At 62.4% G+C, this 115102-nt stretch carries 101 protein-coding genes and 1 tRNA gene (2 of these 102 running past the window's edge); 48 read left to right on the top strand and 54 right to left on the bottom strand.

From position 1 onward, the window contains the following. The 8 genes from treY to DSC91_RS13645 all read right to left on the bottom strand — a co-directional run. A protein-coding gene (gene treY, locus DSC91_RS13680) for a malto-oligosyltrehalose synthase (RefSeq protein WP_115778991.1) crosses the window boundary here: on the bottom strand, nucleotides 1–2837 show its 5' portion. 22 nt of this gene lie to the left of the window's left edge; only the first 2837 of its 2859 coding nucleotides appear in the window; it begins with the start codon at nucleotides 2835–2837; the stop codon falls past the left edge of the window. After that, complete coding sequence (gene malQ / locus DSC91_RS13675; protein ID WP_115778989.1) at nucleotides 2834–5038, bottom strand: 4-alpha-glucanotransferase; 2205 nt, start codon at nucleotides 5036–5038, stop codon at nucleotides 2834–2836. Before malQ ends, treY begins: the two co-directional genes overlap by 4 nt. Then, nucleotides 5035–6954: a malto-oligosyltrehalose trehalohydrolase gene (gene treZ / locus DSC91_RS13670; RefSeq protein WP_115778987.1), complete on the bottom strand. Its 1920-nt coding sequence runs from the start codon at nucleotides 6952–6954 to the stop codon at nucleotides 5035–5037. Before treZ ends, malQ begins: the two co-directional genes overlap by 4 nt. Before the next feature lie 29 nt (nucleotides 6955–6983). Continuing rightward, nucleotides 6984–9203 (bottom strand): glycogen debranching protein GlgX, encoded by a 2220-nt coding sequence (gene glgX, locus DSC91_RS13665; protein ID WP_115778985.1) that lies wholly within the window; start codon nucleotides 9201–9203, stop codon nucleotides 6984–6986. A gap of 98 nt (nucleotides 9204–9301) precedes the next feature. Continuing rightward, nucleotides 9302–11512 (bottom strand): 1,4-alpha-glucan branching protein GlgB, encoded by a 2211-nt coding sequence (gene glgB, locus DSC91_RS13660; RefSeq protein ID WP_115778983.1) that lies wholly within the window; start codon nucleotides 11510–11512, stop codon nucleotides 9302–9304. Then, complete coding sequence (treS, locus tag DSC91_RS13655; RefSeq protein WP_115778981.1) at nucleotides 11505–14966, bottom strand: maltose alpha-D-glucosyltransferase; 3462 nt, start codon at nucleotides 14964–14966, stop codon at nucleotides 11505–11507. Before treS ends, glgB begins: the two co-directional genes overlap by 8 nt. Next, nucleotides 14963–18415: a maltotransferase domain-containing protein gene (locus DSC91_RS13650; RefSeq protein ID WP_115778979.1), complete on the bottom strand. Its 3453-nt coding sequence runs from the start codon at nucleotides 18413–18415 to the stop codon at nucleotides 14963–14965. The genes treS and DSC91_RS13650 overlap by 4 nt, the downstream gene beginning before the upstream one ends. A gap of 466 nt (nucleotides 18416–18881) precedes the next feature. Then, the gene (locus tag DSC91_RS13645; protein ID WP_115778977.1) at nucleotides 18882–19544 is read right to left on the bottom strand and encodes a DUF1345 domain-containing protein; all 663 of its coding nucleotides are present in this window, start codon (nucleotides 19542–19544) and stop codon (nucleotides 18882–18884) included. 527 nt (nucleotides 19545–20071) lie between these two features. Here DSC91_RS13645 and DSC91_RS13640 point away from each other — a divergent pair. Further along, on the top strand, nucleotides 20072–20809 hold the full coding sequence (locus DSC91_RS13640) for a metallophosphoesterase (RefSeq protein WP_167470498.1): 738 nt from the start codon (nucleotides 20072–20074) through the stop codon (nucleotides 20807–20809). A 19-nt stretch (nucleotides 20810–20828) separates the two neighbouring features. On the opposite strand, the gene DSC91_RS13635 is transcribed toward DSC91_RS13640, so the two are convergent. Then, nucleotides 20829–21530: an RES family NAD+ phosphorylase gene (locus DSC91_RS13635; RefSeq protein WP_115778975.1), complete on the bottom strand. Its 702-nt coding sequence runs from the start codon at nucleotides 21528–21530 to the stop codon at nucleotides 20829–20831. Continuing rightward, nucleotides 21527–21964 carry an MbcA/ParS/Xre antitoxin family protein gene (locus DSC91_RS13630; RefSeq protein ID WP_115778966.1) on the bottom strand — a complete coding sequence of 146 codons (438 nt, stop codon included), beginning with the start codon at nucleotides 21962–21964 and terminating at the stop codon, nucleotides 21527–21529. The genes DSC91_RS13635 and DSC91_RS13630 overlap by 4 nt, the downstream gene beginning before the upstream one ends. 112 nt (nucleotides 21965–22076) lie before the next feature. On the opposite strand from DSC91_RS13630, the gene DSC91_RS13625 reads away from it, so the two are divergent. Beyond that, on the top strand, nucleotides 22077–22682 hold the full coding sequence (locus tag DSC91_RS13625; RefSeq protein ID WP_115778964.1) for a hypothetical protein: 606 nt from the start codon (nucleotides 22077–22079) through the stop codon (nucleotides 22680–22682). A 25-nt stretch (nucleotides 22683–22707) separates the two neighbouring features. On the opposite strand, the gene DSC91_RS13620 is transcribed toward DSC91_RS13625, so the two are convergent. Continuing rightward, the gene (locus tag DSC91_RS13620) at nucleotides 22708–23559 is read right to left on the bottom strand and encodes a LysR family transcriptional regulator (protein WP_115778962.1); all 852 of its coding nucleotides are present in this window, start codon (nucleotides 23557–23559) and stop codon (nucleotides 22708–22710) included. 100 nt (nucleotides 23560–23659) lie between these two features. On the opposite strand from DSC91_RS13620, the gene DSC91_RS13615 reads away from it, so the two are divergent. Next, the gene (locus DSC91_RS13615; protein ID WP_115778960.1) at nucleotides 23660–24043 is read left to right on the top strand and encodes a tautomerase family protein; all 384 of its coding nucleotides are present in this window, start codon (nucleotides 23660–23662) and stop codon (nucleotides 24041–24043) included. A gap of 254 nt (nucleotides 24044–24297) precedes the next feature. Next, nucleotides 24298–25134 carry a TOBE domain-containing protein gene (locus DSC91_RS13610; protein ID WP_115778958.1) on the top strand — a complete coding sequence of 279 codons (837 nt, stop codon included), beginning with the start codon at nucleotides 24298–24300 and terminating at the stop codon, nucleotides 25132–25134. 94 nt (nucleotides 25135–25228) lie between these two features. On the opposite strand, the gene DSC91_RS13605 is transcribed toward DSC91_RS13610, so the two are convergent. The 4 genes from DSC91_RS13605 to DSC91_RS13590 all read right to left on the bottom strand — a co-directional run bounded on the left by DSC91_RS13605 (nucleotide 25229) and on the right by DSC91_RS13590 (nucleotide 28308). Beyond that, a complete protein-coding gene (locus DSC91_RS13605) occupies nucleotides 25229–25930 on the bottom strand; it encodes a sulfate/molybdate ABC transporter ATP-binding protein (RefSeq protein WP_115778956.1) in 702 nt (233 codons plus the stop codon). A gap of 1 nt (nucleotide 25931) precedes the next feature. Continuing rightward, nucleotides 25932–26606, bottom strand: a complete 675-nt coding sequence (gene modB / locus DSC91_RS13600) for a molybdate ABC transporter permease subunit (protein WP_115778954.1) — start codon at nucleotides 26604–26606, stop codon at nucleotides 25932–25934. 18 nt (nucleotides 26607–26624) lie between these two features. Next, nucleotides 26625–27398: a molybdate ABC transporter substrate-binding protein gene (gene modA / locus DSC91_RS13595; RefSeq protein WP_115778952.1), complete on the bottom strand. Its 774-nt coding sequence runs from the start codon at nucleotides 27396–27398 to the stop codon at nucleotides 26625–26627. 208 nt (nucleotides 27399–27606) lie between these two features. After that, on the bottom strand, nucleotides 27607–28308 hold the full coding sequence (locus tag DSC91_RS13590; RefSeq protein ID WP_115778950.1) for a phosphatase PAP2 family protein: 702 nt from the start codon (nucleotides 28306–28308) through the stop codon (nucleotides 27607–27609). Between the two features lie 373 nt (nucleotides 28309–28681). Between DSC91_RS13590 and DSC91_RS13585 the strand changes: the two genes are divergently transcribed. Together DSC91_RS13585 and DSC91_RS13580 are read left to right on the top strand one after the other, a co-directional pair. Then, nucleotides 28682–29878, top strand: a complete 1197-nt coding sequence (locus DSC91_RS13585; RefSeq protein ID WP_115778948.1) for an extracellular catalytic domain type 1 short-chain-length polyhydroxyalkanoate depolymerase — start codon at nucleotides 28682–28684, stop codon at nucleotides 29876–29878. A gap of 107 nt (nucleotides 29879–29985) precedes the next feature. After that, on the top strand, nucleotides 29986–30162 hold the full coding sequence (locus DSC91_RS13580) for a DUF3563 family protein (RefSeq protein ID WP_115778946.1): 177 nt from the start codon (nucleotides 29986–29988) through the stop codon (nucleotides 30160–30162). A gap of 157 nt (nucleotides 30163–30319) precedes the next feature. Here the strand turns inward: DSC91_RS13580 and DSC91_RS13575 are convergent, their stop codons facing one another. From DSC91_RS13575 to DSC91_RS13550, 6 genes are all read right to left on the bottom strand, one after another. Beyond that, the gene (locus tag DSC91_RS13575) at nucleotides 30320–31819 is read right to left on the bottom strand and encodes a cryptochrome/photolyase family protein (RefSeq protein WP_115778944.1); all 1500 of its coding nucleotides are present in this window, start codon (nucleotides 31817–31819) and stop codon (nucleotides 30320–30322) included. Between the two features lie 301 nt (nucleotides 31820–32120). Further along, the gene (locus tag DSC91_RS13570) at nucleotides 32121–32540 is read right to left on the bottom strand and encodes an organic hydroperoxide resistance protein (RefSeq protein ID WP_115778942.1); all 420 of its coding nucleotides are present in this window, start codon (nucleotides 32538–32540) and stop codon (nucleotides 32121–32123) included. A gap of 169 nt (nucleotides 32541–32709) precedes the next feature. After that, entirely contained in the window at nucleotides 32710–33162 is a 453-nt protein-coding gene (locus DSC91_RS13565) for a MarR family winged helix-turn-helix transcriptional regulator (RefSeq protein ID WP_115778940.1), read from the bottom strand. A 286-nt stretch (nucleotides 33163–33448) separates the two neighbouring features. Then, on the bottom strand, nucleotides 33449–34255 hold the full coding sequence (locus DSC91_RS13560; protein ID WP_115778938.1) for a BPSS1780 family membrane protein: 807 nt from the start codon (nucleotides 34253–34255) through the stop codon (nucleotides 33449–33451). Next, nucleotides 34246–35241, bottom strand: coding sequence for a homoserine kinase (locus DSC91_RS13555; RefSeq protein WP_115778936.1), 996 nt, complete (start codon nucleotides 35239–35241; stop codon nucleotides 34246–34248). Before DSC91_RS13555 ends, DSC91_RS13560 begins: the two co-directional genes overlap by 10 nt. Nucleotides 35242–35405: 164 nt before the next feature. Next, entirely contained in the window at nucleotides 35406–35801 is a 396-nt protein-coding gene (locus DSC91_RS13550; RefSeq protein ID WP_115778934.1) for a hypothetical protein, read from the bottom strand. On the opposite strand from DSC91_RS13550, the gene DSC91_RS37470 reads away from it, so the two are divergent. The 4 genes from DSC91_RS37470 (at nucleotide 35800) to DSC91_RS13540 (ending at nucleotide 39519) form a co-directional block, all read left to right on the top strand. Next, nucleotides 35800–36069: a hypothetical protein gene (locus DSC91_RS37470; RefSeq protein ID WP_162831391.1), complete on the top strand. Its 270-nt coding sequence runs from the start codon at nucleotides 35800–35802 to the stop codon at nucleotides 36067–36069. The genes DSC91_RS13550 and DSC91_RS37470 overlap by 2 nt on opposite strands. Beyond that, nucleotides 36002–37528: an AMP nucleosidase gene (locus tag DSC91_RS13545; RefSeq protein ID WP_115779836.1), complete on the top strand. Its 1527-nt coding sequence runs from the start codon at nucleotides 36002–36004 to the stop codon at nucleotides 37526–37528. Before DSC91_RS37470 ends, DSC91_RS13545 begins: the two co-directional genes overlap by 68 nt. 751 nt (nucleotides 37529–38279) lie before the next feature. Then, nucleotides 38280–38762, top strand: a complete 483-nt coding sequence (locus tag DSC91_RS37465; RefSeq protein WP_162831390.1) for a hypothetical protein — start codon at nucleotides 38280–38282, stop codon at nucleotides 38760–38762. Between the two features lies 1 nt (nucleotide 38763). Beyond that, entirely contained in the window at nucleotides 38764–39519 is a 756-nt protein-coding gene (locus DSC91_RS13540; protein WP_115778931.1) for a hypothetical protein, read from the top strand. A 511-nt stretch (nucleotides 39520–40030) separates the two neighbouring features. Here the strand turns inward: DSC91_RS13540 and DSC91_RS13530 are convergent. From DSC91_RS13530 to DSC91_RS13520, 3 genes are all read right to left on the bottom strand, one after another. Next, on the bottom strand, nucleotides 40031–40489 hold the full coding sequence (locus tag DSC91_RS13530) for a hypothetical protein (protein WP_115778928.1): 459 nt from the start codon (nucleotides 40487–40489) through the stop codon (nucleotides 40031–40033). A 181-nt stretch (nucleotides 40490–40670) separates the two neighbouring features. Further along, nucleotides 40671–41201: a chromate transporter gene (locus tag DSC91_RS13525; RefSeq protein ID WP_115778926.1), complete on the bottom strand. Its 531-nt coding sequence runs from the start codon at nucleotides 41199–41201 to the stop codon at nucleotides 40671–40673. After that, a complete protein-coding gene (locus DSC91_RS13520; RefSeq protein WP_115779835.1) occupies nucleotides 41198–41767 on the bottom strand; it encodes a chromate transporter in 570 nt (189 codons plus the stop codon). The genes DSC91_RS13525 and DSC91_RS13520 overlap by 4 nt, the downstream gene beginning before the upstream one ends. Before the next feature lie 97 nt (nucleotides 41768–41864). On the opposite strand from DSC91_RS13520, the gene DSC91_RS13515 reads away from it, so the two are divergent. Next, the gene (locus DSC91_RS13515) at nucleotides 41865–42782 is read left to right on the top strand and encodes a transcriptional regulator GcvA (protein ID WP_115778924.1); all 918 of its coding nucleotides are present in this window, start codon (nucleotides 41865–41867) and stop codon (nucleotides 42780–42782) included. A gap of 72 nt (nucleotides 42783–42854) precedes the next feature. On the opposite strand, the gene DSC91_RS13510 is transcribed toward DSC91_RS13515, so the two are convergent. Beyond that, nucleotides 42855–43598: an LOG family protein gene (locus DSC91_RS13510; protein WP_073428625.1), complete on the bottom strand. Its 744-nt coding sequence runs from the start codon at nucleotides 43596–43598 to the stop codon at nucleotides 42855–42857. A gap of 1 nt (nucleotide 43599) precedes the next feature. Between DSC91_RS13510 and polA the strand changes: the two genes are divergently transcribed. The 3 genes from polA to DSC91_RS13495 all read left to right on the top strand — a co-directional run bounded on the left by polA (nucleotide 43600) and on the right by DSC91_RS13495 (nucleotide 48828). Further along, the gene (gene polA / locus DSC91_RS13505; protein ID WP_115778922.1) at nucleotides 43600–46341 is read left to right on the top strand and encodes a DNA polymerase I; all 2742 of its coding nucleotides are present in this window, start codon (nucleotides 43600–43602) and stop codon (nucleotides 46339–46341) included. 175 nt (nucleotides 46342–46516) lie between these two features. Beyond that, a complete protein-coding gene (locus tag DSC91_RS13500; protein WP_115778920.1) occupies nucleotides 46517–47866 on the top strand; it encodes an NAD(P)/FAD-dependent oxidoreductase in 1350 nt (449 codons plus the stop codon). Between the two features lie 89 nt (nucleotides 47867–47955). Beyond that, nucleotides 47956–48828 carry a dienelactone hydrolase family protein gene (locus DSC91_RS13495; RefSeq protein WP_115778918.1) on the top strand — a complete coding sequence of 291 codons (873 nt, stop codon included), beginning with the start codon at nucleotides 47956–47958 and terminating at the stop codon, nucleotides 48826–48828. A 159-nt stretch (nucleotides 48829–48987) separates the two neighbouring features. Here the strand turns inward: DSC91_RS13495 and DSC91_RS13490 are convergent, their stop codons facing one another. Further along, entirely contained in the window at nucleotides 48988–49857 is an 870-nt protein-coding gene (locus DSC91_RS13490; RefSeq protein ID WP_115778916.1) for a sulfurtransferase, read from the bottom strand. Between the two features lie 264 nt (nucleotides 49858–50121). Continuing rightward, nucleotides 50122–51228, bottom strand: a complete 1107-nt coding sequence (locus tag DSC91_RS13485) for an aromatic ring-hydroxylating oxygenase subunit alpha (RefSeq protein WP_115778914.1) — start codon at nucleotides 51226–51228, stop codon at nucleotides 50122–50124. Between the two features lie 286 nt (nucleotides 51229–51514). Between DSC91_RS13485 and DSC91_RS13480 the strand changes: the two genes are divergently transcribed. The 4 genes from DSC91_RS13480 (at nucleotide 51515) to folE2 (ending at nucleotide 55868) form a co-directional block, all read left to right on the top strand. Continuing rightward, on the top strand, nucleotides 51515–51823 hold the full coding sequence (locus tag DSC91_RS13480) for an exodeoxyribonuclease VII small subunit (protein WP_115778911.1): 309 nt from the start codon (nucleotides 51515–51517) through the stop codon (nucleotides 51821–51823). Then, a complete protein-coding gene (locus DSC91_RS13475; RefSeq protein WP_115778909.1) occupies nucleotides 51820–52701 on the top strand; it encodes a polyprenyl synthetase family protein in 882 nt (293 codons plus the stop codon). Before DSC91_RS13480 ends, DSC91_RS13475 begins: the two co-directional genes overlap by 4 nt. An 85-nt stretch (nucleotides 52702–52786) precedes the next feature. Next, the gene (gene dxs, locus DSC91_RS13470) at nucleotides 52787–54694 is read left to right on the top strand and encodes a 1-deoxy-D-xylulose-5-phosphate synthase (protein ID WP_115778907.1); all 1908 of its coding nucleotides are present in this window, start codon (nucleotides 52787–52789) and stop codon (nucleotides 54692–54694) included. A 367-nt stretch (nucleotides 54695–55061) separates the two neighbouring features. After that, on the top strand, nucleotides 55062–55868 hold the full coding sequence (folE2, locus tag DSC91_RS13465) for a GTP cyclohydrolase FolE2 (RefSeq protein ID WP_115778905.1): 807 nt from the start codon (nucleotides 55062–55064) through the stop codon (nucleotides 55866–55868). A 125-nt stretch (nucleotides 55869–55993) separates the two neighbouring features. Here folE2 and tsaD read toward each other — a convergent pair whose 3' ends face one another. Next, a complete protein-coding gene (tsaD, locus tag DSC91_RS13460; RefSeq protein ID WP_115778904.1) occupies nucleotides 55994–57022 on the bottom strand; it encodes a tRNA (adenosine(37)-N6)-threonylcarbamoyltransferase complex transferase subunit TsaD in 1029 nt (342 codons plus the stop codon). Between the two features lie 121 nt (nucleotides 57023–57143). Here tsaD and DSC91_RS13455 point away from each other — a divergent pair, with 121 nt between their 5' ends. From DSC91_RS13455 to DSC91_RS13420, 8 genes are all read left to right on the top strand, one after another. Beyond that, a complete protein-coding gene (locus DSC91_RS13455; RefSeq protein ID WP_115778902.1) occupies nucleotides 57144–58361 on the top strand; it encodes a BaiN/RdsA family NAD(P)/FAD-dependent oxidoreductase in 1218 nt (405 codons plus the stop codon). 68 nt (nucleotides 58362–58429) lie between these two features. Next, nucleotides 58430–58642: a 30S ribosomal protein S21 gene (gene rpsU, locus DSC91_RS13450; protein WP_115778899.1), complete on the top strand. Its 213-nt coding sequence runs from the start codon at nucleotides 58430–58432 to the stop codon at nucleotides 58640–58642. Between the two features lie 248 nt (nucleotides 58643–58890). Beyond that, the gene (locus DSC91_RS13445; RefSeq protein ID WP_115778897.1) at nucleotides 58891–59337 is read left to right on the top strand and encodes a GatB/YqeY domain-containing protein; all 447 of its coding nucleotides are present in this window, start codon (nucleotides 58891–58893) and stop codon (nucleotides 59335–59337) included. 78 nt (nucleotides 59338–59415) lie between these two features. Further along, entirely contained in the window at nucleotides 59416–61281 is a 1866-nt protein-coding gene (gene dnaG / locus DSC91_RS13440) for a DNA primase (protein ID WP_115778895.1), read from the top strand. A gap of 93 nt (nucleotides 61282–61374) precedes the next feature. Further along, a complete protein-coding gene (rpoD, locus tag DSC91_RS13435; RefSeq protein WP_115778893.1) occupies nucleotides 61375–63765 on the top strand; it encodes an RNA polymerase sigma factor RpoD in 2391 nt (796 codons plus the stop codon). A gap of 152 nt (nucleotides 63766–63917) precedes the next feature. After that, nucleotides 63918–64005: transfer RNA gene (locus DSC91_RS13430), tRNA-Ile, on the top strand. A 1107-nt stretch (nucleotides 64006–65112) separates the two neighbouring features. Then, nucleotides 65113–66255: a porin gene (locus DSC91_RS13425; protein WP_115778891.1), complete on the top strand. Its 1143-nt coding sequence runs from the start codon at nucleotides 65113–65115 to the stop codon at nucleotides 66253–66255. Between the two features lie 267 nt (nucleotides 66256–66522). Further along, nucleotides 66523–66876 (top strand): transposase, encoded by a 354-nt coding sequence (locus tag DSC91_RS13420; protein WP_115778889.1) that lies wholly within the window; start codon nucleotides 66523–66525, stop codon nucleotides 66874–66876. Nucleotides 66877–66987: 111 nt separating this feature from the next. On the opposite strand, the gene DSC91_RS13415 is transcribed toward DSC91_RS13420, so the two are convergent. Together DSC91_RS13415 and DSC91_RS13410 are read right to left on the bottom strand one after the other, a co-directional pair. Further along, nucleotides 66988–68547 carry a methyl-accepting chemotaxis protein gene (locus DSC91_RS13415; protein ID WP_115779834.1) on the bottom strand — a complete coding sequence of 520 codons (1560 nt, stop codon included), beginning with the start codon at nucleotides 68545–68547 and terminating at the stop codon, nucleotides 66988–66990. A 264-nt stretch (nucleotides 68548–68811) separates the two neighbouring features. Then, nucleotides 68812–69558 carry a Crp/Fnr family transcriptional regulator gene (locus tag DSC91_RS13410; protein ID WP_115778887.1) on the bottom strand — a complete coding sequence of 249 codons (747 nt, stop codon included), beginning with the start codon at nucleotides 69556–69558 and terminating at the stop codon, nucleotides 68812–68814. Between the two features lie 156 nt (nucleotides 69559–69714). Between DSC91_RS13410 and DSC91_RS13405 the strand changes: the two genes are divergently transcribed. Beyond that, the gene (locus DSC91_RS13405) at nucleotides 69715–71346 is read left to right on the top strand and encodes an acyl-CoA synthetase (RefSeq protein ID WP_115778885.1); all 1632 of its coding nucleotides are present in this window, start codon (nucleotides 69715–69717) and stop codon (nucleotides 71344–71346) included. Between the two features lie 95 nt (nucleotides 71347–71441). Here DSC91_RS13405 and DSC91_RS13400 read toward each other — a convergent pair whose 3' ends face one another. The 3 genes from DSC91_RS13400 to DSC91_RS13390 form a co-directional block, all read right to left on the bottom strand. Beyond that, a complete protein-coding gene (locus tag DSC91_RS13400) occupies nucleotides 71442–71666 on the bottom strand; it encodes a hypothetical protein (RefSeq protein ID WP_115778883.1) in 225 nt (74 codons plus the stop codon). A 289-nt stretch (nucleotides 71667–71955) separates the two neighbouring features. After that, nucleotides 71956–72159: a cold-shock protein gene (locus DSC91_RS13395; RefSeq protein WP_028225987.1), complete on the bottom strand. Its 204-nt coding sequence runs from the start codon at nucleotides 72157–72159 to the stop codon at nucleotides 71956–71958. A 293-nt stretch (nucleotides 72160–72452) separates the two neighbouring features. Next, the gene (locus DSC91_RS13390; RefSeq protein WP_115778881.1) at nucleotides 72453–73088 is read right to left on the bottom strand and encodes a LysE family translocator; all 636 of its coding nucleotides are present in this window, start codon (nucleotides 73086–73088) and stop codon (nucleotides 72453–72455) included. Between the two features lie 475 nt (nucleotides 73089–73563). On the opposite strand from DSC91_RS13390, the gene DSC91_RS13385 reads away from it, so the two are divergent. Then, nucleotides 73564–73827: an H-NS family nucleoid-associated regulatory protein gene (locus tag DSC91_RS13385; protein ID WP_115778879.1), complete on the top strand. Its 264-nt coding sequence runs from the start codon at nucleotides 73564–73566 to the stop codon at nucleotides 73825–73827. 125 nt (nucleotides 73828–73952) lie between these two features. Here DSC91_RS13385 and pcaG read toward each other — a convergent pair whose 3' ends face one another. Beyond that, on the bottom strand, nucleotides 73953–74540 hold the full coding sequence (gene pcaG / locus DSC91_RS13380) for a protocatechuate 3,4-dioxygenase subunit alpha (protein WP_115778877.1): 588 nt from the start codon (nucleotides 74538–74540) through the stop codon (nucleotides 73953–73955). Between the two features lie 3 nt (nucleotides 74541–74543). Further along, the gene (gene pcaH / locus DSC91_RS13375; RefSeq protein ID WP_115778875.1) at nucleotides 74544–75248 is read right to left on the bottom strand and encodes a protocatechuate 3,4-dioxygenase subunit beta; all 705 of its coding nucleotides are present in this window, start codon (nucleotides 75246–75248) and stop codon (nucleotides 74544–74546) included. A gap of 107 nt (nucleotides 75249–75355) precedes the next feature. Between pcaH and pcaQ the strand changes: the two genes are divergently transcribed. Together pcaQ and DSC91_RS13365 are read left to right on the top strand one after the other, a co-directional pair. After that, nucleotides 75356–76345: a pca operon transcription factor PcaQ gene (gene pcaQ / locus DSC91_RS13370; RefSeq protein WP_115778873.1), complete on the top strand. Its 990-nt coding sequence runs from the start codon at nucleotides 75356–75358 to the stop codon at nucleotides 76343–76345. A 199-nt stretch (nucleotides 76346–76544) separates the two neighbouring features. Then, complete coding sequence (locus tag DSC91_RS13365; protein WP_115778871.1) at nucleotides 76545–77678, top strand: 4-hydroxyphenylpyruvate dioxygenase family protein; 1134 nt, start codon at nucleotides 76545–76547, stop codon at nucleotides 77676–77678. Nucleotides 77679–77972: 294 nt separating this feature from the next. On the opposite strand, the gene DSC91_RS13355 is transcribed toward DSC91_RS13365, so the two are convergent. Next, entirely contained in the window at nucleotides 77973–78911 is a 939-nt protein-coding gene (locus tag DSC91_RS13355) for a LysR substrate-binding domain-containing protein (protein WP_175171936.1), read from the bottom strand. A gap of 168 nt (nucleotides 78912–79079) precedes the next feature. Here DSC91_RS13355 and DSC91_RS13350 point away from each other — a divergent pair, with 168 nt between their 5' ends. Both DSC91_RS13350 and DSC91_RS13345 read left to right on the top strand, forming a co-directional pair. Beyond that, complete coding sequence (locus DSC91_RS13350) at nucleotides 79080–80117, top strand: DUF1338 domain-containing protein (protein ID WP_115778868.1); 1038 nt, start codon at nucleotides 79080–79082, stop codon at nucleotides 80115–80117. A 54-nt stretch (nucleotides 80118–80171) separates the two neighbouring features. Beyond that, on the top strand, nucleotides 80172–83189 hold the full coding sequence (locus tag DSC91_RS13345) for an FAD-binding and (Fe-S)-binding domain-containing protein (RefSeq protein WP_115778866.1): 3018 nt from the start codon (nucleotides 80172–80174) through the stop codon (nucleotides 83187–83189). A gap of 131 nt (nucleotides 83190–83320) precedes the next feature. Here DSC91_RS13345 and DSC91_RS13340 read toward each other — a convergent pair whose 3' ends face one another. Then, nucleotides 83321–83953 carry a helix-turn-helix domain-containing protein gene (locus tag DSC91_RS13340; RefSeq protein WP_115778864.1) on the bottom strand — a complete coding sequence of 211 codons (633 nt, stop codon included), beginning with the start codon at nucleotides 83951–83953 and terminating at the stop codon, nucleotides 83321–83323. A gap of 337 nt (nucleotides 83954–84290) precedes the next feature. On the opposite strand from DSC91_RS13340, the gene DSC91_RS13335 reads away from it, so the two are divergent. Further along, nucleotides 84291–84584, top strand: coding sequence for a GYD domain-containing protein (locus tag DSC91_RS13335; protein ID WP_115778863.1), 294 nt, complete (start codon nucleotides 84291–84293; stop codon nucleotides 84582–84584). Nucleotides 84585–84690: 106 nt separating this feature from the next. On the opposite strand, the gene DSC91_RS13330 is transcribed toward DSC91_RS13335, so the two are convergent. From DSC91_RS13330 to DSC91_RS13305, 7 genes are all read right to left on the bottom strand, one after another. After that, nucleotides 84691–85671, bottom strand: coding sequence for a LysR family transcriptional regulator (locus DSC91_RS13330; protein ID WP_229758209.1), 981 nt, complete (start codon nucleotides 85669–85671; stop codon nucleotides 84691–84693). Nucleotides 85672–85825: 154 nt separating this feature from the next. Beyond that, nucleotides 85826–86542, bottom strand: a complete 717-nt coding sequence (locus tag DSC91_RS13325; RefSeq protein ID WP_115779833.1) for an EthD family reductase — start codon at nucleotides 86540–86542, stop codon at nucleotides 85826–85828. Nucleotides 86543–86544: 2 nt separating this feature from the next. Then, nucleotides 86545–87081: a 4-hydroxyphenylacetate 3-monooxygenase, reductase component gene (hpaC, locus tag DSC91_RS13320; protein WP_115778861.1), complete on the bottom strand. Its 537-nt coding sequence runs from the start codon at nucleotides 87079–87081 to the stop codon at nucleotides 86545–86547. A 35-nt stretch (nucleotides 87082–87116) separates the two neighbouring features. Further along, complete coding sequence (locus tag DSC91_RS13315) at nucleotides 87117–88334, bottom strand: acyl-CoA dehydrogenase family protein (RefSeq protein WP_115778859.1); 1218 nt, start codon at nucleotides 88332–88334, stop codon at nucleotides 87117–87119. A gap of 73 nt (nucleotides 88335–88407) precedes the next feature. Further along, nucleotides 88408–89745 carry an MFS transporter gene (locus tag DSC91_RS13310; RefSeq protein WP_115778856.1) on the bottom strand — a complete coding sequence of 446 codons (1338 nt, stop codon included), beginning with the start codon at nucleotides 89743–89745 and terminating at the stop codon, nucleotides 88408–88410. Nucleotides 89746–90148: 403 nt separating this feature from the next. Then, nucleotides 90149–90307, bottom strand: coding sequence for a hypothetical protein (locus DSC91_RS37460; protein WP_162831389.1), 159 nt, complete (start codon nucleotides 90305–90307; stop codon nucleotides 90149–90151). Nucleotides 90308–90347: 40 nt separating this feature from the next. Further along, on the bottom strand, nucleotides 90348–90554 hold the full coding sequence (locus tag DSC91_RS13305; RefSeq protein ID WP_054034863.1) for a hypothetical protein: 207 nt from the start codon (nucleotides 90552–90554) through the stop codon (nucleotides 90348–90350). 847 nt (nucleotides 90555–91401) lie between these two features. Between DSC91_RS13305 and DSC91_RS13300 the strand changes: the two genes are divergently transcribed. The 4 genes from DSC91_RS13300 (at nucleotide 91402) to DSC91_RS13285 (ending at nucleotide 95441) form a co-directional block, all read left to right on the top strand. Next, nucleotides 91402–92136 (top strand): FadR/GntR family transcriptional regulator, encoded by a 735-nt coding sequence (locus tag DSC91_RS13300; RefSeq protein ID WP_115778854.1) that lies wholly within the window; start codon nucleotides 91402–91404, stop codon nucleotides 92134–92136. Between the two features lie 448 nt (nucleotides 92137–92584). Continuing rightward, nucleotides 92585–93673, top strand: a complete 1089-nt coding sequence (locus DSC91_RS13295; protein WP_115778852.1) for a sugar ABC transporter substrate-binding protein — start codon at nucleotides 92585–92587, stop codon at nucleotides 93671–93673. Nucleotides 93674–93681: 8 nt separating this feature from the next. Beyond that, nucleotides 93682–94671 (top strand): ABC transporter permease, encoded by a 990-nt coding sequence (locus tag DSC91_RS13290; RefSeq protein WP_229758208.1) that lies wholly within the window; start codon nucleotides 93682–93684, stop codon nucleotides 94669–94671. Next, on the top strand, nucleotides 94671–95441 hold the full coding sequence (locus DSC91_RS13285; RefSeq protein WP_115778848.1) for an ATP-binding cassette domain-containing protein: 771 nt from the start codon (nucleotides 94671–94673) through the stop codon (nucleotides 95439–95441). The genes DSC91_RS13290 and DSC91_RS13285 overlap by 1 nt, the downstream gene beginning before the upstream one ends. Nucleotides 95442–95541: 100 nt before the next feature. Here DSC91_RS13285 and DSC91_RS13280 read toward each other — a convergent pair whose 3' ends face one another. After that, the gene (locus DSC91_RS13280) at nucleotides 95542–95940 is read right to left on the bottom strand and encodes a nuclear transport factor 2 family protein (protein WP_115778846.1); all 399 of its coding nucleotides are present in this window, start codon (nucleotides 95938–95940) and stop codon (nucleotides 95542–95544) included. Nucleotides 95941–96020: 80 nt separating this feature from the next. Between DSC91_RS13280 and DSC91_RS13275 the strand changes: the two genes are divergently transcribed. Next, nucleotides 96021–96959, top strand: a complete 939-nt coding sequence (locus DSC91_RS13275; RefSeq protein WP_115779832.1) for a LysR substrate-binding domain-containing protein — start codon at nucleotides 96021–96023, stop codon at nucleotides 96957–96959. A 161-nt stretch (nucleotides 96960–97120) separates the two neighbouring features. Here DSC91_RS13275 and DSC91_RS13270 read toward each other — a convergent pair whose 3' ends face one another. Further along, the gene (locus DSC91_RS13270; protein WP_229758222.1) at nucleotides 97121–97543 is read right to left on the bottom strand and encodes a cupin domain-containing protein; all 423 of its coding nucleotides are present in this window, start codon (nucleotides 97541–97543) and stop codon (nucleotides 97121–97123) included. Nucleotides 97544–97952: 409 nt separating this feature from the next. Between DSC91_RS13270 and DSC91_RS13260 the strand changes: the two genes are divergently transcribed. Continuing rightward, the gene (locus DSC91_RS13260) at nucleotides 97953–98273 is read left to right on the top strand and encodes a DUF4148 domain-containing protein (RefSeq protein WP_373291850.1); all 321 of its coding nucleotides are present in this window, start codon (nucleotides 97953–97955) and stop codon (nucleotides 98271–98273) included. Nucleotides 98274–98333: 60 nt separating this feature from the next. On the opposite strand, the gene DSC91_RS13255 is transcribed toward DSC91_RS13260, so the two are convergent. The 4 genes from DSC91_RS13255 to DSC91_RS13240 all read right to left on the bottom strand — a co-directional run bounded on the left by DSC91_RS13255 (nucleotide 98334) and on the right by DSC91_RS13240 (nucleotide 100706). Continuing rightward, nucleotides 98334–98591, bottom strand: a complete 258-nt coding sequence (locus DSC91_RS13255) for a hypothetical protein (protein WP_115778840.1) — start codon at nucleotides 98589–98591, stop codon at nucleotides 98334–98336. Next, the gene (locus DSC91_RS13250; RefSeq protein WP_115778838.1) at nucleotides 98588–99004 is read right to left on the bottom strand and encodes a VOC family protein; all 417 of its coding nucleotides are present in this window, start codon (nucleotides 99002–99004) and stop codon (nucleotides 98588–98590) included. Before DSC91_RS13250 ends, DSC91_RS13255 begins: the two co-directional genes overlap by 4 nt. 20 nt (nucleotides 99005–99024) lie before the next feature. Beyond that, on the bottom strand, nucleotides 99025–99501 hold the full coding sequence (locus DSC91_RS13245) for a helix-turn-helix transcriptional regulator (RefSeq protein ID WP_115778836.1): 477 nt from the start codon (nucleotides 99499–99501) through the stop codon (nucleotides 99025–99027). Between the two features lie 320 nt (nucleotides 99502–99821). Further along, nucleotides 99822–100706: a LysR substrate-binding domain-containing protein gene (locus DSC91_RS13240; RefSeq protein ID WP_115779831.1), complete on the bottom strand. Its 885-nt coding sequence runs from the start codon at nucleotides 100704–100706 to the stop codon at nucleotides 99822–99824. A 287-nt stretch (nucleotides 100707–100993) separates the two neighbouring features. Here DSC91_RS13240 and DSC91_RS13235 point away from each other — a divergent pair, with 287 nt between their 5' ends. From DSC91_RS13235 to DSC91_RS13200, 8 genes are all read left to right on the top strand, one after another. Further along, a complete protein-coding gene (locus DSC91_RS13235; protein ID WP_229758221.1) occupies nucleotides 100994–101725 on the top strand; it encodes an ABC transporter permease in 732 nt (243 codons plus the stop codon). A gap of 4 nt (nucleotides 101726–101729) precedes the next feature. Beyond that, a complete protein-coding gene (locus DSC91_RS13230; protein ID WP_115778832.1) occupies nucleotides 101730–102776 on the top strand; it encodes an ABC transporter ATP-binding protein in 1047 nt (348 codons plus the stop codon). Between the two features lie 27 nt (nucleotides 102777–102803). After that, on the top strand, nucleotides 102804–103904 hold the full coding sequence (locus tag DSC91_RS13225; RefSeq protein ID WP_115778830.1) for an extracellular solute-binding protein: 1101 nt from the start codon (nucleotides 102804–102806) through the stop codon (nucleotides 103902–103904). Nucleotides 103905–103913: 9 nt separating this feature from the next. Further along, nucleotides 103914–104744: an ABC transporter permease gene (locus DSC91_RS13220; protein WP_162831388.1), complete on the top strand. Its 831-nt coding sequence runs from the start codon at nucleotides 103914–103916 to the stop codon at nucleotides 104742–104744. Nucleotides 104745–104814: 70 nt separating this feature from the next. Next, complete coding sequence (locus tag DSC91_RS13215) at nucleotides 104815–105291, top strand: TIGR00725 family protein (protein ID WP_115779830.1); 477 nt, start codon at nucleotides 104815–104817, stop codon at nucleotides 105289–105291. A gap of 102 nt (nucleotides 105292–105393) precedes the next feature. Then, the gene (locus tag DSC91_RS13210) at nucleotides 105394–106596 is read left to right on the top strand and encodes a porin (RefSeq protein WP_115778826.1); all 1203 of its coding nucleotides are present in this window, start codon (nucleotides 105394–105396) and stop codon (nucleotides 106594–106596) included. 278 nt (nucleotides 106597–106874) lie between these two features. Further along, entirely contained in the window at nucleotides 106875–108335 is a 1461-nt protein-coding gene (locus DSC91_RS13205) for a trypsin-like peptidase domain-containing protein (RefSeq protein ID WP_115778824.1), read from the top strand. Between the two features lie 123 nt (nucleotides 108336–108458). After that, the gene (locus DSC91_RS13200) at nucleotides 108459–108842 is read left to right on the top strand and encodes a hypothetical protein (RefSeq protein WP_115778822.1); all 384 of its coding nucleotides are present in this window, start codon (nucleotides 108459–108461) and stop codon (nucleotides 108840–108842) included. A 136-nt stretch (nucleotides 108843–108978) separates the two neighbouring features. On the opposite strand, the gene DSC91_RS37455 is transcribed toward DSC91_RS13200, so the two are convergent. The 4 genes from DSC91_RS37455 to DSC91_RS13180 all read right to left on the bottom strand — a co-directional run bounded on the left by DSC91_RS37455 (nucleotide 108979) and on the right by DSC91_RS13180 (nucleotide 114545). Continuing rightward, nucleotides 108979–109437: a hypothetical protein gene (locus DSC91_RS37455; protein WP_162831387.1), complete on the bottom strand. Its 459-nt coding sequence runs from the start codon at nucleotides 109435–109437 to the stop codon at nucleotides 108979–108981. Nucleotides 109438–109670: 233 nt separating this feature from the next. Further along, the gene (locus DSC91_RS13190) at nucleotides 109671–111833 is read right to left on the bottom strand and encodes a TonB-dependent siderophore receptor (protein ID WP_115778818.1); all 2163 of its coding nucleotides are present in this window, start codon (nucleotides 111831–111833) and stop codon (nucleotides 109671–109673) included. Nucleotides 111834–112202: 369 nt separating this feature from the next. Next, a complete protein-coding gene (locus DSC91_RS13185) occupies nucleotides 112203–113423 on the bottom strand; it encodes an MFS transporter (protein ID WP_115778816.1) in 1221 nt (406 codons plus the stop codon). A 12-nt stretch (nucleotides 113424–113435) separates the two neighbouring features. Next, nucleotides 113436–114545 (bottom strand): alkene reductase, encoded by a 1110-nt coding sequence (locus tag DSC91_RS13180; protein WP_115779829.1) that lies wholly within the window; start codon nucleotides 114543–114545, stop codon nucleotides 113436–113438. A 235-nt stretch (nucleotides 114546–114780) separates the two neighbouring features. On the opposite strand from DSC91_RS13180, the gene DSC91_RS13175 reads away from it, so the two are divergent. Continuing rightward, on the top strand, nucleotides 114781–115102 hold the 5' end (the start) of the coding sequence (locus DSC91_RS13175) for a LysR family transcriptional regulator (protein ID WP_115778814.1). Its footprint extends 563 nt past the window's final position; the window shows 322 of its 885 coding nt (coding positions 1–322); its start codon is at nucleotides 114781–114783; the stop codon falls past the right edge of the window.

Raw genomic sequence — 115102 nt, 5'->3', positions numbered from 1 at the left:
TCCACCAGCACGGCAACGGGCATCGCGCCCAATGCATCGCGCACATAAAGCAAGCCGTTCTCATCGACCTTTGGCGCCGCCGGACTCAGCCAGTCGAACAGCGCGCACGCGGCCAGGTCCGCAGGCATTTCGATCGCTGTGTCACCCCATTTGACGGGATCGACCATCGGCAAATCGCCGTCTTCGCCGAGCAACCCGGCGGCAAGCCGGCTCGCCACCACCACCGCCCACGCATTGCCATGCCGCCGCGCAAACGCAATCGCATTCGACGCATGCGCACCGCGCACCGCAAGCGGCAGATACGCACCCTGACTCAGCAGCTCCGGCAAATGCGCGCGCAACGCCAGCACGCGCTGCACCACCGCGAGCTTCACCCGGCCGTCTTGCCAGCTCATCAGAAACTCCGAAGGCGGTGTTTGCGCGAGCCACGCCTCACGCTTCGCAAAATCGACGGGCCGGCGATTGTCGGGATCGACCAAACTGAAGTCCCACAGCTCAGTACCCTGATAAAGATCGGGAATCCCAGGCGACGTCAGTCGCAACACGGTCTGCTGAAAACCGTTGAGCGCACCGGCGCGCCCAATCCGCATCACGAACGCGGACAACTCGCGTAGAAAACCGTCGCGCCGCTGCGGCGCCAGGATATCGAACAGGAAGTCGCGGCAGCCGGCCTCGTACGCTTCGTCGGGCGCGAGCCAGTTGGTCTGGAGCTTCGCTTCCCGCAGCGCTTTCAATTGCCATTGCGCGACGCGCTCAGCCAGTTCCTTGACGCCCGCTTCATCGTCGGGTTTTAAATCGGGTGGCCAGCTGCCCACCAGGGTCTGGTACAGCATCGCCTCGGCGGCGGGGCCTGGCGCCCAATCGTGGCGTGTATCGTGGCTCACGCTGCTGATCGGCTTGCCGTCGAGCGCACGGCGATGCGGCGCGTTCAAGGTCGACCACGCGCGCAACGTCGCGCTCCAGTCCTGAGAAATCTCGCTCAACACCGCAAGCCGCGCACGCACGTCTTCACCACGCTTGTGGTCGTGCGTGGCCGTGGCGAGCATCGCGTGAGGAAAGCGCTGCGAGCGCTCGAGATTCGCCGCATGAAATTGCGCGACCGACAAAGCAAATTCGCCCGGGTCCGAGCCGACTTCGTTGCGTGACAGCAAACGTCCATAGCGATAGCACGCCGTATCTTCGATCGCCTTCGCGGCGACCGGCGCGGTCAATTGCGAAAACAGCGTCTGTGCGGTGCGCCGCGATGAACCTGCATGACTCGGTGGGGCGCCATTCGGGCCCTGCTGCTGTGCGGCGTTGACCCGTGCATTCGGCGCTTCCTCGGCGCTGCCGCCAAGCCATGCGTTCACGCGGTCGAGCACCACGTAGTCCGCGCGCGAAAGCGTTTGTCGCGCGCCTGCCAGCGCCCGCGCGAAGTACACGTTGTCGGCCGCGCTGCGCAGTCCGTTCTGTGGATAGACCCGATATACCGGAAAATGCACGACCAGTTCGGCCAGCACGCGCCGCAATGCGGCGAAGGTGAAATCACGTGTGGTCGACGAATCGCGGGCAATGCGGTGCAACGCCCGCGCCGCGCGGTCCAGTTCGGCCGAGAGATTTTCCGAGAGAATCTTGCGACGAGCGTCCAGGGCTTCGTCGGCGAAACGCGGGCTGCGGCCGGTGAGTTCGGCCCACGTCTGTGCGAGCGGCTCGGCACCGGCCGGATCGTGCAGCAGCGCGCCCACGTCGTTCATGAAATCGTAGCCGGTCGTGCCGTCCACGGGCCAATCGTCGCGCAACGGTTCGCCACGACCCAGAATCTTTTCAACGACCACAAAAGGCCCCGTGTCGCGCAATTCCGTGAGGCGCTGCCGCAGACGCTGACAGTACTCGCGCGGTTCGGCGAGCCCGTCCACGTGATCGATCCGCAAACCCTCCACCACGCCTTCCCGATACAGACGGAAAATCAGCGCGTGCACGGCCTCGAACACTTCGGGGCGCTCCACACGCACACCGGCCAGCGTCGAGATGTCGAAGAAACGCCGCCAGTTCACTTCATCCGACGCGGTGCGCCACCACGCGAGCCGGAAGTGCTGGCGTTCGATCAGCCGGTGCAAACGGTCGCGCGTCACCGGGTCTGCAGGCGAATAGGCTGCCAGCACCAGGTCGATTGCCGAGCCGCCGCCTTGCGCGACGAACTCGCGCAGCATGTCGCGGCCTTCGGCGGCGCGCGGCTGATCGGCCGGCTGCGTCGTCAAGCCCTGGAAACGTTCGGCCAGCGCGGCGAGATCGGCGCGGTCGGCGCTCTGCAGAATCGACGCGTAGTCGGTCGGGCACACGGGAAACACATGCGGCTCGTAGCCGACATAAAAGCGCCCGTTGTCGGCTGCAAAATGCAGCGCAATCCGGCCTGCCGCGAGTTCCTCGCCGTACGGCGCGCCGAGTGTCGGCGCCAGCACCTTGCCGCGCAAGGCCGGATCGGGCGAATGCCAGTCGACGTCGAAATGGCGTGCGTACCCGCTGTGCCGGCCCCATTCGAGAATATCGAGCCACCACGCGTTGCTCGATCCGCCGATGCCCATATGATTCGGCACCACGTCGACGATCAGCCCCATGTTGTGCGCGTGCAGTGTGTCGGCGAGGCGCTTCAAGCCGGCTTCTCCGCCGCATTCGGCGTTGACCTGGGTGTAGTCGACGGTGTCGTAGCCGTGCGTCGAACCGGGCTCGGCGGTGGTGATCGGCGACGCGTACAGGTGGCTGATGCCGAGCGCGGCGAAGTAGTCGACATGCTTCGCCGCATCGTCGAAGGTAAAGCCTCGATGGAACTGGAGGCGAAGCGTGGAGCGCGGGACGGTCATGGCGTATCAGGCTCCGAAGAAGCGTTGGCAGGATAGGCAGGAGCGGTTGCGTCGCGGCGCGCGCGGTCGAGCGCCAGCAGGCGATCGCTGAAGGCGCCGTCCTCGAACAACGCGTCGATGGGCAAGGTCACGCGGCGGCGCCAGTTCGGATGCTCGTCGATCGAGCCGGGCAGATTCGGCTGCTCGACCAGCGCGAGTAAATCTTCGAGCGGGAAAGTGACAAGCGGGCCGGGCGTCGCGGCGACGAAGGCGAGCGCTTCATCCACGGGCGCGTTGTCGGGCGGCGGCGCGTCCACGTGCGGCGCGGCGACGCCGGCTTGCTGGAAAGCGCGCCATAACAGCACCCGATCGGCGGCGCGTTCTTCCTGTGCCACTTGCTCCGCGTCGCGGCCGTCGGCGCGCGCCATCGTCTGACCGATCCGGTTGCGCCACGTGATGTCGCTGCCGCGCCACCAGCCGGCCACGGTCGGCAGATCATGGGTCGTGGTGGTGCCGACAGCGTTGCGGTCCCACGCCTGCGGCGGCTTGAAGCCCTTGCCGCCCTCCGCGCCTTCGAACCACAGCACGCGAATGCCGGCGAGGCCGTGTTCGTCGAGCCGCTCGCGAAAACCGGGTGGCACGGTGCCGAGATCTTCGCCGATCACGATCGCGCGATGCCGCCACGATTCGAGCGCGATCAACCGCAACAGGTCTTCGAGCGGATAGCGCAAATACGCGCCGTTACGCGCGCTCTCGCCCTCGGGCACGAGCCATAGGCGCCGCAAGCCGAGAATGTGGTCGATGCGGATGCCGCCCGCATGCGCGAACGCCGCCCGCAGCATGTCGATGAATGCGGAGAAGCCCTGCGTGCGCATCGCACGCGGTGAAAAGGTGGTCAGCCCCCAAGCCTGTCCGGCCTGGTTGAACAGATCGGGCGGCGCGCCCACGGAAATACCCTGCAGCATGTCGTCGCGGTACGACCATGCGTGGCTGCCGGCACTATCGCAGCCGACGGCCAGATCGGCGATCAGGCCGACGGCCATCCCGGCGTCGCTCGCCGCATGCTGCGCGTGCGATAAGCCCTTGGCGGCGAGCCATTGCAGAAACAGATGAAAATCGACTTCATGCCGATTCGCTTCGGCAAAGGCTTCAACTTCCGGACTGCGCGGATCGCGCAACGCCTCAGGCCAGTCGCGCCAGTGGCCATGACCGCCCGCCTGAGCCAACTGCACCGCCTGCAGCGCTTCGAAACGCGCGTGGTCTTCCAGCGCGCGGCCGGCACGTTCGCAGAAGCCATGGAATTCGAGTGCGCGTGGCGTGTCGTGTGCGCGTTCGTGGGTGCAGAAGTTCTCGTACAGCGCGCGCAGAACTTTTAGCTTCAGCACGACCGCATTCGGCCAGTCGATCAGCGGCAAGTCTTCGAGTGCCGACCATGCGCCGGTGGCCTGCGTGGCCTCGAGTGCGGCGCGCGCGGCGTCGGCGCCGAACACGGCGGCGGGGTCGATATGCGTGACGTTCAGCCACAAACGCGATGAGGGTGAATAGGGACTGAAGCGGTTCGGCTCGGCACTGAACATCGCGTGCGTCGGACTGACGGCGAGCGCATGCGCGCCACGCTTCGCGCTTTCGATCGCCATTTGCGCGAGGGCCGTATAGTCGCCGATGCCGCCGTCGCCCGTGCGGCGCAAGCCGTACAACTGTGCGGCAATGCCCCACAACAGCGGCGTCTGCGCCGTGGCGCCGTCGCGCAGCGTGCGCCATGCATCGGCGACGGTATAGCAGCGCGACGGCGCGACGGCCAATGTCATGCGTTGTTCGTTGATCACGAGCGTGTGATAGCCGGGCTCGTCGATCGGCGCGAGCAACGCTTCCTCGCCTTTAGGCGCCGTGAAGCGGCCGTCGATGATCGAGCCGCTTTCGAGCTCGATCCGGTAGTGGCTGCCGGATTTGATCGCCGCGGCAGGCAGCGCGATGCCGCGTTCGACCTCCGCGGTCATCAACGGCGGCAGTTTGCGGCCGGACAGTTCGGCTTCGAGCGCGGCCGTGCTGTGCCGGATTTGCGTGGCGTTGCCGCACGGCAAGCCGATCCGTTCGAGCAGCACGGCGAGCGTGCTTTCCGGCACCTGCTGCGTCGTATGATGCGCATCCCGCCACTCGACTTCGAAGCCGGCGCGCGTGGCAAGAGTCACGATCGTATCGTTTGAACGGCGGGTAGCACTCACGCGTGGCGCTCCTGTTGGCCGGCGATGCGAGCATCGTGGCCGATGGCATAGTCGCTGACGTCGCCGGTCATCCACGCGACCAATGCGTACGACGGCAACACCTTGGTGTCGATCTGCTCGCGCACGCGCGGCGGTGTTTCGAAAATCACCTTGCCGGCCGGCAGATCGGGGAAAGCCACGTCCTCCTTCGAGAGATTCAACGCAATCGACAAGGTCTCGCCGTCACCGAGTTTCCAGCGGGCGATCAACGCATGGGCGTCCCCGCCGTTTGCGGCGGTGAGCACGGTCGAGTCGCGCGCTTTGGCATGTTTCAGGCGCGGCGTGATCAGCTTCGCCCGCACGGCGAGCGCGGATTTATAGAAGTGCATCCAGTCGAGGCGGTCTTTCGCGTTGTCATCCGTGGCGGGGCCTTGAACAGGTTCGGGCGGTGACGAGGTCACAAAGGTTTTCACGTCGTTCGGATCCGGAATCTGCGCGCGACGCTTTTCGTCGCTGAACGCCGAAAAGCGGGCGAATTCGCGGCGCCGTCCTTCGCGCACGGCGTCGGCGAGTTCGCCGGTGTAGTCCGTGAAAAACAGGAACGGCTGAGTCGAGCCGTATTCCTCGTCCATGAACAGCATGGGAATGTGCGGCGACAGCAGCAGCAAACCGGTGGCGGCGCGCAAGGCTTCGTCGGACGTCAGCTTGCGCAGGCGCTCGCCGAATGCGCGATTGCCGATCTGATCGTGATTCTGCAAGAACATCACGAACGAGGTGGGCGATAGATGCCGGCTTGCTTCGCCACGCGGCGCGCCGTCGTGAATCGGCGATGGATCGCCCTGATACGCGAAACCTTCGGACAACACGCGTGCGAGGCGGCGGATCGGCTGATCTTCGTACGCGTGGTAGTAGCCTTCGGTTTCTCCTGTCAGCAGAACGTGCAGCGTGTTGTGCGCGTCGTCGTTCCATTGCGCGTCGAAATGCGTGTCCAGCAGGCTCGCGCTGTTGTGTTCGTTTTCCAGCACCAGATGCACATGCCGGCCGTGCTGCACTTTCGCGCGGATATGGTCGGACAATTCGCGCAGCCATGCATGATTGCCGATGGCATGCACCGCATCGAACCGCAGGCCGTCGATGCGATATTCGTTGATCCAGTAGACCGCGTTGTCGATGAAGAAGTCGCTCACTTCGCTGCGGTCGAAATCGATCGCGGGGCCCCACGGCGTGTGCGTGCCTTCGCGGAAAAACGAGCGGGCGTATTCGTGCAGATAATTGCCGTCCGGGCCGAAGTGGTTGTAGACCACGTCGAGAAACACCATCAGGCCGAGACCGTGCGCGGCGTCGATCAGCGCTTTCAGTTCTTCGGGGCGGCCGTACGCGGAATCGGGCGCATAGGGCAGCACGCCGTCGTAGCCCCAATTGTGGCGGCCGGGAAAGTCGTTCAGCGGCATCAATTCGATGGCCGTCACGCCGAGCGCGACCAGCGCGGGCAAGCGTTTCTGTACCCCCGCATAGCCGCCCATCGCGCCGGCGTGCAGCTCGTACAAGACCGTTTCTTCCCACGGACGGCCATGCCAGCTCGTATGTTCCCAGCGATATGCACGCGGGTCGATCACTTCGCTCGGGCCGTGCACGTCTTGCGGCTGGAAGCGTGACGCGGGGTCCGGCACCGCATGCTCGCCATCGAGCCGGAAGCGATACAGCGTGCCCGCGCCGCTGTCGACGGTGGTTTCGAACCAGCCGTTTCCCGCGAGGGCCATGTCATGCGCGCCTTGGGCGGGTCCGTTTTCGATTTCCACCTGCACCGTCTTGCACGAAGGCGCCCAGAAGCGGAACCGCGTGCGTGGCTTCGCGCCCGTCGCGCCCAGCAACTGTGCGCCGAACGGCAGGCAATGCGCGTGGTGATGCGCGTGAGGATCGATCGGACTTTCAGACATGATTCATCACCATTCGATGTGACTTTCGCCTACGTGGTCGGCGATGTATCGCTGCTCGGCGGATGCGCGCCCGGATCGGGCGGCAGGGCGGTCAACAGCCGCGGCCCGTGTTGCGCGCCGGCCTTCCAGCCCGCCTGCCAATCCGCCTCGCCGACCGGCTGCGCCGCCAGCATCACGAGGCTGTGCGCGGCCACTTCGACCTCCGGCACCGCCAACCGGTGCGGCGCGCCTCCCGGCTCGGCCGTGTCCAGCAGCACATGCCATTCCAGGTGCGGCGCGGGCGGCGCGAAACGCAGCGTTTCCTTCGCCGCGTTGAGCATCATCAACAATACTTCCGTTTCGCCATTCAGGCCCGGGCCTGCGCGACGCAGCGTGAACGCGCGGCCTTCGGGGTCCTGCCAGGCTTCGATGGTGAGTGGATCGCCGTGTTCATCGAACCAGCCGACATCGAACAGGCCCGGCAACACTTCGCGGTCGCCGAACAGAAAACGCGTTTCGCGCAGCAGCGGATGCTGTTTGCGCAGCGCGATCACGCGCGCGACGAACGCGTTCATCTGCTGGCCATCGGGCGACTCCGCGCGTTCCCAGTCAAGCCATGATAGTTCGTTATCCTGGCAGTACGCATTGTTGTTGCCGTTCTGCGTACGCAGCAACTCGTCGCCTGCCAGCACCATGGGTGTGCCGAGCGCCACCAACAGCGTGGCGATCAGCGAGCGGGCCACCCGCTTGCGGGTTTCGAGGACGACCGGATCGTCGGTCGGGCCCTCTACGCCCCAATTGCGGCTGCAGTTTTCGTTGTGTCCGTCGTTGTTGTCTTCGCGATTGGCCTCGTTGTGCTTGTGCTCATACGCGGTGGTATCGGCTAGCGTAAAACCGTCATGCGACGTGACAAAGTTGACCGATGCCCACGGTTTCCTGAAGCGCCGGTTGAACAGATCGGCGGAACCGGTGAGGCGCGCGGCGAGATCGGGGCGCAAGCCCGCGTCGCCGCGCCAGAAGCGGCGCACCGTATCGCGGAAGCGATCGTTCCATTCGGCGAAGCCCGGCGGATGATTGCCGAGTTGATAACCGCCTGGGCCGATGTCCCAAGGTTCGGAAATCAGCTTGCGTTGCGACAGGATCGGGTCCTGGCGCAAGGCGTCGAAGAAACCGGAGCCGGGATCGAAACCATGCTGCTCGCGACCGAGCGTCACGCCGAGATCGAAACGGAAGCCGTCGATGTTGAACTTCGTCGACCAGTAGCGCAGCGAATCCATCACCATCTGCAACACGCGCGGATGCGGCAGGTTCACGGTATTGCCGCAGCCGGTGTCGTTGATATGGTGGCGTTCGTCGCCGGGAATCAGGCGGTAGTAGCTCGCATTGTCGAGGCCGCGCCACGAGACGGTCGGCCCCATCTCGTTGCCTTCGCAGGTGTGGTTGTAGACCACGTCGAGAATGACTTCGATGCCGGCCGCATGCAACTGACGCACGGCAATGCGCATTTCGTCGAGCCGGTGTGAGCTCAGATACGACGGTTCCGGCGCAAAAAACGCCGCGGTGTTGTAGCCCCAGTAATTGCGCAGGCCGCGCTCCACCAGAAAGCGGTCGTTCAGGAACGCATGCACGGGCAGCAATTCGACGGCGGTCACGCCGAGCTTCAGCAAATGCTCGATAAATTCCGGCGAAGCCAGCGCGGCGAACGTGCCGCGTTCGTGCTGGCGCAAATCGGGGCGCAACATCGACACGCCGCGCACATGCGCCTCGTAGACGATGGTTTCGCCCCACGGCACATTCGGGCGCTTGTCGTGCGACCAGTCGAAGGCTTCGTCGATGACGACGCACTTCGGCATGGCCGGCGCCGAATCGCGCCGGTCGATGGAGAGGTCGGCACGATTCGAATGCACGCGGTAACCAAACAGCGCGTCGGACCAGCGAAACTGCCCGACCAGTTTGCGCGCATACGGATCGAGCAATAGTTTGTGCGGATTGAAGCGATGTCCATGCTGCGGCTGGTACGGACCATGCGCGCGAAAACCGTACGCCGTGCCGGGGTGCGCATTGGGCAGATAGCCGTGCCAGACTTCGTCGGTGCATTCGGGCAGCGTGAAGCGTCTGATCTCCTTGCGGCCGGTGGGATCGAACAGGCAAAGCTCGATTTTCTGCGCATTCGCCGAGAACACTGCAAAGTTGACGCCGAGGCCATCCCAGCTTGCGCCGAGCGGATAGGGCGAGCCGGGCAGAAGCCGGTCGGGCAGTGCATGCGACATGATTCCCCTTCCTTGTTCTGTTTTATGAACGCTATCTTGGGACTTCATGCAGCGGACGTGCGGCCTGGCCGCCGCGCGCCCGCCTTACAACCCAGTCGTCAATCCGCGCGCAAAACGATCGTCGCCAAAGGCGGCAGCGTTAGCGCCGCGGATTGCGGCCAGCCGTGGCTCGAGACGTGGTCGGTATGGATCAGCCCGCCGTTGCCCATGTTCGAGCCGCCGTATACGCCGGCATCCGTATTCAGCACTTCCAGCCAGCGGCCGCCGAGTGGCATGCCGATCCGGTATCCGAGCCGCGGCACCGGCGTCATGTTGCACACGACGACGAGTTCGCGGCCCTCGCCATCGGTGCGGCGGTAGGCATAAACGCTATTGCCGCTGTCGTCGCCGACCAGCCATTGGAAGCCGCCGGGCTCGCTGTCGAGCCGATATAGCGCAGGCTCCTCGCTGTACAGATGGTTCAGGTCGCGCACGAGTTTCTGCACGCCGTGATGGTTCGGATCGTCGAGCAGATGCCAGTGCGGCGAGGTGTCGTGATCGAATTCCGCCATCTGGCCGAATTCGCCGCCCATGAACAGCAGCTTCTTGCCCGGATGCGTCCACATGAAGCCGAAGTACGCGCGCAGGTTGGCGAATTTCTGCCATCTGTCGCCGGGCATCTTGCCGAGCAGGGAGCCTTTGCCGTGCACCACTTCGTCGTGCGAGAGCGGCAGCACGAAGCGCTCGGAATACGCGTACACCATCCCGAAGGTCATCATGTGGTGATGGTATTGGCGGTAGACCGGGTCCTCCGCCATGTAGTGCAGCGTGTCGTGCATCCAGCCCATGTTCCACTTGAACTGGAAGCCGAGGCCGCCGTCTTCGACGCGTGCGGTCACGCCCGGCCACGCGGTCGATTCTTCGGCGATCGTGATCGCGCCCGGCACGCCCGGCACATAGCCGACTTCATGATTCAGCCGCTTCAGGAACGCGATCGATTCGAGATTTTCGCGCCCGCCGTAGACGTTCGGCACCCACTCGCCGGGCTCGCGCGAGTAGTCGCGATACAGCATCGAGGCGACCGCATCCACGCGCAGGCCGTCGACGTGATAACGCTTCAGCCACGCGAGGCCCGAGGCCACCAGGAACGCGCTCACCTCGTTGCGGCCGAGGTTGTAGATCATCGTGTTCCAGTCCTGGTGATAGCCTTCGCGCGGATCGGCGTGCTCGTAGAGCGGGGTGCCGTCGAAATCGACCAGGCCATGCGCGTCGTTCGGAAAGTGCGCCGGCACCCAGTCGAGAATCACGCCGAGGCCGGCCGCGTGCGCCTTGTCGACGAACAGGGCGAATTGCTCGGGGTTGCCGAAGCGCGCCGACGGCGCGAACTGTCCGAGCGGCTGATAACCCCATGAACCGCCGAACGGATGTTCGGCAACCGGCATGAACTCGACATGCGTGAAGCCCATGCTTTTCACGTAGGGAATCAGCCGTTCGGCGAGTTCTTCCCAGGTGAGGCCGCGCTGACCTTCTTCGGCGACGCGCAGCCACGATTCGGCATGCACTTCGTAGATCGAGATCGGCGCGCGCGGAGTTTGTTTGGCGGCGCGCGACTGAATCCAGTCGTGATCGGTCCATTCAAACTGTTCGATCTCGTCGACATGCGCGACCACCGACGCGGTGCCCGGCGGCTTTTCCGTTTGCATCGCGCACGGATCGGCCTTCAGCGGCAGCGGATGACCGTCGCGGGCGAGCAATTCGTACTTGTAGCGCGTGCCTGGGCCGACGCGCGGCACGAACACTTCCCATACGCCGGCCTGATGGCGCAGCCGCATCGGATGACGGCGGCCGTCCCACGAATTGAAGTCGCCGACCACCGACACGCGCCGCGCGTTCGGCGCCCAGACGGCGAAGCGCACGCCCGGCACGCCGTCCACTTCCATCGGGCGCGAGCCGAGGCATTCGAGCACCGCGTACGGGTCGCCGCCGGCGAGACGGCCCAACGGCTCGTCGCCGAGAACGGGGCCGAACGAATACGTGTCCTCGATTTCCTGCACGGTGCCATGCCAGTCGATGCGTAAGCGATAGGGCGCGGCAGACGCGACGCGGCCGGCAAACAGCCCGGGCCTGAGTTGCTCGAGCTCGCCGAGCGTTGCGCCGTCGGCGCGCGAAATCACGGTGACGTGCGAGGCGTTCGGCAACAGCGCGCGCACCACCGGACCCGCGCCGGTCTGATGCATGCCGAGCTGCGAGAAAGGATCGGGGTGGCGCGCTTCAACGAGCGCGTCGATATCGAGTGGTTGGAGGCCTGCGGCCGGATCGTGCTCACTCATAGTCGCCCTCGGCCGGGTTCGGCGATGCGGAGGCGTCTGGTGCCCGGGTTGACGGATCGTGCTGCGGTGCGCCGGTGTCGCCGAGCAACCGGCTGGTGAGCGAGGCGAGGCCGCGCACCGGCAAACTGAGCCACGTCGGACGGTTAGCCGCTTCGTAACGGATTTCGTAAGCGGCTTTCTCGATCAGGAACAGATCGAGCAAGGACTGTTCGGCTTCGGGCGTCACCAGCGGCGTCGGCGAATCCGCGATGGCTGCGCGGTACTCCTTCAGGAATGCTTCAGTAGCGTGCGCGCGGAAACGCTCGAAGAGCGTGCGTTTGCGATCGGCGGTCTGCGGTGGCGCGCTTTCCATAGTGGACTGCGCCGCCGCGCTCGCATACGACAGCGAGCGCATCAATCCGGCCACGTCGCGCAAAGGACTCGACTTCTGACGCCGCTCCTCTAACGTGCGCGCGGGTTCGCCTTCGAAGTCGATCAGATACGCGTCGCCCTGCGCGACCAGCACCTGACCCAGATGGAAGTCACCGTGAATGCGGGTACGCAGCGCGCCCGCATCGCCCGGCACCAGCTTGCTGACCGCGGCGACCAGCGCGGCGCGGCGATCGATCAGGCTTTGCGCCAACGCCTGGGTGTCCGGGTCGCTCATCTGCGGGATGCGCGGTGCGAGCAGATCGAGTGCGCTGGCGAGCATGGCTTGCGTGCCGTCGACCCACGCCTCTACCTGCCCGGCGCTGGCGAGTTCCGGGGCGAATGCCGGGTCGCTGGAAGGCGACGCCAGCGCCATGTGCAGTTCGCCGAGCCGCTTACCGATGGTGCCGGCCAACGCGCTGTAGCCGTCCACGAGAATCGCTTCGTTGTCGCGGTCCGGCGATGGTGCTTCCGAATCGACGGCGATGGCGAGCTCGTCCACCGAGCGGCGCAGATAGTCGAGCGACCAGTTCCAGGCATCACCCTGATTGTCGATATAGCCTTGCAGGATCGCGAGCGTATGCGGCACGCCTTCGGGGTCGACGCGTACCACTTCGCCGTACAGCGGCGCGGTGTTGGCGTAGCCGAGCTGGGTCAGATAGCGGCTGATTTCCGCTTCGGGATGAATGCCGCTCACCAGACGCCGCACCAGTTTCAGCACCGCGGCATCGGCGACGATCAGCGAGCTGTTGCTCTGTTCGGCCGCCAGCCAGCGAATCTCGGGCCGTTCGCCGAGATCGTCGAGTTCGGAGAAGCGCTCGCTCGGGATGAACTTGATCTCGCTCTTCTGCACGGTCGGCACGACCGCGCGTTCGCGCAGCTTGCGCATCACGCCATGAGCGAAGATAGGCAGCGAGAACGCGTCCGTCAGATGGCCGACGTTGCGGCCGCGGCGCACGCGTGCGAGAGCCAGTTGCATGAACAGCGGCGTGGTAGTCTCGCCGCCCCACGTGATCGCGATCGGCACCACGTAGCGCTCGGTGTGATCGCCCACGTCGGCTTCGATTTCGGTGAACGCGAAACCGCCGTTGGGGATCGTCGTCAATGCGGCGAGGCGCACGGCATGCATCTTCTGATCCTTCGAGGCAAACCAGCGGCGCCGGCTCAGCCACGACGGCAGCACTTCGGATTCGAGCAGCCGGACGTTTTCCGGGGTCGGGCCGACCTGACCCTCGCGAATCACAATCGTGACGAATTCCGGCAGCGGCTCCGAATGCGCCTGCGCCCACGTCGGACGCTGGCTGCCCGAACACAACATGAACCACAGGAAGCCGTACGGCGGGAAGGTCAGCAGATAAGTGAGCTGGCCGATCGCCGGAAACACGGAATCCGCGGTCATTTCTATCGGCACCGTTCCGTTGAACTCAGACAGATCGAGTTCCACCGCTTGCGGCGCGCGCGACAGATTCGCCACGCACAGGATCGGCGGCTCGTCCGGCATTTCGCGCAGATACGCGAGAATCTTGCGGTTTTCCGGCTTCAGGAAACGAATCGTGCCGCGTCCGAAGGTTTGTTTCGCCCGGCGCGTGGCGAGCATGCGCCGGGTCCAGTTCAGCAGCGAGTGCGGATCGCGGCTTTGCGCCTCGACATTGACAGCGTCGAAGCCGTACAACGAACCCATCACCGGCGGCAGCACCAGTTGTTCAGGATCGGCGCGCGAGAATCCGCCGTTGCGATCCGACGACCATTGCATCGGCGTGCGCACGCCGTCGCGGTCGCCGAGGTGGATGTTGTCGCCCATGCCGAGTTCGTCGCCGTAATAGATCACGGGCGTGCCAGGCATCGACAGCAGCAGCGAATTGATCAGCTCGATGCGGCGGCGGTCGCGCTCCATCAGCGGCGCGAGGCGGCGGCGAATGCCGAGGTTCAGGCGCGCGCGGCGATCGCTTGCATAGGTGTTCCACAGGTAATCGCGCTCGGAATCCGTGACCATTTCGAGCGTCAGTTCATCGTGATTGCGCAGGAAAATCGCCCACTGGTTCGTTTCCGCGAGGTCCGGCGTCTGCCGCATGATGTCGGTGATCGGAAAGCGGTCTTCGCTCGCAATCGACATGTAGATGCGCGGCATCAGCGGGAAGTGGAACGCCATGTGGCATTCGTCTTCGTCGCCGAAATATTCCTTCACGTCTTCCGGCCACTGGTTCGCCTCGGCGAGCAGCATGCGGTTCGGATACTCGGCGTCGATGGTCGCGCGGATTTTCTTCAGCACCGCGTGCGTTTCCGGCAGATTCTCGTTATTGGTGCCTTCGCGTTCGACCAGATACGGCACCGCGTCGAGCCGCAGCCCGTCGATGCCCATGTCGAGCCAGAAGCGCATCACTTGCAGCACTTCCTTCAGCACGGCCGGATTGTCGAAGTTCAGATCGGGCTGGTGCGAATAGAAGCGGTGCCAGAAGTAAGCGCCTGCGACCGGATCGTGCGTCCAGTTCGACGGCTCCGAATCGATGAAGATGATCCGCGTTTCCTGGTACTTCTGATCGGTTTCGGACCACACATAATAGTTGCGATGATTCGACCCCGGCTTCGCGCGGCGGGCGCGCTGAAACCACGGGTGTTGATCCGACGTATGGTTGATGACGAGTTCCGTAATGACACGGATGCCGCGTGCATGCGCTTCCTGAATGAAGCGCTTCACGTCGGAAAGCTGGCCGTAGTCCGGATGCACATTGCGGTAATCGGCGATGTCGTAGCCGTCGTCGCGACGCGGCGACGGATAGAACGGCAGCAGCCAGATCGCATTCACGCCGAGTTCGGCGATGTAGTCGAGCTTCGCGATCAAGCCCGGAAAATCGCCGACGCCATCGTTGTTCGCGTCGAAGAACGACTTGATGTGCACCTGATAAATGATCGCGTCCTTATACCAGAGCGGATCGTTGCTGAGAGCCTCGGGTTTGCCGCGCCGATGCGAACGCGCTTTGGCCGCGCTGCCGGTGGTTGCGCTCGTATGAGTCGGCGATGTGCTTTGGGCCGGATCGTCACGCTTCATGTCGCACCTTCCATCAGGATTGGGTTGCCAGCGTCGTCTGCGTGAAGGCCATTGTCGGCACCATCCGCGCGTTCAGCGGGCAGGCCGCCGAGCGGCGCGATGCGCCAGATCGAAAACGGCTGGTCCGAACCGAGCCGGACGTGCTGCCAGCGGCCGTGCCATTCGAAACGCGCGCCGGTCATCTGGTCGGTCACTTCCAGCGCGCCATGGTCGTGCAGATTCCAGTGGTTGAAAGTGTCCCACGACAATTCGATGTCCGCGCCCTGTTCGTTGAACGGGTCGAGATTGATCGCCACCACGATCACGTTGTCGCGTGCTTCGGTCGCTTTTTCGAAGAACAGGATGTTGTCATTGTGCGCGGTGAGGAACGTGAGACCCAGATGCGTTTGCAATGCCGGGTTCGCGCGGCGAATCCGGTTCAACGCACTGATTTCGCCGACGATGTTGCCGGGCCGGTTCCAGTCCCACGCGCGCAGTTGATACTTCTCGGAGTCGAGATATTCCTCGCTGTTCGGCAACGCGGCGGCCTCGCACAGTTCGAAACCGCTATACACGCCCCACGAACCGGCCAGTGTGGAGGCCAACGCGGCACGAATCAGAAAGCCCGAGCGCCCCGACGACTGCAAATGCCGCGGGTTGATGTCCGGTGTATTGACGAAGAAATTCGGCCGGTAGAAATCGCGCGCGCTGGTTTGCGTGAGTTCGGTCATGTACTCGATGAAGTCGCGCTTCGACTCGCGCCAGGTGAAATACGTGTACGACTGCGAGAAGCCGATCTTGCCGAGCCGGTTCATCATGCGCGGCCGGGTGAAGGCTTCGGCGAGGAAGATCGTGTCGGGATAGCGCGAACGCACATCGTCGATCACCCATTCCCAGAACGGCAGCGGCTTGGTGTGCGGATTGTCGACACGGAAAATGTACACGCCGGCTTCGATCCAGAACAGGAACACGTCGCGCAGCGCGAGCCACAAATCGGGTTTGGCGTCGTGCGCATAGAAGTCGGGATTGACGATGTCCTGATACTTCTTCGGCGGATTTTCCGCGTAACGCAGCGTGCCGTCGGGACGCCAGGCGAACCATGTCGGATGCGCCTTCAGCCACGGGTGATCCGGCGAGCATTGGATCGCGAAGTCGAGCGCGATTTCGAGGCCGTGCGCGTGCGCGGCGGCCAGCATCTGCTTGAAGTCGTCTAGCGTGCCAAGTTCGGGGTGCACGGCGGTGTGGCCGCCTTCGGCAGCACCGATCGCATACGGGCTGCCGACATCGCCGGGTTGCGCGTTCAGCGTGTTGTTGCGGCCTTTGCGGTTCGCCATGCCGATCGGGTGGATCGGCGGGAAGTACAGCACGTCGAAACCCATCTCGCGGATGCGCGGCAGTTTCGTGACGACGTCAGCGAAGGTGCCGTGACGCGATTCGTCGTCGCTCATCGAACGCGGGAAGAGTTCGTACCAGCTGGCAAAGCCTGCCGCGGTGCGTTCGGCCTCGATCCTGTAGACGATAGGATCGCGGCTCAGGAACGGGCGGTGCCGGGCGGCGGTCATCGCCTTCGCGGTGGCGGGCGCCAGCAGCAGCGCGAGCCTGGCTTCCGGATCGGCCTTGGTGAAGACCTTGACGATATGTTCGAGCGGCTCGCTTGTCGTACTCTCCGCGCTTTCTGCGGTTCCCACTTCGGCGAGCACCAGGGCGAACAGATGCGCGGCTTCCTCGAGCTCGAGTTCGACGGTTTGGCCGGCTTTCAGCTTCTTCTGGATATGCTCGACCAGCGAGGCAAAGTCGTCGCGCCATGCGATGACCGTGAATTCGTGGCGGCCGAGGCGCTCCAGCGGAATGCGCGCTGTCCAGATATCGAGGCCGGCAGGCTGTGCGGGGCTCATCGGCACTTCGTGCCACGCGGTTTCGTCGGCCGCACGCCAGACGACGGCGGCGGCGATCCTGTCGTGACCTTCGGCGAAGATCGCGGCGGTGATTTCGGCGCGCTCGCCGACCGTGCGCTTGGCGGGGAAGCGCCCGTTATCGACCGAGGGTGTCACGCTCTCGATCGCCACGCGCGGGGCGCCGATCGCTTCGAGCACGGTTTTGTGGCCGCTGCGCTTGCTGTTCGCCTTGTCGATCGGCGGCGCGAGACGGATCGGTTGATCGGCCGCTGCGCGGAACAGGCGCACGGCGCCGGGTTCGAGCGTGAACGGCGCCAATGCGGCGGGCGCGGCGTTCACAGGTGCGTCGAGCGGCACGAAGCGCGTGAAGTTGCCCGGTACGCCCTTGAGGAAACGGATTGGATCGACGCGCAGCGGCGCACCGAGTTCGGGATTGACGGCGATCAGGACCGCTTCGCCGGCGTCGCGCAGATCGGGCGTGTCGGCGCGCAGCAAGACGGCTGCGGGCGCGCCGGGCCCGCTGAGCGGGCGCAATTCGCCGTTGGCCTGCAACGTTTTCGTATTGCGCACCGCTTCGTTTGCATGGCTGATCCGTTCCGAGAGATCGAATGGCTTCGACCGGCAGGCCAGCGCAAACTGCGCAGCGTCGCCGCGTGTCTGCGACATGGGCTCGGCGATGCCGTATTCGAAGCCCATCGGCATCATCCAGCCGGTGCCGGTCGAGGCCGACACGAATAGCGCGCGCCGGTAGGCCCGCTCGACGATGGTGGCGTCGTGCGCATCCCCGAGATCGGCGCTGAGACGGGTGCCGTACGGCGCTTCGGGAAAGGCGATGGGTGCCGCGATACGGGCGAGCGCGGCGTGCTCTTCCACCATCCAGCTGGCGCGGAAGTCCCACCAGCGGACTGACGAGAACACGCTGTCGAAGCCCGCGCCTGCGAGGCCGAGCAGATCGCCACGAGCGAGACCTGGCGTCGCGGCGAGGAAACGCACCTCAGGATGCTTCGCGCGAACCGCGTCGCCGAGTTGCCGCCAAACCGCGGCCGGCACGCGATGCGGCGAATCGAACCGGAAGCCGCCGACGCCGGCGCCGGTCAGCGCCAGCAGTTGCTGCGTCCACCAGTCGACTAGCGCCGCACTGCTGGCGGCGTCGTTGAAGTTCGCATACGCGACGTTGTCTTCACGATGCACGTGGCGCGGATCGAGTCGCGCCTCTTCAGATTCGAATGGGTGGAACCAGCCGGCCTGTTCGGCGTACAGCGCGCCATCGGCTGCCATCCGGTCGATCACCAGGTCGACCAGCAAGGTCAAACCGTTCTGCTGGGCGGCTTGGGCAAGCGAGCGGATCGCCTCGGTGGCCGCTTGCCGGGTCTCGAACACCGGATGCAGCCGGCCATGGTTGCCGACCACCTGTGCGTGACCGGCGCGGCCTGGCTCGAAGAGACCGCCGATCAGCGCGTGATCGAAGCCGAGTCTGGCTGCGTGAGCGAACTGCGCGGGCCATGCATCGAGTGGCCCAACCAGAAGTGAATGAAAAAAATAAATCCGCGGCGCGTACCCGTTTGGAGATTCCATCGGTCGTTTCCAGATTCGTCCTGCTGCGGTGTGGATGCAATTGACATGCGATCACAGCGCTCATTGGGCTTCCAGAGCCGGATACCGCGCGATGCGTGAAGCGAGGGCGCGTACTGGTCAATGTAGTGCAAAGATCGTCACGCCGCTGGCCAGTTGGGGGTGCTTTGACGCCAGGCGTCGACGGCATGTGGCCGGCCAGAACTAACCGCAAGGCGCAGCAAACGTTGTGCCAGTGCGTTTCGGACTGGTGCGAAAGGGTGGGGAAGCGTGTGCCCTAAGGGCGCGCGGGATGGCCGGCCCGACGCGGTGGGAGCGTGACGGCGGGCGGTTCGCGTGTAAAACGGACGGACGTCGCCCGCGTTTTACACGGGGTGGCGCGACGCGGGCGCCGACGCCGCAAGAGGCGAAGTGGCGGCCGGCAGGGCACGCGTCGCGAGGGGAAAGATTGTCAGAGAGGCACGACGGGTCAGGAGCCGACCAGGCCCGCTGCGATGTTCACGCACAAGCCGAGCACGGCGACGTTGAAGTAGAACGACAGAATCGACTGGGCAAGCGCGGCGCGGCGAATCGTACGGGAGCGCAGCACCACGTCCGAGGTTTGCGAGGCCACGGCAATGGTGAAGGAGAAGTACAGGAAGTCCCAATAGTCCGGCTGCAGCTTGTGGTCGGGAAACAGCAGCGGGGTCTCGGCTGCCTTCGCGTCGTAGTAAAGCCGCGCGTAGTGCGACGTGAAAATGGTCGGGATCATGAACCAGGCGCCGATCATCGTGAGGCCTGTCAACAGGTAGTGCCATGCCGTCGAGGCGCCGGCCGTGCCCTTCGCCGAAGCGAGTTCAAGCACGATGGCGGCGATACTGGCGACCGTCGCGACGCAGATCACGACCAGCACCACGCCCGCGTTCTCGTCGTCGCGCCGCGCGAAATCACGGACCCGGCCTTCGTCGGCGAGGGCCATGTGTACCCAGATCAGCACGAGATAGGTCCACACGGCGGCGTCCCAGCCGACCAGCCCGCGCACCATGGAACGCGTGTGTCCGGGCAGCACCAGCGCGGCCGCAAGACCGACAGCGAGACCGATCAGCATGCGTGGTCGATTGCGGAGAACCTGTGGAAAATAGTTTGTGAGCATGAGATCAAGGGTGAAGGGCCTTTTGTGTCGCGGATTCTACTCGCGCTTCGGGCACCATTTGTCGAATGGGAGAATCACTGGCTATAGTCTTTCGCAACGGCCTTGCGCGCCGCTTTCAGTTGAAAGGCGATTGGCAGGCAGCGGGGTTTTTTGCTGTGCGCACCGCGTCCTCAAGCTGTTTTCACAGGGCCGTCATCAGCACAACGTAATGCGGCTCACATCGGCATCATGCAGCGATGCAAGACCGCTTAAGCGGCGCCCAGCTGACCGGCGACCAAATGGCGGCCGTCACGAACTACGCAACCAGACAGGCAGTTCGGCAATCCACAAGTCCACGGTGACGGTGGATCAGGTTGCCAAACTGCGAACACCGCAATAACAACTCCGTGGATGGCGCATTGACTGGTGAGTCTTGCCGGAGACGCGCCGTTTTTGCGTCGTTTCCACGCCATTCGAGCAGCGCGGGACGTCGGGAAAAGATGGGCAGCGCGCATACACACTTGCGGATGCCGCACTATCATGAGCGAATGGCTTCCGTACTCGTCAACTCCGTCCAGCATCATCCGGCCAATCGGAGCGGCCGCGACTTTGTCGTGGGCGATTTGCATGGCTGTGTCGATGCGCTGCGCTATCTGCTGCGTGACATCGCGTTCGATCCGGCGTGCGACCGGCTCTTTTCGGTCGGCGATCTGGTGGACCGCGGCGAACACTCCGAGCAGGCTTTAACCCTGCTCGACAAGCCTTGGTTTCACGCGGTGCTCGGCAATCATGAAGACACCTTGTGCGCCGTCGCCGACGGGCGCTTGCGGCGCCAGTGGTGGTACGGAATCGGCGGCATATGGGCGGCGGGCTTGTCCGACGAACGCTTGCAGCACTACGCCGAACATTTGCGGAGGCTGCCACTCGTGCGCGTGGTGGGCAGTGGCAAGGAGCGCTTCAATATTCTGCATGCCGAATTCTTTGGCTCGGACGCCGAACTCGACGCCGGGAATTTCTCCGCCGAAACACGCCAGCAATTGCTGTGGGGGCGGGACCTGGCCTTGGGCAATGGCGATCCGCAGCGGCAGCATGGCCTTTCGCTGACCTATTGCGGGCATACGCCGATGCGCGACATCCAGCAGATCGGCTCACAGATTTTCATCGACACCGGCGCATTTGGGCCCGGCGGCAAGCTGACCATCGTGGAACCACAGGCATTGCGGCGCTGGTCGATTTCGGTCGAGGCGGCGCGGGAGAGCGGCGCGGCGGCGTTGGCCTTGCCGTGACGCTTATTAGCCCACCTGATCAGCCCACCTGATTGAGCTCGAACACGATATCGATGCTGCTGCCGTTCCAGTTGTATTCCAGATACGCCGCGTGATGGCAGTCGCGCAGCAGCATGGTTCTGAATGCGGCGAGGCACTCGCCCTCGTCATCCCGCACCGACGGGTACACGATGCCCGGCGCACCCGCCTCGCGCACGGCACGGCCGAGCGATTGTCCGGCGACATAGTCGTCGGGCGACAGCACCGCGAGATCGAGCGATGCGTCGTCGCGGATGTCGACCACGTTGCCTTGCGCCACCACGGTATAGAGCCGCATTTGCTGCCGCATGGGCGGCTCGGCGGTCGCCTCCAGAAATTTCCCCGTGTGATAGCGCGTCTCCGCGATTGCCGTGGCACGCGAACGGGCGCAATAGAACACGCCGTACGTGCCGTCCGAGAAGCGGCTGCCGAGCGGATTCAGGTGTGTCAACGCGGCCATGATCGGCCCATATCCCGGACCGAAACGGCGCTCTTCGCGTGGTACGAGATCGAGTTCGCCGACTTCGGTGCGCAGGCGGTCGTTGGTCATCGCCTCGAGCGCGTAGAGGGCGTCGAAATCTTCCGGCGATGCAACCCGGTCGAACAGATTGACGGCCGGAAAGCGCGTAGGAATCACGCGATACGCGGGCGACCAGTCGAGCGGCGCGCTGCGCCAGCGGTGCTGCCAATGCGGTTCTGTCACGCCCAGCCGCCTCGCATCGCGTCGAGATACTGGCGCACGGCCACGAGATCGCTGATGTTGCCGGCCAGCATGCGGTCCAGCGCGCGACGGCCGCCGAACGGCGGCGCGCTGTTGGGACGCTTGATCCAGGTGTCGGCGGCGCTGGGTTGCGGCAGCAGGATTTGCAGCGCTTTATAGATGCCGAGCAGCAACGACAGGCGTTCCAGCGTGTCGCGCCCCAGACGTGCCGTGCCCGGCGCGGATTTCCATTTGAAGTAGGTGGAGCGGCCTGGCGAGCCAAGCAACACGATCTGTTCTTCGGCGCTCAAGTCCCAGTCTCGCGCGATGTTGAAGAACGCGCGCAGGCCCGCCGCCGACATTTCCGTGAGCGTGGGTTCCGAAACCGGCCGACGGATCGGCGGTTCGGGCTGGGTGGCGCGGGCAGCGTGAGCCATGATGGGCTGAGTCCTTATCTGTACTTGATGTTGATATTAGTCTAAAAATGGATTTTTGCAAGAGAATATAATCCCGGCTCGTTATGAAGTCGAATATCAGGAGAAGCAGGAGATGTGGGTTCGCGCAGTAGCAACGGCAGTTGCCGTGTGGTGTGTGTCCGGTGCGGCAACGGCCGCGGGTTACGCGGAAGTGTGGAATCCGCCCGAGTCGGCCGGGCACGCGGCGAAGCACGCAAAGAAAACGACGGGTGCCGCCAAGGTCAAGTCCGCCGTCGGCGCCAAGGCGGATTCGAAGCATTTGGCGAGCGTTCAGCATGGGGCGCGGCGAGTTGCATCGGCGTCGAAGGGCGGCGCCGCGTCGGCAGCGCACGGCACCGTGAAGAAGGTCGCGGCCAGGGATGTTGGCCACGGTGGCGTGGCGAAGGGCGCGGGCAAACCTAAGTCGAAGGCAGCCGTGGTGGCGCAAGGTAAAAAGCCGCACGCACAACTCGCCCAGGCGAAACCGGGTCAAGGCCGGATCATGCACGCCAACCTGGTTCAAGGCCATGCAGCGCATGCCAAGGTGATCAAGGTGACGGCGAAAACGAGCGCGGCCAAGCCCGTTATGGTCCACACGAACGCGCCTGCCAAGGCTGCAAACGTCACGGCGAGTCCCGCGGCCGCATCCGCCAATCCGGCGACCGCCAGCAGCGGCTCGTTGCCGCCGATCCTCCACTGACCTCCGGTTCAGGCGGCGCGCTGTCTCAAGCGCTCGCCAGCCCGGTCGTCACCAACTTCAACGTTTCCATCGACCGCTTATCCCGCACTCGCGAATGCAAGGTCACGCGTGATGCCGGCAGCGGCGGCAAACCCAGGCGCGCGCCGACGTCGACCAAACCGCGCGGCGCCACTCTGCGAGCCAGCGGCGACACGGCCAGACCGGCCGCAACCGCAGCGCCGACCGCGGCCACACCGCCGCCGACGAACACTTCCTGCCATGCGACCCCCGCGCCATTCAGCGTGTGCAGCGCGACGTCGCGCACATTGCACGGCGGACTCAGCAGCGCCAGCGCCAACGGCTCGCCGACGCGCGGCAGCCATTCCGGCGTGGCGAGCCAGCCAAGCGGCTCGCTGAACAGCACCTGAGCGTCGTCGCGCGGCGGCTCGTCGGCGCCATAGCGAATGATCACCGCGTCGAGGCGCCGCTCATCGAATTGCGCAAGCAGCGCCGTCGACGAGCCCAGATGCAATTCGACCACCAGACCCGGATCGTGAGCGTTGAGCCGCGCGAGCAACTGCGGCAAGTTCGTTCCCGCGACGTGCTCGCTCAGCCCCAGCGTAAGCCGCCGACGCTCCACCGACAGCGAACCCAGCGCCCGCTCGTGCGCGCTCAGCAGATCGCGGGCCGCGCCGAGGAACGCATTGCCATCCGCGGAAAGGCGCACAACGCGTGGCGTGCGCTCCACCAATTGCTTGCCAAGGTGCGTCTCAAGCCGTTTGAGCTTCAGGCTGACGGCCGATTGCGTGGTATCGAGCGCGTCGGCCGCCCGCGTGAAGCTGTGCAGATCGGCGACCAGCACGAAGGCGCGCACCGCATCGAGATCGAGGACTTTCATTTCAGTTGAATATGAATGAAATAGCCAATGATGGCTGTTCATTATGACTGAGCGCGCCTAAGCTGTGTTTGGCCAATCACTGCAACCAAGGAGTTTCATCATGCCGCTCACACGAATCGCATTGCGCGCCGGCAAGCCGGTGGAATACCGGAAGGCGCTGACGGACAGTATTCAGCGCTCGTTGGTGGAGACGTGCAATGTGCCGAAAGACGACATCTTCATGCTGATCACCGAGCACGAAGCCGGCAATTTTGTGTACGACAGGCAGTATCTGAACATTGAACGCAGCGACGATCTCGTGGTGATTCAGATCACGTTCAACAATACCCGCACGCTCGAACAGAAGAAGGCGCTGTACAAGCGCATGGCGGACGAACTGGCGGAGTCGCCGGGACTGCGGCGAGAGGATGTGTTCATCAATCTCGTCGAGGTGCTGAAGGAGAATTGGTCGTTCGGCAATGGGATCGCGCAGTACGCGGTTTGATCGACTGACGAACCCGGCGGCCTGCGCTTATTTGAGGCGGGGGGAATGAACACGCAGGGTGGCCAGACGGGCGGCAATGCGCGCGCATCACGCAAAAACGGGCGACAAAGCCAATCGGCTTCGTCGCCCGTGGTTCGGCGCGGCGGTTACCACGCAATCGTCCCAAGCCCGCCATTCATGCGCGCACTGGTTAGCGGCAACTGCGTCGCTATAATGATTCGCTGTCCTTTCCTCGCACATTGACCCCTGCCGCCATGACATCCGACCGCACCGATCCGTCTCACGAGGCCCTTGAACTTGGTGGCTCCGTCTGGTTTCAGGCGGGCGCGCAGACGCTCGGCGGCGCGTCGCGGATCGGCCTGCTCGCGGCAATCGGCGAGACGGGTTCGATCACCAGCGCGGCAAAAGCCGTCGGCATGAGCTACAAGGGCGCGTGGGACGCGGTCGATACGATGAACAATCTCGCCGGAGAGCCGCTCGTGGTGCGCTTGACCGGCGGCAAAGGCGGTGGCGGCACGACGCTCACGCCGCGCGCCGTGAAGCTGATCGAGACGTTTCGGGCGGTCGAACGCGAGCATCGGCGTTTTCTCGAACGTGCGGGCGCGGCGATCGAAGGCTTTGCGACGGATTGGGATCTGATCGGCCGCATCGGCGTGAAAACGAGCGCGCGCAATCAGCTGTATGGAACGGTGTCGGCGATCACGCGCGGGACCGTCAACGATGAAGTGTCGCTGGCGCTGTCCGGCGGCCATATGATCGTCGCCGTCGTCACGCATGAAAGTACCGAGACGTTGGGCCTCGCGGTGGGCGCGGCGGCGTTCGCGTTGATCAAGGCGTCGTGGGTGGTGCTGCTCGTGGAGAACGAAAGCGGCGCGCCGCTGAAGCTCTCCGCGCGCAATCAGTTGCGCGGCACGGTGCAGAGCGTGAAGCGCGGGGCGGTCAACGCGGAAGTGTCATTGGTGCTGGACGGCGGCGCGGTGATTACCGCGGTGGTCACGAATCAAAGCGTCGATACGCTTGGGCTTGTGGAAGGCGGGACCGCGGTTGCGGTATTCAAGGCGTCGAGCGTGATTCTTGGGGTGAAGGATTGAGTGGGCCAAGGGCGCTGGAAGGCCGCGGGCTCTGGTGATTCTGAGGAGCGTGCGGTCCGGACGACCCCGGCCTATCAGACGGCGCCCGCCGGCGTTACGGCACGCTGCGCTCGTACCCGGCAAACGGATGATTCTCGCGCACGCAACCGTCGCTGACCTGCACGACCTGATCGCCAAAGGCGGCGACGTCGTCGGGATCATGTGTGATCAACACCATTGGAATATCGAGCCGCGTCTGCAGGTCCGACAACTCGCTTCGCATGCGCTGACGCAACGCGCTATCGAGCGCGGAAAACGGCTCATCCAGCAACAGCAAGCGAGGCTCGGCGACCAGTGCCCGCGCCAGCGCCACGCGCTGCTTCTGTCCACCCGAAAGCTGCGCCGGATGATTGCCCGCCACGCTTTTCAACTCGAGCGCATCGAGCCAGTAGTCGACTTGCGGATGCGAGATACGCGCGCGCGGATTGAGCCAACCCTGTTGCAAGCCGAAGCCGATGTTCTGCCGCACGTTCAGATGCGGAAATAGCGCGTAGTCCTGAAACAGATACGCAATCTTGCGTGCTTGCGGTTTCTGATCGATGCCGCGCGCGCTGTCGAATAAAGCGTTGCCGTGCAGCGTGATCGCCCCCTCGTCGGGGCGCAGCAAGCCGGCGATGGCCTGCAGCGTCAAACTCTTGCCCGCACCGGACGGCCCGAACAGCACGACGCGCTGCGTGGTCGCGTTGAACGAGACGTCAAGCGTGAAACGGCGCTCGGCGCTCGCGAAGGTCTTGCGGATGTCGACGGCGAGCGGCATATCAGCGGGACGACAAAAGCGTGTGCTGCGGCACCAGGCGGCCGGCAAGCAACAGGATGACGACGCACGTCACCGAAGTCACGAGTACGAGGAAATTGGCGGTGCTGTCGTCGCCGGCCTGCACGGCTGAATAGACTGCAACCGAAAGCGTTTGCGTGCGTCCCGGCAGGTTGCCCGCGATCATCAGCGTCGCGCCGAATTCGCCGAGCGCCCGCGCAAACGCCAGCAGACCGCCCGCGAGAATGCCGCGGGCGGCGAGCGGCAGTGTCACGCGAAAGAAGATCGCCGTTTCGCTGACGCCGAGCGTGCGCGCGGCGCGCTCGAGTTGTGGATCGACGGCTTCGAAGGCGGCGCGCGCCGACTTCAGCACGAGTGGAAACGCCACCACCGTCGACGCGATCACCGCGCCCTGCCAGGTGAACACCAACTGGATATCGAGCTGGTCGAGCCAGGCGCCGATCACGCCGCGCCGTCCGAGCAGAACCAGCAGGTAGTAGCCGAGCACGGTGGGCGGCATCACGAGCGGCAACATGAGCAGCGAATCGATCACATCGCGCGCGCCCGAGCGCCAGCGCGACAGGCCGAAACCGGCCGCGACGCCGAACACCAGATTGAGCGCGGTGGCCCAGCCCGCCACTTTCAATGACAGCAGGAGCGGAATCCAGGCCTGTTGCATGTGCGTGCGGTACCCAGGTTAATGCGCGGGCTTGAAGCCGTATTTCGCGAGCACGGCCTGGCCGGCCGGCGAGAGCACGAAATTCATGAAAGCCTGCGCGTCGGCCGCGTGACGGCTGCCTTCGACCTGCGCGATCGGATAGGTGATCGGCGTTTGCGTCGGCACGTTCATCGCAACCTTGACCTTGTCCGGCATGACGGCGGCGTCCGTGCTGAACACGAAGCCGGCGTCGACTTCGCCACGCGACACATAGTCCAGGCTCTGGCGTACATTCGACGCCAGCACGGCCTTCGCGTTGACCGCGTCCCACACGCCCGCGGCTTGCAACGCGCCCTGGGTATAGCGGCCGACAGGCACCGAGGCCGGATCGCCGTAAGCCACACGCTTCACATTCGCCGACGTCAGATCGTTCAGCGAGGCCGGCGCGAAGTGGCTGTCGGCCGGCACGACCAGCACCAGGGAATTGGCGGCGAAGTCCTTGCGCGTGGCCGGAACGATCACTTTTTCCGCAGCGGCCTTGTCCATCGCTTTCTGATCCGCGGAGGCGAACACGTCGGCGGGCGCGCCCTTGGCGATTTGCTGCATCAGCACGTCGGACGCGCCGAAGTTCAGCAGCACCTTGGTGCCGGGATGCTGCTGCTCGAAGACCTCGCTCACCGCTTTGAACGCGTTGGTCAGGCTGGCGGCGGCGGAAACCACCAGTTCGTCGGCATGTGCGTTGGCGCTGACGGCAACGGAGAAGGCGCTGGCAATGAACAGCGCGTGTTTCACAAGGCGGCGGGACAGTGTCATGAAGGCTTGGTTGTCCGGCGCGGGCCGGAACGGCGGGTTAAAACGCTATCGTAATATATGAAAGGTTATAGCGGTACCCATGACGATTATTCAGATACACGCATGACGCGGTCCGCAGCCCACAGCCACAGCCACAGCCATAGCCCACAGCGTGCGGGTTGGCGGGTGTGGGCTCCAATTGCGAAACGGGCAGTAGGTTGCGCGTGCTTCAGACGTCCGGCGAGCGTGGCGGCGTAAGCGTGTTGAGCGTCTGCGACAGCGGCGCCGTGGCGGGGCGTACGTCACGCACGGCTCGCCATTTGGCGCGGATGAACGGCCGGTCGTGACCGGACACCTTTAGCGCGATATGCGTGACCCAGCGTTGCGTCGGCACGTGCACGCCGTGCATCAGCAGTGCGAGGATCATCAGGCTCGCAGTGACGGGCACGGCCGAAATCCGGCCCGGCTCGGCATGCCACGCCATGCGTACGAAAAAAAGTGCCGCCAGCGCGCCGACCAGACAGCCGGTAACAGCTTCAGACGGTGAGTGAGCGCTTAGCACGACGCGCGACAAGCCGACCACAATGCCCGCGGTCAGGCCCAACAAGACGCCAAGCAGGCGAATTGCCGGGCGCGCCGGCAGCAACATCAGGAATAGCGCAACGGGATAGACGGCGGTAGACAGCATGGCGTGACCGCTGACGCCGGTGAAATCCAGTTCGCGCACGCCGACGCCCCAGCCGAGGAAGGCCAGCTTGGTCACGGTGACAACCCCGATGGCCGCGCCAAGCAGCAGCAGCCAGCCGGCAGCCATGCGCCACGTGTAGCCGACCGCCAGCCAAAGTGCAATGGCGAACGCGAGCGGCAACGTCATGCCGGCGCCGCCGAGGCTGGTGATCGAGTACCACAGATGGGCAGGTAAATCGGGCATGGCAAACGCGCGACCCAGGCCGCGTAGAATCGGGTTGGTAATGGTTTAACGGTTTAACGGTTTAACGCGCGAACGGCGGGAATCGCCGACGCGGCAAAGGCCTCTACCGACATTATTTACCCGCCAGTATAGACGGGTGCTACGGACTGGATTCGCCCCGCATCAGGCTTTTTGTAGCGGGACGTTGGCTAGCGAACAAGCCTTGCGACGGTTTGACGTTAGTGCAGCTGCAAGGTTCGCCCGGCGGAAAATTCGATGTTCGGCAGAAGCCGATGCCTCCAGCATCGCATGAGGATTGGTGTTATTGTGCATTGCACAACAAAGCGTCGTTCTATCGAGCGGCACCTGTCCCTTTTTGCGAGGTCACCCGCCGATGGCAAAAAGTCTATCGAAAATCTGGCTGCGCGGTCTCAAGCGCCTGCTCGCGATTCAAACCGAGCACGCTCACACCACTACCAAGCGCGCCACCACGCGGCCGCCGCGTGTCGCTACTACCAAGCCTTCGGCCAAGGTCCGCCCGGTCAAGCCGGCGGCCGCGTTGCGCGCATCCGCGAAACGCGAGGCGCCGCGTGCCGCCCCACGGGAATCGCGGGTTCGTCCGCGTGCCTCGGCCTGGGCGAGCGGTTCATGGACGCGCTCGTTTCATTCGGCGCCTGCCGCGCCCGGGCGGCTCGTCAACCATCTTCAGTACGGGTTGTACATCCCGTCCGGCCATGCGCATGAGGCAATGCCGCTGGTCGTCATGCTGCACGGCTGTACCCAGTCGATCGACGAATTCGCCGAAGGCACGCGGATGAACGTGCTTGCCGACCAGTTCGGCTTTGCCGTGGTTTATCCGGAACAGTCGAAGCACGTGCATTCGCATCGCTGTTGGCATTGGTACGACGCCGGCGACAGCGCTGGCGGCGCCGAGGCGCGCGCGGTCGTTTCACTGGTGGATTCGCTGGTGGCGCAGCATGGCTTCGACAGCGAGCGCGTGTATGTCGCCGGAATCTCTGCCGGGGCCGGCCTGACGGCGCTTCTGGCCGCCAACTATCCGGAGCATTTTGCGGCGGTCGCGTTGCATTCCGGCCCCGCTTTTGGCGAGGCCCGCTCCGGTATTACGGCGATGGACGTCATGCGGCGCGGCGCACGCCGCGAGCCGGCCGAGCTGGTCGACGAACTCGTCAACGTGGCTGAATACCCCGGGATGCCGGCCATCATCCTCCACGGCGACATCGACCATGTGGTCGCGCCGGCCAATGCGGACCAGTTGGCGGTGCAGTTTCTCCGCCTGAACCGGATCGTCGACGAAAAAGGCGTGCGCAAATCCGGCGAAGTCAAGGAAGAGCGCAAGGGAGGCGTGGTGATGCGCGACTACATGCGCGGTGGGCGGCGCGTGGTGCGGCTATGCCGCGTGCAAGGGCTTGATCACGCGTGGAGCGGCGGCGACGACGCCGTCCCGTTCCATTCCGCCAAAGGTCCGGACGCAAGCGCCATGGTGTGGGAATTCTTCAGGCACCAGCGCCGCACGAGCACCGGCCGTATCGCCGAAAGCACCGCCACAGAAGCGTCGGCGGGCGCACGGTGACGTTGGAGCAACACTTCGAAATGAAGAATGGCGTAAATCTAGGGTTTTCCCTATAATAGGGGTTATCCCTTAGGCGTTAACGCCTAAATTCATTGTCGAGGTTGACCATGTACTTGCTTAGCCGCCTGTTTCTGTTTCTGACCAAATCGCCTGATCAACTCGCGAAAGAACGCGCTGACGCTTTCCTCGCTGAGGCAACCGATCTGTACGATCTGGAATTCCGTATGCGTAAGCTGGACCGCGAGGCGACCACTCGCCATCCGGCGTGGATGAGCCAGCACTAAGCTGTGCGCGTTTGAAGCATCGGCGCGTAATGAAGAACGCCGATGTTTGGGGTGAGGCGCCCAAGGTGATCAGCACCAGAACATGAGTAGCGGCCGCATACGGCGCATTGCTCAGTCGCCTCAAGATGTTTGTGACCAAAACGAAGTGAGCGGGCGCTTACTTGCCGAAACGGGCAAGCGTACGCTGCCGCGCTTCGGCATGGTCGACGATCGGGGCCGGGTAGTCCTTGCCTAGTGTCACGCCGCATTCAGCGAGCCGTTCCGAACCCGCCAGCCACGGCGCGTGTATCCATTTGGCCGGCAGTTTCGCAAGCTGCGGCAGGTAGCGTTTGATAAAGCGCCCTTCGGCGTCGAACTTTTCGGATTGCGTGATCGGATTGAAGATCCGGAAATACGGCTGCGCGTCGCATCCCGTCGACGCCGCCCATTGCCAGCCGCCGTTATTCGCCGAAAAATCGAAGTCGTTGAGCTGTTCGGCGAAGTAGCGCTCGCCACGTCGCCAGTCGATGCCCAGATCCTTCACCAGAAAACTCGCCGTCACCATTCGCAGGCGGTTGTGCATGTAGCCGGTGCGGTTCAGTTGCAGCATGGCGGCGTCGACCAGCGGATAGCCCGTGCGGCCGTCGCACCATGCGGCGAACGCCTCGTCCGCTTCCGGGCCGTGCTCCCAGCGCAGCCGATCGTACTCTTCCTTGAACGACGCACCGCCCGCCAGCCTTGGATGGTGCGACAGGATCATGAAGTAAAAATCCCTCCAGATCAGTTCGGACAGCCACGTGGCAGAGCCTTGCCCGTCAGGCTGCAATGACATCTCGTGCGCGAGTCGCGCAAGCGTGCGGATCGAGACAGTGCCGAAGCGCAGGTGCATCGACAGGTAGCTCGGACCTTTGACGGCGGGAAAGTCGCGCCGGTCCTGATAGCTGTCGATGCGAGTCATGAAGTCTTCGAGCAGGCGTTGCGCGCCACTCATGCCGGTGGGCAAGTTGAGCTCCGCAAGATTGCTCGGTGCGAAACCGAGCTGATCGAGCGTCGGCAACTGGCGGTCCAGCTTGGGCGGCAGTGCTGCAAGCTGCTTTATATAGGTCTCGACCGGATACGGTTGAAGATCGAAGGCCGTCAGCTGCTTGAGCCATGCGTTCTTGTAGGGCGTGAACACCGTGAACGGCTTGTTCTGGCCGGTCAGCACCTCATCGCGCTCGAAAATCACCTGATCTTTAAACGTCAGCCATTGGCGCCCGGCTTCGACAAGCCGCTGGCGCACCGTCTCGTCACGCTCGATCGCGACGGGTTCGTAATCGTGATTCGTGAATATTGCATCCGCGCCGAGTTCGACGGCGAGTCTGGGCACCAGATCGACCGGATCGCCGTACAGCACGATGAGGCCGCCGCCTTTGGCGCGCAACGCCTCGTCCAACTCGCCCAACGCGGCAAGAATGAACTCGATGCGGCGGTCCTGCGGCGGCGTGTCCGGATGGCGAGTTTGCCAGGAGTCGCTCAGCGGTTGCAGGATCGTCGTGTCGAATACGAACACGCACCAGACGCGCCCGCAATGCTTGAGCGCGTAGTAGAGCGCGGCGTTATCCGGGCTGCGCAGGTCGCGGCGAAACCAGACCAGACCGGTATCGAAGGTGTCGTTCAGGCGCCGGACGCGTGTCATTGGGATCGTGAGTCAGGTAAAGGGCAGTGCGGCGAAGCATGAACCGGCGCAATGATCGGCTGCCAGCCGACGATATTACTGAACTGAGCGCCTGCTTGCAGCGCTACGGCCGAAGTCGCGTGACGGCAGGTGTTGGGTCGGATCAATGCCGCACATTCCGTGCCGCGTCCGCGAACGCCTATTGCGCCGTGAAACAGCACGACGCCCGCGCCTGGTTTGCAGGGTGCGGGCGTGTTCATGACGGCTTGGTTGTGCCGCGCGCGTCAACGATTCATGGGCAATTCGTTGAAGCCGCTGGCGCTTACGCGACTTGCAGGCGCACCGCGACGTTGTTGCGTGTGGCGTTCGAGTACGGGCAAACCTGATGGGCTGCGTCGACCAGTTCCTTGGCTGCCTCTGCAGCGAGGCCGGGCAACGAGATGCGCAGATCGATGTCGAGCGCGAAACCGCCGTTGTCGTTCGGGCCGATTCCCACTTCTGCCGTGACTTGCGTGTCAGCCGGCAAAGCCTGCTTGCGTTGGCCGGCGACGAATTTCATCGCGCTCAGGAAACATGCCGAGTAGCCGGCTGCAAAGAGTTGTTCCGGGTTGGTGCCTGCCGCGCCGGTGCCGCCCAGTTCACGCGGTGCCGCCAGCTTCACGTCCAACGCATTGTCCGACGATACTGCGCGGCCGTCACGGCCACCGGTGCTGGTTGCGCTCGCCTTGTAGAGGATGTTCATGGTGCTGCTCCTTAGTCTGGTTTGTCAGGGTCTGCATGCTTGCCGCTGTTTCCCCGCCCTTCTGGCGGAGCGCTATCGAAGCGGCATGTGATAAAGATAGTACACAAATCATTTGTGTGCAAATTAATTTTTGCATCGTGCCGATAGCATGCTTTTTGAAACAGGCCGGCTAGTGGTCCATGTAATCGTTGAGCGTGGTGCGCAGGCGCGTCAGATCGTCGCGCAAACGGAGTAGGAATTCTGGCGACTGCTGGGTCGCGCAGAAGATTTCCGCGGGCACTTCGCGTGCCTGACGCTTCAGCGCCGTGCCCGCTTTGGTGAGCCGGATATAGACGAGCCGCTCATCTTCGACGCCGCGTACCCGTTCCAGGTAGCCCTGTGTCTCGAGACGCTTGAGCAGCGGCGTGACCGTCGCCGAGTCGAGATTCAGGCGCGCGGCCATGTCTTTCACCGTGACGTCGTCGGCTTCCCATAGCACGAGCATCGTCAGATATTGCGGGTACGTCAGGCCGAGCTTGTCGAGCAGCGGTTTGTACGCTTTCGTCATCGCAAGCGAGGTCGAATAGAGCGCGAAGCAGAGTTGCTCGTCGAGCGTGAAGGGAAAAACCGGGCGCTGGGTCATGGTGCATCTCGCTTAAAAAAGAGCGTGCAAATCGATTGCGCGCAAACCATTGTGCCGCAAGTAGAGGCAAGCTGCCGAGTGCGGCTGTAGATCTGGCGAAATGGCGGAGGCGGATGGCGCCTCGAACCAGACGTGCTGAGGGCGTCAAGGCAGGGGGCGTAGGCGGTGTGGGGGCCGCCGTGGCGGGACTGTGGCCGGCGTCGAGGCGAAAACGGGCAGTGCGCCGGATCGAAACCACGCGGGCGCCGAAAAAGCGTCCGCGCCTGAACAGCAGCCGGGCCGGCGCTCAGGCCGCCGGTGTGGTCGGCAGGTCCGGCGCTTCAGGCGTTTGCACGCCGAAGCAGCCGCGATAGGTCGCGTAGAACGAGCAATACAGCATGGTCGTGACGATCATCGTGGCAGGCATCAGGATCGCGAACGCGAAGTCGCCTGCGCCCAGCGCCTGCATCAGCGCGGACAGGCCGAACGAAACGGTTGTCGCAACCGCGAACCACAACGCGCCGAACACGATGAACGCGCCGCGATTGCGCCAGCAACTGACGATGCTGAAGAACATCGCCTTGACGGGCGGCACGTCGTGCCATGCGGTAAGGATTGGGGAGAACCAGAAAATCATCGCGACCGGAATGTAGAACGCGAACGCGGTGATGATTGCCAGCGGGATATTGCTGTTGGCGATCGCATCCTGATCCATGGTGGCCGCGCCGAGCATGACCTTTAGCAGCATGCCGCCGTCGGCGAGTGCCGAGCCGGCCAGCACCAGCGCCATCGCGATAACGTACAGCACGCCCAGCACCAGCAGCCGCTTGGCGACCACGGCGCCATACGAGTGAAAGCCGTCCACCAGAATGGTTGGGAATACCGGCTTGCCCGCGATGGTGTTGCGGCACGCCGCCATGAAGCCGACCGCGACACCCGGAATGAAGATCAGCGGCAGCACGCCGCCGACAACCGGAATCTGCGCCGCCAGCGTCATGATCAGCAGATAGGTGAAGAACAGCGTCAGAAACGCGAGCGGGTTCTTGCGGAACAGCCAGATACCCTGCCGGAACCAGACATAGCCGGTTTTCGCGGGGACTTCGATCAGTTGCATGAGGTATGAATGCCTGGAAGTGCTACGCCGGACAGGCGTTCGCGCAGGATGCGCTCGAAATGGCCGGGGTCGTGCGGTTTGAGCAGCTCGGCCGCGCGCGGCAAATGAAAATCATACAGGCGCGAGACCCAGAAGCGGTAAGCACCCGCACGCAGCATGTCGCCCCAATGACGGTTTTCCTCGACGGTGAACGGGCGCACGGTCTGGTAGGCGCGCAGCATGGCTTCGGTGCGCGCCTCGTCGAGCTTGCCGGTGGCGAGGTCGACGCACCAGTCGTTGACTGTTACCGCGACGTCGAACAGCCACTTGTCGCAGCCGGCGAAATAGAAGTCGAAGAAACCGCCCAGCCGCACCTCGTGGCCGGTTTCCGGCGCGGCATGCGCGAACAGCGCGTTGTCGCGGAACAGGTCGGCGTGGCACGGGCCTTCGGGAAGCGTGCGGTAATCCGCCGACGCGAAGAAAGCCTCCTGATGCGCCAGTTCGGACGACAGCAAGTCGCGCTGCGTGTCCGCAAGGAACGGCAGGATGGTCGGCACGGTTTCTTTCCACCACGGCAGGCTGCGCAGATTCGGCTGATAGCGTGGGTAGTCGCGCCCTGCCAGGTGCATGCGCGCGAGCATTTGCCCGACTTCGACGCAGTGTTCGATTTGCGGCGCCAACTCCGGCGCGCCTTCAAGCTTGGTCACGATGGCGGCGGGCTTGCCGTGCAGCATGCCGAACAGCGCGCCGTCTTCGCGCGGCATGGGATCCGGCACCGGCACGCGGTGCGCGGCCAGATGCTGCATCAGATCGAGATAGAACGGCAGTTGCCCGGCCGTCAGCTTTTCGAAAATCGTGAGGACGTATTCGCCGCGCGTCGTCGTCAGAAAGAAGTTGCTGTTCTCAATACCGGACGGGATGCCGCGAAACTCGACGACTTCGCCGAGATCGTAGTGACGCATCCATTCTGCTAGTTGGGGTTCGGTGACAGCGGTGAAGACAGCCATGCGGGAAACGTCGGATCAGGTTAGTCGGGCTGGCGCGATGCGACCAGTGCGAAGTGTGGGATGCTGAAAATCGGCGAGCAGGCCGAAAGCCCGAGGCGACGCCCGTGGGCCGCGCAGATCCAGAGGCGGCTTACGTCACGCCGCCGCCCCGGCAAGCCTCAATATCAATAAGTCAGATTCACCGACGGCAAGCGCGTGCTCGCGCGGCCGTTGTCGCGCACGGTGGGCGATGTGTCGAGCGGCGCGCTCATCTGATAGCGCGTGCCGAGATTCGAATGCACGTTGATTTCAACGGGCTTGCCTTTATCGCGGTATTCGGTGATTTCGGTGCCGTTAGCGCTGCGTTCGTAGAAGCTCGGCGTGCGCGGGACGTTGATTTCGACCTTCGAGCTGACCTCGGCGGCCGGACGATTGATCTTCTCCAGGTCGGGCAGACCGGCCCGTTCATTGGCGGACTGGGGCGCGCCGGCGGGCGGAGTGTCATCGACAGGCTGGGCAGCCATCGCGGCGTTGCCAAAGGCGAAGGCCAGTGCAACGGCGACGGGAAGGAGCGGCTTCATGGTGATTCTCCAAATTGGTGTCCCGATTCTAGCAAATCCAGCCTTGCCTACGGGTGCGATCGCCTTATTTTGCGCCGCTTTCGCGCAATCTGCGCGCAATCTTGCGGCCGCTGTTGCGGCGGGTGTGCCAGGCGCCGCGCGGTCATTTGGCGATCGCGGGTTCCGTGGTAATGTCATCTCATCAATTGAGGTGAATGAAGATGAACAACGATACCAATCAACGCGCGGTGCAGACTCCCGCCAACAGCTTCCCAACCGAATCCTTTGACGACGCGGCCGAGGCCGTCACGCATCTGTCGGCGATCTACGAAGCGAACACGTCGTTCCTGCGCGACGCCTTCGCGCGCTACCGCCGCAACGAACTGTTCGAACGCCGGGTACGTGCCTGCTACCCGTTCGTCAGAGTGCGCACGGAGGTCAACACGCATATCGACTCGCGCCGCTCGTACGGTTTCGTCGCGGGTCCGGGCGTGTTCGAGACCACGGTCACGCGGCCGGATCTGTTCGGCAACTACTATCGCGAGCAGTTGCGTCTGCTGGCCAAAAACCATCATGTGCAGATCGAGGTCGGCGTGTCCGATCAGCCGATTCCGATTCACTTCGCGTTCGCCGAAGGCATCCATCTCGAAGGCGATCTGGATCGCGAACGCCTGTTCCTGATGCGCGACGTGTTCGACACGCCGGACCTCGCGCTGCTCGACGACCGCATCGTCAACGGCACCTATGAGCCGCCGCCGGGCGAGCCGCATCCGCTGGCGTTGTTCACGGCGGCGCGGGTGGATTTTTCGCTGCATCGATTGAAGCATTACACGGCGACGTCGCCCACGCATTGTCAGAACTACGTGCTGTACACGAACTACCAGTTCTATATCGACGAGTTCGTCAAACTCGGCCGCACGATGATGGCCCATACCGACGACGAAGAACTGCGCGCCTATCGCAGTGAATACACGTCGTTCGTCGAACCGGGCGACGTGATCACGTACAACGAAAATCTCGGCGAGCAGGCCCAGGAAGGCACGGCGCCGCCGCGTTTGCCGCAGATGCCCGCGTATCACCTGAAGCGTGCCGACGGCAGCGGCATCACGATGGTCAACATCGGCGTCGGGCCGTCGAACGCGAAGACGATCACGGATCACATCGCCGTGCTGCGCCCGCATGCGTGGATCATGCTCGGCCACTGCGCGGGTCTGCGCAATACGCAGCGTTTGGGCGACTACGTGCTGGCGCACGGCTACGTGCGCGAAGACCACGTGCTCGACGACGATTTGCCGCTGTGGGTGCCGATTCCTGCACTCGCCGAAGTGCAGGTGGCGCTGGAACGCGCGGTCGCGCAGGTCACGCAACTGGATGGCGTCGAGTTGAAGCGCGTGATGCGCACGGGCACGGTGGCGAGTGTCGATAACCGCAACTGGGAGTTGCGCGATCATCGCGAGCCGGTGCAGCGGCTCTCGCAAAGCCGTGCGGTCGCGCTCGATATGGAAAGCGCGACGATCGCCGCTAACGGGTTCCGTTTCCGCGTGCCTTACGGCACCTTACTTTGTGTGTCGGATAAGCCTTTGCATGGCGAGTTGAAACTGCCCGGCATGGCGGATCAGTTCTATCGCGCGCAGGTCGATCAGCATCTGCAGATCGGCGTGAAGGCGATGGAGTTGTTGCGGATGAACGGGCTACATCGTTTGCATAGCCGCAAGTTGCGCAGTTTCGCGGAAGTGGCGTTTCAGTAAGGGGTATGCTTCGGCTTCGCGGAATACGACTGCGAACAGGTCGGCCGTATGGAGGATTGCGTCAGGGCAATTCCATGAACTTCATAAGCCGATCAGGCTGTGGCGCGCACTGATCCGTTGGCGCGGGCCTTGGGCGGCATACTTTCAGTTCTGCGCTCGTGTTTGTATCGAGCTTAAGCAAATTCAATGAGATTACGGCACAGCATTGCGAAGTTCTGCGCCGTAGTCGCGGCTCTCGCATGGCACTGGTTTTCGCCAAAGATCATGTTGAGTACCCAGTCCATACTGCTTTCGACGCCCAGAGGGAAATCCCGTTGGAGGATCGAGCAACTCCGGAATCGCTGTGATCCTGTTGCTTTTGTTTGCTATGCACACCTGTCCCAGTACCACGCCCACGTCACTGCCGTAGGCCGGCATCATGGAGCGCACGCTAATCACTGCGATGGGCGTCGCGTGCCATCTTGCCATCCAGGGTTGCCACTTGACGCAGGCGCGCGGCTGCGTAGATGACGCAAATCGCCAAACGCGTCTTCGATACTGAACACGCCTTCTCGCATCGCTTTTTCTCGGCCACACAAGCCACGGTACACGCGCCTTCAACAAAGCTTACAAGGTGCTCTTCACCATCTGTAACACTTCACGCAATCTGCCTGGCTCTTCCCTCCGAAGTAACCGTTTTTCGGAATTGTCTGATGTCAATCGCATCGTCGATAGCGATACATTTTAAATGTAGTGAAAGCTACATTAATAAATGGCGATATCCACCAAACTAAATAAAAACACGATGACTACCAGACGATTATTTTTGCGAACAAGTGTATTGTCTCTTGTCGGCATCACGTCTCAAATCGCAAAGGCGACTCCCACATCACCCCAAATTACAGTCACTCCGCTGCGCGGATATGCGTTAACAAACGGCGCGACTGCATTGAGGCGCGACGACGGGACATGGATATTCTGGGTGCGCATCATAAATTTTGAGGACCCGAATAGCGATATTGCGGCGAATCTCCAGGTGGCGACGGATAAAGGGTTCTCGCAAATCATTGATGTCCTGCCTGTCACTCTCAAAAAAACAAAATCATTTATTGCCCAGACAGTGTACACGCCAAAAACAGGAAATACACAGCTCTATTATCGCTATATTGTCGGATCGAGCCCTTCTACCGCGCCATCCGTCAGTTCTTCAGTGAATTCAATTGCCCCGTGGAATACAGAGTCAAAGGCTGAATAAAATGGCAAAAGTTGAAATGGTGTTGCAATTCATCGAAAACGGTTCGAATTCGATGACTAGTTATCAGGCGTTTATGACTGCGGCAAATAGTCAAAATGACTCGCTGTCAGTTATTCAGAACGGCACAAACCTCGTTGCGACAATATCAAATGTAGCACCGATGATGCAGCCAGTACGTATCATGACAAACGGATTGGCCGCGACGTCTGCATTAATACGAATTGCGACAGATTGGAAAGACCAGAACAAAAAAGTCCAGGCGGGAGACGTGCTGACCGTCATAAGTGCGGTCGGAACGATCGCTGTTACGCTACTTGTTTGGGCAGAAATTGGCCCGGGTGCCGCTGCAGTAGTCGGTGGACTCATCTTGGCTGCCGACCTGCAATCTTCCTTTCAGCCGTATATAAATTCTACAAAAATATGGTTGGGTAATTATATGACAAACCTGCTGCAAGTCTCGAATCCTCCGTCGGTTGCTAGTGCATCGCTTTATTGGTCAAGTCTCGGAACCGGGAGTGGGTACGTGCTTTCCTCTTACAACGAAATATTGACGCAAAAGGGGATGTTCGTCTGTCTGAGCGACAAGGGTGTTTCAGGTAGCGGTTTGATACCTACGGGGACCCCCGTTCCAGGTAGCTTCACGCCAGTCAACGAAGATCAATACAAGGAAAACTATTGCCGATACCTGAGTGTTGAACAGGGTTGGAGCGATATCGTTAGTGGAATGGATTATTGCAAGAATATAAAATTCAGATAGCTATGACAGCAATGCCGCGTTGTATTCGGGTTTCACTTATTGGATTCTTTCTCGCCTTCCTGTGCGAGGCTTGGGTAGAAATCGCCTTACTTCAATCCGGCTCTCTGCCGTGGGAAGGCTGTCTGGCTGTGTTCGTAAGTCTTGTGGCAAATCTCCTGGCGCTTGTGTATGGGATAAAGAGAAAGAGATGGGCTTACGACCTGCTGAAGTGGATCGCGGCCTTTCTTCTTCTATGGACTATATTCGGGCACCCATATTTGCAAGAATTGGGATTGTGGGCTATCGCACTAATTACCCTTTGTGTGTGGCTCCGACTCGGCGCGCTGCTCATATTGCGACGCAAGGCGGTGAAAGATTGGATCGAAGCGACTACTACCGGCAACGGTCTGCAGTGGCGTAGATGAATGACGAATAAGCGGCCTCTCTCTCCCGCCATCGACTACCGCATTGCGCGGTAGTCGATGGCAGCGATTCTCCCTTCAAGATTTCGTGACTTTGTAAGTACCGAGGCTTAGGGTTTCAGCAACCTGTAGACCTTCGCCGACCTCCGCCAAGAGAATAGCGTCCAGGCGTTCATCGCTGCGATCGCGATAATCCATACTACGACACTCGCACTGGCGTTGCCGCTGTGAGCCTCGTGTATCCATTTAAGGCAAAGCAGGGCTGACACTAGGATGCCAGCGACAAACCACCAGAAGGAAATCTCGGGCGAATTGATGCCGCAAATCTCACCGGTGGAGTGGTTTAACCATCCCACGAGCGTTTGCCAGTTATCTGTATCGCGCAGCACCGCCGTCACGACCATGCCGCTTTCAAGTCGAGGCGCGCCGCGCATTTGTACAGCGTACTGGCGTTTGCCTGCAACCGTCACGTTAAAGGCTGTGCTGATTGTTCTACTGCCATATTTGTCTTTCTCGGCGACTATCCCGCCGATGTTTTCAAGCGTGACGGTGATGGCATGGTAGGTCATAAGCGGATGGCACAGGAGCTGAATCTATAAGCTGTAAGCATAGCTGTGCTTCGTAATCCCGAGACACTGACCGTACGGGTTTTTGACGCCGCATTGCGCTTGGTCAATGCGTTTCTCGGGCCACCATGTTTGCGGCAGTTCTGTGCGTGAGGCATTGCACTACGCAGGTCCCCCGCGCGTGTCAAAACTGCCCAAACCCCGTCAACCCAATCAAGCTCCCCGCCGCCAGCAACCAGAGCGGATGAATCCGTGTCTTCAACGCCAACACAGCAGTAAAAGCGCAGATCGCCCATGCAATCGCCGTCGGATTCGACGCCTCGGCGATCAACGCCGCGCTCGCCGCGACGATGCCGGCCGTCACCGGCACCAATCCCATTTGCGCGTAACGCCGCCACGGACGGTCTTTGAACCGCTCCCACGCATGCAGCGCGAGAATCGTCACGAGCGAAGACGGTCCGAACTTCGCCACGGAGGCCACCAGCATCCCCGCCCAACCCGCCACGTGCCAGCCGACCAGCGTGACGATCATCAGATTCGGCCCCGGTGCCGCTTGCGCGAGCGCGAATAGCGCGCTGAATTCGCTGGCCGGCATCCAGTGATGCACATCCACTACCTGACGCTGCATCTCCGGAAGAATCGTGTTGCCGCCACCGAACGCCAGTAGCGAAAGCTGACTGAAAATGATGGCAAGGGAAATGAGCGTGTCGTTCATCGGGCGGCCCTCGACGCGATGTAGATGCTGAGCGGCGTGAGCACCAGCATCGTAGGCAGAAGCGGCAGGCGCATGATGGCGATCGCGATGAAGCCGAGCGCCGCGATGAGCGCGGCCATCGGTTTATCCCGCAACGGCAGCAGGATTTTCACGGCCATCGAGATCAGCAGGCCGGACGCCGCCGCCGCGAGACCGGCAAACAGATGGCGAACGTGCGGGTCGTTTTGCGTGTGTTCGTACAGCACGCCAAGGCCGATCACCACCAGCGACGGCCCCGCGATCAACCCGAGCAGGCCCGCCAGCGCACCCGGCACGCCGCGAAAGCGCATCCCGATCGCCACGGAAAGATTGATCACGTTGCCGCCCGGCAGGAATTGGCACAGGCCCAGCAAGTCGGTGAACTCCTTGCCGGTCAGCCAGCGCCGTTGGTCGACCAGGGCGCGTCGCGCCAACGGCAATGCGCCGCCGAACGAGATCAGCCCGAGGCCCAGAAAGCCGCCAAAAATTTCCCGCAATGTGGGCGTGGGCGCTCGGCCGGCCGCGGTTGAAGTGAGATCGTGATCCATATCGTTAAGCTTCCGGTTCAAGCTCTGGAGGTTAGCGCCGAACCGGCTCTGGGCAAAACGATTTTTGAGCGCGCCTTTGTGATCTAGAATCACAAGCATGGCTCGTCATCTTCCTCCTTTTCCGGCGCTGCGTGCCTTCGAGGCCGCCGCGCGGCATGAAAGCTTCACCGCCGCGGCGAACGAATTGCATGTGACGCACGGTGCAATCAGCCGGCAGGTTGCGGCTTTTGAAGCATGGCTCGGCGTGCAGGTGTTCCATCGTCGCGGCAAGCGCGTGCGCCTGACCGACGACGGCCGCCGCTATCTGGCCACCGTCCAGGCTGCGTTCGACAGCATCGCGCTCGCCACGGATCAACTGCGCGATACGGGCGTCGTTCGCGTTTTAAGGGTGAATGCACTGCCGACCTTCGCAATGAAATGGCTGCTGCCGCGGCTCCATCAATTCCAGCGCAAGGTGCCGAATGTGGAATTGCGCTTGTCGACTTCAAATGCACCGGTCGAGACGCTGGACAGCTTCGACGTCGCGGTGCGGCGCGGTCCGGCGCTTTGGCCGAACTGCGTGAGCGGCCATTTTCTTGGCGAAAGCGAGATTCCGGTGTGCAGTCCCGCGCTCCTGCAACGCTCACCGATCAAGGCGGCCGACGATCTCGCGAAGCACGTGCTGCTGCATTCGGACACGCGGCCCGATGCGTGGGCCAACTGGTTGTCGGCAGCAGGGGTCACGGCGAAATGCCGGAAGAAGCAGTCGTTCGATCACTTCTATCTGGCCTTGCAGGCCGCGGTGGATGGGCTCGGCGTAGCGCTCGGCCCGTTGCCCTTGCTGGCGGACGAGCTGGCATCGGGGCGGCTCGTCGTGCCATTGGCCGGCCCGCGTATCGATGCACGCGGCTATTGGTGGGTGGCGAGGCGGGAGGTCGCGCAGGCGCCGCTAGTGGCGCAGTTCTGCGAATGGCTGCAAGCGCAGGGTGATCAGACGGACGTAGCGGAAGCGAGCGGCCTGGAGGCCGCTCACTAGAACTTGCGTGCGATGCTCAATTCACATTGAGCATCGCACGCTGACTTCGCGCACGAGCGCGAAGCTCCAGCATCACAAATAGAACATCCGGTCTTCATCCGACTTGGCCGGATGCGGCTCGGCTTCTTCGCGGTCTTCGTAGAACTTCAGCACCGCTTCGAGCACCTGGTCCGGGTCGTCGATCACCTGCATCAAATCCATGTCCGTCGGATTGATCAGGCCCATCGGCGTGAGTGAGTTCTTGAACCACGCAAGCAGACCTTCCCAGAACTCGGCGCCCACCAGGATGATCGGCACGTGGCGCGATTTCTTGGTTTGAATCAGCGTGAGGACCTCGGCGAGCTCGTCCAGCGTGCCGAAGCCGCCCGGCATGACGATCACCGCGTCTGAGTTCTTGACGAACGTGACCTTGCGCGTGAAGAAGTGGCGGAAACGCAGCGAGATGTCCTGCCATTGATTGCCCGATTGCTCGTGCGGCAGTTCGATGTTCAGGCCGACCGAAGGGGCTTTGCCCGCATGGGCGCCCTTGTTGGCCGCTTCCATGATGCCGGGGCCGCCACCCGAGATAACCGCGAAGCCTGCGTCGGACAGCTTGCGCGCGATTTGCGTGGCGAGTTTGTAGTAAGGCGAGTTCGGTTTCAGGCGCGCTGAACCATAGATGCTGACAGCCGGACGAATCTCCGAGAGGTACTCGGTCGCCTCGATAAACTCTGCCATAATCGTGAACATCTGCCACGATGCGCGGGCCTTCTTAGCCGTTGCGCGCTCTTGATCTGCGAGTGATCGCAGACTCGGAATCACTTTTCTCTTAGTCATAATGCCTGAAGAACGAAGCCTAGAAGGTAAGACCCTGCTATTGGTCGACGGTTCGAGTTATCTGTACCGGGCCTACCATGCGATGCCTGATCTGCGCGGACCCGAGGGTGGCCCGACGGGTGCGCTCTATGGAATGATCAACATGCTGCGGCGCATGCGCAAGGAAGTCACAGCAGAGTATAGCGCGTGCGTGTTCGACGCCAAGGGCAAAACGTTTCGCGACGACTGGTATGCCGACTATAAGGCGAACCGCCCGTCCATGCCGGACGATCTCTCGCGCCAGATCGAGCCGATTCACGTCGCCGTGCGCGCGCTCGGCTGGCCGTTGCTGATGATCGAAGGCGTCGAAGCCGACGACGTGATCGGCACGCTCAGCACCGCAGCAGAAAAGCGCGGCATGAACGTGATCGTGTCGACGGGGGACAAGGATCTGGCGCAGCTCGTGTCGGATCATGTCACCCTCATCAATACGATGACCAACGAGAAACTCGACCGCGAAGGCGTGATCGCCAAATTCGGCGTGCCGCCGGAGCGCATCATCGACTACCTGTCGTTGATCGGCGATACCGTCGACAACGTGCCCGGCGTCGAAAAATGCGGGCCGAAAACGGCGATCAAATGGCTCGCGCAGTACGAGACACTCGATGGCATCGTCGCACATGCGGACGAGATCAAGGGTGCGGTAGGAGACAATCTGCGACGTGCGCTCGATTTCTTGCCGATGGCGAAGAAACTCGTCACCGTCGAGCGCCAATGCGATCTGACCGGCCATGTCGTGTCGATCGAAGAAAGCCTGGAAAGCCGGCCGGAATCGCGCGAAGAACTGCGCGACGTGTTCACGCGCCATGGCTTCAAGACCTGGCTGCGTGAGGTGGAATCCGCGGAAGCCGTGGAGGGTCCCGAGACCGATGTACCGCCGGCGCTCACCGTGGATCACGAACGTCACTACGATACCGTGCAGACCTGGGAGCAGTTCGACGCGTGGCTCGAGAAAATCAACGCCGCCGAGCTGACGGCGTTCGATACCGAAACCACCTCGCTCGATCCGATGACCGCGCAAATCGTGGGGCTGTCGTTGTCGGTCGAACCCGGCCGTGCCGCTTATGTGCCGCTCGCGCATCGCGGTCCGGACGCACCCGTGCAATTGCCGCGCGACGAAGTGCTGGCGAAGCTCAAGCCATGGCTCGAGAGTGCCGGTCACAAGAAGGTCGGCCAGCACATGAAGTACGACGAACAGGTGCTGGCGAACTACGGCATCGAAATGCGCGGCGTCGAACATGACACGCTGCTGGAGTCGTACGTGCTTGAATCGCACCGTACGCACGACATGGATAGCCTTGCGCTGCGTCATCTCGGCATCAAGACGATCAAGTACGAAGAGGTGGCGGGCAAGGGTGCGTCGCAGATCGGCTTCGACGAAGTCGCGCTGGAAACGGCCGCCGAATACGCGGCGGAAGACGCCGACATCACCTTGCGTCTGCATCAGGCCTTGTATCCGCAAGTGGCCGCGGAAAAGACGCTCAGCTACGTGTATCGTGATATCGAAGTGCCCACCTCGCGCGTCTTGCGCAAGATGGAGCGCACCGGTGTGCTGATCGACGCGGAAAAGCTGCGCGCGCAAAGCAGCGAAATCGCCACGCGTCTGATTCAGCTGGAAAGCGAAGCATATGTGCTGGCCGGTGGCGAATTCAATCTCGGTTCGCCGAAGCAGATCGGTCAGATCTTCTTCGAGAAGCTCGAATTGCCGGTCGTTAAGAAGACCCCGAGCGGTGCGCCGTCCACCGACGAAGAAGTGCTGCAAAAGCTCGCTGAAGACTATCCGTTGCCGAAGATCCTGCTCGAACACCGAGGTTTGTCGAAGCTGAAATCGACCTACACGGACAAGCTGCCGCGCATGGTCAACGCCCAAACGGGTCGTGTGCATACGAACTATGCGCAGGCGGTGGCGGTCACGGGCCGGCTGGCGTCGAACGATCCGAACCTGCAGAACATCCCCGTGCGTACCGGCGAAGGCCGTCGCATCCGCGAGGCGTTCATTGCACCGCCGGGCCACAAGCTCGTCTCCGCCGACTACTCGCAGATCGAATTGCGCATCATGGCGCACATTTCCGGCGACGAATCCCTGCTGCGTGCGTTCTCGCAAGGCGAAGACATTCACCGCGCCACGGCAGCGGAAATTTTCAGCGTGACGCCGCTCGAAGTGTCGAACGATCAGCGGCGCGTGGCGAAGGTGATCAACTTCGGCCTGATCTACGGCATGAGCGCGTTCGGTCTCGCCGCGAACCTCGGCATTACGCGCGACGCGGCCAAGCTGTATATCGATCGCTATTTCGCGCGTTATCCGGGCGTCGCGCGTTACATGGACGAAACGCGTCTGAGCGCGAAGTCCAAGGGTTACGTGGAAACGGCGTTCGGGCGCCGCCTGTGGCTGCCGGAGATCAACGGCGGCAACGGGCCGCGCCGTCAGGCAGCGGAGCGCGCGGCAATCAACGCGCCGATGCAAGGCACGGCCGCCGACCTGATCAAGCTGTCCATGATCGCGGTGCAGAAGTGGATCGAGGAGTCGAAGGTCGGTACGCGCATGATCATGCAGGTGCACGACGAACTGATCCTCGAGGTGCCGGACGCGGAGTTGTCCGACGTACGTAAGCGCTTGCCGGAACTGATGTGCGGTGTCGCCGCGCTGAAAGTGCCGCTGGTCGCCGAAGTGGGCGCCGGCCTGAACTGGGAAGAAGCGCATTGACGTGCATGTGACGGCGCGCGCGATAGGCGATAACGTCGCGCGCATGTCACATATGCGTATTGATGGCTTGTGACAACCCGTGCCGCTCGCGGACAATCGCCAGGACAGACGGCGCGCGTTTCATGCTTCACGCGCCGTCGCGACGCATAACCCATCGGCAAATACGGAGAGTTCAATGCATCGTTTTATCGTCGTTGGCGGGGGCGCGGGGGGACTGGAACTGGCGACGCGTCTGGGCGACCGCTATGCACCCCACAAGAACAAAGGCGGTGTGCACGCGCAAGTGACGCTTGTCGATCGCAATCCAACCCATATCTGGAAGCCGCTGTTGCATGAGGTGGCAGCCGGCAGCATGGACCCGTTCACCCAGGAACTCGAATATGCGGCGCAGGCGCGCTGGCACGGCTTTGAGTTCCAGCAGGGCGATTTGACCGGTCTGGACCGCACGAACAAACGTCTCACGCTCGGTCCGGTGCTCGACGACGATGGCGCCGAACTGCTGCCCACACGCGAACTCGAATACGACACGCTGATCGTCGCGATCGGCAGCACCACGGCGTTCTTCGGCGTGAAAGGCGCGTCGGAGTTCTCTCTCGCGCTCGATACAGTCAGCCAGGCGGAGCGCTTCCGCAAGCGCCTGATCGCGGCCTGTATGCGCGCGGAGCATCAGGTGCATGAGCCGGTCGAATCGGGCCCGGGCACGTCGCCTTCGTCTGAACCGCGCATCCAGGTGGCGATCGTCGGCGGCGGCGCGACAGGCGTGGAACTCTCGGCCGAGCTGCGCAATACAGCCCAGGTGCTGTCCGCGTACGGTTTGCATAAGCTCGATCCGCGGCACGACGTCGGCATCGTGCTGATCGAGGCGGGGCCGCGTATTTTGCCGGCCTTGCAGGAGCGCGTGTCGACGGCCACCGCAGAATTGCTCACCAAGCTCGGCGTGAAGCTGATGATCGGTGAGACCGTGGCGGAGGTCGCGCCCGGCATGATCCGCACGGCCAGCGGCAAAACCGTGCGCGCCGATCTGACGGTATGGGCGGCGGGTATCAAGGCGCCCGCCATCCTGAGTGAACTCGACGGCCTGCCGGTCAACCGTCTGGGGCAACTCATCGTGCGCCGCACGCTGCAAACTGAAATCGACGACAACATCTTCGCGCTCGGCGATTGCGCGGCCTGCCCATGGCCGGGCAACGAGCGCAATGTGCCGCCGCGTGCGCAAGCGGCCCACCAGCAGGCGAGCTTCCTGATGAAGGCGCTTGCAGCCCGGCTCGAGAACAAGCCGCTGCCTGAATTTACCTATCGCGACTTCGGTTCGCTGGTGTCGCTCGGGCACTTCAGCGCGGTCGGCAATCTGATGGGCGGTGTAATCGGCGGCAATATGCTGATCGAAGGGCTGTTCGCGCGCTTCATGTACATGTCGCTGTACCGCTTGCATATCGCCGCGCTGCACGGTTACGCGCGGATGGTGCTCGACACGTTCGCGCACTGGCTGCGGCGCACCACGCTGCCGCGGGTCAAGCTGCACTGAAGACTGACGGTGCTCAGGAAGGTTGCATCTGCAACAGGATGCCGGTGAAGCGTATCCTGTTGCCTCCAACTTTCTCCGAGGAGCGCCGCATGCTGAAACCCGACATCGACAGCCTGGTCCCGCACGTTCCCTTCAATCGACGCACCTTCATCAAAGCCGCGCTCGGCACCGGTTTCGCGGCGGCTGTGCTGCCGGTGTCGGCGCAAACCATCCACACCGATAGCGACGGTCTCGAAGCCGGCGAGATTGGCGTGCGTTCGGGCGATACGCTCGTGCCGGCCTATCGCGCACAGCCGAAGGGCAAGACGCATCTGCCGGTGATCATCGTGATCCATGAGGCGTTCGGCGTGCATGAGCATATTGCCGACGTGTGCCGGCGCTTTGCCAAGCTCGGTTATCTGGCGATCGCGCCGGATCTGTTCGTCCGCGAGGGCGATCCGGCAGTGCTGCCGACCATCCAGCAGATCAGCGACCAGATTCTCAGCAAGGTGCCGGACGAGCAGGCGCTGGACGATCTCGACGCTACCGTCGCGTGGGCGGGCGAGCACGGCGGCGATCTGAACCGGCTGGGCGTGAATGGCTTCTGCTGGGGAGGACGCATCGCGTGGTTGTATGCCGAGCACAATCCCCGGCTGAAGGCGGCAGCGGCATGGTACGGCCGGGTCAACGGCGATCACACTGCAACGACGCCGGCGAACCCGCTCGACCGCGCGGCTGACCTGCATGCGCCGGTGCTAGGGCTGTATGGCTTGCAGGATCAGAGCATTCCCCAAGCCTCGCTCGAGCAGATGAAACAGGCTATCGCGCAGGGACCGCAGGCGGGGCGCGGCTCGCAATTCGTCGTGTACGACGACGCGGGCCATGCTTTTTTCGCGGACTACCGGCCGAGCTACAGGAAGGTCGATGCCGAGGATGGCTGGCGGCGTGCGTTGATGTGGTTCAAACAGCATGGCGTCGCATAAAGGCGCGCTGGCTTGGCCCGGCGCGTTCGATACCCTCGTTGGCCCACCCCAGAAAGGCGGGCCGATGCGCTCGGCTTGAAGAGTGAAGAAGGCCGTGGCCGCTGGACAGCAGCCACGGCCTTTTCGCTATTCGTCCCGCTTTCCCGCTCGATGGGACGCTTAGGGGTTCGGACCCGTCGCAACCGGCCGCTTCGGATCAGAACTCCATTCGCTCCACGATCCCGCGTACAGCGCCGCGCCATGCATGCCGGCGACCTCCATGGCGAGCGCATTCACGCACGCCGTCACGCCCGAGCCGCATTGCAGCACGACGTGTTCTGGCGAGGTGTCGCCCAGCAACGCGTGGAATTCCTCGCGTAGCGTATGAGCCGGTTTGTAGCGGCCGTCGGCGGTGAGGTTGTCCTTGAAGAACCGGTTGAGCGCGCCAGGAATATGGCCGCCGACGCGATCCAGTATTTCGTTCTCGCCGCGATAGCGATCGTTCGCGCGCGCATCGACCACGACGCGTTCTTTCGTGCCGAGATTGCGCTCGACGGTCTGCGCGTCGACGGTGACGGAAAGCGGCGCGCCTGCCTTGAAGTCGCCCGTGTTCTGCGCCGGCGCGTCTTGCGTGAGTGGGTGGCCGGCGGCTTGCCACGCGCGCAATCCACCGTCGAGCAGCGCAACCGCGTCGTGACCAAGCCAGCGCAGCAGCCACCATGCGCGCGCGGCGTACATGCTGTCTTGCGCGTCATAAGCGACCACCTGCTGACCCTGCTTGAGCCCCCGGGACTCCAGCGTCTCCACCAGCCGCGCGCGATCCGGCAGCGGATGGCGGCCGTTGTGGCCATTCTTCGGCCCCGACAGGTCGCGATCGAGGTTCAGATAATGTGCGCCTGGCAAATGCCCGGCCAGGTAGGCTTTCTCGCCCGCCCCGGTGTCGGCCAGATCGAAGCGGCAATCGATGACGAACACGCTGCCTGGCGCGGCGGCCAGCCGTTCCGCGAGGTTGGTCGCGGAGATGAGGGTGGTGTAGTGAGTGTGCGGCATGACGTCTCCTATATCGACCGGAGTTGGCGCTTTAGCGCTTACTTCGATCCCATAGCGCTTACCCCGGTCCCATGCAGATGGTTGCAAAGCGGACGATTGCGGCTGCTGCCCAGCGGCTTGGCGCCGTTGGCGAATGGCCGAACGATACTGATAGTCTAAACAAAAAAAGACGGGCCGAAGCCCGTCTTCCATGTTTTGATGCGGTTCGCGCACGGATTGGTTCAAACCCCGATGCATGCGGAGCACACGCGGATCGTGCGCGGCTCAGATCGCGCCGAGCTCGCGCCGCAAGAACTCGTGGAAGTGCTGCATGCCGTCTTCCATCGGGCTCTGATACGGGCCGACCTGCGATTCGCCGCGTTCCATCAGCGCGCGGCGGCCTGCGTCCATGCGCTCGGCGATTTCGTCGTCCTCGCGGGCCGTTTCCATATAGGCGGCGCGCTCGGCTTCGACGAATTCGCGTTCGAACAGCGCGATTTCCTCAGGGTAATAGAACTCCACCACGTTGGTGGTTTTCTGCGGACCACGCGGAATCAACCACGACACGACCAGCACGTGCGGATACCACTCGATCATGATGCCGGGGTAGTACACCATCCAGATCGCGCCGAAATCGGGCGGATTGCCGCCGCGGAAGCGCAGCACTTCGTCGTGCCATTTACGGTACGTCGGGCTGCCCGGCTGCTCCAGATCCTTGTGCACGCCGACCGTTTGCACGCTGTACCATTCGCCGAATTCCCACGTCAGGTCGTCGCAATTGACGAAGCTGCCGAGGCCCGGATGGAACGGCGCGACGTGGTAGTCCTCCAGATAGACCTCGATAAAGGTCTTCCAGTTGTAATTGCACTCGTGCACTTCGACGTGATCGAACATGAAGCCCGAAAAATCGAAGTGCTGCTTGGTGCCGAGGCGTGCCAGATCCCGCGCGACGTCGCGCCCCTGCGCTTCGAACAGCAGGCCTTGCCAGTTCTGAAGCGGCGTGGCACCGAGATTCAGGCAGGGGTTGTCCGCAAAATGAGGCGCACCGAGGAGCTGGCCGTTCAGGTCGTAGGTCCAGCGATGCAGGGGGCAGACGATGTTCTCCGTCTGGCCGCGGCCGTTGAGCATGATGGCTTGCCGGTGGCGGCACACATTCGACAGCAGTTCGGCTTGCGATTGCTGGTTACGAACGAGCACGCGCCCTTCGCTCTCGCTGGGCAAAGCAAAATAATTTCCCGCTTCGGGCACCATGAGATCGTGGCCGATGTAGCGAGGACCTTTTTTGAAAAGGGTGTCGATTTCGCGCGTTAGAAGCGCTTCGTCAAAGTAAGCCGTGACTGGCAGCTGGCTGTGGACAGACCGCAACTGCAATGCATTGCTCAGATTGGACATTCCCACTCCCGTGAAGACGTGAAAGCAGTGAACAACCCAACCATCGAAGATTCGATTTAGGGAACCCGTGATTATACCTGTTTCCCCCTCTCTGGGGCGCTTAAGTGCCTGATTTGGGTAAAAAATGTCAAGAAAGTTCAAGGTTTTCGCCGCAGACCAATCGATTTTTTTCTGCGAGACTGAGGGCCGGGTGCGAAGGGCAAGGGCGGGGCGCGGCCTGGCGATGAGATCGGAAATGTCGCTTTTGCCGTAGAATGTCCGACTTGTTTTAATTTTGCGACTATTCATGGCGAAGACCGCGTCGAAAGATACTGCTGCCGCGTCTGCTGAAGGCGTCGATACCGCGCCGCTGCCCGAGAACTACGAGGCCGCCCAGGCCGAGCTGGAAGGGTTGGTTGCGCGCATGGAAAGCGGCAATCTCAGCCTCGAGGAGTCGCTCACCGCCTACCGGCGCGGTGCGGCCCTCGTTGCGTTTTGCCAGCAGCAGCTCGAGAAGGTCGAGCAGCAGGTGCGCGTGCTCGATGGCGAGACGCTGAAGCCGCTGCCTATGAATAGCGCAGGCACAGCCGCTACTGAAAGCGGGGACGACCTATGACATTCGAACAATGGACGCGCTCGGTACTCGAGCGCGTCGAATCGGCACTAGAACACTACCTGCCCACGGAAGCGGCCGAGCCGGCCAAATTGCACGAAGCCATGCGCTACGCCGTGCTGGGCGGCGGCAAGCGGGTGCGCCCGCTGCTGTGCCACGCGGCCGGCGAACTCACCGGCGCGCGCGCCGAGTGCCTGGACGCGACTGCGGCGGCGCTGGAAATGATCCACGTGTATTCGCTCGTGCACGACGACATGCCTTGCATGGACGACGACGCGCTGCGTCGCGGCAAACCCACGGTGCACGTCAAATATGACGAAGCCACGGCGCTGCTGGTCGGCGACGCGCTGCAGGCGCAGGCATTCGTCGCGCTGACGTCGGACGTGCTGGCGCCGGCGCAGCAGGCCCCGCTGGTGCGTGAACTGGCCTTGGCGAGCGGCTCGATCGGCATGTGCGGCGGCCAGGCCATCGACCTGGCGAGCGTCGGCCATATGCTGACGCGCCCGCAACTGGAAACCATGCACCGGATGAAAACCGGCGCCTTGCTGCGTGCCGCGGTGCGCATGGGCGCGCTGGCGGGCGAAACGCCGAATGCGGACGCCATGCGTTCGCTCGACGCGTATGCGGCCGCCGTTGGCCTCGCGTTTCAGGTTGTCGACGACATTCTCGACGTCACGACCGATTCCGCGACGCTTGGCAAGACAGCAGGTAAAGACGCGAAGGACGGCAAGCCGACCTACGTGTCGATTATTGGGCTAGATGCGTCGCGCGCGCTCGCAGCGCAACTGCGCAGCGACGCCCACGCTGCGATTGCGCCGTTTGGCGCGCGTGCGCAGCGTCTTGCCGAATTGGCAGACCTGGTGGTGAACCGGGTTAGCTGAACGCGAAAGCCCGCCGCCGCGCACCTTCGCTACGGGGTGCATGTATGAAGTGCGGGCGCGTAAGTTTTCCTACAATGGAACGACGATGTACGACTTGCTGAAAACCATCGACGACCCGGCGGCCCTGCGCCGCCTCGATCGCCGCCAATTGCAACCGCTTGCCGACGAGTTGCGTGCTTTTGTGCTCGACAGCGTATCGCAGACGGGCGGCCATCTTTCGTCCAACCTCGGCACGGTCGAGTTGACCATTGCTCTGCACTACGTGTTTGACACGCCGCGCGACCGGATCGTGTGGGACGTCGGCCATCAAACCTACCCGCACAAGATTCTGACGGGCCGCCGCGAGCAGATGCACACGCTGCGTCAGCTTGGCGGCATCTCGGGCTTTCCGAAGCGCGACGAGTCGGAATACGACACCTTCGGCACCGCGCACTCCAGCACGTCGATCTCGGCCGCGCTCGGCATGGCGGTCGCCAGCAAGCTGCAGGGCGACAACCGCATGGGCATCGCCGTGATCGGTGACGGCGCGATGACGGCAGGCATGGCCTTCGAGGCGATGAACAACGCCGGCGTTGAAGACGACGTGCCGTTGCTGGTCATCCTGAACGACAACGACATGTCGATTTCGCCGCCGGTCGGTGCGCTGAATCGCCATCTGGCGCGCCTGATGTCGGGCCGTTTCTACGCCGCCGCGCGTGCGGGCGTCGAACGTGTGCTGCGCGTCGCGCCGCCCATGCTCGATCTGGCGCGCAAGCTCGAAGAGCACGCGAAGGGCATGATCGTGCCGGCCACGCTGTTCGAAGAGTTCGGTTTCAACTACATCGGCCCGATCGACGGTCACGACCTCGATTCGCTGATCCCGACGCTGCAGAACATCAAGGAACTGCGCGGTCCGCAATTCCTGCACGTCGTGACGAAGAAGGGTCAGGGCTACAAGCTGGCCGAAGCCGACCCGGTGCTGTACCACGGCCCGGGCAAGTTCAATCCGGCCGAAGGCATCAAGCCCGCCACCACGCCGTCGAAGAAAACGTACACGCAGGTGTTCGGCGAATGGCTGTGCGACGCCGCCGAGCTGGACGCGCGCGTGATCGGCATTACGCCGGCCATGCGTGAAGGCTCGGGTATGGTCGAGTTCGAGAAGCGCTTCCCGGATCGTTACTTCGACGTGGGCATCGCCGAACAGCACGCGGTGACCTTTGCCGGCGGCCTGGCCGCGGACGGCATGAAACCGGTGGTCGCGATCTACTCGACCTTCCTGCAACGGGCTTATGACCAGCTGATTCACGACGTCGCGCTGCAAAATCTGCCGGTGGTGTTCGCCATCGACCGCGCAGGCCTGGTCGGCGCGGACGGCGCCACGCACGCGGGCGCTTACGATCTGGCGTTCATGCGCTGCATCCCGAACATGACGGTGATGGCGCCATCGGACGAAAACGAATGCCGCCAGATGCTGTACACGGCATTGCAGCAGCCGAACCCGACGGCGGTGCGCTATCCGCGCGGCGCCGGCACGGGCGTGGCAACGGTCAAGCAAATGACGGCGCTGCCGTTGGGCAAGGGCGAGATCCGTCGCGAAACGTCGCAGCCGGCCGGCAAGCGGATTGCAATTCTGGCATTCGGAACGATGGTTGCGCCGTCTTTGGCGGCGGCAGAACAACTGGACGCCACGGTGGCGAACATGCGCTTCGTGAAGCCGCTAGATGCCGAGCTGGTCCGTCAACTGGCCGAAACGCACGACGCCATCGTCACGGTGGAAGAAGGCTGCGTGATGGGCGGCGCGGGGTCGGCGTGCGTCGAAGCCCTGCTTGAGAACGGGGTGGTGCGGCCCGTACTGCAATTGGGTCTTCCGGATCGCTTCATCGATCATGGGGATCCGGCCAAGTTGCTCGCCGCCTGCGGTCTGGACGCAGCGGGCATCGCCAAGTCGATTCGCGAACGCTTTCTTTCCAGCGGCGCGGTCGCGGGTCAATCGTCGGTGAAGCGGGTCGCTTGATTGCATCGCTCAATTGCGTCACTAAGTTGCGTCACTTAGTGACGTAACTTAGCTGCTTCACTTGGCTGCGTGGATTGACTCAGTCGTTCAGCCGCACTGCCGTGCGCTACGCCGCGGCTATGGCGGCCATAGCAATCTCCAACTTGAGTCGATGGACCTTCGGGTCCATCATCCAACGCCGGCAGGGGCCGGCGTTCGCCGTTGCGCGACCTGATTCGCTCGGCTGCCGAGCGCCCTCAAACGTGTCGCTTTGCGACACCCTCGATGGGGCATCCTCCAATCCCTGAAGGGGACTTTCTTCGGGACGGGGATGTCCCGCGGAGCGGAAGACGTGGGACGGCCCGGCGTTTCTTGAAAGGACAAGAATATGAACCAGATGAATCCCGCCTTTGTGATGCCCGACGTGCAGAGCACGCCCGATACGCGTCAGATTCCGATTCAACGAGTCGGCGTCAAGGCAGTGCGCCATCCGTTGACGGTGCGCACGCAAGGCGGCGAAGTGCAGCCCTCCGTGGGCACGTGGAATCTCGACGTGCATCTGCCCGCCGATCAGAAGGGCACGCACATGTCGCGCTTCGTCGCGCTGCTTGAAGAGAACAAGGCCCCGCTCGAGGCGGCCACGTTCCGCACCATGCTCGCCGCGATGCTCGAAAAGCTCGAGGCCGAGGCGGGTCGCATCGAAGTGTCGTTCCCCTACTTCATGAATAAGACCGCGCCGGTGTCGGGCGTGCAAAGTCTGCTCGATTACGAAGTGACGTTGACGGGCGAGACGCGCAACGGCGCGACGCGTCTGTTCCTGAAGGTGCTGGTGCCGGTCACGAGCCTGTGCCCCTGCTCGAAGAAGATTTCGCAGTACGGTGCGCACAACCAGCGTTCGCACGTCACGATCAATGCTGAGCTGGTGGGCGACGTGGCGGTGGAAGAGCTGGTTCGCATCGCCGAAGAAGAAGCCTCGTGCGAACTGTGGGGCCTGCTCAAGCGTCCGGACGAGAAGTTCGTCACCGAGCGCGCTTACGAGAATCCGAAGTTCGTGGAAGACCTGGTGCGCGACGTCGCGCAACGTCTGAACGCGGACGAGCGTGTCGTCGCCTATGTGCTTGAGGCTGAAAACTTCGAATCCATTCACAATCACAGCGCTTATGCCGTGATTGAACGGGATAAGCGGGTGGCGTGATTACGCTTTAGCTTCTTGCCTGCTGCAGATAGAAAAAGCCGCTTTCGAAGCGGCTTTTTCTATGGCGTTGCCGTTGTATCGCGCGGCATGTGGCATGCGACGGGCGATGCGGACCCGTTGCGAGCTCAGCGTGCGAGTGAAGTCAGGTCCCAGCGCGGCTTCACGGTGAACGCGTAGTCTTTGCCCGACTGATCGGGCCAGCGTTGCAATCGCAATGCGCCGGCCAACGCGATCATCGCGCCGTTGTCCGTACACAGCGACAAATCCGGGTAGTGCACAAAGAAATTGCGTTTCTTCGCCGCAGCGGAAAGCGCTTCGCGCAGTTGCCTGTTCGCGCCGACGCCGCCTGCCACCACCAGTCGATTGAGTTTGGTCCGTTTGAGCGCCGCCAGCGATTTCGCCGCCAGCACCTCCACGGCTGCGTCGACGAAACCGCGCGCCAGATCCGCTTTCGCCTGCTCGCAGATATTCGCGCCGCCGAGCTTCTTTGCGTGCGTGAGGACAGCGGTCTTCAACCCGCTGAAGCTGAAATCCAGGTCGCCGGAATGCAGCATCGGACGCGGCAGGACCACGGCGCCGGGCGTGCCGAATTCCGCCATCCGCGACACTTCCGGCCCGCCCGGATAACCGAGGCCCAGCAGCTTGGCGGTTTTGTCGAAGGCCTCGCCGGCGGCGTCGTCCAGTGTTTCGCCGAGCGTCTCATAGACGCCCACGTCCGTTACGCGCATCAACTGCGTATGACCGCCTGACACCAGCAGCGCGACGAACGGAAACGGCGGCGGCTCGTCCACCAGCAGCGGCGACAGCAAGTGCCCTTCGAGATGGTGGATGCCGATGGTCGGCTTGTCCCACGCCATGGCCAGCGAATTGGCGACGCTCGCGCCGACCAGCAGCGCACCCGCGAGGCCCGGGCCCTGCGTATAGGCGATCGCGTCGATGTCGCTGCGCAGTGCGCCGGCGCGCTCCATCACCTCTTCGAGCAGCGGCAGCGCGCGCCGGATATGGTCTCGCGACGCCAACTCCGGCACCACGCCGCCGTATTCCCGGTGCATCGCAATTTGCGAATGCAGCGCGTGCGCGAGCAGGCCGCGCTCTGTGTCGTAGAGCGCGAGACCGGTTTCGTCGCAGGAGCTTTCGATGCCGAGAACGAGCATGATGGGTCGCTTGAACAGGCGAGCGAGTGAAGACACCCGGGCGCCCAAAATTGAAAAGGCAAGCCTGAAAGTATAGCAGCGCGGGCAGGGGGCCGCAGACGCGCAGGTACAATGCGGCCCCATGGAATCCTTCGATATCGCAGTGATCGGCGCAGGCGCGGCCGGCATGATGTGCGCGGCCGTGGCCGGGCAACTCGGCCGTCGCGTGGTGCTGATCGACCACTCGCAGCGCCTCGCTGAAAAAATCCGCATTTCCGGCGGCGGCCGGTGCAATTTCACGAATCTGTACGCCGGACCGGCCAATTACCTGTCGGCCAATCCTCATTTTTGCCGCTCGGCGCTGGCGCGCTATACGCCGCGTGATTTCATGGCGCTGCTCAAGCGCCATCACGTGACGTGGCACGAGAAACACAAGGGGCAGCTGTTCTGCGACCAGTCGAGCGACGCGGTCATCAACGTACTGAAGAACGAATGCGACGCGGGCCGCGTCGCGTGGCGTACGCCGCTGGCAGTCGAGCAGGTCCGGCATGACGCCGAAGGACGGTTCACGCTGGACACCCACTCGGGTCCGATCACGGCGCGCGCACTCGTCGTGGCGACCGGCGGGCTGTCGATTCCCAAGATCGGCGCCACCGATTTCGCCTACCGTCTCGCCAAGCAATTCGGCCACAAACTGATCGACACGCGCCCCGCGCTGGTTCCGCTGACCTTTGCCCCGGCCGACTGGGAGCCGTTCTCGGCGCTCTCCGGCGTGTCGCTCGAAGTACAACTGGCGACCGGCAGCAAAAAGACCGGCGCCGAGTTCAACGAGGACCTGCTGCTCACGCACCGCGGCCTGTCGGGTCCTGGGGTTCTGCAGATTTCGAGCTACTGGCAGCCCGGCGAGCCGATTCACATCAATCTGCTGCCCGAGCAGAACGCCGCGGCCGCATTGCTGGAAGCGAAAACCGGCACGAAGCGCCAGATCGCCAATCTGCTTTCGGAATGGGTGCCGCAACGGCTCGCCCACGTCTGGCTGGAAACCCACCAGATTCCCGCCGAAGCGCGTGTGGCCGATCTGCCGGACAAGGCGCTGCGCCGCATCGGTGAGGCTTTGACGCGCTGGACGCTCACGCCAAACGGGACCGAAGGCTATCGCAAGGCCGAAGTCACGCGTGGAGGTATCGACACGCGCGACCTGTCGTCGGCCACGATGATGAGCGCCCGCGCGCCGGGTTTGTACTTCATCGGCGAGGCGGTCGACGTGACCGGCTGGCTCGGCGGCTACAATTTCCAATGGGCGTGGGCCTCCGGCGTGGCGGCCGGCCAGGCGGCCGCGGAGTACGTTCTGGGGGCTTGACGGCGCATTAGCTTTGTGAGAAAGCTCTGCTATACTCCTGAACCTTTACAAAGTTCCGTTATTGAAAAATGACGACCGTCCACGTAAAAGACAACGAGCCGTTTGAAGTTGCCATGCGCCGCTTCAAGCGCACGATGGAGAAAAACGGGCTGCTGACGGAACTTCGCGCCCGCGAGTTTTACGAAAAGCCTACGGCCGAGCGCAAGCGCAAGAAAGCGGCCGCGGTTAAGCGTCATTTCAAGCGTCTGCGTGGCCAGATGCTGCCAAAGAAGTTCTACTGATTCTGGCGTTGCCGCGGTTCCTGTCGAACGGAGCGGCGACATTCAACGGTGACGGCACAGCAGGTGCCATCGCGGAAAACACGGCCCTTCGGGCCAGCCGGCAGGGTCGCATCCACCACGCAAAATTGCGCCAACCCGCTTGAGGAAGCAGTCCCAAGCGGGTGTTTGTGTTGGATGTGGCGTATTGGAACGGCGCATTGGTGCCGCAAGCGGCCGATTTTTAAATTTTCAACGCATTCAGGTGAGTGATGAGCCTCAAGGACCAGATCAACGACGACATGAAAGCCGCCATGCGGGCGCGTGAGACCGAGCGTCTCGGCACGATCCGCCTGCTGCTGGCCGCGGTCAAGCAACGTGAAGTCGACGAGCGCGTCACCCTTGACGACGCGGCGATCACCGCGGTCATCGACAAGATGATCAAGCAGCGCAAAGACTCGATCGGCCAGTTCGAAGCTGCTGGCCGCACGGATCTCGCCGACAAGGAAAAAGCCGAGCTGGCCATTCTGTCCGCCTATATGCCGGCGCAGATGTCCGAAGCGGAGATTGTTGCCGAAGTTCAGGCTGCGGTCGCGCAAACTGGCGCTGCCGGCCCGCAGGACATGGGCAAGGTGATGGGCGTGCTCAAGCCGAAGCTGGCCGGCCGCGCCGACATGACCGCTGTCTCGGCGCAAGTCAAAGCCGCGCTCGCGAAGTAATTCCCGTATTTCCGGTCCGCGCGCGCCGTTGTTCGACGGCGCGCGCAGCCTTGAGCTTTTTAGGTAGCGTCATTTACCGTGATTCCACCGTCATTCCTGCAGGATCTGCTCAACCGCGTCGATATCGTCGACGTGGTCGGCCGGTATGTGCAGTTGAAAAAGGGCGGCGCGAACTTCATGGGGCTGTGCCCGTTTCACAACGAGAAGAGCCCTTCGTTTACGGTTAGTCCGACTAAGCAGTTCTACCACTGCTTCGGCTGCGGCGCGCACGGTACGGCGATCGGCTTCCTGATGGAGCACGTTGGGTCGACGTTTCCGGAGGCGGTCAACGAACTCGCGCAATCGGTCGGCTTGACCGTGCCGAACGAGCCTTCGCCGGGATATGGCGGCGGCTCCGGCGGATATTCGCCGGGCGCATCCAAGGCGGTGACCACCGCGCTGTCCGATGTCATGCAGACCGCATGCGATTTTTACCGCAAGCAACTGCGCAGCGCGCCGGTCGCGATCCAGTATCTGAAGAAGCGCGGCCTGACCGGCGAGATCGCCGCCCGTTTCGGCCTCGGCTATGCGCCGGACGGCTGGCAGAACCTTGAACCCGCATTCCCCAACTATCGGGACGATTCACTGGTCGAGTCGGGTCTGGTGATCGTCAGCGAAAAGTCGGATGCGCAGGGCCAGAATCGCCGGTACGACCGCTTTCGCGAGCGGATCATGTTCCCGATCCGCAATGTGAAAGGGCAGGTGATCGGCTTTGGCGGGCGTGTGCTGGATGGCGGCGAACCCAAATATTTGAATTCGCCGGAAACGCCTCTATTTAACAAGGGCAGCGAGCTGTATGGGCTGTTCGAGGCACGTTTGGCGATTCGCGAACAGCATTACGTGCTGGTGGTCGAAGGCTATATGGACGTGGTCGCGCTGGCCCAATTGGGGTTCCAGAACGCGGTGGCCACGCTCGGCACGGCCTGCACGCCGATTCATGTGCAGAAACTGATGCGCCAGACCGATACGGTCATCTTCAGCTTCGACGGCGATTCTGCGGGGCGCCGCGCCGCGCGCCGTGCGCTGGATGCCTGCCTGCCCCATGCGGCGGACAACCGGACCATCCGGTTCCTGTTTCTGCCGTCCGAGCACGATCCGGACAGCTATGTGCGCGAATTCGGCACGGAAGCGTTCGCCGAGCAGGTCGAGCGCGCCATGCCGCTGTCGCAGTTCATGCTCAACGAGGTACTGACCGGCAAGGAACTGGACCAGCCGGAAGGCCGGGCCCGCGCGTTGTTCGACGCGAAACCGTTGCTGCAGCAACTGCCGGCCAATGCACTGCGCGCGCAGATCATGCATATGTTCGCCGACCGGCTCGACGTGCCGTTCGACGAAGTGGCCGCTTTATGCGAAGTCGATGCCCGGATCGCGGCGGCTGCCCGCTCGGCGCCGGCCCGCAAAGACCGGCGTAGTGTGACTGGGATCGAAGAGAAAACGCTGCGCAATCTGGTGATGTATCCGCGGACGGTGGCGGTGCTCGACGAGGAAGCCGAACAGGCGCTTCTGAGCGTGACGCGGCACGGCGAGCTATTCGAAGAAGTGACCACGCATGCGCGCGCGCTGGGCGATTCGGCGGAGTTCCAGTTGCTGTCCGACCTATTGCGAAATGGCGCGAATGCCCCAACTTTCGAGGAAATCTTTCGCAAAATTCTAGACTATGATGAAAACGTCCGGGATTTGCTGCTGAAGGACCCGGAGGATGCGACCGTCATCGAGGAGCGGCGCGAGCAGGAACGGATCGTCGGAGAGGAGCTGAAAGCGGCGATCCTGAAGATGCGATATGACGCCTACTGTGATCGTCTCGAGCAGCTTTCGCGGCAATCCCGGCACACGCCGGAGGAGTTTCTTGAGTTGACGGGCCTGAACCAGAAGCGGGCTGAGATGAAGCGCCAGCTCGGGCTGTAAGCGGGTTGGCAGAAACCTCGGTGCTATAATAAAAGGTTTCTAGCGGTTTGTTTTTTCAATGGTTTTCCTAGCAAAGGCGAAAAGGCGATTGCGATGGCAAAGACACCAGGCGGAAAAAAAGCAACAGGCACGGGCTCGAACGAGCCGACCAGAAAGGTCACTGAGGCCAAGTTAGCTTCTTCCCCCAGAAAAACGTCTGCCGCAAGCGTCACACCTGCTGTCGGGAAGAAATCCTCGGCCACTTCCGCTGCGCGAGCGGAGCCGGTCAGGGCGGCGAAAGCTGTACCACCACCGGCTGCAAAACGGCCGGGTGTCAGAAGCGCAAGGGAAGCGCCTGCCGCGCAGGACGATGCGGTAGAGCGCGAGATTCCAGTATCCACGGTTCAACCGGCTGTTGTCCAACAGCCGCGAGTCGAGACTACAGCCGGTACGACGAACTCCATGACGAAAAAGCTGAACGAAACACCCGTCGATGACGACGCAACCCAAAGCGAAGAAACCCCTGCGGCCGCTACCGGCAAGGTGGAAAAGGTCAAGGCTCGCGATCGTCGTGCGAAGGAAAAAGCGCTGCTGAAAGACGCGTTCGCGTCGTCGCAGCCGGGCACCGTCGAGGAGCTCGAAGAGCGCCGCTCCAAACTGCGCGCGCTGATCAAGCTCGGCAAGGAGCGCGGCTTCCTCACGTACGCGGAAATCAACGACCACCTCCCGGACAACTTCACCGAGACCGAGGCGATCGAAGGCATCATCAGCACGTTCAACGACATGGGCGTGGCTGTGTACGAGCAGGCGCCGGATGCTGAAACGCTGCTGTTGAACGACAACGCACCCGCTGCTTCGTCGGACGACGAAGTCGAAGAGGAAGCGGAAGTCGCGCTCTCCACCGTCGACTCCGAATTCGGCCGCACCACCGACCCGGTCCGCATGTACATGCGTGAAATGGGTACGGTCGAACTGCTCACGCGTGAAGGCGAAATCGAAATCGCGAAGCGGATCGAAGATGGCCTCAAGCATATGGTGATGGCCATCTCCGCGTGCCCGACCACGATCGCCGACATTCTGGCAATGGCTGAGCGCGTCGCCAACGAGGAAATTCGCATCGACGAACTGGTCGACGGCCTGATCGACGCCAACGCGGAAGACGCGGACGGCTTCTCGGCGCAGGAAGCGGAAGCGATCGAAAGCGAAGACGAGGAAGACGAGGAAGAGGAAGCGGACGACGAGGAAGAAGACGACGGCGCCGCGCAAGCCACGGCCAACGCAGCGCAAATGGAAGCGCTCAAGCGTGCATCCCTCGAGAAGTTCGCGATGATCAGCGAATGGTTCGACAAGATGCGTCGCGCGTTCGAGAAGGAAGGCTACAAGTCCAAGTCGTATCTGAAGGCGCAGGAAACGATCCAGAACGAACTGATGACGATCCGTTTCACCGCGCGTACCGTCGAGCGTCTGTGCGACACGCTGCGTGCGCAAGTGGACGAAGTGCGTCAGGTCGAGCGTCAGATTCTGCATACGGTGGTCGACAAGTGCGGCATGCCGCGTGCGGAATTCATCGCGCGTTTCCCTGGCAGCGAAACGGATCTCGAATGGGCCGACAAGATCGTCGGCGAAGGGCACGCGTATAGCGCGATCCTCACGCGTAACATTCCGGCCATTCGCGAACAGCAGCAACGTCTGCTCGACTTGCAGGCGCGCGTCGTGCTGCCGCTGAAGGACCTGAAGGAAACCAACCGTCAGATGGCGGCCGGCGAGCTGAAGGCGCGTCAGGCGAAGCGCGAAATGACCGAGGCGAACCTGCGTCTCGTGATCTCGATCGCGAAGAAGTACACGAATCGTGGTCTCCAGTTCCTCGACCTGATTCAGGAAGGCAACATCGGCCTGATGAAGGCGGTGGACAAGTTCGAATATCGTCGCGGCTACAAGTTCTCTACGTATGCAACGTGGTGGATCCGTCAGGCCATTACGCGTTCGATCGCGGACCAGGCGCGTACGATCCGGATTCCGGTTCACATGATCGAAACGATCAACAAGATGAACCGCATCTCGCGTCAGATTTTGCAGGAAACCGGTCTCGAGCCGGATCCGGCAACGCTGGCCGAGAAGATGGAGATGCCAGAAGACAAGATCCGCAAGATCATGAAGATCGCGAAAGAGCCGATCTCGATGGAAACGCCTATCGGTGACGACGACGATTCGCATCTGGGCGACTTCATCGAAGATACGAATACGGTTGCGCCGGCCGACGCCGCACTGCATGCCAGCATGCGCGATGTCGTGAAGGACGTGCTCGACTCGTTGACGCCGCGCGAGGCGAAGGTGCTGCGCATGCGTTTCGGCATCGAGATGAGCACCGATCACACGCTCGAGGAAGTCGGTAAGCAGTTCGACGTGACGCGTGAACGGATCCGTCAGATCGAGGCCAAGGCGCTGCGTAAACTGCGTCACCCTAGCCGTTCTGACAAGCTGAAGTCGTTCCTCGAAGGGAATTGATCGAGGTAGGCGGTCGTGAGAAATGAAGTCGTGGTTTGAAGGGGCCTCCCGGTCGTTTTGCTGAAGCGAAACGGTTGCGGAGGCCCCTTTTTCGTGTAGTATGTCGGCCAGTCACTAAATAGGCCCGGCGCTCAAGACCGGGTCTTTTTCTTGGGCCGGACGCCGTGCTGGTTGCAGGCAGCGGACTCATAATCCGCCTCCGAAAGGACATCGTCGGTTCGACTCCGACCCGGCCCACCAAAAGGCTCCCAATACGCCACTGACGAGCGCATGTCGCGGCTCCCATGTGCCAAGGCCATTCGAATCAATAGTTCAACTGATTGAAGGGTGGCACCGTATTTTCTCTGAAGCCGAATTCAGTGTGTATTTCGGATCGTCGCTGCCGGACACCATCCGACTCATAACGGACGACTGGTGGAAAGTAGGGAAACTCCGTGCAAAAAAAGCAAAGGTGTGTGCCGTTAAACGAATACGGAAGGCGGTTCAATGTATGCCGTCCGCTTTCAGCACGGGTTATTGTCACGCGGCGGCCGGCGCCGCAGTTCACCTCCGGGCAATGCCTGTGCTGAAGACTTCACTTTCTATGCGGGCCGGAGTGGCAGAACAAGCGCTCTGCCAGCAAAAGCGACAGCCAGAATGCTGAAAACCGCCTGACGGCGGTTTTTTATTGGTCAGGTGATTCAGTGCACGTTGCCCACCACGGCGTGAAACAAGCGCCGGCCGGTCCCGGGAGGAGCCGGCATCGAATCGAGCCGCTGCGATCGCGACATAAGGTCGGGTGGCAATTAGCGGCCATACCGCGAATGTCTTTTAAATACTGCCAATAGAGCGATTGGGCGATTCGAGGCGTGAAGTATCCGCATGCGCTAAATCGAAGACCGAATTAAGCCAATTAAGTTCCCGCTTTTCTAAAATAAATTTACACTCCGTCGAAATCAGCTATCGCAATTGCCCGATTTCGAGCAATCAGACATTTCTCCCATTTAAAACGCTCCGACCCGATTACGTCACGCGTATTAAATGCTGTTGCATACACACAACTTTAATATTGAGATGTTGCAAAGAATTTTTGTCTAGCGTGGGCGTGACGTAGCCCTGATTTTGCGATAAATGTCTGTAAAACAAAGACTTAAGGCCTGCGTCAATTGGATTATTGCGGATTCTGAAAGATCCTGTTGCGGAAATTGCGGGCGTTGCTACTAGGGTCTCCACCTACACTCACGCTTCGTTTAAAGGGTGCCCGGCTGTTCCGAAACGGTTCGGCCAACAGGGCGGCAGCGAGTGATGAATGCGCTGCTGAGGCAGGCTCTGCTCCCCGAGTAAATTTATCGAACTGGAGTCCCACGCATGAAAAAGAGTCTCATCGTTGTTGCGGTTGCCGCATCGTTCGCATCTGTCGCTCACGCACAAAGCAGCGTGACCCTGTATGGTCTGCTGGACGCAGGCCTGACGTACACCAGCAACGTCAACCACAACGCAAAGTGGGCAGCGGGTAGCGGCGGCATCAACCAAAGCATGTTCGGTCTGCGTGGTTCGGAAGATCTGGGTGGCGGTCTGAAGGCAATCTTCACGTTGGAAAGCGGCTTCAACATCAACAACGGCAAGTTCGCTAACAACAACGGCATGTTCAACCGTCAAGCGTTTGTCGGTCTGTCGAGCGCGCAATTCGGTACGGTCACGCTGGGTCGCCAATACGACTCCGCACAAGACTACCTGGCACCGCTGACCGCAACGGGCAGCTGGGGCGGTACGTACTTCGCTCACCCGTTCAACAACGACAACCTGAGCACGAACGGCGGCTACGCAGTCAACAACTCGATCAAGTACTCGAGCGCTAACTACGCAGGCTTCACGTTCGGCGGCACGTACGGCTTCTCGAACCAGGCTGGCGCATTCGCAAACAACCGCGAATACAGCGTTGGTGCGGCATACCAGTGGCAAGGTCTGCGTTTGGGCGCTGCTTACGCACAGCAGAACAACCCGGCTTCGAACACGACCGGCGCTTCGGACGGCGTGCTGGCTAACACCGCAGGCACGATCACGGGCAATTTCCGTCAGCGTGAGTTCGGTGCAGCTGCTTCGTACTCGTTCGGCCCGGCGACTGTCGGTGCAGCATTTACGCAGTCGCGTATCGACAACCTGGTTGGCGCAGCAGTTGGGCAACGTCAAGGTCGTTCGAACAACTACGAAGTCAACGGCAAGTACAACCTGACCCCGGCTATGGCTCTGGGCGTTGCTTACACGTTCACCGATGCACGTGGCTACGGTGTCAACGCTGACGGCAACGACATGAAGACCCGTTACCACCAGATCGGCCTGCAAGCTGATTACTCGCTGTCGCGTCGTACGGACGTCTACGCTCAAGCCGTGTACCAGCACGCAATGGGCGACGGCGGTGTTGCTTCGATCTACAGCGGCGATGCATCGCAACTGCCGTCGTCGTCGAAGAACCAGACGGCTGCTACGGTCGGTCTGCGTCACCGCTTCTAAGTTTCAGCAGAAGCGGGTTGTTGTAGAAAAGGTGCCGTTCGCGGCACCTTTTTTTATTGACGCGGCATTTTGGTGGCCGGCACCCGGCGCGAGCTTCTGCTGCGTCAGCGAATGACGTATGGCGGTTTCTGACAATTACGCACACGAGTCTGACAATAATTGACTTTCTTTGAAGCGCGCTTGGGGTAGTCTCAAAAAGATTGATTTATTGACTCTATTTTTCGCGGCGACGCCAGCACGTGTGCTGCAAGCGCGCGTTCTTACTGCATGGATACTTCCGGTTCAAACTCGCTGGATCGCACGCCGGCCATTCAGGATCTCACCGACGAGCAATGGCATCTCATCGTACCGCTCCTGCCTGAAATGGAAGACCACGGACCTCGGCGTGGCCGTCCCAGCATCGACATTCGTTGCGTGGTGAACAGTGTGCTGTGGGTGCTGCACACGGGCAAGCCGTGGCACGCGATGCCCGAACGCTATGCGCCCTATCAGACTGCGCATCGCTACTATCTGCGCTGGAAGAATTCAGGGGTGCTGGTCAATATCGCCTTTGCGCTATTCGATACCGATGCCATGCTGGCGCGGCCTGTCACTCGCAGGAGCGGCCCGCGCACTGTGTAGCGGGCTCGGGATTGTTCCGGCATGACAAAGACAAAGGCCGTCACCCGGCAACCGGATGACGGCCTTTGATCAGTCGGCTACTTTTGCCGGCTGCATGAGCGCGCCGCTCAGTCAGGCATGGTGTTCGACCTTGAACACTGCAACCGCATTGCGCAGACGTTCGGTCTGCTCATCGAGCGAGCCGGCCGCGGCCGCAGCCTGTTCGACTAGCGCGGCATTGCGCTGCGTTACATCGTCCATCTGGCGGATCGCGAGATTGACTTCGCCGATGCCCGAGCTCTGCTCTTTCGAGGCCGCCGAGATCTCGTTCATGATCGCCGTCACGCGGCGCACGGCGTCGACCACCTCGCCGATCGTACTGCCGGCTTTGCCTGCCAGCGTCGAGCCTTCGCCGACCTGCGCAACGGACTGATGGATCAGCACCTTGATCTCTTTGGCCGCCGTCGCGCTGCGCTGCGCGAGATTGCGCACTTCGCCCGCGACGACCGCGAAGCCGCGGCCTTCTTCACCGGCGCGCGCCGCTTCCACCGCCGCGTTCAGCGCGAGGATATTGGTCTGGAACGCGATGCCTTCAATCACGCTGATGATCTCGCCGATCTTGCGCGAACTATCGGTGATGCCGGCCATTTTCTCGACCACGTCGTTGACGACCTCGCCGCCGCGCGCGGCAATATTCGATGCTTCCGCTGCGAGTTCCGACGCGGTCGCCGCATTGTCGGCGTTCTGCGTGACGGTCTTCGTAAGTTCGTCCATGCTGGCGGCGGTCTGCTGCAACGAAGCCGCCTGCTCTTCAGTACGGCTCGACAGATCCAGGTTGCCGGCGGCGATTTCTTTCGAGGCGATCGTGATCGTCTCGGCGGATGTCTTGATCCGCGCGACGGTCGCGGCCAATTGATTGCGCATCTCGCGCAGCGAGAACAGCAGGCTCGACGTATCGTCGCGACGCAGGTCGATGTGAGTGGCGAGATCGCCGCGGGCGATCTGCATGGCAATCGCAGCCGCAGTGGAGGGCTCGCCGCCGATCGAACGCGATACGTTGCGCACCACGCGCGAGGCCACGAACGACACCAGCACGCCCAGCAACACCAGCATGCCGGCCGAGCGCGCGAGCGTTGCGTAGAACTGCGCCTGGATGTCGTCCATGTAGGCGCCGGCGATAAAGTCCCAGTTCCACGGGCCGAAGCGTTTCACATAGCCGATCTTTTCGCTCGGCGCCGTCTCACCGGGTTTCGGCCACCAGTAGCGTAGATAGCCTGCGCCGCTCGCCGAGCCGCCTGCCTGCGCGATGTCGTGATACAGCGCATTGCCTTTGGCGTCGCGGAAACCGCTCATGTCCTTGCCGTTCAGCTTCGGACTCATCGGATGGGCGACCATCACCGAATCGCTGCGCACGATCGTCACGTAGCCCGATGTGCCATAACGCTGTGCGTTGATGCGGGCGATGGCCTGCTGTTTGGCTTCGTCGAGCGGGAGCTTGCCGGCGTCGGCCTGCTTCGCATAATCCGCGACGATCGACAGCGCCATGTCGGTGACGTCGGCCAGATCCGCGCGCCGTGCGTCCATTTGGGCGTTTCGTGCATCGAACGCATTCACAACGGTCACGATCAGGAGCGCCGCCCAGCACAGCAGTATCGGCACCCACAATTTCTGTTTTAGTGTCAGACGGTTCATGGTCGGTTTCGACATTACGTTGAGTCCGGAATAGGGAGGGGCTGCAATCTGCGTTGCATAGCCGGCATAACGGCGATTGCCGTTGATTCTTTATTCCGGCGTCCGAAATTGCAGCCTGAAACGTGAATGTCCGGCCTGAGGCGGCTGACGAAAAGCGGGAAACGTCGGGGAAAATCGGAGAAACATCGAGGAAAGTCGAGCTAAATCCGTACAAGATCGGAGGAGACCACGGCGGGCTGCAAGAAGCCGTCAAGCGCACTTGCCCTAGATCTGCTCCCGGCCAAACGCGCACAGACGGTCGAGGTCCAGCACGTCGATCTGGTTGTACGAAAGGCGCAAAATCTGCAGCCTTTCGAGGTTTTGCAGTGCCTGATTGATCCGTTGCCGCGACACGCCCGCCAGCAGGCCGACTTCTTCCTGCGAAATGGCCAGCGTGCGCCCGGTGTCGGGATAGAGGTCGGGATTGAACAGTTGCGCGAGCGACTGGGCGACGCGCGCGTCGACATCCAGCAGCCGGCTATTCTGGATCGACGCAATGAATTCACCCATGCGGTTGTTCAACTGCCGGATCACGAAGCCGGTGAACGGCAGGCTCGAGTCGAGCAGCGCATGGAACGTCTCCGAGGGCACGAACATCACGAGCGAAGGCTGAATGGCGGCCACGTCGTATTTGCGCAGTTCGCGCTTGATCACGCTGCCTTCGCCGAACCAGCCTCCGGGCGGCACGCCGGAGAGCGTGCAGCTGCGTCCCGAGGCGTTGTAGATGGCGAGTTTGATGAGGCCGGAATGGACACCGATCCAGTAGTCTGACGGCTCCTGGCGGCGCGCGATCCATGCGCCGCCTTCCAGCCGCCCGGCGGACGCGCTGGCAAGAACCATGGCCTGATGCTCGGCGGCGAGCGCCCTGAACCACGCGCAGGTGCCGAAAAGCCGCGGCAGATCTGCGCGCGGAACCCGTTCGGGCCGGTGCGAGCGAGAGTCTGCGGCGGCGGAAAACGGTGCGTCGTCCATAAGCGGCTAGCGGGGCATGTGCGGCGAAGTTGGTTGAGGGAGCCAGGGCGCACTACTCTGTCATTTGAATGACAGACAGTTCACCATGACGATTGCTAGGCTAGCTCATCAATCAGAATAATCGGCGGCGCGGCCAGCGCCTCAGGAGACAAAGCGATGAAGCACATGTTCGAAGAAGGCCTCCAGCGGCGCGAGGCCAATTATGTCCCGCTGACGCCCATCGATTTCATCGTGCGCGCAGCGGAAGTCTACGGTGCGCGGCCGGCGGTCGTCCACGGGGCGATTCGCCGTAACTGGCGCGAAACCTACGAGCGCACCCGGCGCCTGGCCAGCGCATTGCGGCAGGCCGGTATAGAACGCGGCGACACGGTTGCCGCTTTGCTGCCGAATATTCCTCCGATGATAGAAGCGCACTTCGGCGTGCCGATGGCCGGCGCCGTGCTCAATACGCTGAACACGCGGCTCGACGTGTCGTCGCTGTTGTTCATGTTGCGTCATGGCGGGGCGAAGGCGTTGATCGTCGATACGGAGTACAGCGAATTGGCGCACCGCGCGGCGCTGGAATTCCCCGAGTTGCGCGTGATCAGCGTGGCCGATGCGATGCCTGCGGACGCCGACAAGTTCATTCGCGCGATCGACTACGAAGCCTTCCTGCAAACCGGCGACCCCGAGTTCGCCTGGTCTTCGCCTGACGACGAGTGGGACGCTATTGCGTTGAACTACACCTCGGGCACGACCGGCGATCCGAAGGGCGTGGTCTACCACCATCGCGGCGCGTATCTGAATGCGCTCAGCAATATCCTCGAATGGGATATGCCCAAGCATGCGGTCTACCTATGGACCTTGCCGCTCTTTCACTGCAACGGCTGGTGTTTCCCATGGACCGTTGCCGCGCGTGCCGGCGTCAATGTCTGTCTGCGCAAATTCGACGCGAAAACGGTATTCGAACTGATTCGCCGTGAGGGCATCACGCATTATTGCGGCGCGCCGATCGTGCAAAGCGCGCTGGCGAACGCGCCCGCCGAATGGCGTGAGGGTATCGCGCATCGCGTATCGACGATGGTGGCGGGCGCGGCGCCCGCACCGGCGGTGATCGCGAAGATGAAGGAGATCGGCTTCGACCTGACGCACGTGTACGGACTCACCGAGACCTACGGCCCGGCCGCGGTCTGCGCCAGACAGGACGAATGGGAAACGCTCGACGACATCGCGCGCGCCGAAATGAACGCGCGGCAAGGTGTGCGTTATCACCTGCAGGCGGCCGTCACGGTGCTCGATCCGGACACGCTCGCCCCCGTGCCTGACGACGGCGAAACGCTAGGCGAGATCATGTTCCGCGGCAACATCTGCATGAAGGGATATCTGAAGAACGAGCGCGCCACGGAGGCGACCTTCCGTGGCGGCTGGTTCCACACCGGCGACCTTGGCGTGCGGATGCCTGACGGCTACATCCGTATCCGCGATCGCAGCAAGGACATCATCATTTCGGGCGGCGAGAACATCTCGAGCATCGAGGTGGAAGACGCGTTGTACCGTCACCCTGCGGTGTCGGTTGCCGCCGTGGTGGCGATGGCCGATCCGAAGTGGGGTGAGGTACCGTGCGCCTTCGTCGAACTCAAGGAAGGCGCTCAGGTGAGTGCGGACGAGATCATCGCGCATTGCCGGCAGTTTCTTGCGGGGTACAAGTTGCCCAAGGCGGTGCGCTTCGGCGAATTGCCGAAGACATCGACGGGAAAGATTCAGAAGTTCGAACTGCGCGCGCGGATCAAGGCGGAAGAAACCGAATAGACCGCGCACGATGGTCCAGCGCGCCGGATGGCGCGCTATGGGGTGCTGAACGATGCTGGCGCAGAATCTCTGCGTGCATCTGCGTCGACTCGCGCTTAGCCGCGTGTGTCGACCCAGCGGCGTGCCCAGCGTGCCGAGTGCTGCAGTGCCTGCTCTTCGTTCGGAAAGTAGTCGAGCGAATAGAACTGGTAGCGCCCTTCGGTACGCGTGTTGTCAGCGCATTCGAGCAGCAGGTTGGATGAAAAGCTACCGTCGGGCAAACGATGCGCCGAGGGTTTGACGGCGTAGCCGTTGTAATGATGAATATGTTTGTTCTGCATTTTATATTTTAATAATGTTCGAGTGCGCGCTAGCCGTGCGAGCCGCTATGCGGGTCACGCGGATGAGCCGATTCAAGCCATTGCGAGCCGAATCCAAACGCAGTCGGAAAGCTAAAAAGGGCGTTAAAGCCAGAGGGGAGAATGAGGTGCAACGAGGCGTTTGGCGCTTGGGACTTGCTGCTGAACAACACATGCAGCTAAAAGCGATCGCGCCAACTGTGGGAGACAAAGCTCCGCGAGGATGTCGCTGCAGCCCGATGTCCGTTGCCGGACACCGGGCCCTTCAAACTTACAGCGGCTTGATGTTAGCCGCTTGCAGACCCTTCGGGCCTTGCTTCGTTTCGAAGCTCACCTTCTGATTTTCAGCGAGCGTCTTGAAGCCGTCGCTGCGAATTTCGGAGAAGTGCGCGAACAGGTCGTCGCCGCCCTTGTCCGGGGTGATGAAGCCAAAGCCTTTGCTGTCGTTGAACCACTTAACGGTACCGGTATCCATGAAGAATCCTTGAGTAAAAATAGAAAGATTTGCTCTGTTGAGGAGCGCATGAAGCGTCAAGGAGGGAGAGGACAACGAATACCGCTGAGGAGCGAGACATTGATGAACAGCAATCGAACTTCTTGAACTTCGGGTGCCACAGTAACCGCCGGGGCATGCCAGCGTCAATACTTATCTTGTAACTGTTTTGTTATGGGGCCTGTTTGTCTATCGAGGACGCGTGGTCATGTTGCGCTCGTTGCCGGCGTGCCGTGCCGCGCGGTACGGCACGCCGCTCAAGCAGGGTCTCTGTTTCAGATGCCGACTTTATGCGCCGTCAGGATCAGGCGCAGTCCGAGCGCGGTCACCGCGCTTGCGGCGACGCGATCGATCCAGGCTTTCCACTGCAAATAGACCTCGCGCGGCCGTTTGCTCGAAAAGCACAGCGCAACCACGGTGTACCAGCCGGCTTCAATGGCGAAGATCGCGGGAGGCAACGCAAAGTAGCACCAAAGCGGCGGATGTTGCGGAAGCAGGGCCGCGAAGATACTGCCGTAGTAGACCGCAGTTTTCGGATTGCTGAGTTGTGTGCTCAAACCGATCCAGAAAGATTTGCGCACGTTGGCGGCGACAGCTTGCGTGGCATCGAACGCAAGGGGTTTGGCCGCCCCGCGCCAGATCTTCGACGCAAGGTAGATCAGATACAGGCCGCCAGCCACTTTCAAGCCGACGTACAACCACTCTACGGTCGCCAGCAAGGTGTACAGGCCGAGCAAGGCGATACCGCTGAAGAACACGCCGCCGATGCCCATGCCGGCAGCCGTTGCGAGGCCGTCGCCGCGTGACAGTCCGATGGCATTGCGGGCAACGATGACGAAGCTCGGTCCGGGGCTCATGGCACCGAGCAGCAGTGCGGCCAGGATGGTGACGATGGCTGTCGAGGCGGGCATTTTTGTATGTCTCCTACGGGCGGCGATGTGGGTCCGTGAAACATAGCATGAGCGTGAGAGGTTTTGGTTTGGGTCAGCGCGAATCCAACCCATAAATCGAACCCATAAACAACCGGTAAGAATTGAATTGGCCGGCGCCGAACGCAAACGGAAAAGACAAGGAAAGCCGGTCGTCGCAGGCAAACAATCAGTTGCTGCGGGCAGCGGAAATTGGATGCTAGAATCACCTTCCAGACGCTAAAGCAGCCTTGGAGCACCAAGGCCGATCGGGCGCGAATCGAGCCGTTTGCCGGCGAATTCCCCTAAATCCCGGATTTATTGGGCATGATTCCAGGTGCGAGTTGTCGCGCATCGGGAGCGGCATCGTGAGTTCGTTTCGCACTCAACCCATCTGATTCACACCTAGGCTTCGCGTTGTTTAGCGAAGCCTTTGTTTTTCCAGCGCGAGCATTATCAGCCGCGAAACCGGTACGTTATGAAAGAGCGAGAAGAACAACGGCTGTTCGACCTCGACGGGAATGCGCGTGAGCGCCTGATCGTGTGGATCCGCCGACGCATGGACGAATACGGCATTACGATGGAAGCGCTGGCCGATTCGATCGAAGCCGATAAAAGCGCGATCCGGGCCGTGATGTACCGTGACGCCTACGGAAACACGTGGGACGGTCACGGCGACAAGCCGGATTGGCTCGCCCGTGCAATCTACGCCGGGCAGAACATCGACCATTTCCGCTGTTGAGCGCGAGCATCCAAAAAAAAAGCCCGCGCGGGGCGGGCTTAACTACTCGGAGTTTCGCGATCCAGTCGCAAGACGGATCATCTCCAGTGTAAGTGAAAGCTATATGAAAGTATAGAAAATCCGCGTCACAGATCGAAAAACACGGTTTCCTTGTCGCCCTGCATATAGATGTCGAACCGGTACACATTGGCCGTATTCGGATCGCGACGCGCGATCAGCGTGCCGCGCCGGTCCGCCGGAACTGCTGCCAGCACGGCATCGTTTTCATTGGCTTCGGCTTCGTCCTCGAAATAGATGCGCGTGAAGGTGTGCAGCAGCATGCCGCGCATCGTCACAATCACATTCAGATGCGGCGCCTCGTCCGGATTTGCGCGGCCGGGTTTCACCGTTTCAACGACAAACCGCTTGTGCGGATCGGTGCCCGTACCGACACGGGCGAAGCCACGGAAGCCCGTCTCCAGGATTTCATCGCGTGATTCCGGGTAGTGGCCTTGCGCGTCTACTTGCGACACTTCCAGCATTGCATCGCCGATTACTTTGCCGTCGCCGTCGAATACCTGGCCGACGATCGTGATGTGTTCGCCGACCGCCTCGCGGTCGGCCAGAACCGGTGTAAACAGGCTCTTGAAGTCGAAGTTGTATTGCTGCGGGCACAGACCATAGGCGAAGTACGGTCCAACCGTTTGCGAAGGTGTTTGCTTGAGGGTCGTCATGGCTTAGCGCTCCATCGGGGTTTCGTTGCGGCCGCGCAGCACGATGTCGAAGTTGTAGCCAAGCGCGTAGGCTTCTTGCGTTGTGTCGAGCGAGAAGTCTGCAATCATGCGGTCGCGTGCGTGCTCGGGCGTGCCCTGGAAAATCGGATCGAAGGCCAGCAGCGGGTCGCCGGGGAAATACATCTGCGTGACGAGGCGCGAGCCGAAATGGTCGCCGAACAGCGAGAAGTGAATATGGTTCGGACGCCACGCGTTCGGGTGATTGCCCCAAGGGTAAGCGCCCGGTTTGATCGTCAGGAAACGATAGCGGCCGTCGTTATCGGTAATGCAGCGGCCGGCGCCGAGGAAGTTCGGGTCGAGCGGCGCGTCATGCTGGTCGTTCTTGTGCACATAGCGGCCGGCGGCATTGGCTTGCCAGATCTCAACCAGCGTATTGCGCACCGGACGGCCGCCTTCGTCGAGCACGCGGCCCGTCACGATGATGCGTTCGCCGAGCGGCTCGCCGTTACGTACGGCATTGCGCGTCAGATCGTGGTCGAGCGCGCCGAGGTCTTCCGTGCCGTAGACCGGCACGCGCTGGTCGCGCAGTTTTTCCTTCAGCGGGATCAGCGGACGCGTCGGACCGCGTTTGACCGAAGAACCGTAGCCGGGATAAATGTAGGCGGGATGGGACGCGAAATCGCGCGCGGTGAGAAAGGACTCGTCCATCAGTGTCTCCTTCGAGAATTGTGGGATACGGCGTTATGAAGCGACTTTATCTAACTCAGACGGTTATGAAAAATGACGTTTTCGTCCATTTCGTATAACCTTTCGTTATGCAACGCAGCCTCGCGGACAGCCGCGTCAAATTCCGTCATCTCCAGTGCTTTCTGGCTGTCGCCCAGTTCGGCGGCGTGCAGCGGGCCGCCGAAAGTCTGTCCATCACGCAGCCCGCAGTCTCCAAGACGGTTGCCGAGCTGGAGGCGATTCTCGGCGTGAAGCTGTTCGAGCGCGGCCGCCACGGTGCTGTGCCGACCCGCGAGGGGCAGCTCTTCATGCCGCATGCGAGCGCCTGCGTCAGTGCGTTGCGACAGGGCGTGGACTTGCTTGCGCGCGCGGAAGGCGCGGCGGCCGCGACGCTGGAAATCGGCATTCTGCCGACTGTCGCGGCGGCGCTGGTGCCGCCGGTGCTGAAACGGTTCGCCGCGCTTTGGCCGCGCGTGATCGTGCGCCTCGCCACCGGCGCCAACCCTGAGTTGCTCGAACGGTTGAAGGCGGGCACGATCGAATTCGCGATCGGGCGGCTGGCGGACCCGGAACGGATGGTCGGACTCAGTTTCGAGCAGCTTTTCAGCGAGCCGTTGATTGCCGTGGTCCGCGCGGGGCATCAGTTGGCGCTGGGGGCCGGCTTGCCGGCCACTTCGCTGGAGGATTTTCCAGTGGTGCTGCCGCCGTTCGGCACACTGATCCGGCAATCGGCTGAGAGTTTGTTGAGCGCATGGGGCGTGCCGCCGTTGTCGGGGTTTGTCGAAGTGCTGTCGGTGTCGACGGGGCGCGCGTTGACGCTGGAAAATGACGCAGTGTGGTTCGTGCCGTTGAGCGCAGTCGAATATGAACTGGCGCACGGCATGCTGGTGCGTTTGCCCTTGCCGTTCACGGGGACCGGCGAACCTGTCGGGCTGATCCGGCGCTCGGACACGCAGCCTTCGCCGGTGGGTCGGGCGTTCATCGATGCCGTGCGCGAGGTCGCGCAGCAGCGCATGGCGGCTGCCACAGGCAAGCCCGCGGCCAAACGTGCGTCGAAGCGCCCAATTCGCCAAGCGTGAACCATCCAGTACAAAATGAAGGTTGCGAACGCCCTGCTACCCGGTGTACAAACACGGTGAAAAAGCCGTCGCGGGATGTATTGCTGCGGCACACCACGCTGGCGGTGTCACACTGCGGCGGGGTGACGGCTCGCAGCTGACAGCAAAAACATCACGACCACGCGCGACAGCGTACGAAAGACCGTACAAGGAGATTGCCATGCCCAGCGACTTGCCCACACCAGACGCCGCGCTGCGCGCCGTGTCGGCGCCTGAGCACAATCCGCTCGGCACCGCCGGCCTCGAATTCGTGGAGTTCGCCTCGCGCGAGCCGAAGGCGCTCGGCGAGACCTTCACGAAACTTGGCTTCAAGGCGATTGCGCGCCATATCAGCAAGGACGTCACGCTGTATCGCCAGGGCGAGATGCATTTCCTGATCAACGCCGAGCCGGATTCGTTTGCCGAGCGCTACGCCGAGGAATATGGCGCGGGCATCTGCGCGATCGGCATTCGCGTGGCCAACGCGCAGCGCGCCTTCGACCGTGCGATCGAACTCGGTGCATGGGCGTTCGAAGGCGAGCGTATCGGCGCGGGAGAGCTGCTGATTCCGGCGATCCAGGGCATCGGCGATTCGCATATTTACTTCGTCGACCGTTGGCGCGGCCGTGGCGGCCAGCGCGGCGGCCTTGGCGACATCTCGATCTTCGACATCGACTTCCGTCCGATCGAGATCGATACCGCGCATGCCGATCTGAGTCACGCGGGCACCGGCCTCGTCGCGGTCGATCATTTGACGCAAACGGTCGGTGAGGGCCGGATGCAGGAGTGGCTCGATTTTTATCGCGACCTGCTCAACTTCCGTGAAATTCACGAGCTGCACGCGAACTGGCATGTGTCGGCGGAATCGCGCGTGATGGTGTCGCCGTGCGGCGCGATCCGCGTGCCGTTGTATGAAGAAGGCACGCGCCGCACGAATCTGATGCACGAGTATTTGCCGGATCATCCGGGCGAGGGCGTGCAGCACATCGCGCTCGCCACCGACGATATCTTTGCGTGCGTCGAGCAACTCCTCGCGAACGGCGTCGAATTCGTCGAGCCGCCCCCGCGCTATTACGAGCAGCTCGATGCGCGCCTGCCGGGGCATGGGCTCGATGTCGAGCGGCTCAAGCGCACGCATGTGCTGGTGGATGGCGAGATCGGCGCCGACGGCGTGCCGTTGCTGTTCTTCCAGACCTTTGTGCGGCGCAGTGCCGGCGAAATCTTCTTTGAGATCGTGCAGCGGCAAGGACATCACGGTTTCGGCGAAGGCAATCTGAGCGCGTTGGCGCAGGCACGCGGGCAAGCCGGCGCTTAATGCTTTAGTTTTAGCATTTGCCGACTGCCGACTGCCGACTGCCGACTGCCGACTGCCGACTGCCGAGTGCCGACTGCCGACTGCCGACTGCCGACTGCTGACTGCCGACTGCCGACTGCCGACTGCCGACTGCTGACTGCCGACTGCCGACTGCCGACTGCCGACTGCTGACTGCCGACTGCCGACTGCCGACTGCCGACTGCCGACTGCCGATCACCGCCCGCCGTCTACCGCGCGCCGCTCACGGCTTACCACTCACCGCTCATCGCCCACCATCTGCCGCTCGCCGCGGAATCAACCGGTATCAGTATCGGGATCGCGGGCCAGCCCAGGATTCATCGCGCTGTATGCCGCCGCTTCCCGCAACAGCCACTCGCGAAAGCTCGTGAGCGGCTTGCCGTGGCTCAACTCCGTCGGATAGACGAGGTAATACGCCGAGTCGGCGACGCCGGGCGCGTCGAGCGGCATCACGAGTCCGAGCTGTTCGAGCTGTGCGTCGACAAAAAAACGCGGCACCAGCGCAATGCCGAGACCGGCCGCGGCGGCGCTGATCAGCATTGTGTGGAGCTCGTAGCGGACCCCCTGCATCGTCCGGTTATCGTCGACGCCGAGGTTGGCGAACCACGACGCCCAGCCGTCCGGCCGGGTGGTGGAATGCAGTAGCGGATAGTCCAGCAGATCGGCCGCTGTCTCCACAGGCCGTGTCAGCAGACTCGCCGCGCACACCGGCACGACTTCCTCGCTAAATAGAAAATCCGCGGAGGTGCCCGGCCAGGTCGGCTTGCCGTAGTGAATCGCCGCTTCGAAATGCGTATCGGCGAACGGGAAGGTGCCGGTGCGCACGCCCATGTTGACTCGCACATCCGGATACTGCGCGTTGAATGCCGCCAGCCGCGGAATCAGCCATTGCGATGCGAAAGTCGGCAGGACCGCCAGTTCGAGATAACCGCCGCCGCTGCCATGCGCGATGATCGAAAGCGTGTCGCGGTCCAGTTGTTCCAGCGAGCGCCGCACCTGCGCGCTATAAACCTTGCCCGCCTTGGTCAACAGCACGCGTTGCTTCACTCGCACGAACAGCCGCACGCCGAGATTGTTCTCCAGCGTGCTGATCTGCCGGGACACCGCGCTTTCAGTGAGGAACAGCTCGCGCGCCGCGTGCGTGAAGCTCTCATGCCGCGCGGCGGCTTCGAAAGCGAGCAGCGCGCCCATGTTGGGGATCTTGAACTTTCGCACGATGATTCCAAAAACGCATCAAGTGGCGATTTTATCTCGCTTTACGGCGGCGCTGCGAATTTGAATAATCTCGCATCCAGCGATGCCGTGCTTGCGCCTTGAAACTACGCCGGTCGGCCATCTTCGACGACACGAACGCGTGCTCGCCGCACCTTCCACGGACCCGATATGCGAAACATCAAGAATGCGAATGTCGAACAACTGCTGCTGAAACTGCTCGGCGCCGAGAAAACCGCGAGGCTGTTCGCCACGCTGAACCATCCGCGGATTCTCAACGAATGGGAAGCCGGCATCGTCACGCGCGCCGAGATGGCGCAGGCGATGAACATGGCGCTGTTCGAAGACTTGCTGGCGCGCTCGGCGAATGGCCGCCAGTACACGGGGGAGACGATCGCCGCCGGCGGCAGCGTCTACTTCGACCACGGTGCATTGCGCACCGTGCGCTGGCCCGCGAGCGGCGCGTTGCCGCCGGGGGAAGCAGCCTTCGCGCGCATCCTGCGGCCGCTCGGCTTCAGTATCAACGGCCGCTATCCGCTCGACCGTCTCGGCATGACCGGCCGCGCCTGGGCGCATGACGACGCGCCCGACGAGATCGCGCAGTTCTTCGTCAGCGAATTGCATCCCGAGCGGTTTTCGGCGGAATTCCAGCAGGCGGTGACGAATGTGATCGGTGCGTCTCGCGATCCGTTGACGCCGCAAGCCGCCGGTCAGTTGTGGGAACTCGAACGCGAAGGCGTGTTGCCGCTCGAAGCGGCTCACGCATTGCTGCCGGTGATCGTCGGTGCGTTCGCGCGTCAGCATGAGACGCCACGCGAGGACGATTACGACGTATTGTTGAAGGAGTCGGCGGAAATGGCGTGGATCGCGACGGAAGGCAACGCCTTCAATCACGCCACCGATCGCGTCGCGGACGTCTTCAAGCTCTCCGACGACGAAAAGGCGAAGGGTCGTCCGATGAAGCCGGAAGTGGAGCGTTCGCGGTCGGGCCGCGTGTTTCAGACCGCGTACCGTGCGGACATCGTGCCGCGCGAATTCCGTGCGGCCGACGGCAGCATCGTGAGGCGCGACGTGCCGGGTTCGTTCTACGAGTTCATCACGCGCAAGCGGACCTTCGATCAGGAGGCACGCCGCTGGGAAACGGACCTGCGTTTCGATGCGGGCAACGCACAGGGCATCTTCAGGATGACGGCGAGCCAGGCGGCTTGATTCACGCGTGCCGGCCAATAGTGTGGGCGCTGGACACGAAATATGAGGGGCGCAGTGGGAACGTCATTGGATGAAGAGCAGGGCGCGAGTACTAGCGCTTCGTTGAGCGACGCGGCTCATGGCCCGTCGAATGCGCCACGCGTTGCCAGGCCCTTTCAAGGGACCGCTACGGTGATGCAGGCGCTCGAAGCCGACCTGCGCCGCAACGTACGCGGCGAAGTGCGCTTCGATCCGGGCTCGAAAGCGCTGTATGCCGCGGATGCATCGAACTATCGGCAAGTTCCGCTCGCCGTGGTGGTGCCGTCGGACGTCGACGATCTGCTGGAAACGCTCGCTGCGTGCCGCCGCAACGATGTGCCCTTTCTTCCGCGCGGCGGCGGCACCTCGCAGAACGGTCAATGCGTGAATGTCGCAGTAGTGGCCGACGCGAGCAAGTATGTGAACCGCGTCGTGTCGGTCGATCCCGTGGCGGGCGTTGCGATCGTCGAACCGGGGGTGGTCTGCGACACCTTGCGCGATGCCGCCGAGGAACACGGCCTCACGTTCGCACCCGATCCCGCGACGCACAGTCGCTGCACGCTCGGCGGCATGATCGCCAACAACTCGTGCGGCGCGCATTCGGTGATGGCCGGCAAGACGGTGGAGAACGTCGAGGCGCTGGAAATCGCGACCTTCGACGGCGCGCGTTTCTGGGTCGGGCCTACTTCGGATGACGAGCTCGAGCGCATCATCGCAGCAGGTGGGCGGCAGGGCGAAATCTACGCCGCGCTCAAGCGGCTACGCGACACCTACGCCGATCAGATTCGCGCGAAATTCCCGCAGATCAAGCGGCGTGTGTCGGGCTTCAACCTCGATCAACTGCTGCCGGAAAATGGCTTCAACGTCGCGCGTGCGTTGGTCGGCACCGAGGGCACGTGCGCCGTGACCTTGCAGGCGAAAGTGCGGCTCGTGAAGAGTCCGGCGAAACGCGTGATCGTTGTGGTCGGTTTCACCGATATCTACACCGCTGCGGACGCCGTGCCGCATTTCATGCGTTGCGGGCCGATCGCGATCGAGGGGCTCGACCGCGCGATCATTCGCGGCTTGCAGGCGCGCGGGTTGAAGAAGGATGAGATCGCCTTGCTGCCGCCAGGCGATGCCTGGGTCGTGCTCGAATTCGGCGCGGATACGCAAGACGATGTCGTGCATCGGGCGCAAACCGCTGCAGCGTATTTCTCGTCGGGCACGGCGGGGCCGAACGTGTCGGCGATGCTCGTCGAAGATCGCGCGTTGCAGGCGAAGGTGTGGTCGATCCGCGAGACGGGGGCGTCGGCGGTGGCCTTGTCGGTGGATGCGGGCACGCCGGATCCGGTGGTCGGCTGGGAGGACGCAGCCGTCGATCCAATGCGTCTCGGCGATTATCTGCGCGCGTTTCAGGCGCTGGTGGATCGCTATGGCTACGAGACGAGTCTATACGGTCATTTCGGCGACGGCTGTGTCCACGCGCGCATTACCTTCGATTTGCGCAGCGCGGAAGGTGTCGCGACGTGGCGCAAGTTTCTGCGCGAGGCGGCGGAACTGGTCGTCGAATTCGGCGGCTCGCTATCGGGTGAACACGGGGACGGTCAGGCCAAGGCCGAATTCCTGCCGATCATGTACGGCCCCGAACTGATGCACGCGATGGAACAGTTCAAGGCGATCTGGGACCCGGCCAACCGATTGAATCCCGGCAAGGTCGTGCATGCTTATCGCGCCGACGAAAACCTGCGCATGGGGCCGGCCTACAAACCCGTGACACTGCAAACGAAGCTCACCTTCGCGAGCCAGGAAGGTGACGGTTTTCAGCGCGAGATCGAACGATGCATCGGCATGGGCAAGTGCCGCTCGCTCGAAGGCGGCACGATGTGTCCGAGCTTTCGCGCGACACGCGAAGAGAAATACTCGACGCGTGGCCGCGCGCATCTGTTCTGGGAAATGCTGCAAGGCGACGTGATCGCCGACGGCTGGCAAAGCCGTGAAGTGAAAGAGGCACTCGACACGTGCCTCGCGTGCAAGGGCTGCAAATCCGATTGTCCGACGCATACGGATATGGCTTCGTACAAGGCGGAATTTCTCTCGCATTACTACGAGACGAATCGTCGACCGCGCCAGGCATTGTTTATGGGGCGGATTGGCGAATGGGCGCCATGGGCGGCGCGATTCCCGCGATTGACGAATTTCATGACGTCGGCGCCAGGGTTGGCCGCGTTTGGGAAGTGGGCTGCCGGGGTGTCGCAAGCGCGTGAGTTGCCGAAGTTTGCTACGCGGACGTATCGGCAGAGTGTCCGGCGTTCGCCTCAGACGGAGCTCGATGCTCGCCCTCGTGGCGAGGCGAAGAAAGTCATCTTGTGGGTCGATACATTCAACGATCACTTCACGCCCGAGATTGCGCAGGCCGCTGCCGATGTGCTGATGCAGATAGGGTGGCACGTCGTGCTGCCGAAGAAACGTTTGTGTTGCGGACGTCCGCTGTACGACTTTGGTTTGCTCGCACGCGCGCGCGAGTTGCTGAGCACCATTCTCGACGACCTCGGGGACGATATCGCGGCCGGTGTGCCGCTGGTCGGACTTGAACCCGGTTGCCTATCGGTGTTCAAGGATGAACTGCTGAAGCAGTTCCCCGGTCATGCTCTAGCGGCGCAACTGTCGGCGCAGACGTTTCTATTTTCCGATTTCGTCGCGCGTCAGCCGTTCGATTGGCCGACGCTTGCTGCGGACGTGATCGTGCACGGGCATTGTCATCAGAAGGCGCTGTTCGGCATGCAAGGCGATACCGCGTTGCTGAACAAGCTTGGCGTGAAGTGGAGATTGCTCGATACGGGATGCTGTGGGATGGCGGGATCGTTCGGCTTTGACGACAAACATCACGCGCTGTCGGAGAAGATCGGCGAAGACTCGCTGTTTCCCGCAGTGCGTGCCGCAACCGCTGCGAACGCGGAAACGATTGTGCTGACCAACGGCTTCAGTTGCCGCGAGCAGATCGAACAGGGGACGGGTCAGCACGCGATGCATATCGTGCAACTGGCACAGCGGGCGTTGGCGATGCGACGTTAGGGGGCGCGACGGCGTTGCTATTGGTGTCGGCACTGGCATTGTCATTTGCCGGTGGCGCTGCCGTCGGCATGGGCGACGCTGGCCTTCGCTTTTGGCGTTTCCACGCGCTGCGAGCGGCTCAGGCGCCTTCGCTATTTTTTCGTCGGTTCCGCAGCCGCCGACGTCTGCGGAATGTCGGCGCTGGTTGCCATCCACAACACCTCCGCGTCTTCGTCGCTGGTGGAGACTGCAGCGTGGCCGGTACGGCTGTCGAAGTACAGGCTGTCGCCAGCGTTCAGATGCGTCGGCGCGTACAACTCGGAATAGAGGCACACGCTGCCGCTGATCACGTACAGGAATTCTTCGCCCTCGTGACGGCCCCAGTCATCGAAAGCATCCAGCGTGTGCGCCGAGATGCGGATGCGAAACGGCAACATCGCCTTGTGCGCCAGATCCGTGGCGAGCAACTCCATCTGATAGCCGCGATAGGCGTGGCGCTGGCCCTCGTTTTTGCGGGTCAACGCGCGCCGGCCGCTGGCGCTGACCTTGGGTGTCGAGCCGAACAGTTCGCCAATCTCAATCCTCAAGCCGAGCACGATCTTTTGCAGGACGTCGAAAGTCGGGGACATCAGACCGTTTTCGACTTTGGAGAGGGTCGAGCGGGAGACGCCACAGAGGCGGCTCGCGGTTTCGAGCGTCAAATCCTGCGCCTGGCGGGCGGCGCGCACGCGGCGGCCGAGGTCGGTGGTCGATGGATCAGCGGGTTTGGTGAGGTGGGTGTCCATGGGGCTGGCTTAGATGCTCGCCTTGCGCGGCGTTCGATGTTTCCGATAATAACATTTGAGAAGGGTGGGGCTGGCTAGCGGCTAGCGTCCAGCACATGTCCGGCTCATGTGGCCATTGAGCAACTTTTCCCATCGGAAACGTTAGGTGTCGAGATTGATGCGATCGGCCTCGCGCCTCCTCGACTGTCCAAGCCGCCAAACAGCCAGTGACGCGCGATTCCATTGCCTAAAATCAGGTTACGCGCAGAACGCTTTCGAGCAACTCGATTGCAGTGGCGTTCGCAGTCGAGCCTGCGTGTCTGAATCCCGACTCGTCGTATTCGTAAGGGGAATCGTCATGGCGACTTATGTGGTTCTTGCGCAGTTTACCGATCAGGGTATTCGCGCCGTCAAAAACACAACGCAGCGGGCCGGTCAAGCGGCGGAAATGGCCAAGAGCTTTGGCTGTGAAATGAAAGAGATCTACTGGACGATGGGCCAATATGACATTGTCACGATCGTGGAAGCACCGGACGAGCAAAGCTTCATGTCATTCGGCCTCGCGCTCGGCTCCGCGGGCAATGTCCGCACGCAAACGCTCCGTGCATTCAAGAAAGACGAACTCGGCGCTCTTCTCGGCAAACTCCCATAACAGACCGACATGCGGCTCGCAATCGGCTGCTTCCCGCGGCGTCTTTGCTATGTACGTCGGCAAGCGTCACGAGTAGACGCGATTGCTTGGTAGACATTCGCGTGGATCAAGCCCCTCGCGCGCCAACGGCGGACGAAGCGGAGGCGGCCTCGAACGTTGTGCCTTCAGGCGGGTCGGGTTGATGAAACATATCGTATATGGAGTCGAGCAGCCATGCGATGCCTGGATCCGCCGAGAACTGGCTATGACAATGAACCTGAATTTCGATGCGCGGCAACGAGAAAGGCAACGGGAGGATGCGGAAGGACTTGTTGCGGTTGAAGCGCTGCGCGATGCTCCTGGGGAAAATGACTGCGAGATCGGTGTTCTGGACGATCTCGGGCGCGACTACAAAATGAGGCAGGCGCAGCACGATATCCCGGCGCAGATTCAATTCCTCCAGCCATTGCTCGACCATCCGGTGTCCGGTTGCATTCGTGCTTGCGTAGACGTAGCGCAAACCCGCGAGGTCTTCCTTGGTTGGCTTCAGTTTGCGCAAAGGATGACCCGCCCGCACCACGCAAACGTGTTCGTCGAAGAATAGCGTCCTGCTCACACAACCGGGATCCAGACCCGGAACGTAACCGAGCGCGAGGTCGATTTCACCGCTGCGCATCGCGGCACTCACGGAGTCGACGGAGACATTGGCAATCTCGATCCGGATGCCGCGCGCAGTGCGGTCGAGCATCGAGAGAAGCGGCGGCAGGAAATAGAACTCCGACATATCCGACATTGACACGCGGAATACGCGCGTCGTCGTAGCGGGGTCGAATTTCGCGAGCTGCTGCACCGCCGCGTTGATGATTTCGAATGCCTGCGTGAGCGGTGCGTGCAAACGCAGTGCCGCATCGGTGGGGACCATGCCGCTGGGCGTGCGGACGAAGAGCGGATCGTCGAATAACGCACGCAGCCGCCGGAGCGCATGGCTAACGGCGGGTTGCGTGAGTCCGAGGCGTTCGCCCGCGGCGGTCAGGCTGCGTAGATCCGAGATGGCCAGAAACACGCGCAGCAGATTCAAATCCGTAATGCCAGGGTGCGACTTTGTCATGACGTTCGAATCGCGGCAGTGAAGGAGTCTGACGATCGCGTTGCGTCAGACACTGGCTGTTAGGACGGACGCGCAACTTTCGGCGCAACAACATCCGGGTCGCAGAGCGGGGAAGTGACAGCGCCGGACCGGTTGGAACTAATTGCGTCCGGCTTTACGTCCGATTCAGGTTACCGTAAATGCTGTGCATAGGGAAATGCGAGGCCGGACCGCTGTATGCCGGAAATGCGTCGAAATCCTGCTTCATCCGCGCACGGACCGGCGAGGCCAACGCCTGGGCCAGCGCTGCGGGATCGTCGAACACGACCTTGTTCCGCTGCATGGCAGTCGCTCGCGGAATGTTCAAGCCGGTTCGATAGTCGACGCGCGTATAGATTTCGAGCTCGCGAATGCCGGGGAGTTGCGCCATGAGCGGAGGGTGATGCGTCAGATAGTGCGTCAGCCACGCATTGAAGTCGCGTGCTTCCCCTTCGTAGCCGACGAGATACGTGCATTTTTCAGACGGATTGCCGGAGTCGTGAGCATTTGGCGTAGCGAATCGTCTCACCGCCATGAGTTGCTGCGTGAATGCAAGACGGCCTTGGGCGGCGTCTGTCGTGTGGTCCACGATCGTGTGTGCCGCACCGTCACGCTGAAGCGCTGTCTCGCCAAGATCGAGATCGTCGAAATACCACTGCAGCACGCAGGTTGGTTTCAAACCATCTTCTTGCGACAGCGGGTCGCCATTCGCCGACTCGACAGCGCGATGGATCACGAAGCGTCGCAGCCCTTCCACGTTCCGGGATGCCGCCTCGACAAGCGATGTATCGACGTCGCGCGGCTCCCGGTGCGTGTCACTGCGATAGCCGATAAGAAACAGGCAGACTTCCACGTTCACCTCGCGGCGCTTGCGACGACGGACTGCGCCGTTGCTTCCAGCCGCGCAAGACGGTGGAACTGCCGGCCAAAGTAGATCAGTCCGTCGCCGCCCGACCTGATCGAAACATGCCTGATTTCCACAAACATGACCGAATGCGAGCCGACACTCTTGAGGTCGACAATCTCGCCTTCGAGGCTTGCAATCGCATGCGAGAGGACGGGCGCCGACCGATGCCCGATCGTCCACGCATGACGTTCGAACCGCTCGTCCATCGAGCAGGCCGTCATGCCGGCGAAATCCCGCGCGACGTCCTGGCATTCCGCAGCCAGCACGTTGATGCACACGTTCCGGTTGTGATGCAGAACATCGTGCACATAACTGGCCTGATTGATACAAACGAGCATTGTGGGCGGCGCATCCGTTACGGAACAGACTGCGCTTGCGGTAATTCCGCTACGTCCGCTCGGGCCGTCGGTGGTGATGATGTTGACGGCCGCCGGCAGGCAGGCCATCGCATCGCGGAAACGCCGTTTGCTGTCTTCGATAGTCATGATTGTCCTGTCGCTTTCGTGTGTCACGGGCCTCTTCAGGGATACGGCGTGACCGGCGCGATGCCTGCAAACAGCGCGCCCGATGCGTCGTAGGTGCCTTCTCCAAGGAACGCATGCTGCGTCACGACAATCGAGTCGCGCACCAATCGCTGCAGCCGGTTCTCGCGGTAGATCGCCGCGATGCCCGCCAACTGATACGCGTGCATCACGACTTCGGCACACAGTTGTGCGGCGTGAGTCGCACTGAGGCGCATCAGATTGGCCTGATCCTGTGTCACAGGATCGCCGGCGACGATCGTCTGCCACGCCGACTCGGAGGACTCGTAGAAGAACGCGCGCGCGCTGCGCCAGTTGGCCTCCGCTTTCGCGAGACCGGAGCGGTAGTAACCGCGGTCTGCAAGACGTGGAGCACCGGTGGTGGTTTTTGTCGATCCGGACATGTCGGTCAGCAGGTCGAGCGCTGCACGCGCGAGGCCGATGTTGACCGCGGCGTGCACTTGCGCCTGGTAGGCAACGGCGGGATAGCGGTAGAGCGGTTCGTCGATCAGCGCTTGCCCGCCGCGAACGAATGTCCATTGCGCATCGACGAATTTGTCGCGAAGCCGCAGATCGTGGCTGCCGGTGCCCTGCATGCCGACGACATTCCAGTTCTCGACGATCTCGACCTCGTGCGCCGCGAATACAGCAGTGAACGGCTTTCCCGCGCCGGTGTCACCCGAATTGGCGGGCGTACCGCCGATCCCTACACCGATCCAGTCCGCGCCCTTGCAACCGCTTGCGAATCGCCATTGTCCGCTGACCATGAAGCCACCCGGTACTTTGGCGGCCGGCTGCAACGGATAGAGTCCGCCGGCGAAAACCTGATCCGGTCCTTTTGCATAGATATGCTGCTGCGTTTCGATGGGGAGCGACGCGAGATAGGTATTCGCGGACCCGAACGCGGCGACCCACGCGGTCGATCCGTCGGCGATCGCGATCCGTTCGAGCATGCGCAGAAACTGCGGCGGCGGCAGCGCGTCTCCACCGAAACGGCGCGGCGTACTTGCCCGAAAGATGCCCGCGCGTTTCATCTTCGCGATCATGTCGCGCGGAACATGCGAGAGTTGATCGAACTCGTCCCTGCGACGCGCTATTTCCTCGATCAGGACGTCGAGGGTAAGGGGACCCGCGTACTCCGGATACGGGTCGGCTTGATCGATGACGCGAGGTTCGTAGGCGTGCGTCGGAAGACTGGCACTTTGGAGGCTTTGCATGATGGCAGGGTGTCGTAATTGAGTAATCGATCCGTCTCGCGCGGCGCCGCCGGGGCGCTGCCACTTGACGGTGTTAAGCACTTTCTTTCGCCTGAAGTCTCAACGCCTTTGGGAAGGTCTCGGGCGCAAGACAGGTCGCCAGCATGGTGATCAGTCCGAGAACAACGAGGTAAATCGCGACTGGCGCGGCGCTACGGTAGTGCGCGAGCAGCGCCGTCGCGATCATCGGCGACAGGCCGCCGCCGAGTACCGACGACACCTCGCGGCCAATGCCGAGACCCGAGAAACGTAGATGGACGGGCAGCAATTCGCTGATGAAAGCAGGCTGGGCGCCTTCGAGGATACCCAGCGTGATGCTGTTGGCGAGGACGAGGGCCAGGACGACTTTCCATAGCACGCCCGATCCAAGCAGCAGGAAGTAAGGGTAGGCAACCAGAACCATTGCGATTGCTCCGGCAAGATAAACCGGCTTGCGGCCGATCTTGTCCGTCACGTGACCCATCACGAGCGAAACGGGGATCATCAGCAGCATGGACACGGTCAATCCACCCAGAATCCAGCTCGATGGCAGGCCGACAAACCTGCCGTAGGCAATCGAAAAAGCGAAGAAGATGTACGACGCAGCGCCTTCGCCAAAGCGCAGGCCGAAAACGGTCAGCACCTGACGCGGACATTGGCGCAGCACTTCGATAATCGGCATGCGACTGCCGCGGTGCGCAGCCTTGACCTCGGCGAACTCAGCGCTTTCATCCACGGAGCGACGCATCCACAGTCCGAGCGCGACTAACGCGGCGCTGCACAGGAACGGCACGCGCCAGCCCCAACTTTGAAAGTCGGAAGACGAAAGCGTCTGCACGAGCAGGAATGCAGCGGTGGAAAGAACGAAGCCGAATGCAGCGCCGCACGGACTCCACGCAGCCAGTGCGCCGCGCTTCGATGCGGGTGCGTTTTCGTGGATGAGCAAAATGCTGCCGCTCCATTCTCCGCCGGCAGCAAGGCCCTGCACGATGCGCAGCAGGACCAGCATGATGGGGGCTGCGATCCCGATCTGCTGATAGGTCGGCAAGAGGCCCATTAGGACGGTCGCGCTGCCCATCATCAAAAGCGTCAGCATCATGACCGTCTTGCGGCCGTACCGGTCTCCGATATGGCCGCAGAGCACGCCACCAATCGGGCGGGCGATGAAGCCGACCGTAAAGCCGCCGAACGCGGCAATCGTCCCAGTCAGCGGATCGCTGCCTATGGGGAAGAAGAGCCGGCCGAACACCAGCGCGGCGGCCGTTCCGTACAGAAAAAAGTCGTACCATTCGAGGATCTGGCCGAGCACGGCAGTCGTCACCGCGCGGCGAACCTTGCTGGTCGGACGCCGGTCGGATAGGGGAGCAAGCGTAGCTGTTGCGTCAGGGTTCATGGTATCTGGCAGGGCACGATGTGGGAGAGCCCGCCTCTCGACAACTCAGATCGGCAGGTATGGCGATACGAACGGGGATGGCATGTCCGCACAATATGGCCGCGACAAAAGACGGTCAAATTCGGGACAAAAATGAACGACATGAACGGCGTTCATGACGACGCGTGCCGTTGAATAAAGTCTGCGTCGCGTCAGAATTCCAACGCGTTATTCGCGGACATCCACGGCACCAGACATTTCAGCTACTTGCATGTCTGCAATAGCTGAAAATCAGTATGTCGAAGTATTGATGGCAAGCCCCGCGCTCGCACGGCTATTCAACGTCGAGGAGAGCAGGCCGAAGCCGCACGTGGCGTTAGCCAGTATCGGACCAATGCACGGCGTGCTATTGCACTATTGCACTTCAGTGCCTGTCGCGCATCACTTCCCACCAATCGCGATGGTCCATCCGCCTGAGTTTCCGCTGCCGCGTGATTTCGCGCCAATAGTGAACGGCGACCAGCAGCACGGCGGCGCTCAACCCGCACAGACCCACGACGATTCCTGTCCACGATTCGGCCACGGAACACTCCTTGACAGTGAAGCTGATCAAGCGATACGTGTCATTCGTCGTTCAGGATACGAGCTGCAGCCTTGAGAAACATCTGTCCGTCGTGGGTGATCAGCGGACGCTGCTGCCCGGAAGGGAGGTTTTCCAGCGTGACGAGCTGACGGTCCAGAAGCGCTTCCAGATCGGCACCGTCAAGGCTCAGCCAATCCGGCGCATCCTTGAGCAGCATGAGAGTCGCGAATTCATGCGGACTGAGCATCTCCGTCTCCTGGCTAAACCTGCTTTGCTGGGAAGCTGATCCGTTGGCCTCGCTTCGCGAGCAGGATCAATTCGGGGATGGCTGCTGCGAGCTGTCCTCTTGCTTCTGGATGACATGTCGCGCGCCAACGGACCCATCTTAATGCTGAGGTGTCCAACAGATCAATATGTGGGAAAAGCTTTTTTCAATATATTTGCGATGCCTCTGCAATGCCGTCGCAGCGCAGCATGACCCGTCGACGGGCAATCGTGTGGCGCTTCATACGAGATGTTCGTCAGCGCACAGACTCGATGCGTGTCGGACTGCTTCGAGTCAATCTCGTGGCAACGCTTCCACGCGTCAGCCTGCGTACTCCCGTGACGCCACGGCGCCACGTGACTCGAACCCGCGAAGCCTTCTCGCGTGGTTTTGGCGAACAGGCGTTCTTGTGACATGATTGGCCAGCGCAGACGTTGTGAGCGTTGATGAGCGCCGCGTCGCGTAGCGGAACAATCAACACGCAGCAGGTGCTTCGTGGCCGACACGCCTTCGAACGCCACGCTGCTTACGAGTTATTTTCCCGGAGGCAACGCCATGAAGTTGACAATCGCCGCACCGCTCCTGGTCATTTCGTTACTCGGCGCGCCCGCCGCCGTCATTGCAACCGGTGTGATTGCAAACGTCCTGCTTGCAGTGCAATAGCCAGTCGAATCGGACTCGATTGCCGCAAAACGTCGCGTGCTATGCTGGGACCGGCAAGTATCTCCACACAACTCGCCTCCCCCGTGTCGACGACGAGGTACGTGCCATCCAGAACGCCGCACCGGCCGGCGCGAAACTGAGCCGGACACGACCTCGATCGTTGACCATGGACTACCGTCATCTGCAACAGCGCAAGAGCCTGCACGGCCGCATTGTGCAGGAGCTTGGCATGGATATCGTCGGCGGCAAAGTACAGCCGGGCCAGCGCTTGCCTGCCGAGGCCGACCTGTGCGAGCGCTATGGCGTTAGCCGTCCCGTGCTGCGCGAGGCCACCCGTGTGCTCGTGGCAAAAGGGCTGGTCGTGTCGAAACCGCGTGTGGGCAGTGTCGTGAAGCCTCGCGCGGACTGGCATATGCTTGATCCCGATGTCCTGTTCTGGACAATCAACAGTGTTCCAGAAGGCGAGTTCTTCAGTTCGCTTCTGACTGTGCGCCGCGTCATCGAACCCGCGGCGGCTGCACTCGCCGCCACGGCTGCAACAAGCGACGATCTCGCGCGCATTGCATTGGCTTACGACCAGATGGAGCATGCGGAAACCGCAAGCGCGCTACTCGATCCGGACCTCGAGTTTCACCGCGCAATCATGGCGGCCACGCACAACGACCTGCTGGCCTATATTGGCAACATGCTTTCACTTGCGCTGACGGAATCGATCAAGCTGACGAGTCGCCATCCCGACACACACGCGCTTTCGTTGCCGCGGCACAAGGCGATTCTCACTGCAATCCAGAGCCGCGACCCGTTGGGCGCACGGCAAGCAAGTCTGGTTCAGCTCGACAATGCGCGCGCGGACGCCGAACGCGTTCTGGAAACCGGCAGCCAGTTTCAGACACAACCCTGATACGAGCGGGGCGGCTGGGCCCAACTATTGGGCAGAGCATGGCGAGTGGCGCGTACGGTTCTTCATGTCCCTTTCGTTCCGTGCGCCGACTCGATAGTAATACTATTGAAGTGGTGTATCGCGAAGATCATTTCGACAACGTACGACCTGCGGATGGCGAGCGAGGCCTGTCCTGTTGCCGTGTTGTATTGCACGGTCGAAGGCGAATGAGGACGGCCGCGCTGCACCGCAATAAATTAATTAGTCGGACTAGTTAAGGGTATACATCGATTAGTAGCTAAAAAGGCGTGATATAGCATTTTCTGGTGGGTAGTCATGCGTACGCGCGTGCACGTGGGTTTCATGAAAGAAATGATGCCCGGCTCCGGTGCTTTTCTTGCCGGGGCTTTTCCTGCTTGCGCCGTCATGAACATTGAAGTGTTCAACAACTGAGAGACGGGAGATTGAGATGACGCAAGCGAAGGAAAGCAAGGACGATAAGGACGAAGTGCAGGGCATGCGTCGCGGATTGCTGCAGGGTGCGGGCCTGTCCGCGGCACTGGCGCTGATGGGCGGCATGATCACGCCGGCCCAGGCGGCGGAAGCCGGGCCGTTCCCGGCGCACAAGCGCTGGAAGATCGTGTTCGTCAACCACGTCACAACGAATCCGTTCTTCGTGCCCACGCAATACGGCATTCAGGATGCCACCGCGTTGCTGGGCATGGACTATCAATGGACCGGCTCGGCCAATGCCGACATCGGCGAAATGGTGAATGCCGTTAACGCTGCGATTGCCGGGAAAGCTGACGCGATCGCCGTACCGATCGTCGACCCCAAGGCGTTCGACAAGCCGATCCAGGCCGCGCTCGACGCCGGCATTCCCGTGTTCGCCTATAACGCCGATGCGCCCTCGGGCTCGACGAATCCGCGCCTTGCCTATATCGGCCAGGATCTTTATCTGTCCGGCTACCAGATGGGCGAGCGAATCGTGAGCCTCATCGACAGCGGGCTCGTTGCGCTCTTTATCGCGACGCCGGGCCAACTCAACATTCAGCCCCGGCTTGACGGCGCGGCGGCTGCGATCAAGAAGTCGGGCAAGAAGATCGACGTGCAGACCATCGCCACCGGCGCGACCGTCAACGAAGAACTATCGAAGATCAAATCCTTCTTTCTCGGCCATCAGGATCTCAAAGGCATGTTTGCCGTGGACGCGGGCAGTACCCAGGGCGTCGCCGAGGTGATGAAGGAGTCCAATCTGCCCTCCAAAGGTGTCCACGGCGGCGGCTTTGATCTGTTGCCGCGCACGGTCGATCTGATCCACGAAGGTTTCCTGGACTTCACGATCGACCAGCAGCCTTACGTGCAAGGTTTCTATACGGTGCTGGAGGCCTTCATCTTTCTTTCATCCGGTGGCCTCGTTGGGCCGGCCAATATCAACACGGGTCTGAAATTCGTCACCAAGGGCAGCGTCGAACCCTACCTGAACACTTCGACGCGCTATGAGGGCAAAAGCACGAAAGCCCAGATCGTGCCACGCACGGGCGCGATCAAAGGGTGACCTCCGCCGTGCCGGACGCTCAACAACCCGCTCGACGTCCGAGGCGCTGGTCAAGCGCGCTCGGGCGTTCCAGCGAGATTCGCATTCTTGCCGTCGCACTCATCCTTTGCATCTACTTCGAGACAGTCAACCATGACTTCCTGCTGACGGGCGCGAGTCTTCAGAATCTCTCGCAGTTCATCGCCCCGGTGGCGATCATTGCCTTTGGTGAAATCATGCTGATGATCGGCGGGGAGATCGATCTTTCCGCCGGGATGGTTTTTGCGTTTGCGCCTTTCATCATGCATTTTTCTCTCGAGGCAGGCTTGCCCGCATGGTTGGCGATGTTGACCGGCGTCATCGCGGCAGGGCTCGTCGGGCTCATTAACGGCGCCGTGACGGTGTATCTGCGCATTCCATCCTTCGTGACGACGCTCGGTACTTTGTTCTTCGTGAACGGTCTCACGCTGACGATCTCACGGGGCACGCCGGTTTCACCGCCCGAGGATTCCGCATTCGCGGCGTTCATGGGAGGATGGGGATACAGCGAGATCATCTGGACGCTGACTATTGCGGCCGTCATGCACGTGCTGCTTCGTCATACGCGCTGGGGTTTGCATACGATCGCCTCGGGCGCGAATCAGTTGGGCGCGAGCGAGGCCGGGATACAGGTCAGGCGGCTGAAGCTCGGCAACTTTATTCTTGCCGCGCTGTTAGCCGGCTTTACCGGGATTCTGGAGGGTTTTCGTATCACGTCGATCGATCCGCAAGCGGGCGGCAACCAGATCATGTTTCTCGCCGTTGCTGCTGCCGTGATTGGCGGCACGCCGCTCGCCGGTGGATCGGGCACGATCATCGGTGGGCTGATCGGTGCGGCGGTGCTTGGCATTCTGAACGACGGCTTCACGCTGATCGGCATCAACGCCTTCACCTTCAACATGATTCTCGGCGCGGCGATTCTCGGGGCCATGATCTTCAATATCCACGTGGTTCGTCTCGCGCGCAAAGGGGAGTTGTGATGGCCGAGGTGCTGGAGGCGCTGCGCGGCGAAGATATTGTCAAGCGATTCGGCGCGGTCACCGCACTCGACGGCGTGACGCTGACGCTAAGACAGGGTGAGATTCTTGGCGTGCTTGGCGATAATGGCGCGGGCAAATCGACATTGATCAAGATTCTGACCGGGTTTCATCAGCAGACCAGCGGCAAGCTTTTTGTAGGTGGCGAGGAAACCCTGCTTCGTTCGGTCGATCACGCCCGCTCACTCGGCATTGAATGCGTCTACCAGGATCTGGCGCTTGCCAATTCGCTGAGCATTTATCACAACATGTTCCTGAATCGGGAAATCATCCGTCGAGGGCCGTTTCGCCTGTTGAACAATCGCGCCATGCGTGAGCGCGCCGCGGAGTGTCTTGAAGAAATCGGCGTGCACGTACCGTCGGTCGACCTGCCGGTCGAACAGCTCTCCGGTGGACAGCGGCAGGCCATCGCGGTCGCTCGCGCGGTCAACTCGAATGCCAGGATATTGTTGCTTGACGAGCCGCTCGCCGCGATGGGCGCCCGCGAGGCCGGACTGATCATCGACCTGATTCTTCGACTCAAGAATAAAGGCGGTTTGTCCATCGTCATGATCATGCACAACTATGCCCAGACGCTCGACATCGCGGATCGTGTGATGCTGATGCAACGCGGGCGTGTCACTTACCAGCGAGAGGCAGCCAGCACGTCGGTCGAGGAGCTGATGGATATCGTGCGACGTGAATATCGGGCAATGCGGGCAACGACGAACTGACACCGGACGGCTACGTGTGTGAGCATTCGAGTTGGACGTGACCCACCCGCGCTTTCAACATTGGCCTCATGAGATACGTTGCCGACCGGTACGCCGCATGCTATGCGTACTTATCGCCGACCGTGCTGCGGATTGGATAAGTGTCGTACACAATTATCATGCGCTCGACCAGACCGCTGGCGTCGAACTCGAACACATCGACGCACTCGAAGCTCACGGCCGAACCGTCTTTCAGCACCCAATCGTAGATGAAGTAACCCGTCGCACGTCGAGCTCCCGTTGTGCTCACGCAGATGTCGATAGGCCTGATCGTGCTCTCTCCCGATGCTTCGCTGACTTTGGCAAAGAACGGCGCAGCTTGCACCCAGCCGAGAAACGGCGAGAAAATCTGTGCATTCGGTGCAAACAGCGCGCAGATCGCGGCGACGTCGCCGCGTTCCAGCTCTTTGAGGTAGGTGCGAACCTGCTGCGTGTAGAGTAATTCCGGCGACGACACCACAGTAACCTCCGACAATTCGTTTATGATGCGGCCCGGTCAAACGAGCACGCCCCTGGTTGAAACACGATAGCAACGCGCCGATGAGCGAACAATCGAAAAATCCGCAAGCCGGGTATGCAACCGGAACATACCCGCTGGGAGATCTGACGCGCCCACTGCCTTCGCTAGCCGGGTTTCAGGCGTTCGTCGCTGCGGCGTCTCTCGGCAGCGTGAGTAAGGCCGCAGATCATCTATGCCGCACGCAGGGAGCAGTCAGTCGGCAGATTCAGCAGCTGGAAGCGCACTATCAATGTGCGCTGTTCGTGCGCCACGCGTCGGGGCTGGCATTGACGGCGGAAGGCGACACGCTGCTGGCGGTGGCGGTCCACGTGCTGACGCAACTCGTTCAGCATGCCGACATCCAGCATGGCGCGACGTCGGTGATTACGCTGCGATTGCCGTCCACGTTTGCGATTCGCTGGTTGCTCCCGCGGCTGGCGGAAATCAATAATGCGCTGGGCGAAACTGAACTGCGGATCTCGACATCCGCTGACGATGTGCCGGATTTCACCAAGTCGGACGTCGATGCGATCGTCGTGCGTGGCACCGGACAGTGGGCGGGCGTGGAAGCCGTGCCGCTGTTTGCCGAGACGCTCACGCCAATGTGCACACCCGCATTGGCTGCGACTCTCAGATCGGTCGCTGATCTCGCGGACGCGACGCTGCTGCATCCCGGACCAGGGCACGCGGAATGGTGTTGTTGGGTCGATGGTGTTGGGGCGGCTCAAATCAACGCCCGGCAAGGGCTTGTATTCGACACGCTCGAATTGACGCTCACGGCCGCAGCGGAGGGTCATGGAGTTGCAATCGGCGATCCACGCATGGCGCAGGAAAGACTCAATGCAGGTTCCCTGGTGACGCCGTTTCGCGAGGTGGTGCGCAACGGTGCGTCGTACTTTCTGGTATATCCGTCTCAACGTGCGGCCCAGCCGAAAATTCGTGCCTTGGCCGACCTTCTCGTGCGGCTGGCGCAGCCATGAATCGACGAAACGGGTGCGCCCGGCTGCTGCATTCGGTCAGTGCAATCGAAATCGGCTGCTCAGGCAGTCGAAGGTATTGTTTGCTCACTTGACACCGGGCCCGCTGATGGGTGTCAGCGATCGACGTACCTGTGTCGTTGTGAGTGCCGAAGGACAACCCCTTAGTCCTCACTGTCTTTGGGCAGGTCCACGAAAACCTTATTGGTGCCGGCCGCGTACAGGCGCTTGCCTTTGTGTGGATAGTCGCAAACATCCTGCTCCAGTCTCTGACCGGCGACGATAAGGACGAGTGGGAGGTGACCCGTGTTCGACAATGTATGTGCAGCGCCTCCGCGTGCAAAACCCATGAAGTCGCCTGGTCCCACTTCGTGTACGTGATTGTCAATCAGCGCCTCGCCATTGCCTGAGAGGATGTAGATACATTCCTCTTCGTAGAGGTGGCGATGATATTCGGTGGAGTCGTGCCCGGGTTGGAGCGTTACGAGATGAAAGCCGAACTGGGTGAGTCCGGTCATTTCGCTTAGCGATTTTTTAAAGCGAACCGCTCGTTCATTCAATGGATGGACGGAGCGCCGAGGCTCCATTGCGTCAATTTCGGTTGCCTTCAACAGCTCGCGTGCTTGGTTGGACACTGTTCGCCTCGTCTCTAACGGATATAGCCTGTGGTGAAGGTTCGCTTGGATTGTCAGCGATCCTTTCATCAATGTCGAATGACCATTGCTTAACTGATCTGGCGGTAGCGCATAAAAGATGACGACAAGGCCATCGTGGGCTGCTGGTTCACCGATTTCTGGGGCGAGACCTGCAACTCGATATCGTCGACGCACGTGATGCGATGCCAACATGACACCGATGTAATGTGAGCGTCAGCGTGCATCCATCTTCGCTGTACAGAATAAGGAGCACTCACTCCCGTTTCCACGAGGTGATGAGATTGGAAGCTTCGGTCACAGTGACCCGAAGCTAACCCAGCCTAAGCTCAAAAGGAGTTTCATCATGAAGACCCTTATCCATGCAGCGTTGATTGCCGGCATATTCGCCACCCCAGTTGCCTCTTTCGCGCAGGACGCTACGGCTCCGTTGACGCGGGCCGAAGTGCGCGCGGACCTGATCCGAGTAGAACAGGCCGGGTACCGGCCGGCCGCCAAAGATGTGTACTACCCGAAGAATATTCAGGCAGCGGAGGCGCGTGTTCAAGCGCAGAATGACGCGGCGCAGGGGAGCACGGGTGTAGGCGGAGCGCCGGATGGTTCGTCGCAGGCGGGTGCGCCGACGGCAACCGTAAATACTCACTCGATCTACTTCGGTCACTGAAGCTCGCGAGCCTCACAAGCCATCGTTGGTTACTTGCTTCGGCCTATTCACGGGCGCTCTTCAAGCGAGTGGCGCCTCGTGGTCGCCGACAGAACGCTGCGGGCCATGACGGCTGTTGTCGCGGCTGAAGTAGGGCAAAGCAAACAGGTAGAGCCCCGAGAACAACAGGAGGGCCAGCGGCAGCAGCGGCGCGTAGGTGATCCAGGGCGGCGGGACGCCGTTGCCCCGGGCCATGGCGACAAAGTTGGCGATGACCGTCAGCGTGAAGACAATAGCCACCCACCGGTGAGACCGACGAATCCAGGTGCTGGCGCTCATGTCGTGCTCCGCGGGGCCTGGATCATCTTCCAGCCGTTGCCGGCGGGGTCGCGGAATCCGGCGTCGACGCTGCCGAAGCGGTCTACCGGCTCCTGGGTGAATTCCACGCCCAGGGCTTTCAGCTTCTCGTAGCTGGCGCGACAGTCGGCCACGGAGAGGACCAGGGGCGGCATGGCTCCCTTGGCGACCATGGCGCGCAGGGTTTGCGCGGTGGCCTCGTCGTGGACGGGCGGGCCAGGTTTGAACAGGCCGAGCTGGAACGAAGGCTGATCCGGATGCTGGACCGTGAGCCAGCGGTAGGGACCGTTGCTGACGTCCGTGTGGACACGGAATCCGAGTTTGTCGACGTAGAACGTGAGCGCGTCGTCCTGGTTGTCGACGTATAAGCCCACCACATTAATACCCTGGTTCATGGCACCTCCCTGGTTGATGGTCAGACTGTATCTTTGACCACGCGGCGGCGCTTCTCCAAAACTGCGATGTTGAGGTCGGGGCGCTGCGCGGCCTTCAGGACGCAGGCGGGCACGCGGTCGAGTTGCGGCAGGTTGGCCTGGGCCTCGAGGCGCAGGGCGCCGGGGCTTTGGCCGGTGATGTCGCGGAAGATGCGGCCGAAGGTACCCAGGCTTTCCCAGCCGGTGGCGAAGGCAATTTCCGTGACGCTGAGTTCGGTGTCGCGCAACAGGGTGGTGGCCTGCTCGATGCGCCGTGTCAGCAGGTAGCGGTGTGGCGGGAGGCCGAAGGCGCGCTTGAAGGAGCGCGCGAAATGGGCTTCGGAGACGCCGCTGACCTCGGCGAGGCGCTTGACCGGCCAGGCCTCGTGCGAGGCGGCGTCCATGCGGTCCTTCGCGCGTAGCAGGCGGCGCAGCAGGGCCGGGTCCTCCAATGCGTCGGCGCCGACCGGCGCGGCCATCGTCTTGCATGGGACCGGAGCAAGCGCTGAAGCGCTAACTCCGGTCGACCGCGACGGGCTGCATGGGACCGGAGTAAGCGCTAAAGCGCTAACTCCGGTCGACCGCGGCGGGCCGCATGGGACCGGAGTAAGCGCTAAAGCGCTAACTCCGGTCGACAAAGCAGGCGAGGCGAGCGGCTGGGCGTTATGGTCTTCGCGAGGAGGCATGAGTTCCTGGGGAGCCGACGGTATCCGGGTAGTTTAGGCTCAACACGGGTACCCGCAAAGCGGCACACTGGCGCTCGCCGACGCCGGCAACGCCTGTTCCGGCGTATCGAGTCTCACACCTTGGACAACATCCATTCCCGGAAACGCTTCAACCCTGGTTGTGTCTCGATGCGTCCCGGGAAATAGCAGAGGTAGTGTCCATGATCGACGTCGATGGGAGCCGTCAGCGGCTCGACGAGCGTGCCGGCGGCGAGGTTGTCGCGCACGAGAAAGGCCGGGATGAGCGCCAGTCCCAGACCTGCCTGAGCGGCCTGGATCAGCACGGAGTATTGCTCGAAACGCGGACCCGCGAGCACTTGCATGTCGCGTACGTCGTAGAAATCGGCCCATTGACTCCATACCTGTTCAGCCTGGCTGTGCAACAGCCGAGGCACGCGCGCGGCATCCTGCAACCGTCGTAATGCATACCTTTGCTGACATTCCGGCGCGCAGACAAGCAGAAACGTGCGCCCGTCGATGTAATCGCATTGGACTCCCTCCCAACTTCCATCGCCATAGCGGATAGCCGCGTCCAGATCCAGCGGAAACGGATCGCCGTGCGCCAGGTGCCGGGTGAAGCTGATCGTGAGTCCCGGGGTGCTCGACAGAAATTCCGGCAGCCGGGGAATCAGCCATTTGGTCGTGAATGTCGGCACGCTCGCGATCGTCAGCACGTCGCTCTGCCCGGCGGCGCTCATGAGTTCGAGCGACGCGTTGCCCAGGTCGCGCAACGGGCTGGCCACGCGCGCGAGGTAGAGGCTGCCCGCCCGCGTGAGCACGAGATTGCGGCCGTCCCGAATGAAAAGCTGCACCCCGAATGAATTTTCCAGACTGGCGATCTGCCGGCTGATCGCGCTGGGCGTCAGTCCCAGTTCACGCGCCGCCCGGGAGAAGTTCAGGTGCTTGGCGGAGCTTGTGAAGGCGAGTAATTCGCTGACGTTCGGGTAGAGGTGTTTCATCGGGTTGGCGTCGAAGTATTCCGGATGCGCACAGCGCAATGCGCGTTTTGTACGTTTTTTTCATGACGACGCCATGTCGTGTCCGCACACTTGCAAGCAAATCGAAACCTTCCGTCAAGTCCAGTCGAGACGCGCGGGTTTCAGTCCGTTTCACGAGGAAAGCTTGCATGCAAACGCCTGCCGCACCGGTCATCCAGCCCCATGTTCCCGCTCGTCACAGCAGCGGACGCTTTGCGTCGATCCGGCGCGTCGCGCTTCATACCGTGGTGGTGCTCTTTGCGATCTACATGCTGCTGCCGATCGCTTTGCTGCTGGTCGGCGCGTTCGGTGAAACGTGGACCAACACATTGCTGCCGACCGGCGTCACCGGACACTGGTTCGCGGACCTTGCCGCCAACACGAGTTTCCGGCGCGCTTTCGGCGTGAGCCTGATGGTCGCGCTGGCCTGTTGCTGCGCGGCTGCGGTGATCGGTTTGCCGCTCGCATATGCGCTGCACTATCGCTCGCTCTCCGGCCGCGGCATGACGGCGCGGCTGGTCGCGTTGCTGCCGGTGGGGGTGCCCGCGCTCACGCTGGGTTTCGGTTACATCGCTGTTTTCAGCGGCGACACGCTGCCATGGCTCGGATCGTTGCCGTTGCTGATTGCCGCCCATACGGTGCTGACCTTGCCGTACCTCACGCAAACGCTGCTGAGCGACTTGCGCCACCTCGACATCGCACGCCTCGAAGCCTGCGCGGCGACGCTTGGCGCCACGCCGCTACGGCAGTTCTTCACGATCGTCTTGCCCAACCTTCGGCAGAGCCTGTTCTCGGGGCTCGTCATGGTGGCCGCATTGTCGATCGGCGAATTCCAGGTGTCCAATCTGATTGCCGGCTTTCGCTACCGGAACTATCCGGTGGTGCTGCTGCAGGCGTTTTACGGCGCGACCGGCATGGCGTGCGCCGCCACCGTGGTGCTGCTGTGCCTCGCGGTGATCGCGACCCTGGTATCGATCAACACTGTTCAACGACTGAAGTGAAACGATGAGCCTCCATTTCGACAACGTGAGCTTTACCTATCCCGGCGCGCAACACGGCATCGAAGCCGTCACGCTGTCGGTCACGCCGGGCGAGCTGCTCGCCGTGATGGGCCGAAGCGGTTCCGGCAAGTCGACGATCCTGCGGCTCACCGCGGGCCTGCTGGACGGCTATCGAGGACGGATTGCGATCGACGGGCGCGACGTGGCGGGCGTGCCGGTGTGGCGCCGCGAGGTCGGCATGGTGTTCCAGCAATACGCGCTTTTCCCGCATCTGAACGTGCTGGACAACGTGGCCTACGGGCTGCGAATGCGCGGCATCGACGCCGCGAAACGCCGGGCTCGCGCGCTCGAGATGCTCGAACGGGTCGGTCTTGCCGAACACGCCGGGCGGCGCACGACCTTGCTGTCGGGCGGGCAGCAGCAGCGCGTCGCGCTGGCTCGTGCGCTGGCCTTCGAACCGAAGGTGCTGCTGCTCGACGAACCGCTTGCGGCGCTAGACGCAGGCATCCGCCAGCAGCTGCGCGACGAGATTCGCACGCTGCAACGCGCATGCGGCGCCACCACCCTGCTGGTCACGCACGATCAGGACGAAGCGTTGAGCCTTGCGGACCGCGTCGCCGTGGTCGACGGCGGGCGTGTCTTGCAGGTGGATACGCCCGAGCGTCTCTATGACCAGCCGGTATCGACCCAGGTCGCGCGCTTCGTCGGGCATTCGAGCGTGATGCCGGGACGCGTGATCGCGAACGGCACGGTCGACGTTTCCTTTGCGCTGCTGGCCGCCGACACCCGTGCTTTCCGTCCTGGCGACCAGGTCGAGGTCCTGCTTCGTCCCGAGCACGTGCAGCCCGATCCGCCGGCGAGCGCGGTCAACCGGCTCGCCGGCCGCCGCGCCGAGGTGCGCTACTTCGGGGCGACGTGCCGCTACGACTTCGTTCCGGAGGCCACCCAGAAACCGCTTCTGTGCGAAGGGCGCCGTCTTGCCGAACACGCCATTGCCATCGACCCCGAACATTTGCGCGTGCTGCCCGCGCAAACCAGTCAGTTTCGCTAATTCATCCCTGTTTGACGGAGAACCAGAATGCTTGCAGGACTTAGTCTTTTGTCGCGAGTCCGCCGTGTCGCCGGAGTCGTTTGTGCATTGTCGATACTGACTGCCGCATCTGGCGCTCATGCCGCGCCAGACGCACCGCTTTACCCCGGAGAAGACGCGTTGTACGCGAAGGCGGCGGACGAGGGGCTTGTCGTGTCGTTCGACACCGGTCCCGAATGGGCCAACTGGAAGGCGCTGTTCGCCGAGTTCAGAAAGCGCTATCCGAAAGTCGAGATCACGTACAACGACATCGGCTCGGCTGCGACCGTGGTGGCGCTGGACAAGTCGCGGCGGCGTCCGCAGGCCGACACCGCGTACTATTTTGCCGCGTCCGCGCTGGACGCCGTCAACAAGGACGTGGTGGCGCCGTTCAAGCCGCTCAATTTCGACAAGCTGCCGCCGGTGTTTCGCGAGCGCGACGGCCGCTGGTTCACGGTTCATTCGCTGAACATTGCCTTGCTGGTCAACCGCAAGCTCGTCAAGGACGTTCCGCACGGCTGGGCTGATCTGCTCAAGCCTGAGTACCGGAACTCGGTGGTCTATCTGGACCCGCGTTCGACCGGACAGGGGCAGGTCGCGGTCTTCGCCGCGGCCTATGCGTTCGGCGGCAGCGTCGACAATCCGAAACCGGGCGCGGAGTTTTTCGGCAAGTTGCGCGAAGCGGGCAACGTGATGCGCGTCGAAGGCACCACCCCGTACGCGAAGTTCGTCAAGGGTGAGATTCCGATCCTGATCGGCTACGAAAACGACGGCCTCAAAGCGAAGTACGCCGACGGCATGGGCGACGCCGTCGAGGTGGTGATCCCGAAGGAAGCGACGGTTTCCGCGCCGTATGCCATCAGTCTCGTGAAGGACGGCCCGAATCCGAACGCGGCGCGTCTCTGGTTGAACCTGGTCATGAGCGACGTCGGCCAGGCGCTGTTCGCGCAAGGCTACGTGCGTCCCGCGGTGCCGGACGTGCAGCTCTCGGCGGACATTCGCGCGAAGATGCCCGACGTGCCGCAGATGCATCCGCTCGACGTGGTCAAGGCCGCGGCGAAGAAGGCGGAAGTCGACCAGTTGTGGGCGCAGGCCGCGCTCGCGAAATAAGGGGCGGCGATGGGAATTTCCTCGATGAACGAAGGACTCGCGCGCCGTTTCGGCGCGGCTCCGGCGGGCCTGCTCCTCGCCGTGTTCTTTGTGTTGCCGCTCGGCGCACTGCTGGTCTCGGCGGCCGAGGGGAACGGCGCGGCCTTCGTGCGCCTGGCTCACGATCCGCTGGTGGTCAGCGCGCTCGGTCACTCGCTCGCGCTGGCGCTTGCCGCCGGCACCGTGTCGCTGGCGGTGGGGCTGCCGCTGGCGATGGTGCTGGCCGGACAACCGCCGCAGCGGCGCGGCTGGTTGCTCGCGCTGCTCGGTGTGCCGTTGGCGTTTTCGGGTCTGGTGATTGCGTACGGGTTCATTCTCGCCTTCGGCCGCGCCGGTTTCGTGACGAGCCTCTTCGCTCGCCTCGGCGCCGACCCGGCCACGGTCGGGGCGCTGATCTATACGACGGCGGGTCTGGTCGCGGCCTACGCGTACTACCTGATTCCACGCGTGGCGCTGATGCTTTATCCGGCGATCGCCAACCTGGACCGCCGTCCGATCGAAGCCGCGCTGACGCTGGGCGCTTCGCCGCTGCGGGCGCTCTTCGATGTGGCGTTGCGGGAACTGTGGCCGTCGATCGCCGCGGCCTGGTGCCTCGTCACGTCGATTGCACTGGGAACCTACGGTACCGCGCTCGCGCTCGCCGGGACGCAGATCAATATCCTGCCGCTACTGATGTACCTGAAACTTTCAGACGGACAGACGGATTTTCCGCAGGCAGCCGCGCTTTCGCTGGTGTTGATGGCGGTCTGCACGTGCGTTCTGGCACTAGGAGAATGCCTTGCACGGCAACGACGACACTGAATGGTCCAACGCCGCGTATCTGGCGCTGCAGAAACTGGCGGTCCACCAGGCGGGGCCACTGCGGCATGCGATGCCGGTCGGCCTGATCGGTCCAAGAGAAGCCACACCGGAACAACTGCAGGCGGCGAGAAACCTGGCCTACGCATTGGCCGGCACCGGCATGACGATTCTCTGCGGCGGCAAAGGCGGGGTGATGGAGGCGGCCGCGCTCGGCGCGACACGCGCGGGCGGCATCGTGATCGGCCTGCTGCCCGAGGACGATGCGAACGAGGCCAACCCGTTTCTTACCGTGGCGCTGCCAACCGGACTGGGTATCACGCGAAATGCGTTGATCGCGCGGGCTTCGCTCTGTCTCGTCGCGATAGGAGGCGGGCTGGGCACGCTCTCGGAGATGGCGCTTGGCCTGCAGTGGAACAAGCCGGTCTTCACCCTGTTGGGCGCACCGTCGGTACTGGGGGCCGAGGTGTTCGACGATGTCGATACGCTCGTTGCCCGCGTGGCGAACTGGCTTGTCACCGCGAGGCAGACACAGACAGCGAAGGACTGAAACGGAATACGGGTGCGAGCGACCGGCTCGCGCCCGTGGCAATGCTGTAGCAGGTATTCGGATTAGTTGGTCACTTCTCTCTAAAAAATAGGCATCCTTATCATGTTTAAAAAAACCACCGCGACCTTGCTCGCATTGAGCAGCCTGTCGATTACCGCGCACGCCCAGAGCAGCGTGACCCTCTACGGGATTGTCGACGCAGGCCTTGGCTATACGAGCGGCCAACGCGTCCTGCAGACCAAGGGTGCGTCGGGCAAGCCGGCCGTCTACAGCAATGCATCGAACTATGCATTTGCGAGCGGCACGTGGTCCGGCGACCGCTGGGGGCTGAAGGGCAACGAAGACCTGGGTGACGGCCTGTCGGCGGTGTTCCAGCTGGAGAACGGTTTTAACATCGGCACGGGGCAGCTCGGCCAGGGCGGCCGCGAGTTCGGCCGTCAGGCCTGGATGGGGTTGTCGAGCACGAAGCTCGGCAAGCTCACGCTGGGCCGCCAGTACGATCCGATCGTCGACTTCGTCGGCAGCATCAGCGCGGGGACCTTCCTGACGGGCATGGGCGCGCACCCCGGCGATCTGGATAACATCGACAATCAGTCGCGCGAGAACAACTCGATCAAGTACACGAGCCCGGTATTTTCGGGGCTTCAGTTCGGCGCGCTGTACGGCTTCGGCGGTCAGGCGGGCAGCGTCAAGAACCAGAGCACGTGGAGCGTGGGCGGCCAATACACCCGTGGTCCGTTCGCCATCGGTGCGGCCTACATGCAAGCGACCAACGCCTACGGGGCCAATGGCGGCGCCTGGACCAGCGCGTATGACGGCACGTTCGCTTCGTCGATCAATGAGGGCTTTGCGTCGGCAAGGAGCCAGCAGATTATTGCGGCGGCAAGCACGTACCAGATCGGCTCGGTGACGCTCGGCGTGTCGTACAGCAACACGCAATACCAGGCCGGCAGCTTCTCGTTGTTCTCCGGCAAGGAGACGTTCAACTCGGCGGGCGCGACAGTGTCCTGGCAGGCGACGCCGGCGCTGCGCGTCGCCGCAGGTTACGACTACACGCAGGGCAGTTCCATCAAAGGCGCGTCGGCTCCGAAGTACAACCAGTTCAACCTTGCGTCGTATTACTTCCTGTCCAGGCGCACGGCACTTTACGGACTGGTCGGTTACCAGAGGGCGAGCGGCAAAACGCTCGATGCGTTCGGCAATACGGTCGACGCGACGGCCTCGGTCGGCGACGTGGGGAACGGAATTTCGTCGGCGACCAATGTGCAAACACTCGTTCGAGTGGGTATCCGCCAGACGTTCTAGGTGGCAGGCGGCGCACGTCGCCGCCTGACTTCCCTCCGCCACGCAAATCGAATATCCGGCACGCATATCAAGGCGAGTCGCGGCGTTGCCGCGACTCTATGTGCGGGCAGCCGCACACCAGGATTTGCACTCGCTGCAATTCCCCCGCCTCTCCGCTATAAATTCTAGTAGGCGAAGGTCGCGCATTGTCGTACCGGTGCATTCGATGCGTTCGCGTATCGATCGGCCCATTGACCACGCGCCTGGCCCTGGCATGACGATCTCCATGGAGGTGCACTGTGTTTGCACCGACTCTTGCGCGCACCTTGCTGCACGCTGCCCTGACAACGGCGTTTCTGTCCGGCTATCTGTGTCTGCATCCGACTGCGAATGCCGCGGCAGTCGCTCCGCCGCCTGTGAAGGAGAAGCGGGTTCCACCGGCCGGCGCTTCGGCATCGATTGACTTTCCGACCATCGTGGAGCGATACGGGCCTGCTGTCGTGAATATCAGCGCGACAGCCGCCGAGCAGTCGTCGTCGGCACCCGCTCCCGCGGTAATCGATTCCGACGATCCCCTTCTTGCCTTCGTTAAGCATGTGACGCCGAAATCACAGGCGTCTCAAGACGGGGCGGCACGCGCCATCACGGGTACGGGCTCGGGTTTTATCGTCAGTCCGGACGGCATCATTCTGACCACCGCTCACGTGGTGGATCAGGCCGAAGAAGTAACGGTCCGACTCACCGATCGACGCGAGTTCAAGGCAAAGGTCCTGGCGGTCGACACCCAGAGCGACGTGGCGGTGCTTCAGATCGATGCCACGAAGCTGCCGACGGTCAAGCTTGGCGATTCGTCGCGGGTGCGCATCGGTGAATCGGTGCTGGCGATCGGCTCGCCCGACAGCTTTGCGAATACCGTTGCCGCCGGCATTGTCAGCGCCACGTCCCGCACGCTCCAGGACGGGAGCAGTTTCCCCTTTTTCCAAACCGATATCGTCGCCAACACGGACAATTCGGGCGGCCCGCTGTTCAACCGTGCCGGCGAGGTAGTCGGCATCGACGTACAGATTTACGCGGACGCGGACAGGTCCCCCAGCCTGACCCTCGCCATCCCGATCAACATGGCGGCCAAGGTGCGATCGCAGCTGCAAGCTGCGCCAGCGACCTCGCCGGGCGGTCTTGGCGTGGACGTACAGGACGTCGGCCCCGGTCTGGCCGTGGCCTTTGGCTTGCCGCGACCGGCAGGTGCGCTGGTCAATTCCGTCGCGCCCGGCACAACGGCCGCCGCGAGCGGCCTGAAGCCAGGCGACGTGATCGTCCGGATCGGCGACAAGCCGATTGATCGCGCCGCCGAACTTGGCGAGAATGCGGCGGCTTTGCCGCCCGGGACGAAAACCACACTCAAGCTAATCCGCAATCGAAGGCCGATGACACTCACAGTGATGGTCGGCGCGTCCGCGGAAAGCCCCAAAGCTCGACCCGCCGAAGGCGGCCCAGGGGATCGCCTGGGTTTGCGCATGCATCCGCTGAATGAGGAGGAGCGGCGCGCGAGCGACCTGGCCGTTGGCCTGATGGTGGACGGTGTCGACGGGCCGGCGGCAAGCGCCGGCATCCAGCCAGGCGATATCGTTTTGTCGCTCAATGACACACTCGTCGAAACGCAGGCGGACGTGACCGCGCTGGAAGCCAAGGCAGGGAAGCAGGTGGCCGTGCTGATCCAGCGCAACCACGCGCGCAGTTTTGTCTCGGTCGCGGTTAGATGACGAGACTTCGGATGTGCACAGCCTAGGGTGCGGCTAGCGCGCAGAACAGGCACGGCGACAATGCCGATGGTTGGCCGTCGCCGGTCATGCTAGGATTTCCCGCAAACAACTCCGGAGACTGCTATGCCGTTCATCTGCGAAAACGTTGAATGTCGCGCCGTGCTGGCCCGCGGGCAGGTTAGATCCATTCACGAGGACGCCGGGTGGTGTTTCTACTGCCCAGACTGCAAAACGAGGAATGCGCTCACCGATATCGGCGAGCCGGGCGGTCCTGTCGAGTTGACTCAGCCGGAGAGAGCCGATCTTCCGCACAAAGTGATAGCAACCGCTCGCCCCCTGGAGGACGGCAGGTACGCGGCGCAATTGCGCGTACAACGGGCACTCGGTGTGAAGGGAACATACGCGGTCGAAGAACATTGGGAACAGCTCGGCGTATTCCCGGACGCGCACGAGGCTGTCGCGCATGCGAAGTCCGTCGCCGCAGATTTGCTGGACCGAAAAGCGTAGTCCTGAGAACAACGCAGGATTCAGCCGCGCGCACGGCGCGCGGCTGCTGACGGCCGGCCTGCGGCCGTATAACCGCTCGACGCGGCAACCGGCCGCGGGTCGGTGCCGGTGCCGCTGCCGAGACAGTCGACATCACTCACGAAGTTTCCGCGGGAGCGAGCTTCACGAATAGCCTGGCGGCTTCGTTGCCGTGGGACAAAGCGCGCAATGCAAGGGAGAGCGCTAGCTGTGCGTCGTGGGCGACAGCGCTGCGGTCCTGATCGAAGAGCTTCACCGCGTGGCGCATATGCTGCGCCGCCTGATCGTGAAGCTCAGCCGCCATCGCGTGATGTTTTGCCGCGTTTGTGTTGTCAGCGCCGGCGCCGGTCGACGCAGGTGTAACCGGCGGCGTGTTGGCGCTGTGCGCGCCGGCGTCGTGTGCCTGATCGATCGCTTGCAAGGTGTGGCCATGCGCCATCATTGCCTGGTGTGCGGCGTGGGCATAGTCTTTCCCCGACTCGAAATGCCGCGACGCACCGCGGTGATATCGCGCGGCCTGCTCGTGATGTGACGCCGCGGCTTCAAGATGTTCTTTTTTGTTGTGCTTCGTGCTCATACCGGCTCCTGTAAGTCCATAAGACCAACGCCGATGACGACCGATTCGAAGACCAGTGGCGGGTCGGAAACCACTGGATTCGAATTTACACGCACTCGCGCTCCCGGTGACGTTTTCGTCGCGCGGAATATTTCGACGGCCGACCGCGTTCAGCCACATCTCGCCAGGTGAGCGTCAAACACGAATGACCACGCCAAAGGCGGCAGAAGCCATTCGCCGTCTATCCGGGTTCATCAGAACGAGAACGTGGTATTGAGCATCACCAGCCGCGCCTCGCCGACCGCAATGATCAGATTGCTGTTGCTCGACGGGTAGTACGTCTTGTCGAAGACGTTCTTCACGTTGAGTTGCACGCGCGTCGGAATCCTGCCTATCTTCGTTTCGTAGGCGGCGAACAGATCGGCGACGACGTAGCCCGGCAGCGTGAAGCTGTTTGCCGTATCGCCGGGCCGCTTTCCGACCAGCCGCGCACCGCCGCCGAAACGCCATTGCCCCGGCAGATAGGGCAGCATCGTGTCGTACACGGCGAACACGCTGCCGGTATGGCGCGCCGCATTCGCGAGACGCGTGCCGTCTTCGCGGTCGATGGCATCCGTGTAGGCATAACTCGCAATCATGCTGATATGCCGTGTCAGCTGACCGGCGACATCGAGTTCGATCCCGCGTGAACGCGCGCTGCCGATCGTCGACGTCGTATCGCCGACGGTGACCGCGACATTTTGCTTGTCGATCTGATAGATCGCGAGCGTGCCTGTAATGCCGGGTTTTGCTTCGAACTTCAACCCGGCCTCGTAGACCCGGCCGCGCTCGGGCGCGAGGGGCTCGCTGACCTCCGTGGCGACGTTCGGCACGAACGACTTGCTGAAATTCGCATAGGCGGACAACGCGGGGGTGAGCCTGTACACCAGCCCGAACTGCGGCAGCCACACTTGTCCGTGCGAGTGATCGGCGACGACGAAGGGGCGCCCGACGCCGGACAGTTGCTGCCAGTTTTCCCAGCGCACGCCGGCGGAGGCGATCAGGCGGTCGGTCAGGTGGACCGTGTCCTGCGTAATCAGCGAGTACGTATGGACTTTCGACAGGCTGTCGCTTTGCGACGCGCTCGGCGTGCCGCCCGCCGCGAGCTTCCCGTAGACCGGGTCGTACAGGTCGAACCCGGACACGGCCTTGCCGCGGATCGTATCGCCGCGGAAGGAGCGCTGGCGTTCGTATTCGCCGCCCACATAGACTTCGTGGCGCATGCCCGCGAGGTTCAGATCGCCGAGCGCGCCGACCGTGGCGATCTCATCGGAATCGTTGCGGCCAAGGTTCGCATCCGATGTGCGGCTCATGATGCCTGTCTTGCTGTTGAACGCGGTCGCACGAGTCAGATATTGATTGTAGCGGTCGCGGCTCCAGCCGTAGGTGGCCCGCATGCGCCACTGATCGGAGAACCGGTGCTCGATCTTGGCCCGGAGCGTTTCCTGCTCGCCGGAACTCTGCGCCCATGCTTCTTCGTAACGGGTGTAGCGCAACGCGTCGTTCAGATGGCCGTTCACGAGGACTGTCCCACGGTCGAAGGGCGTTGTGTAGTCGACGTACTGGTAGCTCAGATCGACCGAGGTGTTGGCGTCGTGCCACGACAGTGACGGCGCGATTAGCGCGTCGCGCTGCCTTCCGAAGCTGCGCCAGTAACGCGCCGTGTTGTATTCGCCGGTCAGCCGGAAGGCCAGCGTTCCTCCGGCCACCTGACCCGGTTGCCCGATCGGGCCGGTGAGGTCGAAGCTGGTTCCGCTGCCGCGGTGGCTGGTGTAGGTCGCCGAGACCGAGCCGTGTAGTTCGTCCTCCGGTTTGCGCGTGATCAGGTTGATCACGCCACCCGGCTCCTGAATTCCGTACAGCAGCGAAGCCGGCCCCTTCAATACTTCGACACGATCGATCGTTGCCAGATAGTTGTGCAGGATCGGCGAACGGATGCCGTCGACCAGGATCGAGCCGTCGTTGTTCGAGCCGAAGCCGCGCTTGATGAATGCATCGCGTGTTCCGCCGAGCGTGTTGGTCTGAGTGATGCCGCTGACGTTGCCGAGGACATCGTCGAGGCTCTGCGCCTGCTGATCCTGCATCACGCTCGAACTGACTACCGCGACGGACTGTGGAATCTCGCTGATTTTCCGCTCGCCGCCGCCGGATATTTCGCTGGTGAGCGGGCGATAACCCACCGTCGGTTCGACGGTCGGCGCGGCGCGCACGGAAACCGCCGGCAACTCTTTCTCTGTGGCCGACGAATCGCTGCTGATGTCGGCCGAGGCACCGACGGCGGAATGCGTCGACGCTGCGTACATCAGGAAGGCCAGGTGCAGGCCGAAGCCGAAACGGCGGTGACGCCCCGGGAGCGCGGAAGTTCGCAGAAAACGCATGTGTCAGGAGACCGCTTGCCGACCCCTGCGAGAGCGCAGAAAGGTGGTTGTAGCGGTAAACGAAGGGTTATGAAAGAGATCGGCATGTTAATGTAAATGGGAATCGTTATCAATAACGATCAAAAAATAAGACGCTGTGCTCGCATTGCCGTTCAGATCGAATTGTCGACCGATGGCTAGGAGGCTCAGTCGAGACGCTCGCTACGTGATGGGTCTACCTTGAGAGCACACGTTTCGTCTGTGCACGTGGGGCCGGTTTCCAGGCTGGGCACAAGATGAACCCCACTGTCCGCCTGAAGGCAACCGCACGCCGGCGCTGTCCGGCCCCCACACCGGCACCAGCGCCGCCCGCCGCTCAGTAGCGATGGCTCACGCGGCCGCCACGGCCCCTTTTTGCCCCCGAAGCAGATGCCTGCCGATGCTTGCTGTCAGGATCAGCGCCGCGACTTCGCACGCGGCGGCGGTCCAGCCCAGGTTGTCCACCGAGGTGAAACTCAAGATCAGGGACCCGAGCGCGGCGCCGAGCGAAAAGCCGAGATACATGAACGAAGCGTTCAGCGACAGGGCAATGGGCGTGCCTCGCAACCCGGCGAGGTGGATCAGCCCTGCTTGCTGCGCGGGGTAGAAGGACCAGTGCGCAACGCCCCAGCCCACTACACCGATCAGGATGGGGACCAGCGCCAACGTCGTCGGCAACCAGTGCGCGCTTGCCGACATGAGCGAGAACGCCAGGATCGACACGCTCAGGCAGGGAATGATCACGCGGCTTGGACCGAGGCGGTCCACTGCCTTGCCGCCGATGAACACGCCAATGGCTGCCGCGACGCCCCAGGTGAACAGCACATAGCCGATTTGTGCGCCATGCAACGGCGTGGTCCTGGCAACGAACAGCGCGAGGTACGTATAGATCGTGTAGGCGCCCATGGCCCAAAGCGTGGTGACGAGCAAGGTCATCAGGATGACTGGCTGGCGCGCGACATGGATACGCTCGCGCAGTGTGGCAACCGGCAATCCCGCGCCGATGTTGCGTGGCAGGCCGAGCAGCAAGCCTGCCGTGGCCGCGGCGGACAGGGCGGCGACGCCTGCAAAGGTCATGCGCCAGCCGAGCCGGTCCCCGACCAGCGCGCCCAACGGCACGCCGAAGGCAACCGCGATCGTGATGCCGCCGTTGACGATGGCGAGCGCCGTACCGCGCCGTTCGGGACCGGCGATGGCGCCGGCCAGCGCGTTGGCGCCGGGCACATACAGACCTGCCGCCGCCGCGAGCAGGATACGGGCCGCCATCAATTCCCAATAGTTCTGCGCGGCCCAGGCAATGATGTTCGCCGCCGTGAAGGCGGAGAGCGACAGGATCATCAGCGTGCGTCGATGGAACGCGCCAGTCAGGGCCGTCAGGATTGGCGAGCTGAGTGCGTAGGCTAAGGCAAACACCGTGACTAGCTGTCCCGTGGCAACAATGCTGGTACGCAGATCCCTGGCAATGTCGGGCAGCAGGCCGGCAATCATGAAGCTCTCGGTGCCGACGGCGAATGTCCCCAGTGCGAGCCAGTAGAGCGGTGCGAGAGAAGAAGGTTGGGTGGTGGCGTTCATCGTGTGCTCCGCTTACGCTGCGACCGTCTCGTTGCTATAGAACGGATAGTCGGTATAGCCGACATCGGTGCCGCCGAAGAAAGTGGGGCGGTCGTACGGATTCAGCGGCAACTCAAGGCGCAGACGTTCGGGCAGATCCGGGTTGGCGATGAAGTCGCGGCCGAATGCGACCAGATCGGCGTCGCCTGCCTGGAGGACGGCTTCGGCGGTATCGGCCTTGAACCCGCCGGCGGCGATGATGATGCCCTTGTAGTGCTTGCGGATCAGTTGCGCGGCGACCGGGTTCGGATCCTTGCTGTCGTCGTCGACGTTGCCCTGCACACGCGGCTCGATCAGGTGCAGGTAGGCCAGGTTCAGTTTGGCGAGTTCCGCCGCCACGTATGCGAAGAGACCTTCGGGATTGCTATCGGACATATCGCCAAAACTGCCGCTCGGACCGAGGCGCACGGCCACGCGGTCGCTGCCCCAGACCGAGATGACAGCCTGGGTGGCTTCCATCAGCAAGCGGGCACGGTTTTCGAACGAACCGCCATAGATGTCGGTGCGTTTGTTGCTGCCGTCCTGCAGAAATTGATCGAACAGGTAGCCGTTGGCGGCGTGCAATTCGACGCCGTCGAAGCCGGCCTTCTTGCCGCGAATTGCGGCCGTCCGGAAGCTTTCGACCAGATCGGCGATCTCGGGGATGGTCAGCGCGCGGCTCGGCGTGTTCGGAGTCCAGCCCGCTTCGGTGTAAGCGACGCCGCCATGCGGCACGGCGGACGGCGCCACCGGCTGGACGCCGCCCGGCTGCAGCTGCCTGTTGGACTGGCGCCCAGCGTGATACAGCTGCAGGAAGATGCGGCCGCCTTTGGCGTGCACGGCGTTCGTCACCTGCTTCCAGCCCGCAATCTGGCTATCGTCGTAGAGGCCGGGTGCACCGAGGTAGCCGTTGCCGTTGGGTGCGGCGATGGTGGCTTCGCCGATCAGGAAGCCGCCCTCCGACGTGCGCTGGGCATAGTACTCGGCCATCAACGAACCGGGTTTGGCACCTTCTTCGGCGCGCATGCGGGTGAGCGGCGCCAGCACCACGCGGTGGGCGAATTCGTAAGGACCGACTTTGATTGCGGAATGAAGTCTGGACATGATTTCCTCGAGATTGAGCGGCTGGTGACGTTCGATCAACAGCGGGCTTTCAGCCTTGAGGAGGAGTGTATGGACGGACCTGCGTAAGAAAAATAGGCTAAGGTTCCGAATATCCAGGACAATTTAGTCCGCAATCGAGTCGTTCGCCGCCGGGTGAGATGCGGCTGGGTGTCGAACGCTGCACGGGTTGCGGGGCAGGTGCCTGTTGATATTTGAATCATCTTGGGACACGGCAATGGACAGCCTCAGCGGGATGTCGATGTTTGTTCAGGTGGCGGAAACCCGCAGCTTTACCGAGGCGGGACGTCTGCTCGGCGTATCGTCGTCAGCGGTCGGCAAAAGCATTGCGCGCACCGAGGAACGGCTGGGCGTGCGGCTTTTTCACCGCAGCACGCGCAGCATCACGCTGACGGCCGAAGGGGCGTTGTTCCTGGAACGATGCCGGCGCATCCTCGGCGAAGTCGAAGCGGCGGAGGCCGAGTTGTCCGATGCCGCCGGAAGTCCGCGCGGCAGGCTGCGAATCAGCACGCCGCAACTGTCCGGGCTGATCATGCCGG

Source organism: Paraburkholderia caffeinilytica (assembly GCF_003368325.1).
Taxonomy (GTDB): domain Bacteria; phylum Pseudomonadota; class Gammaproteobacteria; order Burkholderiales; family Burkholderiaceae; genus Paraburkholderia; species Paraburkholderia caffeinilytica.
This window is presented reverse-complemented; position numbering and strand designations above follow the sequence as displayed.

Bases quoted from the DNA above. Each gene is read 5' to 3' on its own strand.
- DSC91_RS13525 (WP_115778926.1), bottom strand. From the start codon at position 41,201: ATGAACGACACGCTCATTTCCCTTGCCATCATTTTCAGTCAGCTTTCG.
- rpsU (WP_115778899.1), top strand. From the start codon at position 58,430: ATGACGACCGTCCACGTAAAAGACAACGAGCCGTTTGAAGTTGCCATG.
- DSC91_RS13580 (WP_115778946.1), top strand. From the start codon at position 29,986: ATGTACTTGCTTAGCCGCCTGTTTCTGTTTCTGACCAAATCGCCTGAT.
- DSC91_RS13425 (WP_115778891.1), top strand. From the start codon at position 65,113: ATGAAAAAGAGTCTCATCGTTGTTGCGGTTGCCGCATCGTTCGCATCT.
- DSC91_RS13220 (WP_162831388.1), top strand. From the start codon at position 103,914: ATGGGAATTTCCTCGATGAACGAAGGACTCGCGCGCCGTTTCGGCGCG.
- DSC91_RS13630 (WP_115778966.1), bottom strand. From the start codon at position 21,964: ATGGCTCACGCTGCCCGCGCCACCCAGCCCGAACCGCCGATCCGTCGG.
- DSC91_RS13185 (WP_115778816.1), bottom strand. From the start codon at position 113,423: ATGAACGCCACCACCCAACCTTCTTCTCTCGCACCGCTCTACTGGCTC.
- pcaH (WP_115778875.1), bottom strand. From the start codon at position 75,248: ATGGACGAGTCCTTTCTCACCGCGCGCGATTTCGCGTCCCATCCCGCC.
- DSC91_RS13240 (WP_115779831.1), bottom strand. From the start codon at position 100,706: ATGAAACACCTCTACCCGAACGTCAGCGAATTACTCGCCTTCACAAGC.
- modB (WP_115778954.1), bottom strand. From the start codon at position 26,606: ATGCAACAGGCCTGGATTCCGCTCCTGCTGTCATTGAAAGTGGCGGGC.
- DSC91_RS13455 (WP_115778902.1), top strand. From the start codon at position 57,144: ATGGAATCCTTCGATATCGCAGTGATCGGCGCAGGCGCGGCCGGCATG.
- treS (WP_115778981.1), bottom strand. From the start codon at position 14,966: ATGAAGCGTGACGATCCGGCCCAAAGCACATCGCCGACTCATACGAGC.
- DSC91_RS13610 (WP_115778958.1), top strand. From the start codon at position 24,298: ATGACATCCGACCGCACCGATCCGTCTCACGAGGCCCTTGAACTTGGT.
- DSC91_RS13640 (WP_167470498.1), top strand. From the start codon at position 20,072: ATGGCTTCCGTACTCGTCAACTCCGTCCAGCATCATCCGGCCAATCGG.
- DSC91_RS13625 (WP_115778964.1), top strand. From the start codon at position 22,077: ATGTGGGTTCGCGCAGTAGCAACGGCAGTTGCCGTGTGGTGTGTGTCC.
- DSC91_RS13340 (WP_115778864.1), bottom strand. From the start codon at position 83,953: ATGGACACCCACCTCACCAAACCCGCTGATCCATCGACCACCGACCTC.
- dxs (WP_115778907.1), top strand. From the start codon at position 52,787: ATGTACGACTTGCTGAAAACCATCGACGACCCGGCGGCCCTGCGCCGC.
- DSC91_RS13420 (WP_115778889.1), top strand. From the start codon at position 66,523: ATGGATACTTCCGGTTCAAACTCGCTGGATCGCACGCCGGCCATTCAG.
- pcaG (WP_115778877.1), bottom strand. From the start codon at position 74,540: ATGACGACCCTCAAGCAAACACCTTCGCAAACGGTTGGACCGTACTTC.
- DSC91_RS13620 (WP_115778962.1), bottom strand. From the start codon at position 23,559: ATGAAAGTCCTCGATCTCGATGCGGTGCGCGCCTTCGTGCTGGTCGCC.
- DSC91_RS13590 (WP_115778950.1), bottom strand. From the start codon at position 28,308: ATGCCCGATTTACCTGCCCATCTGTGGTACTCGATCACCAGCCTCGGC.
- DSC91_RS13350 (WP_115778868.1), top strand. From the start codon at position 79,080: ATGCGAAACATCAAGAATGCGAATGTCGAACAACTGCTGCTGAAACTG.
- DSC91_RS13335 (WP_115778863.1), top strand. From the start codon at position 84,291: ATGGCGACTTATGTGGTTCTTGCGCAGTTTACCGATCAGGGTATTCGC.
- DSC91_RS13560 (WP_115778938.1), bottom strand. From the start codon at position 34,255: ATGCAACTGATCGAAGTCCCCGCGAAAACCGGCTATGTCTGGTTCCGG.
- pcaQ (WP_115778873.1), top strand. From the start codon at position 75,356: ATGCAACGCAGCCTCGCGGACAGCCGCGTCAAATTCCGTCATCTCCAG.
- DSC91_RS13515 (WP_115778924.1), top strand. From the start codon at position 41,865: ATGGCTCGTCATCTTCCTCCTTTTCCGGCGCTGCGTGCCTTCGAGGCC.
- DSC91_RS13365 (WP_115778871.1), top strand. From the start codon at position 76,545: ATGCCCAGCGACTTGCCCACACCAGACGCCGCGCTGCGCGCCGTGTCG.
- DSC91_RS37465 (WP_162831390.1), top strand. From the start codon at position 38,280: ATGGCGATATCCACCAAACTAAATAAAAACACGATGACTACCAGACGA.
- DSC91_RS13540 (WP_115778931.1), top strand. From the start codon at position 38,764: ATGGCAAAAGTTGAAATGGTGTTGCAATTCATCGAAAACGGTTCGAAT.
- DSC91_RS13605 (WP_115778956.1), bottom strand. From the start codon at position 25,930: ATGCCGCTCGCCGTCGACATCCGCAAGACCTTCGCGAGCGCCGAGCGC.
- DSC91_RS13310 (WP_115778856.1), bottom strand. From the start codon at position 89,745: ATGAACCCTGACGCAACAGCTACGCTTGCTCCCCTATCCGACCGGCGT.
- DSC91_RS13275 (WP_115779832.1), top strand. From the start codon at position 96,021: ATGAGCGAACAATCGAAAAATCCGCAAGCCGGGTATGCAACCGGAACA.
- DSC91_RS13405 (WP_115778885.1), top strand. From the start codon at position 69,715: ATGAAGCACATGTTCGAAGAAGGCCTCCAGCGGCGCGAGGCCAATTAT.
- DSC91_RS13650 (WP_115778979.1), bottom strand. From the start codon at position 18,415: ATGGAATCTCCAAACGGGTACGCGCCGCGGATTTATTTTTTTCATTCA.
- DSC91_RS13415 (WP_115779834.1), bottom strand. From the start codon at position 68,547: ATGAACCGTCTGACACTAAAACAGAAATTGTGGGTGCCGATACTGCTG.
- DSC91_RS13510 (WP_073428625.1), bottom strand. From the start codon at position 43,598: ATGACTAAGAGAAAAGTGATTCCGAGTCTGCGATCACTCGCAGATCAA.
- DSC91_RS13270 (WP_229758222.1), bottom strand. From the start codon at position 97,543: ATGGAGCCTCGGCGCTCCGTCCATCCATTGAATGAACGAGCGGTTCGC.
- DSC91_RS13495 (WP_115778918.1), top strand. From the start codon at position 47,956: ATGCTGAAACCCGACATCGACAGCCTGGTCCCGCACGTTCCCTTCAAT.
- DSC91_RS13235 (WP_229758221.1), top strand. From the start codon at position 100,994: ATGCTGCTGCCGATCGCTTTGCTGCTGGTCGGCGCGTTCGGTGAAACG.
- DSC91_RS13410 (WP_115778887.1), bottom strand. From the start codon at position 69,558: ATGGACGACGCACCGTTTTCCGCCGCCGCAGACTCTCGCTCGCACCGG.
- DSC91_RS13250 (WP_115778838.1), bottom strand. From the start codon at position 99,004: ATGAACCAGGGTATTAATGTGGTGGGCTTATACGTCGACAACCAGGAC.
- DSC91_RS13575 (WP_115778944.1), bottom strand. From the start codon at position 31,819: ATGACACGCGTCCGGCGCCTGAACGACACCTTCGATACCGGTCTGGTC.
- glgB (WP_115778983.1), bottom strand. From the start codon at position 11,512: ATGAGTGAGCACGATCCGGCCGCAGGCCTCCAACCACTCGATATCGAC.
- DSC91_RS13550 (WP_115778934.1), bottom strand. From the start codon at position 35,801: ATGAAGCCGCTCCTTCCCGTCGCCGTTGCACTGGCCTTCGCCTTTGGC.
- DSC91_RS13315 (WP_115778859.1), bottom strand. From the start codon at position 88,334: ATGCAAAGCCTCCAAAGTGCCAGTCTTCCGACGCACGCCTACGAACCT.
- DSC91_RS13285 (WP_115778848.1), top strand. From the start codon at position 94,671: ATGGCCGAGGTGCTGGAGGCGCTGCGCGGCGAAGATATTGTCAAGCGA.
- rpoD (WP_115778893.1), top strand. From the start codon at position 61,375: ATGGCAAAGACACCAGGCGGAAAAAAAGCAACAGGCACGGGCTCGAAC.
- DSC91_RS13255 (WP_115778840.1), bottom strand. From the start codon at position 98,591: ATGAGCGCCAGCACCTGGATTCGTCGGTCTCACCGGTGGGTGGCTATT.
- DSC91_RS13210 (WP_115778826.1), top strand. From the start codon at position 105,394: ATGTTTAAAAAAACCACCGCGACCTTGCTCGCATTGAGCAGCCTGTCG.
- DSC91_RS13300 (WP_115778854.1), top strand. From the start codon at position 91,402: ATGGACTACCGTCATCTGCAACAGCGCAAGAGCCTGCACGGCCGCATT.
- glgX (WP_115778985.1), bottom strand. From the start codon at position 9,203: ATGTCGCATGCACTGCCCGACCGGCTTCTGCCCGGCTCGCCCTATCCG.
- DSC91_RS13585 (WP_115778948.1), top strand. From the start codon at position 28,682: ATGGCAAAAAGTCTATCGAAAATCTGGCTGCGCGGTCTCAAGCGCCTG.
- DSC91_RS13480 (WP_115778911.1), top strand. From the start codon at position 51,515: ATGGCGAAGACCGCGTCGAAAGATACTGCTGCCGCGTCTGCTGAAGGC.
- DSC91_RS13520 (WP_115779835.1), bottom strand. From the start codon at position 41,767: ATGGATCACGATCTCACTTCAACCGCGGCCGGCCGAGCGCCCACGCCC.
- treZ (WP_115778987.1), bottom strand. From the start codon at position 6,954: ATGTCTGAAAGTCCGATCGATCCTCACGCGCATCACCACGCGCATTGC.
- DSC91_RS13500 (WP_115778920.1), top strand. From the start codon at position 46,517: ATGCATCGTTTTATCGTCGTTGGCGGGGGCGCGGGGGGACTGGAACTG.
- DSC91_RS13555 (WP_115778936.1), bottom strand. From the start codon at position 35,241: ATGGCTGTCTTCACCGCTGTCACCGAACCCCAACTAGCAGAATGGATG.
- folE2 (WP_115778905.1), top strand. From the start codon at position 55,062: ATGAACCAGATGAATCCCGCCTTTGTGATGCCCGACGTGCAGAGCACG.
- DSC91_RS13545 (WP_115779836.1), top strand. From the start codon at position 36,002: ATGAACAACGATACCAATCAACGCGCGGTGCAGACTCCCGCCAACAGC.
- DSC91_RS13390 (WP_115778881.1), bottom strand. From the start codon at position 73,088: ATGCCCGCCTCGACAGCCATCGTCACCATCCTGGCCGCACTGCTGCTC.
- DSC91_RS13570 (WP_115778942.1), bottom strand. From the start codon at position 32,540: ATGAACATCCTCTACAAGGCGAGCGCAACCAGCACCGGTGGCCGTGAC.
- DSC91_RS13445 (WP_115778897.1), top strand. From the start codon at position 58,891: ATGAGCCTCAAGGACCAGATCAACGACGACATGAAAGCCGCCATGCGG.
- DSC91_RS13395 (WP_028225987.1), bottom strand. From the start codon at position 72,159: ATGGATACCGGTACCGTTAAGTGGTTCAACGACAGCAAAGGCTTTGGC.
- DSC91_RS13490 (WP_115778916.1), bottom strand. From the start codon at position 49,857: ATGCCGCACACTCACTACACCACCCTCATCTCCGCGACCAACCTCGCG.
- DSC91_RS13295 (WP_115778852.1), top strand. From the start codon at position 92,585: ATGACGCAAGCGAAGGAAAGCAAGGACGATAAGGACGAAGTGCAGGGC.
- DSC91_RS13225 (WP_115778830.1), top strand. From the start codon at position 102,804: ATGCTTGCAGGACTTAGTCTTTTGTCGCGAGTCCGCCGTGTCGCCGGA.
- DSC91_RS13330 (WP_229758209.1), bottom strand. From the start codon at position 85,671: ATGACAAAGTCGCACCCTGGCATTACGGATTTGAATCTGCTGCGCGTG.
- DSC91_RS13190 (WP_115778818.1), bottom strand. From the start codon at position 111,833: ATGCGTTTTCTGCGAACTTCCGCGCTCCCGGGGCGTCACCGCCGTTTC.
- DSC91_RS13305 (WP_054034863.1), bottom strand. From the start codon at position 90,554: ATGCTCAGTCCGCATGAATTCGCGACTCTCATGCTGCTCAAGGATGCG.
- DSC91_RS37455 (WP_162831387.1), bottom strand. From the start codon at position 109,437: ATGAGCACGAAGCACAACAAAAAAGAACATCTTGAAGCCGCGGCGTCA.
- tsaD (WP_115778904.1), bottom strand. From the start codon at position 57,022: ATGCTCGTTCTCGGCATCGAAAGCTCCTGCGACGAAACCGGTCTCGCG.
- hpaC (WP_115778861.1), bottom strand. From the start codon at position 87,081: ATGACTATCGAAGACAGCAAACGGCGTTTCCGCGATGCGATGGCCTGC.
- DSC91_RS13645 (WP_115778977.1), bottom strand. From the start codon at position 19,544: ATGCTCACAAACTATTTTCCACAGGTTCTCCGCAATCGACCACGCATG.
- DSC91_RS13245 (WP_115778836.1), bottom strand. From the start codon at position 99,501: ATGGCCGCGCCGGTCGGCGCCGACGCATTGGAGGACCCGGCCCTGCTG.
- DSC91_RS13400 (WP_115778883.1), bottom strand. From the start codon at position 71,666: ATGCAGAACAAACATATTCATCATTACAACGGCTACGCCGTCAAACCC.
- DSC91_RS13475 (WP_115778909.1), top strand. From the start codon at position 51,820: ATGACATTCGAACAATGGACGCGCTCGGTACTCGAGCGCGTCGAATCG.
- DSC91_RS13215 (WP_115779830.1), top strand. From the start codon at position 104,815: ATGCCGGTCGGCCTGATCGGTCCAAGAGAAGCCACACCGGAACAACTG.
- DSC91_RS13230 (WP_115778832.1), top strand. From the start codon at position 101,730: ATGAGCCTCCATTTCGACAACGTGAGCTTTACCTATCCCGGCGCGCAA.
- DSC91_RS13565 (WP_115778940.1), bottom strand. From the start codon at position 33,162: ATGACCCAGCGCCCGGTTTTTCCCTTCACGCTCGACGAGCAACTCTGC.
- modA (WP_115778952.1), bottom strand. From the start codon at position 27,398: ATGACACTGTCCCGCCGCCTTGTGAAACACGCGCTGTTCATTGCCAGC.
- DSC91_RS13385 (WP_115778879.1), top strand. From the start codon at position 73,564: ATGAAAGAGCGAGAAGAACAACGGCTGTTCGACCTCGACGGGAATGCG.
- polA (WP_115778922.1), top strand. From the start codon at position 43,600: ATGCCTGAAGAACGAAGCCTAGAAGGTAAGACCCTGCTATTGGTCGAC.
- DSC91_RS13200 (WP_115778822.1), top strand. From the start codon at position 108,459: ATGCCGTTCATCTGCGAAAACGTTGAATGTCGCGCCGTGCTGGCCCGC.
- DSC91_RS13530 (WP_115778928.1), bottom strand. From the start codon at position 40,489: ATGACCTACCATGCCATCACCGTCACGCTTGAAAACATCGGCGGGATA.
- DSC91_RS13615 (WP_115778960.1), top strand. From the start codon at position 23,660: ATGCCGCTCACACGAATCGCATTGCGCGCCGGCAAGCCGGTGGAATAC.
- DSC91_RS37470 (WP_162831391.1), top strand. From the start codon at position 35,800: ATGGTGATTCTCCAAATTGGTGTCCCGATTCTAGCAAATCCAGCCTTG.
- DSC91_RS13180 (WP_115779829.1), bottom strand. From the start codon at position 114,545: ATGTCCAGACTTCATTCCGCAATCAAAGTCGGTCCTTACGAATTCGCC.
- DSC91_RS13485 (WP_115778914.1), bottom strand. From the start codon at position 51,228: ATGTCCAATCTGAGCAATGCATTGCAGTTGCGGTCTGTCCACAGCCAG.